Consider the following 115,343-nt stretch of genomic DNA (forward strand, 5'->3'; position numbering starts at 1 on the left):
CTAGAGGAGCTAATGTCAGCTTAACGCATGTCGATTTTATGATCGGTTCAGCAGAGCTGGATATTGACGGAGAGCTGGCGGACGGCACGATTGAACCCGTATTCCGTAAGGGAAACTGGGTGTTGTAAGGAGAAGAAAAAAGCCGGATCTCTTCCAATGAGATTCCGGCTTTTTTTGAGTGCCTATACTGGTCATTTTTAGATTGAAAAATAGTTAAGACACATAGCCTCACGTACTTCGGTCATCGTTTCTTGAGCAATGCTGCGGGCATGCTGTGTTCCAGAGATTAAGATTTCCTGCACAAGCTTCGGCTTAGTAGCATAATAGGAACGACGCTCTCGCATCGGTTCTATAAGCAGATCTAGTGCTGTCGAAATCAACTGTTTGCAAGCAGAACAACCCATGGTACCCCGCTCGCAGCCTTCACGAATTTCGGTTACCCCCGCTGAGCGAAAAGCACCATGATAAGCAAAAATAGGACAGATATCTGGATGTCCAGGATCATTTTTATGCACACGCGCTGGATCGGTTGTGGCTTTTCGTATCTTAAAGATAATCTCTTCCTTAGTGGAGTCCAGCTCGATGGCATTGCCAAGGCTTTTACTCATTTTAGCGTTGCCATCCGTACCCACAAGCCTCGGAGTCTCACTGATCAGCGCTTTGGGTTCCACCAGTATCGGGCTGTACAGCTCGTTGAATCTGCGGACGATTTTACGGGTTAATTCCAGATGAGGGAGTTGGTCTTCCCCTACAGGAATTATCGTTGCTTTACAAAATGTTATGTCAGCAGTCTGACTAACTGGATAACCAAGAAAACCGTAATACAATTCATCTAAGCTCGAATTTTTCGATTCGGCTTTAATCGTGGGATTATGCCGTAAAGAATTCACAGTAACAAACATAGAGAACAAGATGGTCAGCTCTGCGATTTCAGGGATCATCGATTGAATAAATATAGTTGTTTTCTCCGGATTTATACCCGCAGATAAATAGTCCAGTGTGATCTCATGTAGATGTTGACCCAGCAGCTGTGGACGATCAAAATGGGTCGTTAGGGCTTGAATATCCGCTAAAAACACAAAAGTTTCATATTGCTCCTGAAGGGCTACTCGGGTCTGCAAGCTGCCGGCGTAATGGCCAAGGTGAAGCTTTCCAGTCACTCGATCTCCAGTTAAGACACGTTCGTTCATCATATAAATTCCTCCTGTTATTTAGCATTTGGTTACACTCGAGTCGCCACCACCAGCCATCATCCATGGCCATCACCTCCTTTAAATGACAAAAAAACCTCATCCAATAAGGACGAAGTTGTCGTGGTACCACCTTAAATGATCGTGTCACCTTACGATTCTTGGCTTTCGATCTTCTCTTACCTGTACGGAGAGGTTGAATTTATTCTCGATACAGGTCCCTTGATAACGGCGGGAACCCCGGTTTTCCCTACTGCATCCATTAAGATAGTTCGGAAAAACAACTATAAAGGCCATTCGAGCATACGCTGGTCACCGGTTCGCACCTACCACCGGCTCTCTGAAGACCATGTTCGTCTGTCTACTTACCCTTTGTCATCGTTGTTCATGATATGTGAATTATTGTAATTCTGAACAGGGGTGTTGTCAATGAGTAGAAATCGTATGGTGATTGACGAGGTATCTAGGTTTATATGATCTAGCAAAGTATACCTTAAATGTATATAATCATCAGGAATTAAGTCCAATCTATCATTATGGATTCACAATATACTACTCTATAACCTTGAAATGGAGTGATGATAAATGGCGACAATAATAAGTTATGGGTCACAGGCAAAAATCCCGTTAGATCCGTTTACTACTGCTATAACGGTTGCAGGGATTCCTGGAGCTGGAGCGGGTTTAGCTACAGCGCAAGTAAATATTAGTCCGGCTAATCCGGCTTCTTTCTCCAGTAGAGTCGAGTTAAATGGAAGTTTTAGTCTTACTGCACTTGCTAATAGCCAATTTCTTGTTATCATCCGACGAGCTGGAGTCGATATTTATAGATCCTTTTATCGTTTTACTACAATTACTGATATTCAATTAAGTGCTCAGTGGGTCGATGGTGCTTATATTGGAGTCCACAACTATGAATTGGTAATTCAGAATGATAGCAACTTGCCTATCAATCTATTTGGACCCATATCATTCACAGCAACTGCTATTGGAGGAGAGGGCGTAATTTAAGTTATGTCTCTGTGCGCCATTTAAGGGACGGGTGAATCAAAGCTTTGGACAGTTGAATCGATCTGATTCAGCTGTCCTTTTTTCGTGGGCATATAATTGAAGTACAACTCTCACAGCATAAATCTCCAACCATTTCCTTGATATAGCGGTTTATTTATTTAAGATGTTATCCTCTAAAACAGCGTATTTATCACCGTATTGCTTAATGATATGTTGTTCTCCCCAATTACATAATGCAGTCAAAATATCGCTTAAACTATCCCCATATTCACTAAGCTCGTATTCTACTTTTGGTGGAACCTGATTATAAACAATTCGGTTGATGATTCCGTCTGCCTCAAGCTCGCGTAGCTGCTGGGTTAACATTTTTTGAGTAATGCCGGGCATCAACTGTTTTAACTCAGAGGTGCGTTTTTTGCCATGAGTTAAATGACATAGAATTACGCATTTCCATTTCCCTCCGATGACCTCTAGGGTGGCTTCAACAGAAATATTGTATTTTTTCTTGACAGTTGTTGTAGATGTTGTTGTCATGATAACCTCCAAGGTATGGGTACTTTTTAGCACCTATGGCACTTTTGAGTGCGTACTATTAATTATGTCCAATTTAACTCATCATAACATTTTTCGTTCAATTTTTATAGAATGCTATAATTTAGAGAGCTTTGGGTGAAAAAAAGTTAAGTGAAATAAAAACCGTTTCTATACCTCCCCCGTCTTAATCTATGAAAGGTTGAAGAGAGGAGGCTAAGGAAGGACATGACGATGACTAATGCAGAAATGAAAAAAGTAACGATTCTTGATACTCGGAGCGAGACAGATTTTTACGATTCGATATTGGTACATAGAGAACAATTGTACAGTATTGCTTATAGTTACTTGCGTAACCGAAACGATGCGCTAGAAGCGATGCAGGAAATGACTTGCCGGGCTTGGATTAAAAGAAAAACTTTAAAGGACCCCAAAGCATTCAAATCATGGATTATTCGAATTCTAATTTATGTCTGTATAGATGAACAAAGACGGAGAAAACGTTCCATGCCGCTGGTAGATGAAAGAATAGGAGAACAGGTCACACACATTGGCCATCATCGGATGGAAATGCTGTGGGCACTCGAGCAGGTTAAGCCCAAGTATCGCCATGTGCTGCTGCTAAAATACTACAACGATATGACCTTGACTGAGATCGCTAACATTATGAATAAACCCGAGGGGACGGTTAAGACTTGGCAGCATAAGGGGCTGAAGCAGTTGCGAACCATCATAAAGAATCGGGGTGAATGGAACAATGAGTAGTCAAGAGGAGCTTGCCATGTTAAGCGATGCCGAACGTATCCCACAAGAACAAAAAATAGAGAATGCAGCCGCTCAGATCTATGCGATCCAAGCAGGTTTGGAATTAGGCAAGAAACGTGGCAGAAGGTTAATATTCACAAAAAGTGCGATGTCTGTGCTGGCGGCTGCAGTGATGATAGCGGGCTTGCTGTTCTTCAATCCAACCCAGCTGTTGCCACAGCAAGGGACTTCGAGTGTTGAAACGTTTGATTGGGGCGTATTGGAGCCTTTTAAAACATTGGCTGCAGCTGATATTGATGCTCTTACACTAGAGTCTGCAATCCGGAATGATTATGTACAAATCGTTAATAAGAGTGCTGAATCAAATGGATATAAAATTACTCTAAATGCTGTGCTTGCTGATGAAAATAAAATCATGCTGCTGTATACAGGGACAACAAGTGATGGTCAGGAAGTGTACAGTGTAAATAGTGTGAAGCTGACAGAAGCTGAAACTGGACGAGACGTAATGGAGGAGAATGGGAATAGGGGCGGAATGGGAGCACACGCAGAGGGAACCATATATACTTGGCTCGGTAAAACTGTATTCTCACTGGACCGAAATAAACCAAGGCCAACAGACGTAGTGGCGGATTTTCAGATTGCCTCTGTAGACCCGGGAATGTTAAGTAAACCGAAAACAGGAACGGTTTTATCCGACATGCGGTATTCTGATCGTTTAAAAGTGAACTTCTCTATTGATCCTAAGTTTTGGGAGCAGAAGACGGAGACATTAGTTGTAGACCACCCCTTCATAATTGACGGACAGGAAGTAAAACTAGCCGAAGTCGAGCTTTCTCCGTTAAGCATAGCGCTCAAATTTACGATAAATGAGGAATTGAAAACGGATTGGATCGTCCGAAATGAACTGTTTCAAAAGCTCCCCTATGAATTAACAGCGCAGATTGGGAAGCACGACATTAAAATTAATCCGAATTCTGGTAGTGGATCTGATGATGGATTTATAAGTTACTTCAGCAGTAATGTGTTGGATCACCCGAAGTCACTGCGACTGAAACTTAATGCGGGGGCAGATCGAGAGAAAGAAGAGTATATTGATATTCTGAAAAAATGAGCGGTAAGCGATATTAGTGAATATGCGTTGGGAGTTGTAATATAGAAAAAGGCCGCTGGTTGCGGCCTTTTTGTTATTGTTGGGACATTATACTAACTTTGCGAGTTACCTTTTAACACCAAACACGCCACTTGTTAAATGAGAACAAACTCCTGATGCTCCTATCGGGACTGTATGTGCATAATGCTCCTCACGGGGTCTATAGGCGCTTAATGTTCCTCAGGCTTCTCATGTTCCTCACGTTTCTCATGTTCCTCAGGCACCTCATGTTTCTCACGCTTCTCACGTTTCACAGGCTCCTCACGTTTCTCAGGTTTCTCATGTTCCTCACGCGCGTAACACTCCTAACGGACCATATTGCAGCTATTTTCGCTTTTTGGACCAATTTGCTTAGTTTTCGGACTGCATAGCTCTTATTGGTCTAAATCCACACCAAAATTGAGCATATTGGGTTGAATAGCTGCATCTGAGTCCGATAGCACTGCGAAATGCCCGGATTCTTCGAAATAAGGGCTCCTGTGTCCGAACCATCTGCCTCGTAAATACTGCACTGTAAACTCGCCATCTGACCTCGTAAATACTGCACTTTAAACTGTAAATCACCGTCTGAGCGTCTTAGCTATTTCGGCAGAACAAAAGTGGCATTAGTGCGGTACAAAAGAGTTGCTAATGTGGCAACTAAGTTAATAACGCTCCTCAGGTTTCTCATGCTCCTCAGGTTTCTCATGCACCTCATGTTCCTCACGCGCGTAACACTCCTAACGGACTGTATTGCAACTATTTTGGCTTTTTTGACCATTTTGCTGAGTTTTCGGACTGCATAGCTCTTATTGGTCTAAATCCACACCAAAATTGAGCATATTGGATGAATAGCTGCATCTGAGTCCGATAGCACTGCGAAATGCCCGGATTCTTCGAAATAAGGGCTGCTGAGTCCGAACCATCTGACCTCGTAAATACTGCACTATAAACTGTAAAATCGTCGTCTGACCTCGTAAATACTGCACTGTAAACTAAAATCGTCGTCTGACCTCGTAAATAGTACACTCTAAACTGTAAAATTACTGTCTGAGCGTCTGAGCAATTTCGGCGGTACAAAAGTGGTGCTAATGTGGTGCTAATATGGCGTTAATATGGCGCTAGTAGCACTAATATGGCACTAATTTGGTGCAAAGGTGACGCTAGTGTGGCAACTACTAAGTCAGTAACTTTTCTCGTTGTAGTTATGGGAGTATGTGTTCAGTAATTAGTTAGTCGAGTTAGTTGCTGTAATTTGTTTTCAACCATTCCTCGTTTGACCAGGACAATTTGCCTGCCCCTGAGCCGTCAACAGCGGTAAGTCTAGATTTTAGACTAGCTGGGTCATCTGAAGTGTAGCTATAAGGTAGTGTTGTGAATCCGTTCCATGCAAATGCTTTAACGGCAGCGGGTACAGGGGAGAGAGGGCTGTTCTTAGATGTACTGTCTCCTCTGAACGTTGCTCCATCTAGTGAATAGATCGTATCTAAAGCTGCGATTGCACCCGTATATTTGCTATTACTTGCATCCGCTTGATTGTTGCGAAGAGGATACACTACATCAATGATTACAGACCTTTCAAGTAATACAGCTCCTCCTTCTGTAGAGATGGCTCCGTTACTTGTAACCCCGAAATGATACCCCTTGCTTGAGATCGCTTTTTCCATAGCGGAAGTTAGACGTTTTTTAGCCAATCTAGTATCTTCGTTGTCCATTACAATGTTATAGGCATGCGCATTACCACTACGAAGGCGGGGCATGCGGTCTTGTATATCTTTATAGTAGTTGTGATGGAGCGTTACAGAAAGAAGCGCATTATCAGCTGCAAACTCTGTTGCGCCTATTAAGTGGCCCTTTTTTTGACTAGCGGCAATCGCAATGATGTCGTCTTTACTTAGGCCAACTGAGCTGCTTCTTAAATAAGCGTACATGGGATAGGCGGCCTTGTTGGCTTCCATAGCATTAATTTGCTGAGTAACCCAGCTGTTTGCGTTTCTATCATCCCCTAAGAAGGATGACCATGAAATGGTGACGCCGTTGCTGCCTTTTTTAACATCGACAACTCCGTCATAAGATTTATTGAAGGTGCAGTGGTCGATCCATATGTTGTTGCTGTTCTCAATGGTGATGTAGTCCCAGTCGTTTTTATCGTAATTTCCTTTGGTTGCTTCATCCCATTCCCACAGCTCATCAAATTCAAGGTTGCGGATGATGACGTTAGAGCTTCTTTTAAAGGTAAAAGCGGCATGTTTAATGGTTGCACCCTTAGCAGAGAAAATGGTCAAACCGTCGAAGTTGTCTATAGACACTTTGCTGACACCAGTCTCTATTAATACGGGATGTGTTAAAGCATTGTTATGAGCGCTAAATGGGGAGATCTTTGCTGCATCAGAAATTTCATTCCATCCCAGATCCAAGTCGTTCATAATTTCAATAACCTTTATTTTGGATCCTTTTCTCAGTGCAGTGGCAAGATCTTCTGCGGTATATACCTTTTTATAGAGTGGACTGGTTTCTTGGATATTTCCACCACCTGTTGTTCCTGTGGCAAACCCAGCCAAATCATATTCACTAACCTGAACCGGTGTCGACGTTGGTGAAGCAGTCGGTGTCGGTATAGCAGTAGACGTTGGTGAAGCAGTCGGTAATGGCGTAGCAGTAGGCGTTGGTGAAGAAGTCGGTGTCGGCATAGCAGTTGGTGTTGGTGAAGCAGTCGGTATCGGCGTAGCAGTTGGTGTTGGTGAAGCAGTCGGTATCGGCGTAGCAGTTGGTGTTGGTGAAGCAGTCGGTATCGGCGTGGCAGTTGGTGTTGGTGAAGCAGTAGGCGTTGGTGAAGCAGTCGGAGTCGGTATAGCAGTTGGTGTTGGTGTAACAGTCGGTGTCGGTGAAGCAGTAGGTAATGGCGTAGCAGTAGGTGTTGGTGTTGGTGTCGGCGTAGTGCCAATGGTATCAGAAACGGTCACGTTGTCGAACATCGTAATTGTCTTAAAGGTAACGAGCCCTGCTGCACCTTTTTTTAATTTGGAATCGGAAGCTGAGAGCTCCAGCGTATCATTTACATACATGTTGATGGTATTTCCGCTCATTTCGAGTTTTACATTATACCAAACTCCTGTTTGCAGAGCGTAAGGTTTGCTGGTCAAAGTTGTAGTAGATCCAGAAACCTTCTTTCTGATTTCCAGCATGCCATCATTATTATTATACAAAGAAGCTGCATAAAAATTATTTCCATCTATGTATCTGCCCGCAATATAAGTTCTGTTTGAGCCATTAAAATCAACTACTTTTACATCCGCTTCCACAGTGTAATCGCTCCAGGCTGGATCACCTGCAGAAGTACGTCCTTCTTTTGTGGCAGACTGGTAATATACGCTGTTGCCTTCGTCCTCAACAATAGTCCAATTCCCACTAGTGGATGTCCATAGATTATCGCCCTCTTCAAAACGGTCTTGGAAGAAGGTAGAAGCACTTGCCGGATACACAATAAAAAGAGAAAAGAGCAGGGTAATGCACATAATAACACTAGCATTTTTCTTGAATGATTTTAGCAAACTCATTGTAATCCTCCTTATGTATTTATAAATTTATATTAATATAAATACATATATCGGAAATAAATATAAGTAATAATATGATTATAAAGTCCTTTTTTTAATTAGTGCTATAATAGCTTTTTGGGTATTCAACGATGAATTCTGATCTATACGAACTAGGAGTGATAGACTTGAGCGTAATCCGAATGGAGAACGTAACTAAGAAATATGAGAATACATTGATCTTTCGAGATATTTATTTTCGTGTGAGCAAGGGCGAACGTATTGGCTTAATCGGACGAAATGGAGCAGGTAAATCTACTGTTTTTAAGCTAATCATGGGAAAAGAGGAGCCAACGGCAGGAAAAGTAGAATTAGATCCCAATGTGAAGATCAGCTACTTCTCTCAATTTTCGGAGCTTTCCGGGTCTTTGTCTGTACAACAAGAGTTAGAACTTTGCTTCGAAGAGGTAGCACGCATTGAACAGGAGCTTAACCAAATAGGAGAACAGCTTGGGCAGGTGTCGGATGATGTCCAGATGAATGCACTTTTAGAGCGCCAAGCTGAGCTTTTTGAACAAATGGAGCATTTGGATGGCTGGAATGTATCTGTGGAAATCAATACGGTGCTGACTAAATTAGGATTCGATGAGAGATCGCGGCATCAACCTGTAGAGGAGTTATCCGGAGGCTGGAGGAACCGCGCGGCACTGGCTAAAGTCTTAATTGAAGCGCCCGATGTTGTATTGCTCGATGAGCCTACTAATTTTTTGGATATGGAAGGGATCGTATGGTTGGAGCAGTGGCTGCACCGTTTCAATGGGGCGATGCTTCTGGTTTCTCATGATCGGCAATTTATTGACAGAGTGGTCACGCGGACGATAGAAATCGAGAACTATCATTTTCAGGAATATGAAGGCAATTATACCGATTACGTTCGTAAAAAGAAGATGCGTAAAAAAGTGCTCGATCGGCAATTTGAGTGGGAAGAAGAACTTCTCCTTATGGAGTCCGAGGCCATTGAAAACCGTGGTAGTAAGAAGTCTTCTAAGGATCGTCTATCCCGTAAGCTAACGGATATGAAAAAACGAGTGGAACCTCATCCAGTTAACGTATTAATCACTGATATTTATAGTAATTTACGTTTTCCTGACAAGCTGGGGGAAGTGAAGCGGATTGGACAAAGTTATGATGGCCGCTCCATTTTCCAGAACATTAGCTTCGATATTCAAAAGGAAGACCGGATAGCTATCGTAGGTCCGAACGGCAGCGGAAAATCGACACTAATCAAAGTACTGACTGGACAAGAAGCACCGGAATCGGGGGAAGTGACTTGGGAACGCGGGGTCGGTTATGCGTACTTTAATCAGATGTGGGATGAGCTGGATCATAAAGATACCGTCAGCCATGCCGTAAATGTTTATGGACTGGGACTGGACGCACCGCGGAAAAAGGTGAATAAATTTCTAGCGATGCTGCAATTCTCGGAAATGGATCTGAGTAAAACGATTGGCAGCCTTTCAGGTGGACAGCAGGCCAGAGTGGCTTTAGCGAAATGCCTTCTCTCCGGAGCTGCTGTCATTATTTTAGATGAGCCCACTAACCATTTGGATTTAACCAGTATTCAGGTGATGGAGCAGGCGTTGATTCATTTTCCTGGCGCTGTAGTAACAGTTAGTCATGATCGGTTTTTTATTGATAAAATAGCGACGAAAATGCTCACCTTTGATCCTGAATTAGGCATTACTGAGCAAAATGTTTAGGATTACGCGGGAAGTCGGATGATCACTGTCGTTCCTTCACCTACGTAACTGGAAATTTCAATTCCATATTTTTCGCCAAAATGAAATTGAATGCGATCATGAACATTTTTAATGCCAATATGTTCTTCATCTAAGGTATCTGAGGGTTGAGAGAGACGGAAACGCAGCTGCTTAAGTTTCTCTTCCTCGATGCCAATGCCGTTATCTTTAACGATAATCAGCATATCCTCCCCCGATATCACCGAGGATACCTCAAGCAGACCTGGTTCACTACGGCTTTCTAGGCCGTGTACGATAGCATTCTCTACGATGGGCTGCAAGGAGAAGTGCATGACCTTAACGATCTCGCATTGCGGATCTAGCTGCTCCATGTACTGTAATTTATCCCCAAAACGCAACTGCTGAATCTTCACATATAGCCGGACATGCTCAAGTTCTTCGCGCAGGGTAACGGTGATTTTCCCAGTCTGGATATGAATCCGAAACAATCTGCCGACGATCCCTACCATTTCGCCAATCTCTCTCTGCCCATTGATGATGGCTTTCATTTGAATAGATTCAAGGACATTTGCCAGAAAATGCGGATTGATTTGGCTTTTGAGTGCACCATATTGGGCTACTTTTTGTTGGGCCTTGGCCATCGAAGATCGCTCAATATAGTTTTGCAAATCTTTAACCATCTTACGAATTCCATTATATAGAACCCCAAATTCATCTTGACGATTACTGTACAAATCCACATCGAAATTCCCCATCCCCACCAGCTTCACCTTCCGGCTTAACAGAATAATAGGTTTGGTTACGCGTTCCGAGAGGATATACATAAATAAGAGTGCAGTGACAAGCGATAAGAGCGCCAAGGTTAAAATGATTTTGCCAAGAAAAGAAGCCTGCTTAGTCATCTCTTTTTCATCAATATATTGAATGACCTTCCAGTTGGAGTAAGGAGAGGTAACAAAATTAATGTACGAATCCTTGTCATCAAAAGTACCATATAAGCTCCCGGCGTCATTGTTCATAAAAGTGTTAAGCGCCTGTTTGTCGATAGGGACTGGCTCTAAAGGACTCGTCTCCAATGAATCTGAGCTGTAAACGTTGCCCCCCTTATCGTCTAAAATAATAAATTTCCGCTTGCTATTCTCGGACAGCTTTAAGATTTCCCGTAATGAATCCAGCCGGATATCGATTAACATGACACCTAAGGGCTGCTTGCTTCCTTTTTTATTAATGACTCTGGCAATGGAGATGACGGATTGTTTGGAATTGGTGCGATAGAAGGGGAGATGACTTCCAAACAGGATTACGCCCCCCTTTTTTTGCTGCGTCTGTAAATACCAATCCTCTTGGGTGTAGTCCTTCACATCATAATCCGCACGATTGAAATTGGCGGAGTAGAATACACGTGACCCCGCGAAAATCTGCACACTGTCGACATTTTTAATCGTCATTTCAATCCCGCTGATGAACTGTTCAATCGTGTTTCCATACTGAATACTTAGATCATTCCCGATATTATCTTTGTTGATAGTCCAATGCTCGAGAGCGGTTTGTAATTGACTATCTACTTGGGCGTTAAGGGTCCCTTTTTCAATACTTTGCAGATACTGGTCGATGTTGAAAGAAAGATTATTAAGGATGAGATTAGAGCTGCTTTGATATTCATTTTTGACGGCTTGATTTGAAAAAATATAGATAATCGCGGATATAATCAGCAAAGGAATAGTAATGGTCAGGATCATCAGCACAAAAATCTGCCGATTGACATGCCGCATCCGATAACGTTTTTTTGGCTGGTTTATTTGCATCATTTTGCTTACCACCCCGATTGTTTTCTATAGTCTGATGGGGTCATGTTGGTGAAGAGCCGGAACGTTTTAACGAAATGCTTATAGCTCTTGTAACCACACATTGTGCAGACATCGGTCACTAGAATTTCCGGTTTTTTTAAGCATTCCTGCGCGTATTCCATACGGATTTCGGTTACAAATCGCATATAGTTCTTATCGAGTTTTCTTTTGAACAGACGGCTTAAATAAGAAGGGTTATAGAAGAAGCGATCCGCTACCATTTGTAGAGTAATATCTTGATCAATATTAGCTCTAATGAAGGATTTAATATGTTCAAAGATAATCACATCCTGCTGATGGTTATCCGTCAGACCTTCGGTATATATGTTCCCCAGATGAACCATCCAATTCCCCAGCCACTCGAACATGACCTCAAGGGAGTGAAAATCCTCAACAAAAGTAAGGTTTAATAGTTTATCGCTGTACACACCATCCCTATGAATGTGGTTTTTATTAGCGAAGCGGATAATGACACTTATGATTTCTTGTACATATGCAAGCCATAGATCAGGTGAATGGCCATCTGTTTTATGCAAAATATCTTGTGCCAATCGTTGCATTAATTGTAGAATCTCTTGTTTATTGGCGTTTTCGATGCAGGAGATTATTCGTTTCTTATCGTTGTCATCTAGTTGGATAAGCATTGGTTTAGTAGCTGTGGCGCCTGCCTTTATGGAAGAGATATGGAATATATTCTGTTCATTCTGATAGAAGCGTTGATATAACAGCTTTTCAGACTCGTGAAGTAATGAAGTGATTAGAGACAGTTCGTTCGTCACTGTACCTATGGCAAGATAAAGGGCAAGATGATGTTCTAACGTAAGCTTGTTCAAATGCTGATCGAGTTCAGTAAGTACTTGGGTCTCAAAAGGGACAATGCTCGTTGCAGTCTGTGATCCCATGACTATTAGCCCGTATAGTTTGGATTTAGCAGCATATGTAAAAATAGATCGTGGCAGACTTGCCGGGAGATAGGCCTCCGTTGCAAGATGTATGAACTTAGTCGCCTGTTCTCGCATCCACCTTGTGGATGGTGAAGGTGTTTCTCTGATAGGGAAACCTGCCAAAACAAAAGGGAGATACAGATAATGTTTACTTTTGAAACTACATAATTCAGCGATTAAATTAGTGTCAATTGCAGGTTGTTCTTCTTCGAGTAGTAGCTTTATAAGTTGTGAGCCTTCCAGAGTAGAACGTTTCCTTTGTTCTTGTTGTTTAAGTTGCAGCTTGTTCATGCATTCTTGAATCACGGTTAGGCTTTCTTCATATTCCAGAGGTTTGAGTAAAAAAGCATGCACACTCCCAAGTTTGATGGCTCGTTGAGCGTATTCGAAATCATTAAATCCTGTCAAAATAATAAACAAAGTATCAGGAAGGAATTGGCGAAGCTCTTCTATCATCTGAAGACCATCCATTTCGGGCATGCGAATATCAGTGATCACTAAATCTGGCTGCTCACGTAGTGCGGTAGCGACGCCTTCTTTTCCATTCTCCGCTTCAACAATACTCTGAACACCAAGCTCCTGCCACGAAAAGTAATGTTTTAATCCCGTCCGTATTAACGGTTCATCCTCTACAATCATAAGCTTGTACATGAAATCCCTCCGGAAGACTAGATTTATAGTGGATTTTTCAACAACGATATCATCAAATGTAAGTTATAAGCTAAAAATTAAAATAATTATAGGTGAAATATGTAATGTATTATAACATTGAAGAGGGGCTGAAAGAAGGTATAGGTCAGAATACGACCCTAAATGTAAAAGGAGTGGGATTCTCCTGAATTTATAATTGATTTATGATTAGCGCAAGGAATGAGAAAGCATTCTATTCCACAAAAATAATAGGGGGTAGCACATGAGAGCAATGAAAAAAGGGCTAATGAGCATTGTTGGTGTCGCACTTTTAGGTACACAGTTAGTTGCATGCGGAAATACGAATACAGCGAATTCCGCCAATGAACCAAGTAATAATACTGATAAGAGTGAGCCCGCGGCCACTGAGACTGCTGCTAAACCAGTAGAAATAACATGGTGGAATTTTCCGAGCTTTCAAGCTTTAGATGGTGAAGTTGGCAAATATGAGAAGGAAATCATTGCAGCTTTTAATGAGAAGAATCCGGAAATTAAAGTCAACCTTGAGATGATCACCTTTGAAGGCGGCCCTGAAAAACTGAATGTGGCAATTGCTTCGAATACCGCACCTGATGTAATTTATGATGCTCCTGGACGGATTATTGACTGGGGTAAAAAGGACTTATTAGCACCTCTTAATGATATGGTGACCGATGAAGTGAAAAATGATATTTCGGAAGCCTTTTGGAAACAGTCTAGTGTTGGCGAAGAGATCTTTATGTATCCGATCAATACAGCTCCTTTTATGATGGCGGTAAACAAGACCGTTTTTGAGAAGATTGGCGCGCTAGATTTGCTTCCTCTGGATAAGGAAGACCGAACTTGGACGTTTGAAGAATATAAGAAAGCGCTGGAAGCTGTTAAAGAAAAAGCACCTGATGTTATTCCTACCGGATTCTTCGCGAAGAGCCAGGCTGGAGATCAAGGAACTCGTGCATATCTTGCTAACTTAGGTGTATCCAGATTTCTAAATGAAGATAATTCCACAGTCGCGATCAATACTGATAATGCTGCGAAAGCGTTGGATTGGATCGTTCAAGCTACAAAAGATAAACTTAGCGTTTCTGGTGCGGCTTCCCTTGCGGCTGCTGACGTGAACGACTTATTTTTACAAGGAAAATTAGCCTTTACACTCAACTATTCTGCAGTACTTAAAGCTCAGAACGTATCTAAAAAAATGGTTGAATTCGAAGATGTTCTGCTTCCATTCCCAACTTTAGATGGATCGGAACCTAAGCTTGAACCTTACCTCGGCGGTATGGCGGTATTCAATAATGGTGATGAAGCTAAGATTGCAGCTTCTAAGAAGCTGATTGATTTTATTGCTAATGATCCTGTATGGGGGAAGAAAAACTTGATTCAAACAGGTGGTCTGTCTGTTCGTAATTCGATTACAGGCCTCTATGATGATGCAGAGTACAAATACGCTGAGTATGCTCGTAAATTCACAACAGATGCACCTACCATTGCCGATGGATATGCTGATATTCGTACTTTCTGGTTCCCTGAATTACAACGTGCTTTAACTGGAGGAGCAACCGGTAAAGAAGCTTTGGACAGCTTTGCTGCAAAAGCAAACGAAGCGATTACGAAAGCAAAGGCTGCAATGAAATAAAAAAAGTGAATGGTGTCCAAAAGAATAGAGTGCGGGAAGCACTCTTTTCTTTTTAAATCATCGAAGAAATGGGGAAGGACTGTGGGGACAACGGTTCGCAAAATAAAAGGTTATGTGATTCGTGACTGGATGATGAGTTATCTCTTTTTAGTGCCGGCATTTGGGTTTTTCCTGCTTTTTGTGGCTTATCCGATGGTGAAAGGGGTCTATATTAGTTTCTTTGATTACTCCTTGAGAGATTTCAGCTTTATTGGCCTCGATAATTATATCTCCTTAATAAAAGATGATAACTTCAGGAAGTCGATGGGAAATACATTATTGCTTGTACTCATCACTGTACCCATCGTTATTATTTTCTCGTTATTTATCTCTATGAATATTTATAAGAAAAAAGAGTTTGCCAGATCGTTTTTCCGTGGAGTGTTCTATTTGCCGGCTGTATCCTCGGTTGTAAGCATCACAGTCGTTTGGGGCTGGATTTATCATCCGAACTATGGGATTCTAAATTATTTGACCAGCTTTTTGGGAATGGAGCCTATATCCTGGTTAGGAGATACGAGGACTGCACTGCTTGCAATTATCGTGGTTCTGATAACGACCTCTGTTGGGCAGCCGATCATTTTATATGTGGCATCTATTGGGAACATTCCTACTTCTTACATAGAAGCAGCTGAGATTGATCGAGCGACGCCTTGGCAGATTTTCCGGAAAATATTATGGCCAATGCTAATGCCAACGAACTTATATATTATCGTGATTACCACGATCAACACCTTTCAATGTTTTGCGCTAATTCAGTTGCTCACCTCGGGTGGACCTGTGTATAGCACATCGACTGTTATGTATGGCGTTTACGAACAAGCCTTTATGCTCGGTCATTTTGGATATGCCTCGGCGATGGGTGTCATCCTTGCGATTGTGATCGGGATCATTTCTATCATTCAATTCAAATACTTTGGCAGTGATGTTGAGTATTAAGGAGGGGACATCATGAATTCTACGAATCCGTTAGAACTGACAGCACCTATTGGCCAATCTAAGAAAGTAAGCAAATGGAAAAAAGAATTGACGATTCCAAAAATATTAGCGACCTTCCTGTTGATTCTAGCAACGTTGTTTTTTATCTTCCCTTTTTATTGGGTGGTTTCAGGGGCATTTAAGCTTCAGACTGTGGCAACAACGATCCCCCCGGAATGGTTTCCGGCTAAGCCGACTCTGCAAAACTGGACCGAGTTATTTAAGAATCCCGTTGAGCGCTGGATGTTTAACAGTTTCATCATTGCTTTTTGTGAAATGGCAGCGATTTGTATCGTTTCTTCCTGTGCTGGATATGTGCTAGCCAAAAAGTCTTTTCCTGGCCGAGGGATTATCTTTACGATGTTTGTTGCCGCTATGGCATTGCCTAAGCAAGTTATTCTTGTCCCGCTGTTTACGATGCTTGCAGATTTTGGGTGGGTCAACACGTATAAAGGGCTTATTTTACCAGCGATTGGCTGGCCATTTGGAGTCTTCCTAATGAAGCAGTTCGCGCAGACGATTCCAGGAGAATTAATTGAAGCAGCCAAAATAGATGGCAGCTCTGAGATTCGTTTGTTCGGAACCATCATTTTACCTTTGTTAAAGCCTGCAATAGGGGCACTGGCAATCTTTACCTTCATCACTTCTTGGAATGATTATTTCAGTCAGCTGATCATGACCAGATCGACTTCAATGATGACATTACCACTTGGGGTAGCGACTCTTCGGGGTGAATTCACAACAAATTATGGACTGCTTATGGCGGGTGCTGCGTTAGCCTCTATTCCTATGATTGCAATTTTTCTAATGTTCCAAAAAGCCTTTACTCAAGGGATTACTATGGGGGCTGTAAAAGGCTAATTATTCTTATAACAACGAAAATTAATAGTAATGAATTAAACGATGGAGGCTGTAATTTATGAAATCATATGATCTTGAATCCTTTAAAGGCATTATTATTGCTATGTACTCCAGTTATGATGCTGAGGGGGAAATCGATAAAGAAGGAGCCCGAAAATTAGCTCGTCAGTATGCTTCTACGGGAGTAAAAGGTCTTTATGTTGGCGGAAGCTCTGGCGAAGGTATGCTGCAATCTGTAGAAGAACGCAAACAAATGCTCGAGGCAGTTATAGCAGAGGTTGGAAAAGAGCTTACAATCATTGCTCACGTGGGTGCCCCATCTACAAGAGACAGTGTTGAACTAGCTATCCATGCTGAGAAAGTTGGCGCACATGCCGTATCGGCTGTTCCAGCGATCTATTATCGTCTTTCACCGGACAGTGTTGAAAGTCATTGGCAGGCGATTATTGATAGTACGGCGCTTCCATTTATTATCTATCACATCCCGCAAACTACAGGCTTTCAATTATCGAAAAGCTTGCTGATTAAGATGGCAGCTCAGGATAAAGTAATCGGGGTGAAAATTTCGGCGGAGAGCACGTTTGAGCTTCAGCAATTTAAAGCCGCAGGCGGGAAGAATTTTCTAGTCTTAAATGGACCAGATGAGCAGTATTTGGCGGGCCGCAGTATTGGGGCAGATGGCGGGATTGGTGGAACTTATGGGGTGATGCCCGAGTTATTCCTAAAAGTGGAACAATGTTATGTGCAAGGAGAGATGGCTGAGGCGCAGAAATGGCAGTTTATCATCAATGATCTCATTGTTGAATTGCTATCCTTTCCTTCATTATATGGTGCGTGTAAAGCGATCCTTAGTGTGCGCGGATTTGAAACAGGTCAGCCAAGAATGCCGCTTTTACCGATTAAGGATTCCGATCAGGAGCGGGTGGAAGCTCTGAACAATAGAATATTAGATTATATTCTTGAAGCGAAGGGATAGGGTTAATAATGACTCGAATAAGTGATATCTTTCCGGTGAAAGGTCTGATTGTTTCCTGTCAGGCACTTGAGCATGAGCCGCTTCATGGTGGGGATACAATGGCTAAAATGGCAAGAGCAGCGGTTCAATCAGGAGCTATAGGAATCCGGACAAATGGTGTTCCAGATATTGTAGCTATCAAAAAAGAAGTAAATGTACCGGTCATTGGACTTATTAAACGGGATATTCCCGGATCAGCCATATTTATAACACCAACCTTAGATGAAGTGAAGGCGATTGTTTCTGCAAAAGCAGAGATTGTTGCGCTTGATGTAACGAATCGGGAAGAACGCTTAGAGTCAGTAAAGCCATTAATAGAATATGCACATCTGAGAGGTGTGCTGGTTATGGCGGATATTTCGACATTTGAGGAAGGGCTTGCCGCTGAGAAATTAGATGTGGATTTCATTGGTACCACGCTTTCAGGCTACACCCCATACAGTACACAGCAGGAAGGACCGGACCTTGTCTTAATTCAACAATTAAGCAAATCAGTGAACATTCCTGTTGTTGCGGAAGGACGGATATGGACACCGGAAGACGCAGCAAAAGCTAAGAATGCGGGGGCATCCTATGTTGTTGTAGGAAGTGCAATTACTAGGCCACAATTGATCACTTCGAGATATGTTAAGGCCGTGAGCGATTTCAATGACTGACGGAGGTGAGTCCGCGATGGAAGGGTATGATCCTCATATAGAATATGCGATCGGAGTAGATATTGGCGGCACGAAAATTAATGCCGGACTCGTCTCTTCACAAGGGGACGTTTTACATACTGTAAGCCTAAGCACATTGGCTGGACAGACGAAAACAATGGATCGCATTATACTAGCTATTCGGACATTAATGGATGAAATAACAGCACAACAAACGGGAATTCAACTCCAAGGAATTGGCGTAGGATCAGCAGGGCAAATGGATTGGGAGGCGGGACGTGTCCGTTCCGCTTCGGAGCTTATCCCTGGCTATGCTGGCACAGCTTTGAAGGATTTGCTTCAGACACAGTTTCATCTTCCGGTAATCGTTGATAATGACGTGAATGTATTAGCATTAACAGAGAAATATTTAGGCTCAGGCAAAGAGGTAAAAGACTTTATCTGTCTTGCCCTTGGTACGGGCGTGGGTGGAGCGATAGTCGTAGACGGCCATCTTGTCCACGGTTCTTGGGGTGGGGCTGGAGAGTTAGGCCATATGTCTGTAGATTTCAAAGGGCCTGCATGCATTTGTGGTGGAACAGGCTGCTTGGAGCAGTATGCTTCAGGCACAAGTATCGCACGTCGCATGCGCGACAAGCTTTTATTACATAACCAGTCCCCAGAGAACGTAGACTCACGGGAAGTGATAGCGAGATGGCGGGCAGGTGACTCTCTGGCTACAGCGTTAATGGAAGACACGATTGCTGCGCTCGGATCCGCGATTGCTTCATTAATCCATATTTTTAACCCTAAAGTCATCGTCATTGGCGGTGGAGTTGCTGAAGCAGGCGAACTTTTGTTTGAAGGCATTAGAAGGGAAGTAAAGGGCAGAGTAATGCCATCGATGCTGGAAAATGTTCGTATTGAAGCAGCCTATTATGGTAATTTATGTGGAATGATCGGTGCGGGGCTGCAGATGTGGGAGTATAGTCCCGATAAAGTAAAGAGAGCAGAGTTATAAGGGGCTATTCACCATCTATCTGTATAGAAAATCACGGGGAGCAATACGTAGAAGCGAGTTTAATTGTACATCGTACAACTATATTTCTCGAATCCCTCCAGCCGATGGGTATAAGTGTATTTTGTACAGCTATTTTCTTGATTTACAGCCTTAGTGGTGGCTTCTCGTGTTTTTAGTTGTAGAAAATGCAACTAAAGTCAAAATGATTGCATTCGCCTACGAAATAACTGTATAGAATACATTTATTCTATTTCTCAGATTCCCCTGAGATCCGGTGTAATTGAGCCATTGAAGATTGATTAGTGTTTTGGGGTTGGTTAAATTTTTAAATAATCTAGTTAGAACCACATGTGAATAATACTCCATGTGGTTTCTTTTATTAGTTATAGCCCGCCCCAGTACCCACTGCCGAATAAACCTTTCGTTCAACCATCAACACATCTAATCCATGTTATGGGAAGCAGTTTTTCGCTTTTTACGTTGAATTTATGATGATGATTCATTAATGTGAGCATATCACACGATATCGCTACGACGAATTCAATGTGTCCAAAGACTCGGGGAAATTCGACCTTAACTGGTCCGGCTCGGATAACTTGTTTGACCAAACCAGCCTAGCTAAGATTTTAATTAGGCTTAAGGGATACAAATTTTCCAGTTTGTATCCCTTAACTTATATAACAAAGGATGGGAAAATTATGGTCGATTATAATAACAACGAAGGAATAGGCGGTTTTCAACAAGGCAGCTATCGTCCATTAGCCATTCATCCCATTGAGGCGAATTGGACCAGACAATCCCGATTCAGAGCTCCAACATCGCTTTCAGTTTTGAAGCGAGTTGTTGACTCGGGGCGGCCGGATTTTTCATATGGATTAAGCTCGTTTACAGTGAATGAACAAGGGAGAGCCGTTTTGGCTGTGGGGCAGGGTGATTTAGAGCTTAATCATTAATACGGCAAACTGTTTCGGGTTTGCTTTGAATCTGACACTGTGGAGCTGCTATTGGAGACTAAGGCATCCCTTATGTCTCCCCTGCTGATCAGCCCAGCCTCCATTTTAGTTGCGACCAATAGCATTCGAGATAATCAGCTCATTTCGGTTGACGAAAATGGCCGGATAAATTGGAAGACTGCAGTGGATGGTGTACCGTATGGCAGGCCGGTGGTAAACAGCGAAGGGTATATTTACCTGTGTACATATGAAGATGAGTTACAAATTATTGGGAGACTCTATGCTTTTGATGCGGATGGAACCATAAGATGGGTTTACAGGTGCTCGTCCATATTTTGGTGCGATCCGGTTATTTCCCGTGAAGGAATCATATATGTTGGTCAAAATGTGAATTCCAAGCTTTATGCTTTTAGTCCTGATGGAGAGTTGTTGTGGGAGAAACGGATGGGTCAAGGAGAAGGGCACCGTCCCCCTGTCATAGATCAGGATGGGGTTATGTATGGGTGTCTTTCTAGCCAGTTATATGCCATTGCTCCGGATGGCGAAGTGAAATGGATATACCAACCGGAGGAAAGTTACGTTGACACCAGCCCTTCCCTGGGCGCAGACGGTAATTTATACGTAAATTTGACCGGCGGGGAATTCATTTGTTTAACGCGAGACGGTGAACAGCTATGGAAAGCGGAAACTAAAGGTTTTGCAATAACTCAGCCAATTCTCGGCCGATGCGGCAACGTTATTCAAAGTCGCTTAATGGATAACTCGATTGAAAGCTACTCCGTTGTTGATATTTTTTTCCAAAAAGGAGTGCATTTAGCAGAGACCGCAATCAAAGGTTCCATTCATTCGGTGATTTTGGCAAATGATGAAGTGATTTACGTCCTGTCCTCCTATTGGACGGCTAAGATGGAGCCTAAATGGGAACTTCATTTGCAAATCTCCATCGGGCAGTCCCAAGGTTGGACAACAGTACTGGGGGAGAAATTCAACTGGGAAACGATTGGTGAAAGCGCCAGATCTTTGTCTAACTTGATCTCTTCCCTTGTACTTGCTATAGGATACTTTGATGATGATGTGCGGGAGAGTGTAGAGCAACTGGAGACTATTGTACCTGCTCCGCTTATTCTTAAATATGACTGGGTAGAGGACGATGAGTCGCTTGGTCGGGGATTTGCTCCGGCACAGTGAATTATATAGTCCTAATTAGAAAAGTGTTTTTTTATAATGCTATAGATATGGTGGGAGAGCAAAAGCTCTGCCTATCAAATTCCCTTGATTTAATAGAATAATTTACCGATAATGTTAATGGGGGAACCCAAAATCAAATCCGTCATGAAGCAGGAGGCACTATCGGACAATGATGACTTTAATGAACATGGTGCGGGGAACGGAGAACGATCTTCCTGCTAAAGAGATGATTAAGTATTGGAATCATGAGCCTGGAACCTTAAAGATGGTAAGGGCCAGCAGCAATTTTATTTATACCTTTCAGTGGAATGGTAACCGCTTTTATTTAAGGTTTACTCATGAAGAGGATAATTCTCCAGACAATATCCAGGCAGAGCTGGATTTTATGATGTATTTATTAGAACAAGGTTATGAGACTGTCTCTCCAGTGCGTTCTAAGTCTGGCAATTGGATTGAAACGTTGTTAACGGATCACGGGCGATACCACGGGGTAGTTTTTGAACAGGCCCAGGGTGAATATGTTTCACTTGATGAGATGAAGGAACCTCATTTTTATCAATGGGGCCAATCGCTTGCACGTCTGCATAATTTTTCGGAAACCTATGCACCGAGCACACCTTATCGCAAAAGCTGGGTCGATTCATTGAATTTTATTTATTCCGTATTGAGCAGGCATCCTGAGGAGCATAAGGCGCTTAAGGAATATGAGCGGATTGAAGCTTGGCTATCAGAGCTTCCTTTTGGAGTAGGGCATACTGGGCTCGTACATTATGATTTTGAGATGGATAATATCTTTTATATGCAAGAAGAATCCCGCTACAGTGCCATCGATTTTGATGACTCTATGTATCACTGGTTTGCGATGGATATTACATCGGCGTTAAGAGACCTGACGGAATCGGATGATAATGAGAGTAGAAGAAACATTGACCATTTTATTAATGGATATAGATCGGTTAAGCAGCTAGATGATGAGTATATGAAGTTGATACCTGAATTTCAAAGATTTGCAGACTTATACAGTTTTGCTAGATTACTTCGGTGTATGGAGAATACGGATGATTCTATTTTCCCGGATTGGGCGAAACAGCTTAAACTGAAATTAGAAAGAGTTTGTGACCGATTACGAACCGGCTTTCAAGCACATATAGTGCTGAAGGATATCACTGAAAAAAACTGGTACGCTTGTACTCAATTAGAAGTATCGGATGAGCAAAAGGCTATTTTTCCTGTACCAGTGGTCTATTGGTTAGCAGAAGCAGCTTATTGTGGTATGACCCCGCTCGCTTTATACGCAGATGAAGAATTGGTAGGTTTCTCTGTGTATAGCGTAGATCCTGAGGACGGAAGTTATTGGATTATGGCTTTTATGATTGACCAGAAATACCAGAACAGGGGTTTAGGCAGAACGGGTATGGATACCTTAATTCGTTATATTAAAGCAGAACACCATTGCGACAAAATCGTTATTGGCCATCGGATCGAGAACGAACGTGCTACGAATTTATATACATCACTCGGGTTCGTTGAAGTCAGTAGGGACGAGTTTGAAGTTATACGAGGGTTGGTAGTGTAAAAAGGGAAAAGCCGCCAAGGGTTTGGCGGCTCTTTTTTATATAAGGAAATAAATTAATCTACAGAGCCGGTTGTCAGCAGCTGATCAAAAGAGACAGGGAATAGTGGCTCAATTAGCGATAAAATTGCTTTTGCATACTCCTGAATTTCTTTCTGAGCGTCATGCTCCAGTCTTTGATTTAAAAAATGGGCTACAGATTGAACTGAAGCTGTCCAGTACCAACGAACGAATAATCCATAAGCAGGTAGAAACAGTCTTGCTTGTTCAGCACATATACCATCTGCTAAAGCTGCTTCATACTTAGATAATCCTAACTCGGTGTATTCTTGAAGCTCGCGGGTGTATTTTTCACCAAGCTCCCATGCAATGATGTCACCACTGCCTTGTTTGGAATTCTCTGGTTTGGATCTCCATTCTCCCGCAGCAGGTTGATAAAAAACGGGTTCTTCGGTTATGTATCTGCGGCTGGATTCGTTCCAGGCTTCCAAGCTATCTCCAGTACCTTCGTAATGAGCAGAACCGACTACGTATTTCCACCACTGTCTCGCAACCATTAATGGGGCATAAACCTCAAATTGAGTGATGGCATGGCGGAAAGGAGAGGTATGTCCTTCACGGGCAAGGAATTTTATTAGTTTGACATCCCGATCACTAAGCTCAAAAGATTGTTTAGCATAAGAAACACGCGCAGCGTTAGCAACCGTTAAATCTGAGCCCATATGATCTACTAATCTTACATAACCTTCATTTAAAACTTTGATTGTTGTCAATTTAATGTAGCCTCCTTTTCCAAAGCAGAGTAAATGAGTTCGTCACACCATTGTTGATTGCAAAATCTAGTCTCTCTGAGGATTCCATCCCTAATCATTCCTGCTCTAATCATAACTTTTTCAGATTGAAGATTCTCTGCATTGGCATAGGCAACGACTCTATGGGCATTAAGAGAGCTAAAGGCGTAGCCTATCAGTGTTTTGACGGCTTCTGTCGCATAGCCCATTTTCCAGTATTCCGGCAGTAAGACCCAGCCAATCTCCCATTGCTTGTATAATCTCTTAATATCAATCTGTCGGCTATTATTTCCATGAGTTAATACCTCCTAATCCATGATTATAATGGAAGACTCTGTAATTATCACGGAGTAAATTCACTAGAAATACAAAAAAATATTTCTGTAAATTTTTCTCTAGTAAAATTGTGGAATTGTGATACAGTAATTAAGGTTTATATATTTAGAGGGGGATGTAAGGAAAATGAAAGCTATTAAATGGAGCATCACTGCAGCGTTAGCAGTATCTATGTTGGGTCCAATACATACAGTGAAGGCGGCAGATACGCGTAACGTCGATTACGATCAAGGTAGTATTTTACGGAGTGCCAGTTCAGTTTCGTCATCATACAATGAAGGCAATCCGCAGGTTGAAGATTTGATTTTTCAGATGGATGCTACCGAAATCACTGTTGGGGACAATGTTCCGGTACAAATCTATGCTAAAGATGCCGATGGCATTTCCGAACGCGTTCCGTTAGCTCAAGCAAATGTCGTAATTGAAAAGCCTTATTTGCTGCAAAAACAAGCCGATGGCACAATGAAAGCCTTAGCGGTAGGAGAAACGAACGTAACGGTCATTTCAGGATCAGATTCCAAAACAATAAAAGTTTCGATCAGTGCGGACCATGATATTGATCAAGGTGCATTTGTTAATGGAACAATGTATTTGCCGGTTCAATCGGTTTTTCAAACGTTGGGAGCAACAGTCCAAGTTAATACAGCAACTAAAATCTTTAGCATACGTCTAGGTGATTTGCCAATACAGCTTCAACTCGGAAGCGATATTGCAATGGTGAATGGTGCGAAGGTCAAAATGAGTGGTAAAGTGCAAAAGATCGACGGATCTACAGTTTTTCCTGCCACGCTTTTAAAGACTGCACTGTCAGCAGAGTTAATTTGGGATGGAAATTATCAGACGATGGAGATCTACTTCGGCAAAGCAGAGTTGTTCGCCTATACGAAACAAACTGCGCAGATTTTTAAGAAGGAAGAACAAGGAAACCTCGTTAAGTTCATTGGAAAAACATATTGGCTCAATCAATTCGACTCCGATTATAAGTTCCAAAAAGTCACTATTGTAGATATTCTACCTGATTATGAAGGTGAATTCGCCATTTCATTTAAGGTTTTATCAACGGGGCAAATTCTTAACTCTTATACAATGTCGGGGGATGAGTTGATCCGTACATTAGGAAATAAAGAATATTTCTTAACAACGGATCCATTTAAGACCTATAAGTGGTCAGATGCGATTTGGAGTAAGATTAAAAAGAGCATAGTTGCTACTGGGATGACCAAGCAGCAAGTGGAGTTTAGTTGGGGTAAGCCAATAAGTAAATCTACACTATCAGGTAGTGGCATTCAAGTGGAGACCTGGCAGTATGGTAATTATAACTATGTTACCTTTACGAACGGTGTTGTCTCCATGATTTATACGAATTAATACTTCCTAATTTCTGCGTTACTTTAGTCATAGAGCCTGTCTTTGCGACATATCATTTTGGAGAAGCACTTTCAGAATTAAAGTGTTGACTATTGTTGGCCGAAATGAGGGGTTTATTCATGGCAAAGTCAAAACGTGGACATGCACTTTGGAATTTACCATCAAGGGGCAGGGGCACTTGCCCAATCTGTCAGAACACCCGTATTAAGCTGCTTTATCCCAAGAAAAAAACGGATGGAGCAGTCGTTAAGGTCTGTAAACGCTGTGACAAGGCTCCGCAGACGAAAGTGGATGCCGTGTTGATTTAAAAAGAGTACACAAAAAGAGGCTGTCTCAAAAGTGGATTTTTCTACGTATGAGGCAGCCCTTCTCATGAATAAAACAAAGAAGCGCTTCTCTAATAAGAGAGGCGCTTCTTTTAAATTCTACAGAGATTTAGTACGTATATGATTATTTCGTTATCCGATTAATGACCTGTTCGCGTCTAGGACCCACGGAAATCGTAGTAATACGCGTGCCAATAGAGGTTTCAATAAAATCAATGTAAAGCTTAGCTTGTTCTGGCAGATCTTCGAAGTCGGTGATCTGAGAGATATCGCAGTTCCAGCCAGATAAATGTGTGAATATCGGTTTTGCAGAGTTCAGTTTATTCGTAGCCGGGAACTTGCCGGTGATCTCTCCATTTTCAAGCTCATAAGCCACACAAACTGGAATCTCATCCAAATAACCAAGCACGTCAAGATTAGTCAACACGACTTCAGTGGCACCCTGCATTTGGCAACCGTAACGAGTAGCTACAGCATCAAACCAGCCCATACGTCTAGGACGGCCAGTCGTAGCCCCGAATTCCCCGGCATCGCCACCTCTTGTACGAAGTTCATCCGCAACGGGCCCTTCTAATTCCGTAACAAAAGGTCCAGCGCCGACACAACTGGAATAGGCCTTGGTTACAGCGATGACATTCGTGATAGCTGCTGCAGGAAGACCGGCACCGACAGGTGCAAACCCGGCAAGTGTTGAAGAGGAGGTGGAGTAAGGATAAATACCGTGATCAGGATCACGCAGAGCCCCAAGCTGACCTTCAAGTAAGATAGTCTCTCCCTTGGCATAAGCCTCTTGCAGCAAGTCTGTTGTATTGGCTACATAAGGCACTAGCTGTGCAGCTTCTTCTTGCAGCTGAATCATTAATTCCGAGATTTGGATCGGCGCTTTCTTATATAAATGCTCAAGTAAGATATTTTTGGAAGCGAGTAATTGTTCAAGACGTTTCTCAAGTCGGGCGGTATCAAATAAATCCGCTACCTGTATGCCTAGCTTTGCATATTTATCTGCGTAAAATGGTGCGATTCCTCGTTTAGTTGAACCGAATCCTTGAGATCCCAGACGTTCCTCTTCTAGTTCATCAAACAAACGGTGGATTGGAAGCACGATTTGCGCCCGTTCGGATACGAATAATCTAGGCTTTGGCACACCTCTATCCGTTAAAGCTTTCAATTCTTTTATTAATACTTCTGTATCAAGTGCTGTTCCGGGTCCAATAATGTTTGTAACGGAAGGATAAAATACCCCAGATGGCAGCATATGCAATGAAAATTTTCCATATTGGTTTATGATGGTATGCCCAGCATTACTACCACCTTGAAAACGAACGACAAAGGAAGATTGTGCAGCTAGCACATCCGTCATTTTTCCTTTTCCTTCGTCGCCCCAGTTTGCTCCTACAATTGCAATTACGGTCACGCGTTTTCGCCTCCCAAGCTTGTTTTTGGCTACAGGACTAAGTATAATGCTAGTTAAATCATTAGAAAAATTGATATAAGTTATATCTATTATAAGGTGGAGTAATGACGTGGGGATGGACATTAATTTGGAGTGGTATCGCTCTTTTTATTGGGTAGCGAATACTGGGAGTTTAACTGCTGCGGCAGAACGACTCAATATTACACAACCGGCAGTAAGTCACACGATTAAACAATTGGAAGAGAAAATGGGCGGCCCGTTATTTTTTCGCACTTCTCGCGGGGTCGATCTAACAACAGAAGGAAAAGTACTGCTTAGCTTTATTGAGCAAGCCTTTCATCATGTAGACATGGGCGAAAGAGCGATCGCAGATATGAACAATCTGAACAGCGGCGAGATTCATATCGGAGCAAGTGATACCTTATGCAAATATTATCTGTTGCCTTATTTGGAGCAATTTCATGAACAATTTCCCAATATCCGCATTCATATTACGAATCGAACGACACCAGAAACACTTACGCTTTTAAAAGAAGGGAAAATTGATTTTGGTATCGTCAGCTTGCCGACATCTGATAAACAGATTGATTTTCGCAAAAGTACTCAGCTTCAAGATTGCCTGGTAGGGGGCAAAGGTTTTCGTCATTTGGCGGACAAGACCATGCCGCTTGCAGACATTCAGCAGTATCCGTTGTTATGCTTAGAAGCGGGTGGGAGCACCAGAAAGTATATGGATCAGTTTTTAGCTTCTAATCATCTGACGATTACACCTGAATTTGAACTGGGAAGTGTGGATTTGCTTGTTCAGTTTGCGAAACGCGGTTTTGGCCTTGCTTTTGTTATTCGTGATTACGTAACCGAAGAATTGAAGAAAGGTGAGCTTGTCGAGATTCCTCTGGACCCACCTTTGCCAGAACGTAACATAGGAATTGCTACCCTGCGTGGAGTTCCTCTTACAGCTGCTTCAAAGTCTTTTCTAACATTATTAGAGTAGAATCAGGATAAAGAGCTATTTGAGCATACCTAGTGAAGAGGAGGAAAGGTAATGAATTCTTTACTGGCTCGGCTGCGCAAGGGATACGGGAAAAAGCTTCGGGCGCTTCATACCTGGAATGGCTGGCTGGTTGTGTTGCTCACGCTCACAGGACTTGTACTTGTAGGTGGCTTCTGGCGTGGCTTCTTAGGGGAAGGCAGAGTATGGATCAAAGGGCTTCATATCGTGGTCGGTGTTGCTTCGATTATTCCGGTTATTTATTATTTGCTGCTGGCAGGGAAACATTGGAAACAACTGAAGGAGCGGCCTTGGCAACGTTTTAATGTAATCGTTGTACTTTCATTGCTGCTCGGCTGGTTCGTTTCAGGAGTGCTACTCTGGCAATTCCGCGTGGTGGGTCCACATGTATCGAACGTTGCTCTGGTCGTCCATGACTTATTGACCTGGATAGGCCTTCCTTATATTATTTATCATTCTTTGACTCGGGTAAAATGGCTTAAAGAACCGAGCCGGCGGATAGTGAAAAGCGGCATTGAGACAGGCAGCCCTTCGAATCATCGGGAAACCCCGCAGCCGGTTTATACACGTAGAGCTTTCATACGCGGATCGATTGGTGTTGGGCTTGCGGTCACTATAGGTCCATCGTTTATAAAATGGCTCGGCAGTTCAATTGGAAATATCGGGGGCAGCGAAACAATTGATAAGCTGATCGAAAGTGATCGTAATCAGTTGTTGCCTGCACCCCGGCCACTGGCGGCATCCTCACCCCCTCTCGGAGGAGGGGCGCAAGGACAATTCCGTGTTTACACAGTCACTCCGATTCCAGAGTTTACGAACAACAATTGGTCTTTTACGATAGATGGGCTTGTGGAGCAGAATTTCAAGTGGAACTGGGAACAGTTCGTAAAGCTGAAGCGGACCGTTCAGGTGAGTGATTTTCACTGTGTGACAGGCTGGTCAGTCTATAAGAATACCTGGGAAGGAATCAAGCTAAAAGATCTTTTGAGTCAGGCCGGTGTGAAGCCCACAGCTAAGACTGTGAAATTCTATTCGGGTGATGGTGTATACACGGATACGCTCACATTGGAACAAGCCGACATGGATGATGTGCTGGTTGCGGTAATGCATGATGGAAAGCCGATTCCTAGCGATCTCGGCGGTCCTGTACGGTTAATCGTTCCGAAGATGTTCGCATACAAGTCTGTGAAGTGGCTGAACCGGATTGAGCTGATCGAAGGCGATCATACGGGATATTGGGAGCAACGCGGGTATTCAAATGATGCGTGGGTATAAAATAGGGATCGTTAACCTTAATGGGCTTATTGCCTGTTAAGGTTTTTTTGTTGATTAATTCCTTATTTTTTTAGCATATAGCAAATGAAGAGACGTAATAACAGAAATTGCTCCATACAATAGAAGTGACTGGATGCAGGAGGTGGTTGTGATGAACGGGGTTAGAGCCATAAAGCTGTTGGGACTTATTCTCGGTGTGGTACTCCTGAACATTATCGTGTTGTCACCAGGTTTATTAGGGGTGGAAATCGGAGGCACCAGTGTATTTGAAACAGCTTTAGGTGTGACATTGTTGTTTGTTAGTCTACTTGTTGTTCTTTACGGAAGTTATATTTTATTGTTTAAACCTTCATCTATCCCTGCTGTGAAAACACTGAAATCTTATGAGGATTATATAGCCGCGCTTACTCAATACAAAAATGTCAAAGTGCTGAAAAAAGACATTGCGCTTGCTCTAGATCAGATATCCCGGATGGAAAAGAAGAGAAGTACCTTGTTAGATGTTTTAGGTCAGAGATTCGAATCCACTGAACTTAGCTTCAAAAAATTTAATGCAGTCAGTTATGAAGTAGCAAAGCTTTTTTACCTGAACATTCGAGGGATTCTGAATAAACTCAGTGTATTTGATGCCTCAGAGTTCACCCTTTTCTCCAGCCAGCATAGACCCTCGCAGTTCTCAGATAAACTGGTGCAAAAAAAGACAGCTTTGTACAATGAATATTTAGCCTACGTAACAGGGTATCTTGGGGCAAATGAAGAGATTCTGCTGAAGCTGGATAAGCTGCTGCTGGAAATATCGCTACTTGACAGTACAGATTATACAGATGTTGAAGAGATGCCTTGTATGAAGGAAATCGATGAGCTGATCAAGCAGACGAAATTCTATAAGCAATGAAGGGGAGAAGTGTATGGCTAATAAAGGAAAAACAGTAGCAGTTTTAGGGACCATTACGGTGGTAGTTTTTGCTCTCGTGTATTTTGGAATCACCTTGACTTCTAATATAGGAAAAACCAAAACCCAGATTTCTTCCGAAGATGCGGGGAAGCAGCTTGAGAAGCTATATAAGAACATAAACGTGACCACTGCTGAGCAAATTAAAGGCCAGATTGACCTGGATCCTGTTGCGATTGGGGATTCATTACCAGATATCTCAAAGTTTCCTGTATCCGTAGACAATACAACAGATAGCTTTGTAGAGATATTCTCTTCTACAGAGAAATCAGGAACGGGTAATGATGGTTGGCTAAATGAAGTTGCCACAGATTTTAACAACTCTAATATTGAGGTGAACGGGAGTCACGTTTCTGTGAAAATCCGTAATATTGCTTCAGGTACAGCGACAGATTACATAAGATCTGGGAAGTATGTGCCAGATGCCTTTACCCCATCAAATGAGTTGTGGGGCGAAATGGTAAAAGCAAACGGGATGAACACTCAGCTAATCACTAAACGCCTTGTAGGAAATGTAGCTGGTATTGTTACCAGTAAGGCGAAATATGATGAACTAATAGAGAAATACGGTTCTTTAAACGTTAAGACGGTTACAGACGCCATAGCAAATAATGAATTATCAATGGGCTATACCGACCCTTTTGCCAGTTCTACGGGTTTAAACTTTCTGGTAACAGCGCTTGGGACGTTTGGCGGTTCAGACTTACTTGGTGAGCAAGCGGTGCAGGGCTTTGAGAAATTCCAAGCAAATGTTCCCTTTATTGCCTCAACCACTTTACAGATGCGAGAGGCTGCAAAAACCGGTAAGCTTGATGCTTTTGTCTTAGAATACCAGATCTTTGTGAATGCAACAGATTTGAAAGGGGGGTATGTATTCACTCCTTTTGGTGTAAGACATGACAGCCCGCTTTATGCTTTGGGTGATCTTCCTCAGGAAAAACTCGATATTATTAAGAAGTTTGCTGAGTTTGTTGAACAGGAAAAATACCAGGAGCTGGGTGAGAAAAAAGGCTTCAATGGTCTTAATGATTACCAATCAGAGCTTAGTACAGTGGATGGCAGTCTCATATCCTCAGCTCAGAAGCTGTGGAAAGAGAAGAAAAATGGCAATAAACCTATCGCCGCAGTATTTGTGGCAGATGTCTCAGGAAGTATGAACGGGGAACCTTTGAACCGCTTAAAGCAATCTTTATTAACAGGCCAGAAGTACTTGGGCAAGGATAACAGCATTGGTTTTGTCTCTTACTCTGATAACGTTACAATCAATCTTCCGATTGGAAAATATGACACGAACCAGCAGTCCATGTTTGTTGGTGCGATTGATAGTCTTCAAGCAAATGGGGGGACGGCTACTTTTGACGGGATCGCGGTAGCCATCCATATGCTTCAAACGGAATTACAGCTAAATCCGGATTTGAAGCCGTTGATCTTTGTATTAAGTGATGGAGAGACCAATGAAGGGCATTCCTTGAATGATATCAGAGGTCTTATTGAGACCTACAAAATCCCGATTTACACGATTGGCTACAATGCGAATATCAAGGCGCTTGAGAGTATTTCGAGTATAAATGAAGCGGCCAACATCAATGCAGATACAGATGATGTAGTCTATAAAATTGGCAACCTGCTCAATGTTCAAATGTAAGCTATTTTTTATAGGAGGGGTTCTATGTCGTTTACTATGGAAGTCGTAAGTCAGGAAAAGCTGAAATCTGTAATTGAAGAGCAGGTCAAACCTGAGCCTGAGGAAGTATCACAACTGAAAGCACTGGCAGTAAACAATGTCTCCGCCATTCTGGATCTGAATTTAGAGTCACTGGATAAGCGGAAAGCGGTGTTGCAATCCATTGATAGCTTCGGTATGGAAACGATGAGATCCTCTTCGGACAAAAACTCCCTGTTGCAGGTTTCAGTGGGGAATTTATCAAAGACAGGGGATGAAGGCGGCCAAGTAGCAAAAGGTTTGACGGAGCTTAATCTCCAGCTGAAGGATTTGGATCCCAGTGCAGTAGATTTTGCCAAGACGGGTTTTCTTGGGAAGTTCTTTAATCCATTACGTAGTTATTTTGCTAAATATCAAAAGGCGGATGCTGTCATTTCAGATATTATAATTTCTTTAGACAAGGGTAAGACCGTTTTGAAGAACGACAATACTACGCTGGAATTTGAGCAACAGGCACTTCGGGAACTTACAAAAAAGCTACAAAAAGAAATTCAGCTCGGCATGCTGATGGATCAGGAAATAGAGACGCAACTGGAAGCGGCTAAGCTGCGTGATGAGGATGAGGAGAAAGTTCGGTTCATTACAGAAGAAGTGCTTTTTCCGTTGCGGCAGCGTGTCATGGATTTGCAACAGATGCTTGTAGTGAATCAACAAGGAATTATGGCCATAGAAGTGGTTATTCGAAATAATAAAGAGCTGATCAGAGGGGTGGACAGAGCTAGAAATGTTACCGTGTCTGCCTTGAAAATATCGGTTACGGTAGCTAGTGCGCTGTATAATCAACGAATTGTTTTGAAAAAGATCGAACTTTTAAATCAAACCACCGATAGCCTGATCAGCGGTACCTCAAAAATGTTGAAAAACCAAGGGGCGGAAATCCATAAACAGTCGTTAGAATCAAGTATTTCAGTGGATACATTAAAGCAAGCTTTTACAGATGTGCTATCCGCTCTCGATTCCATCAGTACTTATAAGCAGGAAGCTCTCCCCAAAATGCGTGAAACCATTAATCAGTTCAGAGAGCTGGCAGATAATGGCGAACAGCAGATTGTGCGGCTGGAAAAGGGAAATAAGTTGGGGCTGTAGCCTAGCAAAATCATAAATCCGGTTAATTATGCGCCTTGAGCAACAAATCCTAGCCTTTAGTCTGGTATGACTCCAGCCCCAAGACTGTTTTGAGCCTTCTTTTTCCCACGTATAATGAGATTAATTGAAAAACGTGAGAGAAAGGACAATAGAAATGAATGATAAGTTATACACTATGCCGATGGGAGCTCTTGATTCCATGCATATTCCAGCAGAATCACAACCCCAATCTAAAACGCGCAAACGTGGAGCAAGTCCAAAGACATATCGGAGTATTTTATACTTCTTAATCTCTTTGCCGCTTACGATTGTATATTTCGTGTTTATGGTGACAGGGCTGACGTTATCCATTGCGTTAACCCCAATATTTATCGGAATTCCTTTGTTTTTTGCAGTAGCTAAGGGATTGGATTACATCGTACAATTTGAGCAAGAGCTGGTCAGATCATTGTTAGATATTCCTAGACCTAGTGAAGAGGCCAGATCGGATATGCAGCTAGAGGGAGCGGGCTTCCTGCAACGAATGAAGTTAGGTTTTCATGGAGCGAAGTTTGCCCGTAACGTCATGCTGATTATGGGGCGATTCGTATCCAGCATTATTTTCTTTTCAATAACAGTAACTGTAGTAGCGGCTGCACTGGGCCTGATTACACTACCTGTGCTGCACCAGATTTTCTTGCAAACCATGGATTTGAACATTTTAGAGAATAGTGTGTTTGCTTTGTTCCAGATCGACTGGACATTATCCCAACAATATATCTCCTATGTAGTAGCTGGATTTGTTGTTGCCTTGTTAGCAAGTTGGGTGATTCGTATGCTTATGGATGTGCAACGTAGAATGCTGTTCGTATCCTACGAGGAAAGACAACAGTACTAATTGGAAAGAAGAGGTTGTCGCTAAACAACCCTTTCTGAATCAGAATAAAACACCAGACAATGATCCTTCAGTTCGTGAAGAATCATTGTCTGGTGTTTTTGGTCTGCGGGGAGGTTTGCTTTTGCAAATGATAAGCTAGTGGAGGCTGCCTGATTGCTTCATTGATTTTTTTTAGTGTCGGTTACTGGTGAGGGATGTTGATGGAATCTGCGAAATAGCTGTACTTTGTGCAGTTATTTCGAGTGCCCAAAGAATAATCCTGACTTTAACTGCACTTTATACAACTAAAAACTAGAGAATCCACTTATAAGGGAGTAATTTCAGAAAATAGCTGCATGAAATACACTTATATCCAGTGATCGAGCGTTCTATTGGATTATAGTTGTATGAAATACAATTAAACTTGAGCGCTTTTACAAATTGCCCCCGTCAACACTCCTGCATCAATTTTCGCTGGGGTGCAATCGCACAAATTATATAGCCTCTAAGCAAAATACTTGCAGCTGCTCGCGTTTTTCGGCTGTTATAGCAAACTCCTGTTCAAGGAAAGCCTCAATGCTCTCATAGCGTTCGTCAATGGCGGAGAAGATAGCCTCCATGAATTCTCTACGTAATTCTAGGGATGCCATAACCTTGTCTACTTCTTCCGGGGATAGATGCTGTGAGACTTGCGCTTTTATTTGTTCATTCATAGGCGCGAGTGTCAGGTTAGAGATCAGATAGTCTTCAACAATCGTTTCTTTCGGGACTCCAAGTGCGAGAAAGATAAAGGCGGATCCAACACCCGTGCGATCCCTTCCGCCAGCACAATGATGCAATATAGGATATTGGTCCGGGAGCATAATAGTTTCCATTAATCGCTTATAGGAAGGGTTGTTAAAGGCCATATTCAAATACATATTAGCTAAGAAGTCTGCAGTAAAATGCTTCAGAAATTCAGAACCTACCACATCTCTCATGTCCCCAGGCACTTCTTCCACTAGGGCAGGTATACTGATATTATTTACTCCGGGAATTACTGGATCCGGCTTTAAACGGACTTCTTCTACGCCACGATAATCGAATATTGTTTTAATGCCAAGGGATTGAAAGAGTTCCACATCTTGCTCCGTCATTCCCGTTAATTCAGCAGAGCGAAAAAATAAACCACGCTTCACCCGCCGGCCATCTAGTGTTGTATAACCTCCCATATCACGGAAATTAAGGATACCTTTAAAGGGGAGAACATGATTTAGAGAATCATTTGTTGGTTTCTGGTTCATTTTCTTTTGTACCACCTTTGGTTGGTTTTTTATATCTCTCTACTATTTAACAAATTCATCTAACAGTTTATTTAAATCTTCTGCAACCCAGTTAATTTCACGATAGGAATCAAAATTAGTCATGACTACGATTAAGTTCTTGGTTTCTGGATCCCTAAGAATAAAAGAGGAATATCCAAATATATTTCCACCATGACCCACTAGATTAATTGGATCGTGATATACAAACCAACCATAGGCGTAACTTAGTTTATTATCTTCCATGATAACCTTTGGACTAAACATAATGTCAAGAGATTCCTTAGAGACTAATTTATCTGTGTAAAGTGCTTGATCCCATAAAAAGAGATCTTCTACCGTCGAATATAATGCTCCTGCTGCGAAGGGCACTGACATATCAATTTTGTAGGAGGGTTCGTCATACCGCTTCACTGTACCTTCGTATCCTTTAGCATGAGTACCTTCATTGTAATCATTTATGTCATAACCAGAATGTTTCATATGTAGGGGTTTAAAGATATGGTTATTAATATAGTCCTCATAGGATTCCTTCGATACTTTTTCAATAATATATCCCAACAAAATATAGTTTGAATTACTATAGCTGAATTGTGTACCTGGGGTGAAATCTAGTGCTTTCTGTTTAAAAGTATCAATGATATCTGAAGGGGAATTATAATTTTGGAAACTAGAAAAGGTCAAACTATCAAATGTGAGATATTCTGGAATTCCTGAAGTATGTGACAAGAGGTGGTGTATGGTGATTGTATCTCCATTAGGATAATCCGGGATGTAATTATTCAGAGTATCCTTCACATTTAGTAAATTTTGTTCTTGGAGTTTAAGGATGCTAAGCGCTGTAATTTGCTTACTGACTGAACCTATTCTAAACATAGTATTGGGCGAGTTTGGAATCTCTTTTTCAAAATTAGCCATTCCGTACCCTTTACTAATCCAGACTTCCCCACCTTTAGCCATGAGAACAGTACCATTAAATTGTTTCTCTGTAAGATACTTGTCCACTTGTTGCTCCAAATCACTATTTGTTTTTCTTGGAATGATGACTTCAGGATCAGATGAGCAAGCAGATAGTAAGCAAATCGATAGTAACATAATCCCAAACCTTTTCAAATAAATGATCATAAGTAGAGCTCCCGTTCTTTTATTTGATTTTTGAGAATGATGAACCTCATTATTTACTATTACGTTATTAATGAATTGAGGTTTCTACAAAAGTTAAAGGACAGGAAAGAGCATTCTAGATTTAGATAAATCTTAAAATTCTTTAATAAATTACCGACTAAATAGTTTTTCTGAGTTTGAAAATGGGGAATGTTCATTGTGTACTTACTAGTACTTGTGAGAATTGTTTTGTTCAAAGATACGCAGCTCTATAATCTTTTTGCGATGATTGGTCAAGGACAGAGGGCTATTAATATCATTCCATTTGCATCTACATTCGAAATGATGAGTACTATGGGGATGCGATAGTGATGATGTTATATTAAATACAGTAGGGGCAATCGTGGGTTGGTTAGTTTTTCAATACATAAAGGTAAAAATTAAAAAAAAATTTATATTCAAATTGGTGATCGTAGGGATGATGCTCGTATTAGGATTCGTCGGCTGCTTTGCTATTTTGACGACAGATGGGAGCATTTATATCACTGGAAAGTTTATGAGTTTCAATGCTCCCGAACTAACGATAGAGAAGACTATTCAGAATCAGAATCAGATAAGAGAGACAATCAAAATGGTGCTGGACCAGGAGACGAAAATAATAATTGAACAAGTTGAAAGTAAGTTCTTTTTTGACATTATTATTAGTGAAAAATACATATACTCTTCCCTAAGCTATAATGAACTTCTCCCTGCGACCGAACGTTTCAATCGAAATAATGTTACGGTTTGGAGCTTAGATGGTAAGCATGTTGATACGATTATAATTATTAAGCCATGATATACTTATCGCAAAATATATCCCCCATCCGGAAATAAAGTACTTCCTGTTGTATAGCTATTGGTCATCAAATAAATCGTTGTATGTGCTGCTTCGTCGGCATGACCCACCCTGCCAAGGATATTGATATTCGTATATTCGTCGTAAGCCTTGTCTCTAGTTTCCTGTTCTGCGCCTTCCCAATTAAAGTTGGTATGAATGGTTCCAGGGGAGATGACATTTACCCGAATCGGAGCCAATTCTACTGCTAATGCTTTTCCCAGACTTTCAATCGCGCCGTTACAAGCTGCATAGGAGGCACCGTCTGCAAGTGGACGCTGGCTGAATGCGCCGGACATAAGAACAATGGAGCCTGTAGGGTTGATAAAAGGGATGGCATGCTTTACAGCATTATATTGCGGCCAGAACTTTGCATTAAAGCAACTGTGTGCAATCTCCAAGCTAGAAGTAATCGGTCCTCTAACATAGGAGGCTCCCGGAGTGAACAAATGGTCAAAAACGCCGATTTTTTCAAAGAAATCCTTCAAGTCCTGTTCATTTTGATTATCTAGTGAATGAATTTCAACAGAATCGAATCCCAGAAGCTGTTGAGCTTTCTCTAATTTATCTTGTGATCGCCCAGCGATTATGACAGCTGCACCTTGTTCTACCGCTTGTTTGGCAGTTGCAAGCCCTATTCCGGAGCTTCCTCCGATAATGACGATGCGCTGGTTTTTTAATGAAATAGTGGACATATTTATCTTCTCCGTTCATAGTTAATTGGACTTATTAAGTTCTGTTTTTTATTATTAGCTATAAAATATAACCTGCACAGTACGCACTTTTTTCGTACTAGGTACGATTTTTCGTACTAGCTGGTTCGAACATATAGTTATATAACTATCGAAAGAGGGGATCGCATGGATTTGCTGGAGCCGAGATTAACCGGGGTTCTTACAACACTTGAAAAGATCGGTGGAAAGTGGAAGCCGCTCATTTTATTTATTTTATTGATAGATGGCACAAAACGATTTGGTGAACTTAGACGGATTATCCCAGATGTCTCCCAAGGTACGTTAGCTAAACAATTACGGGAGCTTGAAGAGGATCAGCTTATCGACCGGGTGAGTTATCATGAGCTTCCACTCAGGGTGGAATATAGTATTTCAGAACATGGCAAATCCCTAATTACAGTTTTGGATAGCATGTGTGGCTGGGGTAGGATGCATAAAGAATATTTGAATAATACAAATAAGTAGAGGGGGTACATTATTATTCATACTATTTTGCAGGAACCAACGGGTCAGACCTACAAGACGCTGGTACAGGTAGCTATGGAAGTATGTGATGAATTTATTTTAGTAAAACGTGATCAGATGGAGTTAGAACCAGTAGGTTATGAACTGCTTGAACAGCTGCAACCTTTTCTCAAAAAGGTCATAAAAGATGACTATTGGCCGGGGACTCGGCTTATGGGGCATTATGCAGATGTTTATTTTTTTGATTGTTCGCCTGAAGCGGTCAATATTCTTTTATCCTATTCCACCAGCTTGTACTCGTGGGTACAGACCAGGCTGCCTGATGATCTTTGTTTTCTAAAACAGGGACAACCGTGGCTAATCAATACAGCCCATGAGAGAGAAAGCAATTTGCTCACTGATGTGGATGAGGAACTTAATAGACTAGAGGCGTGCGGATTATTGTTCCGTGACTTATCTGAGTTTTATAACGCTGATTAAAAAAAATGGACTCATATTTATAGTGCAGAAGAACCCGCAGTTGGTGCGGGTTCTTCTGCATGTTCACTAATAATTAAACGCAACTGTTAAATTACAAGATTTCATATAATCAAAGAAAAGTATTGATAATTATTCTCATATGATTTAATATGATAACGATTCTCATTATCATTACTTTAGTTTGAAGAATGATAAATAAAATATAGATGGGGAGATTGATTATGAATCAGAAAAAATATTTATTAGCTGGGGTATCAGCAGTATTAGCTTTGAGTTTGGCAGCTTGCGGTAACAATGAAAAGGATAAGACAGCTTCAGAAAAAAGCACAAATAATGCTGCAGTAGCAGCAGAAGGAACTGCAAATAACAAAGGAAATGCGGCTCAGGAGGCTGTTGCCACTGAACAAACCGTTACATATTTGGGCAAGGATTATGTCGTGCCTGCAAAGATTAATAATATTGTAGCAGCAAGTCTCGAATCTATGGAAGATGCTGCCATACTGGGAGTGAAACCTGTAGGTGTACTTGCAATAGCTGATGCTATTCCAGGTTATCTGTCAACTGACCTAGCGGGTGCATCCTTAGTGGGGGATAAATTTGCTCCAAGTAATGAAGCGATTCTGCAACTGGATCCAGATGTTATCTTAGGGTCTTCCAAGTTTGGGGAAGATGTGGCCGGTGCACTTAATAAAATTCAAACGATGATTCCTTATTCACATATTTCAACAAACTGGAAAGATAACTTGCTCTTATTAGGCCAATTATCCGGTAAGACCACAGATGCAGAAAAAATTATTAGTGATTATGAATCTAAAGCTGCGGGTGCAAAGGCTGAAATTGGAGAAAAGCTGAAAGATCAATCCATTCTAGTCATTCGTATTCGTCAGGGCAGTATGTGTGTGTATCCTGCTGGCGTTTATTTGAATCCGGTTATTTATGAAGATCTGGGTGCTGCCATTCCTGAGGTGATTTCCTCTACAGAGGCACAAGCAGAGCTTTCATTAGAAGCTTTGGCGGATATTAATCCGGACTATATTTTCTTGCAGTTTGAGACTAGTGAGAATACTGATAATGCAACAGCACTTGATGATTTGCTCAAGAATCCGATCTTCAAAAGCGTAACTGCTGTCAAAAATAATCATGTGTTTGTAAATGCAATTGATCCGTTGGCACAAGGTGGAACGGCTTGGTCTAAAGTAAGATTCCTGGATGCGGCAATTGAAAACCTGTTGAAGTAAAACCGAAGGTGCGATGAATAAGATGAATACAAAAAATTGGAAAGTTATATTGATCCTTTCAACTTCTCCATTATTCATCGTATTAGCAATTGTTGTATCCGTCTTATATGGTGTTAAAGATATTGGAATATTGACAATATGGCAGGCGATTACACACTTCGATGCTAATAATGTGGACCACAACATTATTATGACATCTAGATTTCCGCGTGTAATCGCCGCTTTATTAGTTGGAGCGGCTCTGGCTGTTTCAGGGGCGTTAATGCAGGGGGTTACACGTAACTATCTTGCATCACCATCGATTATGGGAGTAAATGACGGATCGGCATTTGTTATTACGTTGGCTATGGTGTTTTATCCGGGATTATCGAATGTTCAGATGATTATTTTATCTATGGTGGGTTCAGCCATCGGAGCAGGTTTGGTTTTCGGATTTGGTTCATTGGTTAAAAACGGTTTATCTCCAGTCAGGTTAGCCATTATTGGAACTGTAATTGGTACTTTTTTAAGTAGTATCGCCTCAGCAGTAGCGATGTTTTTTCAAGTCTCACAAAATGTTAGCGTTTGGTATAGCTCGAAAATACATACCGTTAATCCAGATATGCTAATATTATCAGTTCCTTTTATAATCGTTGGACTGCTCTTGGCGGTTAGTATTTCTAAGTCAGTAATGGTTGCTTCCCTGGGGGATGAAACCGCGATTAGCTTGGGTCAACGAACAAAATGGGTGAAAATTGTCAGTATTATATCTGTTATATGTCTGACCGGGACAGCAGTAGCTTTAGTCGGCAAGATAGCCTTTGTGGGTCTAATCATTCCTCATATTACACGTTTTATCGTAGGTATAGACTATCGCTTTATCATTCCTTGCTCAGCGGTGATTGGAGCTGTTTTTTTAGCGTTTTGCGATGTCTTAAGCCGTTATATTAACTTTCCGTTTGAGACGCCAATTGGTGTTGTAACAGCCTTTATTGGCATCCCTTTCTTCCTTTATTTAATTCGGATTAAAGGGGGAGAGCAGCGTGGATAGAAGTAAAGTACAGTTTAGCCGCTATATGCTTACACTATTAGTTTTTATCCTGTTAACCCTTGTGGCCGGGTATTTTCATCTTACGAATGGCGTGTTTGATATGTCTGTAATGGATGTGATAAAAACACTGCTGCGAATAGATCCTAATGCTAAATTTGACCTGGTTATTTTTCAGTTTCGGTTACCACGGATCATTATTGCCTCATTAGTAGGAATAGGTCTGGGGATGGCGGGAACTGTCATTCAAGGGATTACCCGTAACGGGCTGGCTGATCCAGGTATCCTTGGGATTAATGCAGGCGCAGGAGCTGCCATCGTTGCATTTATGTTTTTCTTTCAGATGTCGGGAGTTACTTTTTTTAAAGAAAGCTGGTTCTCGATACTAGCCATGCCGCTGTTTGGTTTTGTAGGTGGGCTTGCCGCAGTTGTCATTATCTTTATTTTTTCATGGCGGAATGGTGCACTCGATATGCAACGCTTGATTTTGACAGGGATCGCGATTAGCAGTGGTTTTGGTGCATTGTCGTTGTATATCTCTCTGAAAATGAATGCAAGTGATTATGAGATGGCTGCGGTTTGGAGTGTCGGAAGTATTTACAGCGCGAACTGGACTTATATCATTATGATCGCACCTTGGGTGCTTATTTTAGGATTTATAATGTATCGAAAAAGCTATTTACTCAATTATTTTCAATTGGAGGATTCCAGTACAAAGAGCTTAGGGATCTCTGTAGAAAAAGAAAAGCTGATCTTTCTGTTATGCAGTGTGGGGATCGTAAGTGTTTGTGTATCTGTATCCGGTTCTATAAGTTTTATAGGCTTGATGGCTCCTCATATCGCCAGAAGATTAGTAGGGATTAATCACCGCTATATTATGTTATCCAGTGCAGTGGTAGGGATGTTTTTGCTGGTGATCTCGGATTATTTTGCCAAAACAATATTTCAGCCGGCAGAGTTACCCGTGGGTATAGTCGTTTCGATTATTGGAATTCCTTATTTCTTATATTTATTAGCAAAGTCAAGAGTGTAGGGGAGAGTGTACAGAAAAAATGACAACACAAGTAGAGCTCGAACACACAGAATCATGGAAACTTGAATCTCAGTATATGGGTCACACGTACGATATAAAGGTTTCTCTTCCCAGAGAAGCAGCACCAGAAAAGGGCTTCCCCGTGTATTACATGCTCGATGGTAATTCATATTTTCAATTGGGTCGGGATGTTGTGAAATTGCAGTCAAGAAATGCCCCGAAAACTTTTATTGCACCAGCAATTGTGATTGGCATTGGACATTATGGTTCAGATGAAGAGGTCTCCAAAAGAAGATTTTATGATTTCACACCTCCAGCGAAGCAGTATGTATATCCGGATCGATTGAAAAATGCTGACATAGGTCCACATGGTGGGGCTGAGAAGTTTTTGGCTTTTTTAGAATTAGAGTTAATGCCAGCAATCAATAAGAAATATAATGTGGATCAGCATAAACAAGCCTTGTTTGGTCACTCTCTCAGCGGTTTATTTGTCCTCTGGACGTTATTCACTCGTGCGAAGCTATTCCAGTATTATTTGGCCTCTAGTCCATCCATTTGGTGGAATGATCATGAAATCCTGACGTATGCGGAGCAGTTCTATCACAAGGGTCAAGAGCTGACGGCCGATAAACAAAAATTATTGATTACCGTAGGAAGTGAAGAGTCGTTTATGGTCGATGACGCAGCAATATTATTTTCAAAATTGAATGAGTATGCTTTGCCTAATTTAGAGGTTAAGCACTATGTCGCACCCAATGAAAATCACGCTTCTGTAGTACCAACGATTATGAGTAGAGCGTTTCGAGTGCTGAACTGTTAAGGAGTGGGGATATGACGCAAATGAGGGCAGGCGAGCTTGTGCTTTTTGAACATATGGATCGTCAGATTACCGTGTATTTACCGAAAGAATATCATCTATTTCCGGAGTGGATGTTTCCAGCGGTTTTCTTACAGGATGGAGATTTTTTGTTCAAAGAGGCGATTACAGCTATAGAGAAAGATGTGGAAGAGGGAGTAACAGAGCCGGTTATTTTTATCGGGATCGATTCTCAGCTGCGGAATGATGAATATACACCTTGGGAAATGTCTGCTCTTTTTAAGGATTGGTCCTTTGGGGGCAAGGGCGATGATTATTTGAATTATGTCTATCAGGATCTTGTACCCTATATCAAAAGCTCCTATCGCATCTCCAACGAGCCGGAGAAATTGGCTTTGGGTGGTGTTTCACTAGGTGGATTAATAAGTCTGTATGCGATGTACAAGACTGAAGCTACTGTTGGAAATTTTATATTGATATCTGCGTCTGTATGGTTTAAAGATTTCATTCATTTCATGGAGACATCAAGACTAGATAGGGAATGCAGAATTTATATGTATGTTGGTGAGCAGGAAGGGATCCACAAGACAAATGCCCAGAAGGACATGGTGCCTAACAGCAAACGTGCTTATGATATTTTAAAAGAGAAGATTGTTGGAACGGATCAGCGAGTGAAGTTTGAGACGGATCCGCTGGGCACGCATAATGACATGTTTTTCCTGCAATATTTTCCGAATAGTATCAGGTTCTTATTTCCTGCAAAATAAACATAATAGGACGAGCAGGAGAGAGTATCCTTGCATCGTCCTACTTATCGTGTGATAGCTGCTCTAGTTATTCTTCTGTAAATTCTCAAGATGGGCGTCCAAATTATCGAAGGTTTGGGAAATCCCCTCTAACATCCCCATATCAATCACTTGTTGCAAGGCTTCCGGAGAAGTGTATTTACCGGTATTCACCAGCTTCGTTTGACCCTCCAGGTCGATAAAATCTAGCTGGACAAGCGTTTCAGGCAAATCTTTTGAAATATTACCCTCTGCATCTGAGAATCCATCTGTATAAATGACTTGTTCTGGGACTGTAATTTCCTTATACAACGCCTTGCCCCAAGACTCCATACCGTAGAAATCCCCTTGATTCTTATCCACGCACTTCATGCAATAATGCCAAGTACCCCCTGGACGGAAATCGACATTACATACGGGAAGCGTCCAACCTTTTGGACCCCACCAGTGCTTCAAATGCTCTGCCTCAGAAAAAGCCTTGAATACTAGCTCACGTGGAGCTTGGAATACGCGCTCTAATACTAATGTGTTGTCATCAACAACTTTGGATACCACTTGGTTGGACGGGTTAGAATTTGTCATGGGATAGATCCTCCTCAAATTTGTTTGCTTCCTGCCAATTTCGACCTGAGGCTATGATTTATTATTGTTTTCATTGCTCTGTAGCTTTTGTAAATAATCATCCAGTCGATCGTATCGTTCTTCCCATATATGGCGGTAGGAGTCTAACCAATCGTCTATTTCCTTAAATGGATCAGGACGGAGCTTGCAAATGCGCTTGTTAGCAACAGCTTGAACTTCAATTAAGCCCGCTTCACTAAGGACGCGCAAATGCTTGGACGCTTGAGGCTGCCGTAGCTGAAGACTTTCTGCAATCTCCCCAACGGTTAGAGGATTCTCGCGTAATAGTTCAACAATCTGCATGCGGTGGGGCTCAGCTAAGGCACTCATAACGTTAGTATTCATAAACAAGGATCACTTCGATTCATTAAATTCATTCGCATCTCTATTATGACATACTGTGGTTGAGCGGCTCTATAGCGCCTCCTTTTTGGTATTTCCTGTTTGTGATGATAATATACCACGGAGGGAATATTCCTGTAAAGGAATATATAAAAACCATTGTATGACAACTGCTAGAGAAGGGCATGATACAAGCATTAAAAAGAAATATGTTCCATGATAACCAACAAACTTTACAAAAAACATAGGAATAGATATAATTAAGTATAACTTATCGGGTTTTAGAATTACGCAAGGGGCCTAACGCCAGTGGGCTCCTTTTGTATTTCTTGGCCATGTTACAGGAGGGTGAAGGTCATACACAATGAAAAGATTATGGTTTGTGTTCATTATGGTCCGCATGGGGAGCGTTTAATCCGGCGTGGTGTCCAACTATCTGAAATTATAGGGGCGCCATTGTTTGTATTAAATGTCGATAGTTCGGATATTGATGAATATAATCAGAGCAAAGAAATGTATATGACGGTCTGGAAACGTCTTGCCGATGAAGCTGGCGCAGAGTTTATCATTCGGAAACGTGAAGGCCGAAAAACAACAGATATTATTGTAGAAGTTGCTGAAGAGAATGAGGTCACACAGATCGTCATTGGACAATCTGCTCAAACTCGGTGGCAGGAGCTTACCAAACGTAATTTCATCAATGAACTCATTGGTAAAATGAAAATGATGGATCTGCATGTCGTGGCTGTGCAGCGGATGCGTGCAGGGCTGGAAGAAACCCATGAGGAAGGCGTTATCGCTTACCTGGTCAAAAACGGGGCTGAGTACCAGCTCAGTGATGAACCTCAGGGAGAGTATTCGCTTAAGGGAAAGTTCTTTCACGAACTACACACAGAATTTGAGAACGGTTTATTCAGAATTGAGCAAGAAGATGGAAAGGCTAGATATCTGCATATTTGTGATGGCACATTGACCGATTCTTTATAATCGGGCTTGCCCTTATCAACATTGGGGCCTTGTATAAAAGGCCCTACCAATCATATGATCTTTGGCTTTTGGTAAAAAAGTAAGTACTAAAGTTCACAACTTGATAAGCTCAAGTGGAAAAGGAGGACTGCCTTTGCTGCATGTAATCATACTTGTTCCGTTTCTAATGGCCTTAGTAATCGCACTTTTGTCCAAGAGAGCACCCAACCTTCATAGAGGATGGCTTGTTTTCCCTGGTTCACTCGTTTTGTTTGTTTATTTCTTAACCCGGATTCCCGTTATTAAAGGTGGGGATTTGGGATATGAAACCATTTCATGGATTCCTTCACTAGGAATTGATTTGGTTTTCCATCTGGATGGATTAAGTTTGTTGTTTGCTTTGTTAATCACTGGGATGGGTAGTCTTGTAATTATCTATTCAATTTATTATCTGGACCGGCGAAAAGAAGCGTTAACCCCTTTTTATATTTATCTAATGTTGTTTATGGGGGCAATGCTTGGCGTTGTGCTCTCGGATAACTTGATGGTGTTATACGGCTTTTGGGAATTAACAAGTGTTTCGTCATTTCTGTTAATTGCCTTTTGGCATCGGCGGCAAAAATCGCGGTATGGTGCTCTCAAATCTATGTTGATTACCGTATTTGGTGGTTTAGCGATGTTTGCCGGCTTTTTAATGCTTTATGTAATGACAGGCACCTTTAGTATCCGGGAAATTTGGAGTGAGGTTGGCGATATTAGCGGGCATGCTTTATTTATTCCGGCGATGCTACTAATTCTCTTAGGCGCCTTCACCAAATCAGCTCAGTTCCCGTTTCATATCTGGCTGCCGGATGCCATGGAGGCACCGACACCCGTCAGCGCCTATCTGCACTCGGCAACGATGGTTAAAGCTGGATTGTATCTTGTCGCCCGTTTCAGCCCTGTTTTTGCGGGGCAATATGAGTGGTTCTGGGTTGTGTCAGGCGTCGGTTTGATCACCTTGATTTATGGCTCCATCCAGGCGATGAAGCAGACGGACCTGAAGGCTCTATTAGCCTATTCAACGATTAGTCAACTTGGACTGATTATGGGATTGCTGGGAATGGGATCGGCAGCGGCATTTTATGTAGGGGAAGATTCAGTCTTTTACACTGCTGCAACAACAGCGGCTATCTTTCACCTTATTAACCATGCCATCTTTAAAGGCTCTTTGTTTATGATGGTCGGTATAGTTGACCATGAGACGGGTACCCGCGACCTGCGAAAGCTGGGCGGATTGATTTCCATTATGCCGGTTACCTTTACGGTAGCGATGATCGGCAGTTTCTCGATGGCTGGTTTGCCGCCATTTTCCGGGTTTTTAAGTAAAGAGATGTTTTTTACGGCTGTTCTGAATATCCGAAACCTGGATATATTGTCTATTCCCTCGTTGTTTACGCTCTTCCCGGTTTTGGCCTGGATTGCCAGCGTGTTTACTTTTGCATACAGTATGATTTTGGTTTTCCACACCTTTTTCGGAAAATATCAGCCTGAGAAGCTGGACAAAAAACCGCATGAAGCCCCATTTGGACTTCTGCTTGCCCCGTGCCTGCTAGCAGTGCTGTCTATATTTATCGGTTTTTTCCCGAATATATTATCCAAAACACTTATTATCCCTGCAATGAATGCTATTCACCCTATCTTGCAGACCGGAGAACCCTTTGTTGTGAATATTCATTTCTGGCACGGCTTTACACCAGAAATATGGATGACACTTGGTGTTGTGATTCTTGGTATTATTGTATACCGAATCTATGGCCGCTGGAGTCTGGTCGATAAAGAATGGGGCAGTGGCTACACTTTAAATCAAGTCTATGACGGAGTAATCCGGCTGGTCGAGAAATCGTCTAGGGCGTTGACTGGCATCTATATGACAGGTTCCATGCGCCATTACTTGATGTATATCTTCGCTTTCCTGATCGTAGCCATTGGTGGAGCCGTGTGGTATACCGATGGAATAACGCTTGGGACAACTGAATATGCTCCGTTTTCTTTGTTTGAAGTTATTGTTGTTATGGTTATGCTTGTGGGCGCTTTGGCTATCCCCTTTGTTCGTTCCAGAATCACAGCCATTTTGTTAACAGGAATGGTTGGTTATATGGTTACTTTACTCTTTGTTCTGTTCCGGGCACCTGATCTGGCGCTTACCCAGATGATTGTCGAAGTAGTATCCGTTACATTGTTCCTGCTATGTTTTCGGCATTTGCCTAAGCTGGAGAAAGAGCCGCTCAAACTTCGGTCCCGCTTGCCTAAGCTAATTATTTCCATCGGGATGGGAATAACCATGACATTGGTTGCACTTGCTGCTTTAGGCAGTAGTCCGTTCGAATCCATCTCGAAATATTATGTGGAGAATAGCTATACCTTGGGTGGCGGTAAAAATATTGTTAATGTTCTGCTCGTTGATTTCCGCGGCTTTGATACCATGTTTGAAATTACAGTGCTTGGCCTTGCCTCACTTGCTATTTATTCCATGATCAAACTGCAATTGGATACGGATGGAACTATTGCCCCACTGAAGCGGGCTGTGAAGGATAATAAACCACGTTCTTCTGTAAGTGATGATGTGTTACTACAAGCGGTAGCTAAAGTAGCCTTCGTTATGATACTAATATTTTCGCTTTATCTGTTTTTCGCCGGACATAATAATCCGGGAGGCGGATTTATTGGAGCATTGATGGCATCAGCCGCATTGGTACTGCTCGCCATTACTTTTGGGATTGATATGGTTGAGAAGGTATTGCCTATCGACTATCGTAAGTTAATCGCGGTTGGGGTATCTGTAGCTTTTCTTACAGGAATAGGTTCGTTTTTATTCGATGTACCTTTTCTGAGCCAAGCGTTTGGCTATTTCCAACTGCCACTTATGGGCAAAACAGAACTGACCACAGCAATGTTCTTTGATCTCGGTGTTTTCTTAGCTGTTATTGGTGTCACTATGAATATCATATTTACGATCGGGAGGGATAGCTAATGGAGCTTATTATTGCCCTGGCGATCGGTGTACTGTTTTCCGTAGGTGTTTATCTAGTTCTTTCCAAAAGCTTGCTGCGCATCCTTCTGGGAACCACTTTAATAACGCACGGCGTTCATTTGTTGTTACTGACAATGTCTGGCCTCAAGACAGGTGCTGCACCATTGCTGGGTGAGGAAGCGGAAGCTTTTGTCGATCCTTTGCCGCAGGCGCTCATTTTGACCTCTATTGTAATTAGCTTTGGAGTAACAGCATTTTTTATTGTTTTGGCATACCGGACTTACCGCTCGACGGGTACCGATGATGTGGAAGGAACCAAGGAGGAGAGACGATGAACAACTTGTTAGTGCTGCCTCTGCTGATTCCGGCCATTACGGCAGTAATACTCATTTTTCTGAAAGAACGAGTACGTCTGCAACGAATCATAAGTGCCGTGAGTGTGTTTTTAAATATCTTTGTTGCAGGATTCATTGTGTATCAGGTAAATACAAACGGTATCCAGACCTTATATATGGGGGGATGGCGTCCACCTTATGGCATTGTGTTTGTTGCCGATATGTTTTCGGCATTGCTCGTGTTGACTGCGGCCATTGTTGGCGCGGCTTGTCTGTTTTTTTCCTTCGCTAGCATTGGGGAAGACAGGGAACGGTTTTATTACTATCCGTTTTTCCATTTTTTATTAACCGGGGTATTTGGCTCTTTCCTCACCGGGGACCTGTTTAACTTGTTTGTCTGCTTTGAGGTGCTGTTAGTTGCCTCTTACGCTTTGATCGTACTTGGTGGGTCCAAGGGTCAACTGCGAGAGACATTAAAGTATGTATTAATTAATGTGATTTCCTCTTCCTTGTTTGTGGTGACGATTGCTTATTTATATGCCGCGACAGGAACACTGAATATGGCGCATCTATCTATGCGTGTAGCAGAGGCGGGACAAGGCGGTGTAATGAACGTCATTGCGGTTCTGCTGCTAATTGTATTTTCGATTAAGGCAGGTTTACTGCTCTTTTTCTGGCTTCCCGATTCTTATAGTGCACCGCCATTGGCTGTTAGAGCCCTGTTTGGGGCTTTGCTAACCAAGGTCGGATTGTATGCAATTACTCGTACCTTTACTTTGATTTTTATTCAAGAACCGGGACTTACCCATACATTGATTGCCTGGATGGCGGGGGCGACGATGATACTTGGGGCAATCGGGGCATTGGCATACAACGATTTGGGCCGAATATTTAATTATAATATCATCATCAGTGTAGGATTTATTGCTTTTGGGATCTCTGTTGCGACTCAGGATTCGTTAAATGGTGTAGTGTTTTATTTAATGCATGACATGGTTGCCAAAGCATTATTATTCTTCCTGGGTGGGATGATTATCTCAGCTTCAGGCACTGACCGCTTAAAAGAAATGGGTGGTTTAATCCGACGTTATCCGTGGACCGGCTGGATGTTTTTTGTACTGACTTTGGCATTGGTTGGTGTTCCGCCCCTTAGTGGTTTCGCTGGAAAAGTGATGATGGTGCGGAGTGGATTTGGCGAGAATCACGTGGCTCTGGCGCTGATTGCACTTGCATCCAGCTTCGTAGTGTTATATTCCTTGATCAAGGTATTCCAGCGAGTGTTCTGGGGTGGCGAGAAAAGGGAAGAACAAGTCAAACCGCTTCATTATAAAGCTATGATGGCACCGGCAGCTGTTCTGTTCGCGATTGTAATTCTGATGGGTGTGGGTGCGGAGACGGTAAACGGACTTGTCAGCCAAGCCGGAGCTGTACTGGCTGATCCAGCACTATACATTAACGCTGTCATGAAGGAGTGATACTATGGCTTTTCAACTATTATTGAATTTCATGATAGCATTCCTGTGGATGTTCCTGCACAATGACTGGACTGGGCCACGTTTCGTCATTGGTTTCTTGATCGGTATCCTCATTCTGCTCGGAATGCGACGTTTTTGGCCCAGATTATATCTAGGAAAAGTGTGGGCAATTATTAAGCTAATCCTGTTGCTGCTGCGGGAGCTGGTCGTTTCAAGTTATGTAGTAGTAAAAGCTGTTCTGAGACCGGAGCTTAATATACGTCCAGCAATCTTAAAATATACTACAGAGCTGAAATCGGATTGGGAAGTGGCTACGTTGATCACATTGCTCTGCCTTACTCCCGGATCTGTCGTACTTGAAGTATCGGATGATAACCGGACTTTGTATATTCATGCCATGGATGTTGAGGATCCCGCACAGTTCAGAGCGAATATCCGTGACACCTTTGAGCGTGCGATATTGGAGGTGACCCGTTAATGATCCATTTTATTCTTATGCTCTCGCTTACGATTATGGCGCTGGCGATTGGTGTATGTGCCTGGCGGTTGTTGAAGGGACCTTCTTTGCCCGACCGGGTAGCGGCACTGGATACGATTGGAATTAATCTGTTAGCCATGGTAGCCGTTCTTTCTGTTTTACTCCGAACGCAGGCTTTTATCGAAATTATTTTGTTAATAGGCATTCTTTCCTTTATCGGCACGACGGCATTTGCCAGATACATCGAAAGGGGAGTGGTGCTAGAACATGGAAACGATCAAGACAGTCGGTGAATTGCTGTTTGCCTTATTAATACTGATGGGGGCATTGCTTAGTGCTGTAAGTGCTTATGGTCTGATTCGGCTGCCTGATGTTTATCTGAGATCACATGCCGCTGCCAAAAGTGCCACCCTTGGTGTTTTATGTGTTCTGAGCGGGGCCTTTCTATATTTTGCATTTTTTCTAGATCATATAAGTGCTAAGCTGCTACTGGGGATTGTCTTTGTATTTATGACCTCACCTTTATCTGCACATTTGACGGGCAGAGCTGCTTATCGCTCAGGGGTTCCCTTATGGAATCGCAGAATTCAAGATGATTTAAGAGAGGTACTGGAGAAAGAAAAAGCTGTAGCAGCATCCCCTGAACGGGATGTGCCTCAAGAATAAAATCCATGGAATGGTGATCTGCGATTTCGGATTACAACAATAAGTTTGGATCGCAATAGCTAAAAAGCAACAACCCTGCATGAAAACGCGGGGTTGTTGCTTTTTTAGATTAAAACTACTCTTTTTTGTTATCTTAACGAACTAATATTTTGCCTTCTCCAGCAAGTATGCGAAGTACTCTTGGGAGTCGATCACCATCATTCTCAGGGATGTCCAATTGAATGCCGTAGTGGAAACTGCCTTGTTGTTCTTTGTTCCATTTCAATATTCCTTCTATGTACAAAGATTCATCCGTAAGATTCATTTCCATGCCAATGCGTACTAAGTTATTTTCTGGGTTGATATTGAGGGGTAACGATAAGTGGCAACCCGATCGACTGATATCGAACAATACAGCCCTTACAGGCTTGGAAGGAACCTGGATTCCGTTAATAGTAAGAATATGAAGATCAAATGTTACAGGTTCTTTAAGGGTATATCGAAAAGGTTCGGTTCTGCGATTAGTGTTCATATGCTCCTCCATACTTTTCCATGTAATATAAATTATCGACATAAAAGTAGGATTAGTGAAGAGCTGATTCTATTTTTGATTATTTCAGTACTTGAGCAGTCTCGTAGGTAAGGCAGCGCAGACTTTGATCAGGATAACGCATTTCTGCCGTGTAGCTGCTGCCGTCTTCCAGCATCATCTGAACAGCGACCATGCCGCGTTTATCATTGGTTTCAGTGTTGATCAGTGTTGCTGTAGCAATTTTCCGGCTTTCTTTTTGTTTATCTGTAAGGATAGTTATGGCCGCATTGATCCAACGGGCATCTTTATAGATAGTGCTGGCAGCAGAAGCGCTAATTGGTGTTCTTTTCAGAGCATTATTAATCGCGGTCGTATTCACTACCATACCGTTTATGGGATCAATTAGTACATCATATTCCCAGAATTCCTTACCTTGCCCTTCTAGCGTCTTGGCGTTATATGGACTGAAATGTACAGCCCATGTCCACGGCAGCGAGGTTCGGGTATCACTCAGAATAACCCGCATCTGCAGCTTGGCAATGTCCACATCGAATAATTTGCGAACGCTTGAAGCAGCCAGAATAACGGCATCAGTTTGACTCAGATCCCCTGCAGCAGGTGGTGTGACAATGGTCCGTTTGGATTCAGAAGTCTCATGACCCGCCATGTCTATGAAATTGTTAATGGGTTGTATTTCTTTAGGACTCATCTGCGGTTGCAGATCGTCATTCACTGTGGAGGACACCGGCGTTGGTGCTTCCAACTTCATCCCTGGGGTTTTGGTGCTGGTTAAAGCTAAATGGGGGGTGTTTTGAATGACTGCACTGACGATTAGCAGACTCCCCGTGAACAGGAGTACAGCTAAAGTAGTGGGGAATTTTTTGTTATTCACTTGAATAACCTCCATTTGCTTCGGATGATGCTGAATCTTCCTAACCTTAAACTATAGATGTTATAGAGTAGGTGAACAGATGTTATGGAGTTGTAAAAAGATGCGGATACTTGTTCCTTGACCTAAAGTAGAATTGAGTGAAATTCTAGTTTGATGCGCATCTGCGATTTGCTTGCATAAAGATAAACCAAGACCCGCACCCCCGTATTCGCGTGTGCGCGATTTTTCACCTCGATAAAAGGGTTCAAATACACGCGCGCTCTGTTCCGGTGTCATCCCAAATCCTGAATCACATACTTCCAATATGGCTTCATTTTGCAATACATAGGCAAGCAAGCGGATGGTGCTCCCTTGCGGAGATGCATGAATGGAATTTTCGACAAGGTTAACCAAGAAGGAAGTTAGCAGATCATGATCACCCCAAACCGCAGGGATGGAATAATCCATTTCTAGTTTGATGCCTGCTTCGTCCAATTTAAGCTGCTCAATCTGTTTAACCGATTTGAACAAATCTGATATGTCTACTTGTTTCAGAGTCAGAGGATGATGCCGTAGGACGGACAAATCCAGCAGTTTGAAGGCTAAATTCTTCAGGCGTAAAGTTTCACTAAGGATATATTGACCAGCCTTCTGCTGTTCTTCCTGGCCTATATTCGCGGAAGTCAGAAATTCAGCAAATCCCTGCATACTGGTTAAAGGTGTGCGCAGTTCGTGGGCGAGGTTATCGACCATTCTCTGCTTTTCATCGGCCATATTAGACAGTTCGATCACGTGCTGTTCCACTGCGTTTGCCATTCGGTTAAAGTTCAGGGCTAACTCACCAAATTCATCTTTACTGCGCAACTGCACGCGCTCGGTATATTTGCCTTCAGCGATCGTTTTTGTAGTCTTTGAAAGCTGTTTAAGTGGTTTGGTCAACTGCCGGATCAGCAAGTAGAGTAATAGGAGCAGAATTGGACCGATAATCCAGTTAATCATTACAAAAAAACGGTTCAGCTCATGCTGCTTAGCATACAGGTCACTGATATCACGTTGATAAACGATCGACAAAGCTTGATAGGGAGCAGGGAGCTCAGTAGAGAGTTGAATAGAATGTGACTCCGGTGTTGAGACTGATGGGACTCCGGCATTCGGATAAACCAGCTGGTCATTCTCCCAGAGCTGTAGTCCGATTCCCTGCTTATGATAAAATTCACCATAGGATTGAGCCACACTTGAGATTAAAGTAGAGGTAAGTGTGGCCCCACGGGTCTGAATCGATTCAAGATTTTCATAAATGTTGTTTGCAATTAATAGCTGTTCGCTTGAAGCACGCTGCATTTCGCTGTCCATGTTCAGCTGCCAGCTTTTTTTCATAATCATGATTACACTTACATCTAGGGCGACGATGAAGAAGGCGAGGACTGACAGCAGAATTTTATGCCAGAATCTCATACTAGACCTGAACTTCCAAGCGGTAACCAAGCTTAAATACGGTTTTAATTCGTTCTTCCCAGCCTAGTTTTTTGCGCAGCTGTCTGATGTGAACATCTACAGTACGGGTATCTCCTTCAAAATCATAGCCCCAGGCTAATTCCAGCAACTTTTCCCTTGATAAAGCAATATTTCTGTTACGGATAAGGACCTCAAGCAGCTCAAATTCCCTAGCGGTTAAATCTACGGGTATCTGATCCACCATCACAAGCCTCTCAAGATAACGTACCTCAACGTTTTCACAGAGAAAATTGGAAATGCCTTTTTCGCTCCTGCGTAACACCACATTGATTCTTGCCAACAATTCAAGGATTTCAAAAGGTTTAATAATATAATCATCGGCGCCCAGCTCAAAGCCTTTGATGCGATCAGCCAGTGAATCTTTTGCGGTGATCAGAATCACCGGAATTTGTAAGTGAGCAATCCGCTGCATGATCTCAAAACCATCCAGTTCGGGCAGCATTATATCGAGCAGAATTAAATCGGCCTTTTCACGTTCCAGCAGTTCAATAACCTCCAGCCCGCGATAAGCCTTGCTATAGGTATGTCCGACTAATTTTAGATTCATAGTAATTAAGTCACTGATTGCACGTTCATCTTCTACGACTATGATATGGCCCATAGTTCATTGTTCCCTCCTAAGCTAGCAAATCACTTCCTAATGCTAATAAACTATAAACAACTTATTACAGAATTGTCCAGTGCAGGTATGAAAAAGCATCTAGTTCTTCCTAATTTGGTTTGTTGATAAAGCTTAAAAAGGACTGAAAAAGAGAGCGGAAGCAGTCTCTTAATCAATCCTGAAAAACATCATTATAAACCTTCGCAACTCTTGATTAATTGGAAATTCCATCTGTTGTTGACTTAGACAAGTGGGCATCAGGGGCAATAAATTCGTGAACGATTTGACGAAAATATTCGTGATTATCATAGCTGTTGTACATACGCCAGGCCACTGTTTGGGAGTTGCCGAAAAATAACCGCTCGAACTGGGTTTGACGACCTCCGAATGCACCCGCTCCTAGTTCCCAAGCCAGCCGGAATAAGGCATTTCGATACCACGCATCCGAGACATTTCCCTTCAAATACTCATAAAGATACGAACCAGCGCTTGATGTAAAGTCGGCTTCAGAGGGGATCATGATGAGCCCGCTTGAACTGAGGTTTTGAACCATTTCAACCATCTCTGGATAAAACTCTGAAAAGTGAATGGTTGAAGCCAACAGTGGACCTTTATCTGGAACGAGATATCCAAATTTGTCGAGCGAAGCCCCTATTTCCGCTGCAAGTCTTAAGGCTTTGAAAGTTTCTAAATAGGTTAATATTCTGGAAATAGGCAAAATCGTGTAGGCCTCAAGGACAGCATTTTGTTCTTCCGCCAAAGACTCTAGCATACCAAGAAAAAACTCGGTCTTTGCAATATAGCGGGTGATAATTTGGTGGGCCATATGCGTATGAAAGTTACTCTCGCCGAATAATCGGGAACAGTACCTCTCATCGCCATAATAAAATATACGATCATGAGGGACCAGTACGCGGTCAAAGATAACAAGGGTATCCATTTCTTCATATCTTGAACTTAACGGATGGTCGTAGGAGGATGAGGCAGCGTAGCTTTCACGGCAAAAAAAAGTCATCCCAGGCAGATCATTAGGCACCGCAAAGGCAAACGCAAAGGGATTATCATCATCCACAAGTGAGGGTGAGGGAGTTGGGAATACAAGCATTTCATCGCATGTAGCTCCCTGTGTTGCCATCATAAAAGCACCGGTAACAAACATCCCTTGATCATTGATTTCTACGACTTTTGCAGCGATAGAATCCTCTGTAGCATCAATCTGGCCGGATATTTTGCTGGCTTGAGGCTGGATGAAAGCATGGGATAAGGAAATGTCATGATCTCGACAGAAGGCATAGTATTTTCTGAGGTTCTCAGCATATTTCGGATTATGATCCTCAAGGATATCAGCAGCTGTGAACAGAGACATGATGGCCGTATTCATATAATCGGGGGAACGTCCTAAAAATCCGTGGTGTCTGTTGGACCAGAGTTCAATCATTTTTCTCCGGCGTTCTAAATCTTCAGCATTTTTGGGTGGAAGAAAAGATAAACCAACCGGATCTCCAGTATCAGGTGAAGGATAGGTCATCTGCGCCAAATAACGTTCATCACACTGCATGTTATACATTTCGGCTTGTGTTTGTATGAGACCTTGAAAGGCAGGGTGTTTGGATAAAGGACCTTCAACACGTGTTCCTTTGTACCAGATATTGATCTTTTGCCGGTCGATTCGTTCGATGTATTGATTACCTGTTTTTATAGGCATAGGTTCCACCTCTTTGAAGTCATCTTTGACTAATAAAGCCGTATTATTGCTATTAATGTACGTAATCATGAATCTCCGTGTACATTGTCCATAAACCGTGGTGAGCTGGGAGTTTAGGGTTGACATAAACGATGCTGACTTGTATATTTTGGATATTGGATTACAAGTGTAGTCATACAGAGGAAAGAAAGGCGGATAGAATGATGTCTACGGAAACTCCAAAGATCTCGGATGCCGAGTGGGAAGTGATGAAGGTGCTGTGGGCAAGTGCCCCACGCACTGCAGGTGAGATTGTTGAAGCACTAGAAGGCAGCAGGGACTGGAACCCAAAGACGGTACGGACGTTGATTAAGCGTCTGACAGAGAAACGGGCTATTGGTTATAACCAGACAGGTAGGGTGTATTCCTATTATCCGCTGGTGCGGGAAGAGGAATGTGTCCAATCGGAGACAAGATCCTTTCTGAAGCGGATCTACGGTGGAACTCTGCGCCCGATGTTGGTCAATTTTTTGCAGGATGAAAAGTTGTCCCGGGAAGATATTGAAGAACTGAAGAGAATTTTGGATGAACGAAAGGACTGAGCCGCTTGCTGGAAGCTGCATACAATCTGTTCGTCAAGGTATTGTCGCTGTCTGCCATGGCGAGCGTGCTGGCTCTGCTGATCTTATTGACCCGCTTCCTGTTCAAGGATCGTCTGAAACCTACCTGGACGTATCTTCTGTGGATACCATTGATCGTGAGGCTGGCTATACCTTGGGCACCTGAAAGCACATTTAGTATTTTTAATCTGTTGCCGCTGGAGAAAGAAACGGCGCAGAGTTCCTTTATTCCGTCAGCGCAATCGGAAGTTGGCTTTACTTATGTCCCAGAGTTGACCGGAGGGGAAAAGGAACCGCCGTCAGTTACTGGAATTGCAAAAACTGGACCTTTGCCGGGAGAATCGACATCGGATGATGTGGCACAAGTCAATCTGCATACCGATTCAGGATGGGAGCCGATACATGTACTGGTTTTGGTGTGGTTTGGCGGAGCGGCGGTGGTGCTGGGCATGTCGGTTCGAGCGCAACTGCGATTTACCGCACGGGTTCGACAGGAAACGGAGATTCATTCCTCAGAAGTCCAACGGTTGTTCAAATCCTGTAAGCAGGAAATGCAGGTGCGTCGCCCAGTCAAGCTGATCGGGACGAAGCAGATTGCCGTACCGACACTACTTGGCGTTATGCGGCCCAAGTTGCTGCTGCCCACCTCTACTTTACACACTCTGGAGACGAACGGACTCCGTCATATATTCCTTCATGAGCTGGCACATGTGAAGCGCCATGACATTTTGCTAAATCTGCTGACAGGTCTGCTGCTGGCCATGCATTGGTTTAATCCTCTGTTGTGGTATGCCGTACGCCAAATGAAAGACGATCAAGAGGTTGCCTGTGATGCTCTGGCCTTGAAGCATCTTGAACCAGCTTGCCACAGAAGTTATGCCTTGACACTTCTCAAATTGTTAGAAACCTTACCCGATCCGATCCGGTTGGCAGGTACAGCTGGCATTTCAAGCAGTAAAAAGGAAATGGAAAGAAGGATTATTATGATCACCAGGCACAAAAAATTTACGGCAAAAAGCTCAATGCTGGGCCTCGCTGTAATTATGATCTTAAGTGGCTGTACCCTTACAGGAGCAAAGCTAAATTCTGCATCAGCTCCGGCAATGAGCGCTCCTGCTACTTTTCAGGCAGAAGTGCAGGATAAAAATACAACGGATTCCAGTGTTAAAGGCACTTTATTGGCGGAAAAAAACGGAATCACGGTATCTGCTAATCCCACTGGTGAGAATACACTTTTGCATAAAGTCACGGTAGATGTGCGTGGTGAAGTAAGCCGTACGTTCTTGTGGAATGCAGGAGAAGATAAAACTCGGCCTCCATTGATTGAAGAAGCAGATGTGAACGGAGATGGAACTAAAGAAATTTTCATACGCATTACGACCGGCACGGGTACTGGACTTTCTATGAGTGAGATTCATGTGCTCCAGCCTGCTAGCTTGGAAGAGCTTGTGGTCGAAGATCCGATCGAAACGTTGAATCAGAAGCTGAAATCATCCATTACACATCGAAATAACCACACTTATGTATCTGCTGAACTGGACGGAAAGCATTTGACCAAAGTGTATGATTACACGGAGGGAGCTTGGGGAGAGAAGGTCGGATTTGGCTCTATAGTTTCATACGAACTGATAGATGACCAAATTGTAGCCCATATGTCCGGTGCGGCGTCTATGTCTGAGTTTCCGCTCGAAGTTATTGCCGTTTACGGGAAGAATCTGACCATTGAGAGCGCACAGATGTACTATGGATCGTTTATATCTCCACCACTCAGTGAACAGGATATCAAGTCCATGATGGAAAAACAGCTTCCGGCAAGTGGTTGGACCTTTAGCAAAGACGGAGATCAGTATAGGGTGGATATAGATCCACTGAATGGCGTAGGGGAAGGCAATAGCTATAAAATAAATCCGCTTACCGGAACGGTTCATGACGTAACTTCTGGCAGTCCACTGAGAAGTCTTGTAAACCGAGAAGCGATAGATCTGCGGAACATCTCTAACGGTACAGAATACCAGAAGGAACTGTATAAGTTACTCCAACCTATCTTTGATACAGAGGGTTTCAAGCCAACAGATACGGACTGGATTTCAGGCTTTATCGGGGATGGTTATTTGTTCAGTGATGTTAGGCAAGGAAGCAGGGAATTCACGATTAAAGTAGATGTCTTTACTGGTCAGTGGGAGGAAATTCCTGACCCGTATCAATAGTTAAGTTTCAAGGTCTGTACCGTATTATTGAAGAGACCATTACTAGCGAATTGAAACTAAAAGCAGCCAGTACGCGCCGATAGATTATCGGCATGCACTGGCTGCTTAATTTTTCTAGAAGGGAGGACAGTCTTACGACTGTGTAAATTACGGATGACTAAAGGACTATTCGACCTGGAACTGGTTTAATTCGTCCTGAAGCTTTTTGGACAACTGATTGAGCTGCAGGGACAGTTCGGCAACCTGTTCAATGCTGTCCAATTGTTCTTGCGTACTTGCGCTAACTTCTTCCGTTGAAGCGGAATTCTCTTCTGTAGTTGAAGAAATGATTTCGAGTGCCTGTAGGATTTCATCTTTGTGTTTATGGACTTTGGAGGTGTTGCTGCTGATTTGAATCATACGTAATCTTAAAGCCTCCAAATCGCTGTTGATGCTAAAGAATACCTGTTTCGTAGCCTGCACGGATTTTGCATTTTCTTCGGCAATTTCAAGTCCTTGGGCTGTGTATTCCACAGATGCTCTAGTTTTCTCTTCGATTTCATGAACCTTTCTGCCAATCTCCTGTGTAGCCTGTGCAGTCTGCTCCGCCAACTTGCGAACCTCTCCGGCAACAACGGCAAATCCGCGTCCCTGTTCTCCCGCACGTGCTGCTTCTATGGAAGCATTTAGTGCCAGCAGATTGGTTTGCGTAGCGATTTGATGTACCGTGTCCACGATGCTCGAAATTTCATGACGGCTTTGATCAATATCATGGATGGCAGACGATATCGAATGAGTGGAGTTATGATTTTCTTCTGCCCATTTTGATAACTGATCTAATACACCCAACCCCAGTTCGCTCTGGTCGGCAGAAGCCTGCACCATCGTCTCTATGGCTATGGCATCATTAGCGATTTCGTCAATTTGACCAGATAATGATCCGGTTTTTTGCAAAATCGTATCCGTTTCGATCGACTGATAGTTGGTTGCATTCGCAATCTCATTAATGGCTGTGGCTGTATCGTTCATCGTTATAGCTGTGCGGGAAGAAATAGATTGCAGATCCTTTGAGGACTGGTTTAATACCTGAGCGGAGGTACCCACTATTTGGAGCATCCCTTGAATTTTCTGGACCATGTTGAATATTCCGTTGGAGATTTGTCCAATTTCGTTGTTGGAATAGGCATCAAATTGAACCGTCAAATCCCCATTTTCCACCCGTTTGATTTTGGTAAGCAGCTTCGGTATGGATCTGAGCAGATAACGGAGTGTGATATACGAAAATAGAACGAGCAGAATCGCCGCTGCAACAAACCCGCCAATCGTAATCCAGGTGAACTTTTTTAATTCGGAAAGCACTTCCCGCTCTGAAATAGTTAAACCTACGGACCAGCTGGTATCTTTACTTGTAGCATAGCCGATGTAACGGCGTTCTCCGTTGTCATTAATCAGATGTACGCCGGATTCACCAGCGATCATTTTCTTGCCGATTCCCCCAAGATCACCTGGCAGCTCATTAATCTTTTCCTTTGTGACCTTAGACTGGTCTGGGTGATACAGAATATCACCTGTTTTGGAGGCGAGAATGGAATAACCTGTGCTGCCTAGCTTATAGCTTTCCATTATCTCAGGGATATTTTTAGACGCTATATCAACCGCGACAAAACCGATTAATGTATTGTTGTCATTTTTTATCGGATAGAAAATACCCATCAGCATATCACCTGTAGTGATGTCAATATAAGGATCGGAGTAGTACAGGCCGTCTGCTTCGACTGCTGGCTTATAATACGGCCGTTCTTTAATGTTAAAAGCAGCATCTGATGTCGTACCATTGTTGAGGATATAAAAACCTTTGCCGGCAGTACTCGCAATCCATGCATCTGCAAAAGTGGGTTCCACCTTTACTATGTCAGCTAGTGTCTTTGCTACTTCAGCGGCATGCGGAGAAGTCTTGGCCATTTCAGGAGCTTCGGTGGTTTCGATGTATTGTTTGAATAAGTTATTCGTTGACATTTGCTTGACCAGTGAACCCTTTTCCTTAAATAGTGCATCAAATTGACTGACAAGTGCCTGTGTTTTGGTCTGAAGCATAGATTCTTGTTGTTTCACAAGTATGCTGCGAGTGCTGGAAAACATAAAGGTTCCCAAGATTGAGAAGACGACAACAATAATAACTAAAAGTACAATGGACAAAGTATTTGCTATGCTTGATGAACCAAACCGCCTTTTTTTTAGTTGTTGTAACATGCTACCATCTCCCCCAAGTTGTCTCTGAGCAAATAGCTCATAAGAACATATCGGAAGATAGTGAGATTTTCGAAATAGTAATTTTGAGAATGAAAAAATTAAATTAAAATGGATGATGCACAGGATAAATCCTTGACTGGTGCGGGATTTCTAGATGGTGGGGGGAGAGGGAGATCTTAACAATTAGCCTGTAGCTTGGCACATTGCAGCTACTGATTAGAGGCGAATTGTTGTTTTTTTAGGTGATGCTTAACTGCCTTTATCAGACTTCTTGTTTGTAGATTGCTTCCAGCTCTTGCGGTTGATAATGATTATCAATTATACTTCCGATAGGAAGGAGGCGAGTAAAGATTTTAAATGCTGATGATAATTTGATGCTCTGGGATTATGCACATATCCGGCTGATTGATATTCGCCATATGTTGTTTAAGGCAGGAGACAAGCTGAACTCCTATAGGTTCCCGGCTGCAGGTTTTTTATATATGGTTCGCGGCAACGTGGTTTTTCGGCTCAATGGAAATAAACATGCTGCGGAACGTTTTCATATCCTACACAGCGGAAAGGGAGGGCAACTGGATATTGATTGGGTCAGGGAGGAAATGGAGTTTTATTTTATTTTCTATAAAGCCTCGCTTTCGCTAACGTCCGGATCAGGTGTACGTAGACTTTTTGAAAGAAACAGTCCTTTTCAAAAACAATATGAATTTGCTCCGAATGCTCCAGTGGCTTTGCTGTCTCAAGTAAAGGAGATGCACCGGAAATGGCTGGACTCAAGTTCACTTGAACGGATTCAGATCAAAGCAATGCTTTATCAATTTGTCTACGAAGTTGAGCGGCAGAGACAGGCATATGGAGTCTATCCCGTCAAGCCGGATCTGGTGGAGCAAGCAGTTCGATACATACGAGAATATTACAGTCAGCCTATTACCTTATCCTCTATTGCAGAGCAGCTTAATTATAGTGTGGCCTATGTGGCGAAGCAGTTTAAAAGCAAGACGGGTACCAGTCTGATTGATTTTCTTATTCGGACGCGAATAGATAAGGCGCAGGAACTGCTGCTAAATACCGATGCATCATTGCAGGAGGTTGCCGCCGGAGTGGGGTACACGGACCTATCCTATTTCATCCGTATTTTCAAGAAAACAACCGGTGTGACTCCGGGTAATTTTAAGTCATTGGCCCTAGGCTCTGCCAAAGGATCAGATCGTCCTAAAATCAGGCTAAGATTGTCTAATGCAGGATGGGCTGAGCCAAGTTATATTGTTAATGATCATGATAATCATTATCAATATAGAAGAAAAGGGGATTTACCGATGGTTAGAAATACAAAAATGTCAATGGGAGCAGCGATGCTGTTATGTCTGGTTTTAATGCTTAGTGCTTGTTCTTCAGGGAACAGTCCTGTTAATTCTGTGAATGCTGGCCCTAGTCCGGTATCCTCTGTGCAAACAGAGACAAGTCCACCGGACTCAGCCACCAATTCAAAATCTACAAGAGTATATAAAGACAGTCAGGGGCATGAGGTTGATATTCCAGAGCGTCCACAGCGGATTGTGCTGCAAGGTAATTCGATCGGAGACCTGCTGGCACTCGGGATTCAGCCGGTCGGTGTCGACCGCCGGTTTATTGAAGAATCAGTCTATTTGGATAAGGAGACAACCCCGGCTCAGGATATTGGATTTCCTACAAATCTGGAACTTGTTTTGGATCTGGAACCGGATTTGACAATGCTGGGTTATGTGATGGACAAACAATATGAAGAAGTGTCCAAAATATCACCTACTGTTGTATTTGACCAGAGTAAACCCTTGTCTGAGCGTCTGCCTGTCATTGGTGAGATAGTGGGTAAAAGGGCTGAAGCAGAGCAACTGTTGTCCGAATATAATCGCAAGGCCGAGAATATGTGGAGCGGATTGCGTCAGGAAGGCAAACTTGCCGAAGGAGAAACAGCGGTAGTGCTGATTTATTATTGGAACAAGACAATGTATTTGATGAAAACTGGTGGTATTCCTGCACTGCTGTATCAGCCGCAGGGCTACAAAATGTCCGAGGCAGTGAAGGAAATCGAGCCGGCAGAAGGTGCACCCTATATTGAGGTCTCCCCTGAGCTAATGCATAAGATGCTTATTGGTGACCATTTGTTTGTCATCTATCCGGCCAATGCTGATGCGGAAAATTCCTTTAATGAGTTAATGAAAACTGCGTTGTGGAGCTCGCTCCCTGCTGTAAAGAGCGGAAAAGTTACTTTTGTGGAGACTAAATGGAATTATGACGATATGTTGACCAGCAGCATGCTGCTGGATGAGTTCCCTAAACTGCTGGCTAAATAAATGAGATCTCAGGTTAATCCGCAACAAAGAAGCAGAGGAGGAACTCGCTGCTTCTTTATTTTGTTTATAAAGTAAAGAGGGTTGAATATAGAATAGTAATCGGTCATTGTTTTTTGTTGATTAGCTAGACTCCAAGAGTAGCATCGATTAATCTGAAGAAGTGGAATGCGGGTTATGATTGAATCGTCGACATAGATAAACGGAGGCTAACTATGACTTACTCACAGATCTGGAACAACTCAGGAAATGAAGCCGATATTCTTTATTTGGAGCAGCAGATTAAGGCCGTTAAAAAAGAAATAAAACGAGCAGAAGCTGCAAAGCTTCAAGAAATATTGGATCAAGCGAATCGTAAGCTGGCTGAATTGGAAGCGAAGCTGGACGAGCTTGAGGATTAGGAGCTCGCCGCCCTTTTGTACCGTTTGAACTTTATGTTTCTGAATTTGCACCGGTGTCTATATAGTTTTATAATTGTAGTTTACTTAATCGTATTACTGGGAGGAATGGGGAAATGGATAAAAATAGAAAATATATGCTTGTCGGTGCGCTTCTGACAGGGGTAGGTGTCTCTTTGATGGCCTATACAGCAAGCCGCTATACTTCGTTTAAACGAATCGTAGCCAATACCATCCGTTTGGAAGAAATCGCCTCTCTAGAAATCTCGCGATTGTCTTCAGTTCCCGGTGAAAAGAAAGACATCATTATAACTGATCCTGCTGTTATTGAGCGGATTTTTGCTGATTTCTCTCATGTTCAATTAATGAAATCGGCCCGAAATGTCAGTTCTGACAAAAACTTCAGCTATTATATTACGATAGTTCAGGCTGACTGCAAGCAACGATTTGATATTATTTTAAAAAGCAGACAGCATATGATCATTTATGATAATGATTTAAGCAATCCTCACTTGAATGCCTATAAAATTATCAGCCCTTATTATCCGCAAGCACTGGAACAGGTTTTCGACTGATTATATAGAGGTGCGCAATGAAGTAATATCATAGCCCATTTCCTGCATAGCATCCAATCCATTTATGATCTCTATTGTCCGGGTGCCGTCCCAGCCTTTAGCCGTTCCATATTCGATCCATTCGCGGATACGCTGTGGATGATTTAGATTATAGACATCTTCAAAACCCTTTTTATGGTTTTGCAGCAGATAGCCTGTATTTAGCGGACAACCGGCAATAGGATCATCCCATGTTAGGAGTTGGATGCGGAGGGGGTGGAGCTTTACATTTTTATAATAAATCTTTAATTCAAGCAGACTCCGTTCGTCATGGATTCTCATGCCCAATATATAGCTGTATTCCAGTTTCCTGAGCGTGATAGAACGCAGCTTTTTTTTCATGAAAATCGCCTCTCATCCTAATAATTTTGTTATCATAGCAAGCATAGGGATATTTTTCAAGCAATCAACAGGAAGGATGTTTATATGAAGTATGAATTTGGGGTCATGGCATCCATTACAGAATTGGTGGAGTACCCGGATGAGCATAGTGATACCTATATTCCGCACCCGAATTTTCAGATCATCATGGATCAATTGGGTATTACAGTACCCGTTGCGGAGATTTATGAACATTTTTTTGCCAACCCTGTTCACACCGGACATGTGCTCGTTTACAGCAATCCAGAGCAACCAAACGCTTGTATTGTCCTCGATACTTACCGTGATCCGCTGGACCAGCTAGACATGATTTATTTCGGATGGCGCTGTTCGTCCGAGAAAGACAATATCCGTGAGCTGTCCCGGCGTTTTTATGATGAATGTGAATTTGCGGTCCGTTATGAAGAAGGTCAATCCGTGCTTTACAAGGTGTTGAAGGAGGATACCTATCCGCGAAAATTTTACTATAATACCGTGTTTGAGCAGCAGTTGAAACGATACCCGGCAAAATAGGCGCTAGAAATACATAACCGAATCACTTAGCACAAAAACGCGAGTTCAGGGCAATGCCGCCCAACTCGCGTTTTCTATATACCTGTTTTTGAAATGCTCTGCATCATTCAGGCAATTACTGTGCCGTCAGCAGCTGCTCCAGAATTTCGGCGCGAATCTTCAGCAGGCTCAGCTCTTTCAGCGAACGGCTGCGCTGTGGAGTATCAATTTCAATAATTTTTACAATCCTGCCCGGATGTCGAGACAAGATCATAATTTCATCCCCCAACAGCAGGGCTTCATCAATATCATGCGTAACAAAAACGATGGCGCATTTCTTGCGCTCCCACAATGCGATTAATTTCTGAACTAAATCAAACCGCAGATGATAGTCCAGGGAGTGAAAAGGCTCGTCCATCAGCAGCATATTTCCGCCGTGATAAAAAGCGCGGGCAAGGGAGCAGCGCTGCCGCATGCCTCCTGACAGCTGATGAGGATAATGATTCTTGTAGGCAGCAAGCCCGACCTCTTCCAAAAATGCTTCGATTTCCGACGCAGAGGTCGGAGAAGCCTCCTTAACAAAGCTGATGTTCTCACCAACTGTAGACCACGGCAGCAAACAATCCTCTTGAAAGACATAGGACAGCTTCAGCTCTGGATGCACAGTGACCCTGCCAGAATCGGCGTTTTCGGACTGTGACAGGATATTCAGCAACGTTGTCTTTCCCGCACCTGAAGGGCCTAGAATGCAAATGATTTTCGGCATCTGGATTTCAAAACTGATTTTTTCCAGGACAGGAACTCCCGAATAGTGCTTGGAAACTTCTTGTAGTGTAATAAGCATAAGCCCCACCCTTATTTATTCAAATGCGTCGGCAGGCTTACCCTGCTGCGGAACAGAAATGTAATGCAAGATTTGATCACATTCCAGAAAATAGCCATAAACAACGCCAGGGCAAACACACGATCGGTCTCCAGATTTGTTCTGGCATCGGACAGCAGGCTGCCGATCCCGTCGACGGAGGTCAACAGCTCCGCCATTACGGCCAGCTTCCAGCCCAGTCCCACTGAGGTGATCATGCCTGATTTCAGATAACTTTTGAGCGAAGGCAATATGATATGCCGGAGAATCTTATTGCCGGGCACATGATAGACCTTGGCCATCCGCATCAATTTGCCATCGATCGCCGCAAATCCCTCGTACAGATTGACCACCAAAACCGGTGTAGTGGACAACACGATAATAAAAATTGCAGGCAGATCCGTAAGCCCAAACCAAATGATCGCGATGCCCAGCCAGGCGATCGGCGGCACGGATTGCATTATATCGATGACTGGTTCCAGATAAGGCTTCCAACGCGGATAAAGTCCAAGCAGCAGCCCAGACAGCCGCCCAGCAGCAGAACGCAGACCATGCCGATCAGCAGCTTGAGCAGCGTGCGATAAACTGCATAATAAAACTCCGGATCACCGAAATAGCTCAGGACCGTGCACATCGTCTCCAGCGGGCCAGGCAGGACAAAAGGGTCCATCTGCATAGCTACAAGCTGCCACAGCAAGGCAATGCCCAACAGGGATATGGCTTTTTTACTTAGGCTGATAATAGAACTGTTCATCGGGAAGCTTGCCTCCAATGCTGTCCTTGCTGTAATTCATTAGCGTCTGGTAATACGTTGACAGAACCTCTTTGCTCTCGGAAGCGGAGGCGAAATCCAGCGCCATATGCGGAATCGCTTTCTCAACCACACCGGCATCCAGCTTGAAATACTTGTTGGCCAACTGAGCCGCCTCTTTGGGGTTGTCCAGCGTCCATTGCAGCGCTTTTTGATATTCTTCCTGGAAGCGGGCGACCAGTTCCGGCTGGCTGGCAATTACTGACTGCTTGGTTGCGAGTCCGGCGTTGGGCAGATCGGTGTTTAATTTGGTAACCTGCTGCCATTCCTTTTTGTAATCCACGATCGAGCGCACCTGATCATTTTTCATTTGTATCGCGGTAATTTGCGGCTGAATGCTCACAATTGTGGAGGCCTTGCCGGATAACAGCAGCTGAGCTCCCTCAGCCAGCTGGGTGTAATGCAATGTGATGTCTTTCCCTGGCTCCAGTCCGTTATGCTTCAAAAAGGTCTGCGTAATATAATCGACAGGCGAGGATTTCATAGGCACATACAGCGTTTTTCCTTTAAGATCCGCCCAGCTCTGGATGGACGGATCTGTTGTAATCATGCTCATCACTGACCAGGTATTCACATTCATCAAGGAAAGATCCATTCCCTTGTTATACATCACGACGGCATTGTTCAGCGGCAGAGCTAAGAAGCTTACTTGATTGTCCTTAGCCAGCGCGGTCAGCGTGTCGATGGACTCCCAGGTTTTGAACTCGATGTTGACCGATTCTCCCAATGCCTTGGATTCAATTAGCCTCAGAATAGGCAGAGAAGGCGGAGAAGGAGGGCCGCCGACCGTGATATTCAGTGTTTCTGCCGGGCCAGCGGAGGGAGCGGCGGATTTGGGCGAATTTTCATTTTTTTGTTGCGAACAGGCACTTAACATAAAAAATAAACTTAACAGTAAACTGAGGCACAAGGCATAAACAGATTTAGCTTTCATCGTGAGTTCCTTTCAAGCGGTTATTTTGACAGCTAGATGGTAATGTTGATGAATTTTATTGATAATTATTCTCAATTACAGTGAAAATAAAAACCTATCATAAGACATGATAGGCCTGCGCCCAACTATTTTTTGCTGCTGCAAACGGCAATATAATTCAGATCTTTACCCGTCGTATTAAATAAGGTATACATCTTTTTGAACTGTTCCCGGTTCTCTTTCTTGAGCCCGTTTTTCACAATACGCAGCGCCCCGATAACCCCTTCATCGCGAATGAGTCCATTGATACTCATTAAGGACATGGGACCGGTAGCATTGTCTACTTGCTTAAAGCCTGCGGAGTGGAACAATCCCGCCCAATGCCCAACAGACAGCGGCTCGACATTGATGTGAATGGTGCGGCGAAGCTCGGCTAGATGTTCTTCCATATTTTCCTTGGCAAAGGTAATATCATGTGTTAGCAGAATGCCGCCAGGCTTTAGTACCCGATAGTATTCGGCGACTGCCTTTTCCTTCGCAGGCTGGTTAAGCATCGTGAGCATGGCTTCATTAATGACAACGTCAAAGCTCTCATTCTCAAAAGGGAGCTTCATCGCATTGCCTTGCCGGACATGGATATAGTTTTCCAGATTGGCATTTTTAATATTTCGGTTTGCTTTTTCTAGCGCCCGCGGGTCCATATCAATGCCGGTAATTTGACAGTGGTATTTCCCGGCCAGTTGAATGGAGGTGGTGCACATATTGCAGGCTACCTCCAAAACCTGGCTGTCCGTACTCAGATTGGCTTGCTGGATCAGCCAGTTGGTTGCTGCAACGCCGCCGGGCCGCAAACGTTTTTTTCCCAGCCGCGCCAAAAAATTATGGCCTACTTCCTTTTTCATCGCATTCACCCCATTACTTATCCGGCTTGACTACAACCAGAAGCATCTGAAACGCCTCTGTTGCGTATAGGGCATGCGGAATATTGGCCGGCATAACTAGGGTCTCCCCCGCATGAACTGTGTAGTTGTCTTCTCCAATTGTAATTTCCGCTTGCCCGGACAATATGTTGACCATGGCATCGCCCGGGGAAGAATGGCCCCCAATCGACGAGCCTTTATCCAGCGAAAGTAAGGTCATTGCCAGATTTGGCCGCTGTACAAGGGTCAGACTGGAAACCTGCTGTTCCTCTATTATGATGATTTCTTTCAAATCTATGACTGCGGATTGCGGCAGTTTTTTAATAAATAAACCTGTTTCCATTTTGAATACCTCCGTTTTATATACTGATTTGCAAAAATTTGCAGCTGCTGTGGGCGGAATAATCATGCCATGTGCCCGCTGGGACGATAACAGATGCGCCGGCTGTCAATTGATAGGGCTCTGCCGCCACCAGCAGATGAAGCTCGCCTTCCAGCACATGGATGATTTTAGATTTGGGGGAGGTCTCCGAACTGATAGTCTCCTCCTGATCCATGGCATACAATACCCATTCCGGTTGTGCTGCTGTTTCGGCTGCAGCTACGGGTAATGACAGCGTTCGGCTCGCAATCCGGTGCGGCTTGACGCTGATCATATCTGTTAAGAAAAATACCTTGCCTGCTGTAATTCCACTCATACGATCCCCCTATTCAAAGTACAGTGTTTTGATTATTTCCAAATTGCTTGATTGAATGATTCCTGCAATTTGATATAATGAGAATGACTAATGAGAATTATTCTCATTTATTTTATTGTAGCAGAGTATTCATCATGACTCTGTTGCCATGGCAACAGGAGGCTGAGAAAATTGCAGAAATATCTGAGCAGGATACAGAGCACCACTTTGTTTAAGGGATTCGCGGACCGGGAGGTGCAGCAAGCACTGAGCTGCCTGCAGGGCATAATCAAGGATTTTGCGCGGAAGGAGGTTGTTTTTAGAAAAGACGATATTCTGGATTCGGTGGGCATTATTATCCATGGCAATGTTTTGCTGTGCAAAGATAATATCTCAGGCATGAGATTTATTTTCTCGGAACTCGGGGATGGAGAAATCTTTGGCGAAACGGCGCTTCGCCTTGTCCAAGAGCACAGCGGCTATGAAGCGGTGGCGGGATCGGAATGCCGGATTCTGTTTATCAAAATAAATAAAATCGTCCGGCCCGGCCAGGACACTTGCCATTTAAGGGGACGGATCATTGAGAATATGTTGGCCCTGCTGCTTGAGAACAACCGGTCTATCTATCAAAAGCTGGATCTGGTCTCCCACAAATCGCTGCGGGACCGTATCCTGCATTATTTGGCCCTCCAGACCAAAAAAAACAATTCCGCCTGTTTTGAAATTCCGTTTACCCGCAGCGACCTGGCTGATTATTTGACTGTTGACCGCAGCGCCTTGTCCAGAGAGCTGCAGCGAATGGCACAGGACGGGCTGATCCGGTTTAATCGAAATCAATTCGAGCTGTTGGACGCGGAGAATCAGCTGCGGATCAGCGATTTTTAGAATAATTTCTCCAAACATTGAAAAGGAGTAAACAGAGGGAATAATCAGCTAGAAAGCGCATTGGGAGAGGATTTCACCGATCTAAACAGCATAAAAGACGTAGTTAAAGTTAGCTAACTGTTGACTTGAGTTTTGATTTGTTGATTTTAGCTATCTATCGGAGTTACTCATAAATACAAGAGCCCGCGTCGAACGCGGGCTCTTGTATTTTACTCTCCTCCAGTAGCCACCGGATTCTCCTCATATGAAATCCAATCACTCCAACTACCCGCGTACAACTTCACATTCCTATACCCAGCTTTTCCGAGCGCGAGCATATTCGGGCAGGCACTTACGCCTGAACCACAGTACACGATAATTTCTTGCTCAGGATCAATTCCTTCATAATGCTCTTTCAGCACCTCAGTTGATTTCCAGCGCCCTTGCTCATCCAGTACATCCTTCCAGAACTTATTGATCGCTCCGGGAATATGACCTGCCTTCGGATCAATGGGTTCTTCAAGTCCTTCATAGCGGCGGGACTCGCGGGAATCCATCAATAGTGCACCACCGTCGTTAACTACATTTTGCACATCTTCCATGCTAACAAGCATCTTCTTCTGAACATCTGCTTCATACTGGCTAGGAATTCGCACGGCTTGATGATCACTGACGGGAAACTTACCATTTTTCCAAACAGAGTAGCCTTCATCCATTACAAACACACGTTCATGCCCCAAATATTTAAGCATCCACCACAGACGGGAAGCGTAGGCACCGCCTTGATCATCATAAGCAACGACAATGCTATCTCTGTTAATGCCAACCTTGCTAAGAACGGTGGTTAGCTTCGAGATCTCAGGCAGTGGGTGGCGTCCACCGTGTGCGCTTACTGGAGCGGAGAGCTGTTCTTCCAGATGTAGATAAACTGCTCCGGGAATATGATCTTCTGTATAGGCTTTACGTCCAGCTTCCGGGTCAGTAAGTAAAAAACGGCAATCAACTATAACAAGTTCAGGCTCGTATAACCGAGCAAGCAGCCATCGAGTAGAAACGATCGGTTCCATAAAGTAGCCTTCTTTCCTGTTTAATATGTATGGAGTCATTATAGCGGAAAATAAAAGAGGGCGCACCTTAAGCTTATGGCTTAAACTGCGTCCTCATTGAATTAGATCAAACGATATCCTGATGGCAAGCTGCCGGTACGTTGAATGGTGCGAACCTGCGCCGGGGTCAGCCGTTGATTGCTTGAAATGAGCGATTCGACATCTCCTCTTCGCAGAAAGTCGTCCAGTTCGCGGATGCTGCGGTTACCACGCAAAATGACGAAATTATCGCGGAAGGCAGAACGATCGAATAACACAAGCGTAGCGTTCGGATTTGTGGAGAAGAAGCGCAAACTTTCTATTCCTGTAAGGACTGAATCTATATCTGCAATGCCCAGGTTGCCGCGAAGAGTTCTGCGAAGCCCCCGAAAGTTCTCCTCACTAAACACTCTTAGCCTAGGATATATTACAGATGTTACTTTTTTTGTAATCATGGTTAATCCCTCCAAGTTCGATTGACGAACTGTCGTTTTCGACAACTCGCCGCCAGATTTACCATAAATGAATGCGGTAGTTTCGACTGGAAAAAGGAGTGACCTGGGCGCTAGGCTCCGGATTACTCCTTTTTGTTGTTGTAAGCAATTCCTAGATCAAACGATATCCCGAAGGCAAGTTACCGCTGCTGCGGATATTACGGATTTGTTCGAGGGTTAAGCGTTGGTTAGTAGAAATAATGGATTCCACGTCATTACCTGAAATGAAATCATCCAGATCCCTAATGTTGCGGTTCCCGCGAAGAACACGGAAATTTCCTCTAAACCGGGTTCTTGTGAAGAGTACCAGTGTAGCATTGCTGCTAGTAGAGAAGAACCGAAGGCTCTCAATACCATCGAGGATGTTGTCCGTATTACGAATACCCAGGTTGCCAGTATATACTCTACGGCGTCCATTGAAGTTTTCTTCATCGTACACGGTCAAGCGAGGGAAAGTCTGAGAAATGTGAACTTCTTTTTTCATTTGTAATTCCTCCTTTGTTATCTAATCTATGTTCATATAACTTTTTGGCTTGGCTGATAGTCTAATAGAAAGCCCTTATTTGCATGAATTTATTATTTTGGGCTTTACTCCAATAATATATTAGTGTACTATTTAACTATGACACTGACACAATATAATAAATGAACAATACATTAGTTGGCAGGGAGGATTCGCATGAAACAGGGGAGTGGTGTAGAAATGCAAGATTCAATCGTTCTGCAAATGAATGAGGTAAGTAAGATCATCAAAGGAAGACCAATTGTGGATAAGCTGACATTTGATATCCGTAAGGGTGAAATTGTTGGATTGCTAGGTCCAAACGGTGCAGGAAAGACCACAACGATTCGAATGATGACGGGTTTAATTAGGATGAGCGAAGGCGATGTGATTATCCAAGGCCACAGTGTGAAAAAGGATTTTAAGCAGGCGATTGGCCATATCGGTGCGATAATTGAAAATCCAGAGTTTTATCCCTATATGACTGGACTTGATAATTTGAAGCAGTATCAAAGAATGACGGATAACATTGAGGCTGGCAGAATAGATGAGGTTGTAGAACTGGTAGGACTTCAAGAAGCGATGAATAAAAAAGTAAAGGCTTATTCGCTGGGGATGCGCCAACGTCTTGGGATTGCTCAGGCGCTTCTCAATCGGCCGAAGTTATTGATTTTAGATGAGCCTACGAACGGACTTGATCCGGCCGGAATACGGGAAATGCGTGATTATATGCGTACCATCGCCGAAGTGGAAGGCATTTCTATTCTGATTTCCAGCCATTTACTTACTGAAATTGAACAAATATGCCATCGGGCTATTGTGATCCAGAATGGTAAGCTGGTGACCGTAACTACGATTGGTGAGGAGCAGGAAGCAACCGCACAAGTGAAGCTCACCATCCGTGTAGGATCAATCGAATCTGCTATAAATATCTTGGAGCGCTTGGATTATGCAGAATTGATCTCTATGGATAGCGCGCGATCTGAAGTGACAGTAAGTCTGCTTGATAGCAGAGTACCGGAGCTTGTATCTACTTTTAGTGATGAAGGCGTGGGGATTTTTCGGATTACGGAGAATAAACAAAGTCTTGAGGAAGATTTCTTGAAATGGACAGGAGGAAACCGCATTGCGTAACTTTAATAATCTGATTGTGAATGAATGGCTCAAGCTCTCAAAAAAACGCACATTTTTTATGCCATATCTGATATTAATTCTATTATCCCTGCTGTTAGGTTATATAGTTCATTCTGTCTCACCTGGCCTGTTTGAATCAGCTTATGATTTTTCAGCAATGATGCTGCTTTCCCAAGGGATTGGGCAAGTGATTACAATTCTTGCGATTATCGGAACAGCAGGTATTGTCTCAAAAGAGTATAGTCAAGGAACCATCAAGTTCCTGCTTATCCGCGCCAGAAGCCGTACAGCAATCCTCGCATCCAAATATGTGGTTGTACTGTTGTATGCTTTGACTTTGACTGTCATCGGAGGTATAGCCGTTTTTGGAACAGGAGCTTTGTGGTTTGGACTAAGTGGTGGAGAAGCGGGTATGAGTGAGATGCTTACAAACCTATTGTATAATCTCGTTAGTACGGTTGTGTATGGAACACTTGCTTTTATGCTGGGGATATTGACCACTTCAACGGGAGTAACGATAGGGGCTACTATGTTTGCGTTAATGATAGACAAATTGATTATTTCTCGTGATTTTTACAAATATGTTCTGTTTCCAAACTTAAATTTATCTGCTTATGAAGGTGGAGGAGCACCTATGCCTGGAATGACACTGACCTTTTCTATCGTGATGCTTGTCTTATACACAGCTGTCTTTCTTCTCGTAGGTTTCTCCGTCTTTAGACGAAGGGATGTTGCTTAATCATGACAATCGAATTCGATAACAACCTGCCGATTTATATACAGATCATGAATTACATCAAAGGTGAAATCGTCACAGGCAAGCTGAAACCGGGAGATAAAATACTCTCAGTACGAGAACTTGCCAGTGAACTGCAGATTAATCCGAATACGGTGCAAAGAACTTTTCAGGAACTGGAGCGTGAAGAAATCGTGGAAACCCGGCGTGGAATGGGAAGATACGTCACAAGTAATGAAGGTACTATCCTGACCATCAAAAAAGAAATGGCCAAAGATGTGCTAGATCGTTTCATTCGTGGTATGCAGGATCTTGGCTTTCAAGGCGAAGATATTTTAGCGGCGGTTGCGGAGAATATCCGTAACAAGGATAAAGAATAGGGGGATAAACAAGTTGGGGAATATACTTGAGGTTCATGAAGTTACAAAAAAATATAGATCCAAGCATGCCCTCCACAAGGTATCTTTTAATCTGAGTGCGGGTAAGATCACAGGACTGCTGGGCAGTAACGGCAGCGGCAAAAGTACACTTATGAAAATCATCGCTGGACTGACACAACCTACCTCTGGTCGTGTATCCGTCATTGGGGGTTCTGTAGGAACAGAAAGTAAAGCGGTGGTGTCGTTTATGCCTGATAAGCCGCTTACAGAATCCTGGATGAGTGTTTCCGATGCTCTGAAATTCCAAACTGACTTCTATCCGGATTTTGATCAGACTAAAGCCTCGCGAATGTTGGAGTTTATGAAACTAAGAGCGCAAGATAAGGTAAAGGACCTGTCCAAAGGGATGAACGAACGTTTACAGCTTACACTTGCCCTATCACGCCGAGCTAGCCTTTATTTGCTGGATGAACCCATTGGTGGTGTAGATCCGGTAGCTAGAACAAAAATTCTTAACGCGTTAGTAGAGTTTTATGAAGAGGACAGTACCATTCTCTTATCAACCCATTTAGTATCGGATATTGAGCGGATCTTTGATGATGTGATTTTTATAAAAGAAGGAGAAATTCTGATGCATACTGCGGTGGAGGATATTCGGCTACGCCATGGCAAAAGTATTGACGAACTGTTCAGAGAGGTGTACGCAGAATGCTAAAGCTAGTGAAGTATGATTTTAGACGGGATAGGGATAAGTTTCTTGCAGTTTTTGTAATCATAATTCTGGCACAGATTGGGTTAGGATTTACCAAACTGCATGACTATGAACGGTTTACTTTGAACGGAATAGCTTATGTTATTGCAGGACTGATCTTTCTTGTCATGGCAGCAAAAACCTTTTTTAACAATATAAATTCCTATAATCGTCGCCTAGTGCCCGTAAGAACTTTGAACACAGTCCTTTCTCCGTTAGTGCTCTATTTAGCTCTAATGCTGGGTATTATTTTAATAGCTTTGATCCATTTTGGTGTGTATCTTTCAATGTATCCCTCCTCATTTCTTCCGGAGAATTTCTGGAAAGTGGGATTGTTAGTTCTCTTGCAGGCGTATTGGTTTGCCGGTTATATCATGCTTACCTTGATGGTCTCCATTACGGTTGCACGAAGTGTGAGCTTTAAGGGGCGAGTATGGATTGGGCTGGCCACTGCGTATTTGTTACAGAATGGAATATTCTATTTGGAGTATTTTATTTTCAAAAGTAACTTCACTGCTTGGGAAAGTGTATTCCAGTTCGAGGTCATAGATGAGATGGATACCGCAAATGGGATACAGCTTATACAGGGTCATTTGAATCTAGCTCCTCTTCTGTTTGAAGCGGTGATAGCAGTTCTTCTTATAGTGGTCATCATCAAGCTCGTTAATAAAAGAGTGGACATCTAGCCACAACTTGGCGGAATAGTTTTTTGAACGGAGTCAGAGCGATTTAGCTTTGTCTTCGTTTTTGTGCAAAAAAAAGACGTCCTTCTAAGTGAAGGGCATCTGTTAGGGTAAGTTCTACAGACCTTCAACCCGAAGGGTGGCGGTCCATGTTTCAAGCTCTCTTATTAGGCGTTCTTCCTCATTTTCGTCCAAGCGGAATTTAACTCCATATTGATATTGGCCAAGCCCAAACATCCAACCCCACCGGACGCTGCATAAGAGCTGAAGCTTCTCTTCATTTAATTGAAGATGAATAATAAGCCTAGTATCTCTTGCAGTGAATCGAAGATTCAAAGGAGTACGTACCTTACAACCCGAACGGCTAAGATCGAGTAATACAGCCTCTGTTAACTTTCCAGCACCTGGACCGGAATTGTTAAGCGGAACTTCAATCCAGCATTCAAGCGGATGGTTCATAACATAACGGAATGGTTCTTTCCTGCTGGACACATCCATAATTTTCCTCCCCATTGTTTATTTGCTATTATATCGAAAGGGAATGTTGAGAACAATCTACTAAAGTGCTATTTTTAATTAAGAATTAATTTTTTTAATACTAACGAAGGTGATGAGATTTATATGTACCAATACCTTAATGAAACGTTCCGTAATCACAATTTTGATCAAGGAAGCTTGCAGGATGGTGAGTTAAATAACTGCACATTCGAGCAATGCTCCTTCAAAGGCACTTCTATGGAAGAGATGAACTCTATTGGCTGCCGATTTATTGATTGTGATTTTACTGGAGCCATGCTTAATGCGTCTCACCATAAAGGTTCAGCTTTTACCAATTGTAAATTTACGGGAGCGAACCTGTTTGTATCTAAATTCGAAGATTGCAAGATGGTTGGATCGGATTTCTCAAATGCATATTTGGACGGAATCTCCCTACTCGGAGGGGACTGGTCGTACACGAACCTAAGACATACTAATCTAAGCAGACAGGATCTGCGAGGGATTCGATTTACAGAAGCGGACTTAATGGGCTGTAATTTGCAAAAAAGTGACTTACGAGGAGCGGATTTGAGCCGTGTACAATTGTCTCAATGCAAACTTAAGGGAGCGGATATGCGGGAAGCGATTGTTGAAGGAATTGATTTAAAGAGTCTGGATCTGCAGGGAGTGCGGATGGATATTGAACAGGCGGTACTCTTGGCACGTTCATTTGGGGCAAAAGTAGGGAATTAGTAAACGGACGCATCAGTTGCTAGCGTGGATCATAAAGACCTCCGCTAGCAAATCAATGCTTGAAGCGGAGGGGGTGGCAGCGCAGATTATTATGAGTATTCTAACTGCTGAACCTATGTATTATGGCATATGTATAGTATGCGTTAACGTAACCGTTTTCTGGGTTTTGCCCACCATTTAATCCATAAGAATCCATCATCATCACGAAAAAACTTTATACCTACCCAGCGTAAGGGTGTCCATACTTCTTTAAAATAATATGAAGGCATAGTCTGTTAGACCCTCCTATATAGTAAATTATTACTATATATTACGCTAATTCTACGGGATTCACAAGCTAGATTTACTAATAATTACATATTGTCCGGGTGAAAGGAGTTGAGGATGCATTATGCAGGACCTAAGGCACCGCTTGAGCTACCGAGAAGTGCACCCCTCCATTTTACATAGACGCTCCACGTCATAGTGGATAGCAGTGGTCGATGTCATGAAAGACAAAGGAGTAGTAGTTCTCTAATAATAGGAGAACTACTACTCCTTTTTTTTGGATCGTTGTTTGGTTGCTTTTACACCGCCGAGTCATATTCAGTCTATTGAAGCTTTAGGACCCGGATGACGTTATTAGCATGTTTTTATCCTTTTTAGCATGGTTTCGGACCTCAGAGACATTATTCTATATGAAGAGCCTGTTATTGATTGTTTTTGGTGCCAATTACGGCTGTGGTGTCCGTTAATATCCAAAAAGTGAGCTAACGCTGCGTATAAGGTCAGCTGAGTCCGATAGATGATTCGTAAGCGAATGAGATGTAATTAGGAAGTTAGATGTTCAGATCATTGAGGCTACTCCAGCAGTCATTTCATGGGTAATGGGATGGCTTTTTTTTGTTGCCGAGTTGGATTCGAATCTAGTAAAAACACAATGTTAGAAGGGGATAAGCACAGTCATTTTATGATGCCTCGCATTTAATAAACGGAGAGGATGTGATGAGATGACAGAAGGCGAGTTTATAGCGAAGATTGCGAATTTTGCTGTAAAGGACATGCAGCTCACTAAGGTTCCTGCTTCGTTAACCATTGCTCAAGCGGCTCTGGAGTCAGGCTGGGGCAGCAGTGGATTGACTGTGAAAGCGAATAATTTGTTTGGGATCAAAGGAAGTGGACCTGCTGGCAGCATTACTGTACAAACTACCGAATATATTAACGGTAAAGCTGTTAAAGTGAATGCCCCTTTTCGAGCCTATAACAACTGGGGAGAATCTATCGCGGATCATTCCGACTTGATTGTGAATGGAGTCTCATGGAATCGCAACCTTTACAGCAAGGTTCTCGGTGCGAGTGGCAAGGTGGCCGCACAAGAGATTGCCGCAGCTGGTTACGCTACTGATCCGAACTATGCAGCTAAGCTGATTCAAATTATGAATACCTATAATCTGTATCAATATGACGACAAATCCATGGGAGGAGATGATGAGATGTCAGCAGAGGATAAGCAAAAGCTTGTTAGTCTAGAATCGGAAGTAAAGGAACTGCGTGCTCTTATAGCAGCTCTTACAGATAGCAGGGATACGCTGAAAACAGGTGTGCAAGAACAGGGGCAGTCGATTAATAAGCTTACGGATCGGGTGACATTCATTGAAAATCGGGCAGTCATGAATGTCCCTGCATGGGCTGAGGCGGCTGTGAAAGCAGCGACTGCGGCAGGACTTCTCGATACTCCATCGGGTGGCAGTTACGATTTCTATCGCATATTAACGGTGCTGAACCGTGCAGGTTTACTTGTAACAGGAAGTAAAAAATGAAATAAGGAGGATTAAAAAACATGTATAACGATGCTCTCAACAGTGTGCTTGCCTTTGCTTCAGTCCTAGCTGTTTTTGTAATGGCACTTGTACAACTTGTGAAGAATAGCATTGAACTTCCGCGGAACATTGTGCCAGTAGTGGGGTTGGCTATTGGCTTGCTGGTTGGAGCAGTTGCCTATCCGTTCACTGATATGAATCTGATTCTGCGACTCTGGGCGGGGGGGCTTGCGGGACTATCAGCGACCGGTTTGTTTGAACTAGCTTTTAATAAAAGGGAGGGGACGAAAAAAGATGATAAATAGATCTTGCCTATGAGTTTTATAAAACAATCGTTTTACACTGGTAATGTGGCTATGCATTCTATCGAGAACACTAATATATTATGGTATGCCAATTTATAAAGGGGGTGCAACGATGGGAACTTACCTTGATGCTAGAACATCTCAAAATGCCAGCCTCGCCAACTCTATATCTATTCCTATTACGGTACTTAACACGCCGCAGCTTTTTGGACAGATTGGGTTGTTAACTGCTGGAGTGACTACCAATCCACGTGTTCTCCTTAAAGGAACGATATCAGTGACGCTTCCGCTAGCGTTAGTGGGTATCACAATCACGATTGTAAGAGGAACCTTGGCTACTGATCCAAAAGTGTATTCTGCTACTTCAACTTTTGCTCTTAGTATATTGGCTCCGCAAGTAATAACCTTTTCAGCAGCGGATTTCTTACCAGCCATCACACCTCAGCTCACTTATACAGCATTTGTTTCTTCTAATCTTCTCGGTACAGTACGTGTGGGCCCAGAAAGCTTTGATGGTATTTTAGTTTCTGATTAATTGTAGAGCCTTTAACCTCGCTGGTAGCCCAGTAGAGGTCTTTTTTTTTAACTGAACGCCCAATCTTCTAAGGGGATCATTACATATCTTATGATGTATTCTAAATACGGAGGAGGTCTTCTCATGGGTGCTGAATATGGTCATGTTGGTGGTGCTTTTACTTCTACAGGCGCAATCTTAGTTTTGTTCATCTTATTAGTAATTATTACAAGCGCATGCATATTCTAAATCACTAAAATAGCAGAGCTCCATGTTGGTATTTTGCCGACTTGGGGCTTTTTTTTGTAGATATTTTGTCCATTAAGGTAATATAAAATAATAAGTTAAAAGAATACTAATCACGTAGTGAATAACATGAGTTTACAATACTATGATTTTGAATATTCAAATATACATGTTATCTTAATCTGATAACATAGATTAATACTGTTAAATTTTATTTAGGAGAGAGCTAGTTTGAAGAAAAAAATGATGATCGGAATTTCTTCTGTTATTGTACTTTTAATCATTGTTGTAACTGTGGGAAGCTTTTATTTCTATCATGTTGCTATTGCACGTGCTTCAAAGGACTTCTTGAATGAAAGCCCTGACCTGCAGTCCAGTCCAGAGGTAGAACAATCTAAAGATACCTCGAAGGCAGACCAAGAGTGGTGGGATACCCAGAGCTTTGATAGATGGGAGATGAATTCTGATGACGGAATAGAGCTTAAAGCATACTATTTAGCTGCTCCTGAACATTCCAATAAGACAGTGATTATTGCTCATGGGTATGCTGGAAATGCAACTCAAATGAGCGGGTATGCCAGAATGTATTATGAGAGACTTGGATATAATATTTTGCTGCCGGATGCCAGAGGACATGGAGAAAGTAAGGGTGACTATATCGGATTTGGATGGCCAGAACGTAAGGATTACTTGAAGTGGATACAGAACGTTCTGAAAGCAAACGGTGAGGATACACAGATTATACTGCACGGTGTTTCCATGGGGGGAGCTACCGTAATGATGACAAGCGGTGAAGATTTACCAGCTAATGTTAAAGCAATTGTGGAAGATTGCGGTTATACCTCAGTGAAGGACGAGCTTACCTTTCAATTAAAAAGAATGTACCATCTCCCCGCCTTTCCAATTGTAGATACGACCAGTATGCTAACAAAGATTCGGGCAGGTTACTCCTTTGGTGAAGCCTCAGCCTTAGAACAGGTGAAGAAATCTAAAACGCCAACCCTGTTTATTCATGGCGATAATGATACTTTTGTTCCTACGGAAATGGTTCATACGGTATATGAGAATAGTCCGGTCGAGAAGGAGCTTTACATCGTTCCTAATGCGGGTCACGGAGAAGCTTTCCGCATGGATCCGGTTAAGTATGAGAGCGTAGTTTCTGAGTTTATCGGAAGATTTGTGAAATAGTTGTTGCTGAAAAGGCTGCCGAAAGGTAGTCTTTTCGTGCTTATAATACCGTTAAACATAAATTCGGGGCCCTATCTCTAGGGCCCCTTTCATGGGAGAGGAGAAACCGGACGAAGAGCTTATGGGGAAACGTAAGCCTGCTCCGCGGTTGTCTACGACATTTGTGGTGTCGATAATTACATGATGTCCCTGGAAGTCCAATCTTATACATTAAGATGACTTATTTCTCTGAATAAGCTGTTTCGCCTTCTTATTTCATATCTAGACAAATTTTTTATTTCATCGCGCAAATGTGTTACGATAGGCGTGGACTTATGCCTTTTTGGGCATAACAAACAGAGATATAGAGCGGGTGAATAACAGTGAGAGTGGTATCGGGAAGTGCAAAAGGAAGGCCACTGAAGAGTGTTCCGGGAAGTGGGACAAGGCCTACGACCGATAAGGTGAAGGAAGCTGTATTTAGCATGGTAGGCCCATATTTCGAAGGTGGAGCGGTGCTGGATTTATTCGCCGGTACTGGCGGTTTGGGGATCGAAGCCTTAAGCAGAGGCATGGAAAGCGGCGTATTTGTTGATATGGATCCTAAAAGTATCGACACGATCCGCGCCAATCTGAAGGCTACTAAGCTGGAAGAACAAGCGCAGGTGTACCGTAATGAAGCTGGGAGAGCGCTAAGTGCGTTGGAGAAGCGGGGGAAAATTTTTGATTTGGTCTTTTTGGATCCTCCCTATCGCTTGAAGCACGGGGATGAGCTTATGCTTATGATGGTCGAAAAAGGAATGCTGCAAGAGGACGCAATTATTGTTCTGGAGCATGAATCAAGTTATGCCTATCCTGAAGATATTCCAGGATTTTATAGGCTGCGTCAGGCCGTATACGGAGAAACGACAATTTCTATTTACCAGTATGAAGCTAATCCTGCAGAGGAAAGTGAAGCTGGTGAGGAGGTAGAGAATGAGTCAGCAAATTAGAAAAGAACGTGTTGCCATTTATCCAGGTACCTTTGATCCCGTGACTATGGGACATATGGATATTATTCGGCGCGCATCCAAGCAATTCGACCGTTTGATTGTAACGGTGCTTAATAATTTGAGTAAAAACCCGCTGTTTACTGTTGATGAACGGACAGAGCTATTAAGACAGGCGACCGCTGATATTCCCAATGTGGAAATTGACAGCTTCCGTGATCTGTTAGTGAATTATGTTCGTCAAAAAGATGCTCAAGTCATTGTTCGGGGTATCCGTACCGTTACTGACTTTGAATATGAGCTGCAAAACGCATCGATCAACCATAGCCTGGATCCCGATGCAGAAACGATTTTTATGATGACTAATCCGAAATATTCCTACTTAAGTTCCAGTGTTGTTAAAGAAATCGCCCACTTCGGCGGGAATGTGACTGATTTTGTGACGCCTGAGGTTGAACAAGCGATGAAGCGTAAATTTAACCGAGCCGATGGCGAATAGTACTTATCAGATAAGTTCCAGCAGATAATCCCAACAGGATGATGAGCAGAAGGGCTTGCAGACTTAGCAGCTGTGGAAAAGAGCTCCATATGTCCGTTACATTAATGGTGCCGGTTGGAGTCGGGCGTGAGTCTGCAAGTGCTGGTAAAGCAGCTTTACGGATAGCCAACAATGGTTTCCAGAGCAATAAAGTTAACAGAAAAGCATAAAATCCATGCATCAGACGAACCGTAGCGTAGGGTAGAAATCTGACTCTGGCTTGTTTGAGCATGGTCAGCACCTGTAGTTGCGCACAGAGTCCGCTCCAGCCCAGTGCAGCAGACAGTAAAGCTATCCCAAGCATACTAGAAGGACCTGTTCCTATGCTTGCTAGCCCTTTGCTGATCGCGTCGGCGCCTAAATGAATTTCCAGCAAGCTTGCTGGCAGAGCAGCTGGCAATGCGGGAAGTACAGTAGTGATGATATTGATGACTACAGCGAACATAATCATGTAACCGCCCACGACCATCAGACTTTGCACGGCATTAGCGACGGACTCGCCGAGAAGCTTGCCGAAGCTGCGTCCGTCTTTTGCTCTGGCATCTGTTGCTGCAAGCTGAACGCGACTATATAAAGAAGACCGTTTGGTGTCCGCGGAGATCTTATCAACTGGTTTCGTGTTCGCTGACCGCCCCTTTAATAGAGCATCGGTGTAGCTGGCTAGAAGTCCAGAGATCCAGTGGATGGCCAGCAGGAAATAACCTGCTGAAGTACTGTGTAGAAAAGCTATGCCAATTACTATAAGCATGGTTACCGGGCTGGCGAAGTGTGTAAGTGCGGCAAGTCGGGCGGCTTCTTTGTCAGAGATGCTGTTCTGCTTGTGTAGCTGCATGACCCCTCCAGCTCCACCGGGGAATCCGGCTGTGATTCCGAGTGCCAAGGTCCAGCCGCTGGCACCAGGCAGACGAAAGACCTTTTTCATTAATGGCTCCAGAAGTACTCCAAAACCATGCACGAAGCCCGAAGCAGTAAGCATTTCTGACAGCATCAGGAAGGGAAGCAGGGCAGGGAACACGAGTGTCCACCAAAGCTTCAATCCTTGGAGTGAAGCCTCAAAGGAGCTTTCCGGTGAGATAATAATCGCAATGGCTGTCAGGATTGCCATAATCCCGGGTATAAATGGTGTGGAGCGTGTAGCTAGTCGGCGTATTTGAATATTTTTCATTTCTCAGATCACCTCTTCATAACTTAAGGCATGGACGATGTGTTATCAATTTATGCAGAGTAGACAACCATCATGCCAAACCACTAGTCGAAGCGGTAATGAAGTTCGATCATTCATATCCTAAATGTGCCGCGGGAAAGAAGGGAAGAGCAGTGAAGCAACTGAAGCATCGGCCGGGTTTCCGCGCCACAGCTTATCTGTTTACGTTTGTAGTTATCGCGTATGTATTTGTCTTTATGAACACCCCGTACATCGTATATCAGCCAGGCAGTGCATCTGAAGTTGCCCCTATGATTAAGGTGGAGAATGCCGATCCGGCTGAAGAAGGAACGTTTATGATGACTACGGTGTCTGCTAGTTATGCTAATGTGGCCTTATTGGTCGCCTCTGCTTTTAATTCCAATTCAGAGGTTGTGCGAAAAGAAACCCGGCTAGGGGATAAATCAGAAGACGAATATGCTGCGGAGCAGGTTTTTTATATGAATAGCTCACAGTCTTATTCTGTTCAGGCCGCTTATCATGCGGCGGGAATTCCATATGAGGATGTAGTGGATTATCTCTACGTCTTTTCGGTTCCTGTAGAAAGTAATAAAGGACAATTTCTGCCGGGTGATAAAATCATTAGCGTAGAGGGACAAAAAGTGCCCGATCCTGAAGCACTGTCTAAACTGCTCTCCTCTAAAAAAATCGGAGATCAAGTCGCTGTTGTTTTGCAGAGAAATGGCAAGGAAGTAAAAGAACAAGTGACGCTGGTTGAAATAAAGGATAAAGAGGGCGCAGCCGTTCGACCTGGATTTGGAGTCACTATTGCCGCCGTTCAAAAAGTAAAACCAAAAGAAGCAGGGAAAGCTGTCAGCTTTGTAGATACAAATGTTGGCGGACCTTCGGCAGGGCTAATGTTCACTATGGAAATTTACAATCGCCTTACTTCTGGTGATTTAACTAAAGGCCATAGAGTTGCAGGGACGGGTACGATTAACGCTGAGGGTGTAGTTGGTGCTATCGGTGGAGTGAAACACAAGATCGTGGCTGCGGACCGAGAAGGGGCGGAGATTTTTTTCGTGCCTGTTAAGAATTATGACGAAGCCAAAGCAAAAGCTGATAAAATCGGCACATCTATGAAGCTGGTGCCTGTATCTACGCTGGATGAGGCGCTGAAGTATATGGAGGAACTGCCGGTCAAACCATGACCGGAGGTTCCAAATAATCGCGGTACATATCGAGTCTGCGGGGTTCCTTAAAAGCTCCCGCGAAAGCGGAAGCGGCTTGAAGATCTCGCTCAAGCTGCGGATGGGAACAAAGGGACGGGCGCATGACGATGGGTAACGTAGCTTTTTGTTTCATCTCTTTAAGCAGTGCTCGTCCACTTTCTCTAAAACCAAGAATGCGAATATATCCGGGCCCCTCTGCTAGTATGGAAGGGGTCATTTCTTTTTTAGAATGATTTAACAGAACATGTAGCAGCAGACGCTGTAACCGTGTATGCGTGTAGCGCTTGCTCTTAAGGGCGTGAAGCAGGCCTGAAACAGAGAATTGCTCCAACTCAGGCAAAAGCCGCAGTATTCGGTTCTCCAAGCCTTCATTCATATCATGGATCGCTTGTAACTCGGCAGCAGTATGGGTGGTCAGCAGATGGCGAAGCGGGATACTGAAGCTCTCCAAGCTCAGAGGGCCCCTTCCGGCTGCATGCTCTCTTTCCAAAATGGACACGCTATAATCCGGCATATAAGCAGCAGGAGATCCGCCTTCTTGCAGCAGCTTGCGGATGGCCGTCGCACTTGCAATAGAAGAGTCGGCTTGTAATGGGTCATGGAAGCCTGCTGCCGTGCGCGGAACGGTTAATGGCATTATCTTGCTGTGCAGCCGCTGCAAAGCGATAAGATAATGCAGGCCAAGGCTGTTATTCGGCTGGCGCAGCAGCTCGCCTGCATCTCCGGGACTCTCCGTTTCCGGGAGAGTCCCTTCAAAGGCCACCGCCGCCGCTGCGCTGTACGCGGCGGGGAAGCTCGCTCCGAGCGCCATGCGGCGGCGGATCTCGCTCTGAAGCTCGCTGCTTTCCTCAGCCAGATATCTGGCCAGCGGGAGCAGCGAGCCCAAAGTGCCGGCTTCGGAGCCGAAGCACAAGCTGTCCACGACCCCGGTCGCTTCCAGCAATGCAACTGCTCCGAACGCGAACCACTCGGCTGGCTGGACGGCATAAGCCACCGGCAGCTCAATGACGAGGTCGGCGCCCATATGCAGCGCCATCTCTGTCCGGGCTTGCTTGCTTACCGCCGCCGGCTCGCCGCGCTGGGTAAAGGGACCACTCATGACGACGATGGTGCGCTCTGCGCCGGAAAGTCTTTTGGCTTCCGTGAAGTGATGCACATGTCCGTTATGTAAAGGATTGTATTCTGCGATGATTCCAACCGTTGTCACTGTGGCTTCCCTCCGATAAGTAAGGTATATTTATTGAGTTTAGTAGGGTAGATTTCTAGAGATACTGTTAGCACAAGCTGATCTTTTGATTTACACTAATAGTTATATCATAATTCACCGCATTTTCTGAAACAATATAAAGGGAAAATGGTTGACAAAGGTATAGAATACTAGGTATAATAAATTTTGTTTGTTTGGGAGTGATAAGTATGCAGATTCACTTTCGCAAATTAGCGAATGCCGACGAACCGTTACATATTCACGATGTTGTGGATGTCAGCGAGGTAGTCAAAGGGCGCAAGGATATTCTAACTGTTGCTCCGCTCTCAGTAGACCTTAAAGCGCTGCCCGCGGGAACCGATTGTGTGAACGTGGTGGGGAAACTGAGTGGAGATGTGGACATGTTATGTTCACGTTGTCTCACGGAGGTCAAAAGTGATTTGAACATTCCTTTTGCTGAGACTTTCAAGTGGCTTAAGCAGCCAGTTCTTCCAGATGATGACGAAGATGAGGATCTCATTTACGTCAAGGATGAGGTTGTGGATCTTATCCCGTATGTGGAAGAAAATTTCGTACTGCACTTACCGGATTCGGTATTGTGCAAGGCAGACTGTCTTGGTCTTTGTCAGAAATGCGGACAGAACTTGAACGAAGGCACCTGCAGTTGCGACAACACAGTGATCGATCCTCGACTCGCTGGGTTGAAAGACTTTTTCAAATGAAACATTACAACAAAACACATCCTGCTCTGAGGAGCAGGCTGACAGAAATATCACGAGGAGGTGGAACACATGGCAGTACCACAACGTAGAACGTCTAAAACACGCCGTGACAAACGTCGCACCCACTTTAAGTTGGTTGTGCCGGGCATGGTGAAATGTGAACAATGCGGAGAGTTGAAACTAGCTCACCACGTATGCAAAGTTTGCGGAACTTACAAAGCAAGAGAAATCATCAAACAATAGTTTCAAAAATAAGTAGTACTTCACTTCGGTGAGGTACTATTTTTTTGTCCAAATCTAATAAAGATAGGGTTTGCACCTATACTTTATGTTCCGCTCAGAAGTCAATGCTTTATTTTTGGTGCGGCATGCTTTATACTACATATTAGTACCTGGTTCTAAATAATATTTATGATTGTTTGACCTAATATAACAGCGGCCATTCAAGCGGCCGGATGCTTTCTTTAAAATATAAGGAAGTATAAGTTATGCACCTATACTTTATGTCTTATATTTCTCGCTTAAACGCTTACCGTCCTTATTAGGGCGCCGAAGGCGTTTACGCTTGGCATGTGCCAGGAGGTGAGCCGCTATCGAGCGGATGTCCAAGAAAGAACGTCAGCAACAGCTGCTACATATAATTGCAGGCAATCCTTTTGTAACTGATCGGGAGTTGACTCGTCAGCTGAAGGTGAGCATTCAGACGATTCGGTTAGACCGGATGGAGCTGGGAATACCAGAACTGCGTGAAAGAATGAAACAAATGGCAGAGCATTCCTATGATCAGGTGCGCTCTTTGCCTGCGGATGAAGTGATCGGAGATATTGTCGATTTACAGCTCGATAAGAGCGGGATTTCGATCTTTGAAATTCGTGAGGATCATGTCTTTTCCAGAAATGGGATCGCCCGTGGCCACTACGTGTTTGCTCAAGCCAATTCGCTTGCGGTTGCTGTGATTAACGATGAAATTGCCTTGACTGCTTCAGCCGACATACGATTTGTTCGTATGGTTCTGCTTGGTGAGAAGTGCATTGCTAAAGCTCAAGTGCGGTCACTTGCAGGCAGAGGCGGCAAAGCAGAGGTGGACGTATTCACCTATGTCGGAGAAGAATTGGTATTTCAAGGCCACTTTATAGTGTATCGTTCCGCTAATGAAGAGTATAGTGAAGGGGGTAACCGTAGTGCTGATCGCCATTGATGCCATGGGCGGGGACAACGCTCCTGAATGTAATGTCGAGGGGGCGTTGTCCGCGGCCGCGGAATGGAAAGATACGCAGATTGTGCTCGTAGGTGACGAAGCCAGACTAGAGCCACTGCTGAAGGACAAGCCGTCCAACCTGAGTGTGCGGCATGCAGGAGATGTTATTGGTTCTGATGAAGAGCCGGTTAAGGCGGTTCGCCGCAAAAAAGATTCATCCATGGTTGTAGCTGGACGTATGGTGCGTGAGGGCGAAGCAGATGCTATGATTTCGTCAGGTAACACGGGGGCGCTTATGACTACAGGGTTACTTGTAGTAGGCCGTATGCAGGGGATTGAACGTCCTGCGCTGGCACCTATGATTCCGACGCTGGATGATGTTGGCGTGCTTGCGCTTGATCTTGGCGCTAACATGGATGCGAAGCCTGAACATCTGGTGCAATATGCGCTGATGGGCAGCATTTATCGGAATAAAGTGCATGGCATTGCTAAGCCGCGGGTTGGACTTCTAAATGTAGGGACGGAGCCTGGGAAAGGCAACGAACTGACCAAAGAAGCCTATCCACTGCTGGAGAACTTGCCGGGCATTCATTTTATCGGTAATGTTGAGGCACGCGACGTACTGACAGGAAACTGCGATGTGCTTGTCTGCGATGGATTTGCTGGTAATATCCTGTTGAAGTCGCTTGAGGGTACAGCGGGTGCATTGTTCTCTTTACTGAAGGAGCAATTCAGCCGTTCTCTGAAGACTAAACTTGGAGCGGCTATGCTGATGCCGGAGCTTAGAGCCCTGAAGGGCAAGATGGATTATAAAGAGCATGGCGGTGCACCGCTGCTTGGTCTTAGCGGATTGGTAGTTAAGGGGCACGGATCTTCAGACGGAAATGCGGTTAAAAATGCAGTAAGACAAGCGCGGATTGCTCTGCAAGCCGATCTTGTGCCAAGTATATCCAAGGAAATTAGCGGGAAGTGAGTGACGAAATGAAACAGTTGCGGCCGGTTGGGATTATCGGTACGGGTAAATATGTACCTGAGAAAATTTTAACAAACAGTGATCTAGAAAAAATAGTGGAGACTAACGATGAATGGATCGTCAGTCGGACAGGGATCCGTGAAAGACATATCGCTGCACCACATGAGGCAACTTCTGATTTAGCCTATGAAGCTGCACTTAAAGCTTTGGATTCTGCAGGCATGAAAGCCGAAGATCTGGATCTTATTATTATTGCAACGGTAACCCCTGATAGCTCCTTTCCTTCCACAGCCTGCATTTTGCAGGATAAACTTGGAGCAAAAGGTGCTGCGGCATTTGACTTGTCAGCAGCCTGCTCTGGTTTTGTATACAGCCTAGCTACTGCGGTTGGCTTTATTCAGAACGGAATGTACAATAATGCACTCATAATTGGTGCGGACACTTTATCCCGCATCACTGATTATACGGATCGTAACACCTGTGTACTGTTTGGCGATGGTGCAGGAGCAGTAATCATCGGTGAAGTTCCAGAGGGACGCGGTTTCCAATCCTTCGATCTGGGTGCTGAAGGTTCTGGAGGAAACTTGCTTAAGCTGGAAGCTGGGGGTTCGCGCTTGCCTGCATCTCAGCAGACGGTTGAAGACAAGAAACATTTCATCTATATGAATGGCCGTGAAGTGTTTAAGTTTGCCGTTCGTGTTATGGGCTCAGCTACAGAACGTGTGCTTACTAAAGCCGGATTAGGTAAAGAAGATATTGATTTGTTCGTACCGCATCAAGCGAATATTCGTATCATTCAATCCGCTATGCAGCGGCTTGACCTGCCACCGGAGAAATGTGTAATCAATGTTGATAAATATGCTAATACATCAGCAGCTTCTATTCCTCTAGCTCTAGTTGAAGCGGCGGAAGAAGGACGCATGAAGGAAGGCGACACGGTTCTGATGGTTGGATTCGGCGGTGGCTTGACTTGGGGCGCGTCCGTATTGATCTGGTAATAGAGGAAGGAGTTCTTACTTATGAGTAAAATCGCATTTGTCTTTCCCGGTCAGGGTGCACAGGCAGTTGGAATGGGTAGAGATGTATATGAAGCTCTTCCGCACAGCCGCGCGGTATTCGAAAAAGGTGATGAGGTGCTCGGATTTCCACTGAGCCAGCTGATTTTTGAAGGACCTGACAGTGATTTGAAACAGACCGTAAATACGCAACCGGCTCTGCTAACAGCAAGCGTGGCTTATCTGGAAGCATTACGTGATCAAGGGATGAAGCCGGATTATGTAGCTGGTCATAGCCTAGGAGAATACAGCGCACTGGTTGCGGCAGGCGTATTGTCCTATGAAGATGCTGTAAGACTCGTGCGTTTACGCGGTCGTTTTATGGAGGAAGCTGTTCCAGGTGGACAGGGAGCTATGGCTGCAGTGCTTGGTGCGGAGCGGGATGCTCTGGCAGAATTATGCCGGAGCGTATCCGAGGAGAGCGGCGTGGTAGAACTGGCGAATGTGAACTGCCCGGGACAGATTGTTGTTTCTGGTTCACAAGCCGGGGTTAACGGTGTTGTGCAGCGTGTTAAGGAAGCAGGCGGAAAGCGGGCTATTCCGCTGGAAGTAAGTGGACCTTTTCACTCTTCGATGATGAAGGCTGCGGCAGACCGCTTGGCAGACGAGCTGAAGAGTGTTACTTTTAATGCTCCGGCTGTACCTGTTATTGTCAATGTTACCGCAGCACCTGTAACGGATCCTGAAGAAATCCGTGAACTGCTTGTTCGCCAGGTGTACTCCCCTGTGCTCTGGCAAGACAGTATTGAATGGCTGATTGCTGATGGTGTGGATACTTTTGTGGAAATTGGTTCTGGCAGTGTTCTGGCAGGTCTGATCCGCAAAATAGACAAAACGGTCAAAGTAATCAACATTAACACACTTGAAAGTGTGCAAGCTGTCTTGTAAGATACGTTCAAACATTGTTTATCAATAGCAATATGATCGAAAGGGGAATAAATGATGTTCTCAGCATTGCGGGGTCAAACGGCCCTTGTAACTGGTGGCTCTCGCGGCATCGGCCGCAGTATTGCACTTGCTCTCGCGGAACATGGCGTGAAGGTGGCCGTGAACTATGCGGGCAGTGAAGCAGCCGCACAAGAGACCGTAGCTCGGATTGTCGAGCTTGGCTCGGAGGGTATTGCCCTTCGTGGCGATGTCGGCAATAGTGAACAGGCCGAGAACCTTGTCAAAGAGGTTCTGAATACCTGGGGACGTATTGACATTGTTGTCAATAATGCCGGCATTACCAGAGACAACCTGATTATGCGCATGAAAGAAGAAGAGTTCGATCAAGTGATCGAAACGAATCTAAAAGGGGTGTTTAACTGCCTAAAGGCAGCTACACGCCCTATGATGAAGCAACGCTACGGGCGAATTATCAATATTTCTTCCGTAGTAGGTGTAACAGGAAATCCTGGACAAGCTAATTACTCCGCAGCTAAGGCAGGTGTCATCGGTTTAACGAAGGCATCGGCTCGTGAGCTTTCCTCACGGGGGATCACGGTGAACTGTATCGCTCCTGGCTTCATTGATACAGATATGACGCGTGAGCTCTCTGAGGAAGTGCGCAGTGAGCTTGAGAAGGGCATTCCACTTGCTCGTCTGGGGCGTCCTGAAGAGATTGCTATGGCTGTAGTCTTCCTGGCCTCTGAAGGCGCTGCGTATATGACCGGCCAGACACTACACGTGGATGGCGGGATGTATATGTAACTCTCCGTCAAGGAGAAATTACACTGTTTTAATGCTGAAATGTGAGGGATAAAGAAAGCGTTTTTGACGCTCTATGGTATTTTGAACTCATATCTCGTATAATACCAAAAGAGGAGGTGAACCGGATGTCCGATGTATTAGAGCGTGTAAAACGCATTGTCATCGACCGCTTAGGTGCCGATGAAGCTGAGGTAACATTAGAAGCGTCTTTCAAAGATGATTTAGGTGCTGATTCTCTTGATGTAGTAGAATTGGTTATGGAATTGGAAGATGAATTCGATATGGAAATCTCTGATGAAGATGCAGAGACGATTACGACCGTGGGTGAAGTTGTGAAGTACATACAATCTCATACCTAGAGTCATATGATTGAGAGTCCCGTTCCTGCTAGGGCGGGACTTCTCCTCATTTATAGAGCATTAAAGATGAATCAAAGGTTGCCTTGAGCAACTAAATAAGGGATATAACAGAACCGCAGGTTGGTTATTGATGCGGTTATCGCTGTTCATATAGTAGCAACAGAAAGTATATAAGTTCTGAATATAATGTATACAACCTATAGATGGGGTGATTGTGTTTGAGTCATAGAGTGGTTGTTACCGGGATGGGCGTAGTTACATCATTGGGCAAAGATTTGGAGACGTTCTGGGATAATCTTATGAGCGGCAAATCCGGTGTATCACAGGTTGAGACCTTTGATGTCAGTGAGTATACTACGCAAATAGCATCCTCTGTTAAAGATTTCGATCCAGAGGCACTTTTTGGTCGTAAGGAAGCCCGCAAAATGGACCGTTTTGTACAATTTGCAGTGGCTGCCGGTGAGGACGCATTGCGAGATAGCGGACTTAAGATCGGTGAAGATATTGATGCCGAAAGAATAGGTGTATCTGTAGGATCAGGTATTGGTGGTCTTGGAACTTGGGAAGACAATCATAACTTGTTGCTTGAAAAAGGACCGAAGCGGGTTAGTCCGTTCTTCATTCCGATGATGATCGCTAACATGGGTTCTGGGCAGTTGTCCATTAACCTTGGTGCAAAGGGTCCTAATACGACGACAGTAACTGCTTGTGCTACAGGAAGTCACTCCATTGGGGAATCCTTCCGCTTGATTCAACGTGGAGACGCAGATGCAATGATCTGTGGGGGTTCCGAAGCGACCATTCGTCCAACAGGTATGGCTGGTTTTTGTGCTATGAGAGCAATGTCCACTCGCAATGATGAGCCTGAGAAGGCAAGTCGTCCGTTTGATGTGGATCGCGATGGTTTTGTTATGGGTGAAGGTGCCGGGATTCTTATTCTGGAATCACTCGAACATGCTGAGAAACGTGGAGCGAAGATCTATGCTGAGGTTATCGGTTATGGTCTAAGCGCAGATGCTCATCATATGACTGAGCCTGATCCAGATGGTGCAGCTCGCTGCATGAAGATGGCAATCCGGGATGCTGGTATCTCTCCTGAAGATATTGATTACATCAATGCTCATGGTACTTCAACGCCTGTAGGAGATAGATCAGAAACTGCTGCTGTTAAAAAAGCATTGGGTGACCATGCCTATAAAGTGGCAATTAGTTCGACGAAATCCATGACAGGTCACCTTCTGGGTGCTGCTGGTGGAGTAGAAGCTATTATCTGTGGCCTTTCTTTGCAAAAAGGGATGATTGCGCCAACGATTAATTTGGACAACCAAGACCCGGAATGTGATCTGGATTATGTACCAAATGTGCCACGTAAAGCTGATCTTGATATTGTAATGTCGAATTCGTTCGGCTTCGGGGGACATAACGCAACAGTTATTCTAAAAAAATATAATTAGTAAGGGGACAGTGCGGTGAAAGGAGAACTGAAGCAGTTACAACAGCAACTTCAAATCCAATTTCACGATTCTGTGCTTCTGAAGCAGGCCTTTACCCATGCATCCTATGTGAATGAACACCGTTTCAATCAGCATCAGGACAATGAGCGTCTCGAATTTCTTGGGGATGCAGTTCTGGAGTTAACGGTTTCTGAATATTTGTACAATCTATTGCCAGACCGACCTGAGGGAGAGTTGACCAAGCTGCGGGCCGCTATTGTATGCGAGCCTTCACTGGTCAAGTTTGCGGAGAGTTTAGGTTTTGGCCGTTATGTACTATTGGGCAAAGGGGAAGAACTTACGGGCGGACGTACTCGCCCGGCCCTGCTGGCTGATGTATTCGAATCCTTCGTGGGAGCGCTTTATCTCGACCAAGGACTGGAAACAGTGCGGAGTTTTCTTGATAATCACGTATTTCCTCTCGTGGAGACGGATGGGAAATTGCAAATGCAGATGACCGATTATAAGACGGAACTGCAAGAGCTAATTCAGCAGCACAATATGGGTACATTGGAATATCGAATTATAGAAGAACGGGGACCCGCACATGAGCGTGAATTCGTCTCAGAGGTGTATATGGCTAACCGTTCACTTGGTAAAGGAAGCGGCCGGTCCAAGAAGGAAGCAGAGCAGCAGGCTGCAGCAGCAGCACTTTTGCATCTGAAAGAGGACGGTGCCTGAGTTTTGCATCAAGGGGACAAGCGGAGGAGAGCAGCAAAGGTCTGAATACCGGCGTTTAGGCGGAGCTCAGACCGTTGCTGCTCTTTTTCGACAATATAAGAACTTATATGTTCCGCGTTACAAAGGATAAGGTACATCTTAATGGTTTTTTAGGGTACAAACGCTATGGTATAATGGGTCAGAGGTGATTGGCAAGTATGTTTTTGAAACGGATAGAATTAGCTGGTTTTAAATCATTTGCCGACAAAACAGAAATGGAGTTTGTGCGCGGTATAACGGCTGTAGTTGGCCCGAACGGAAGCGGCAAAAGCAATATTTCTGACGGCATACGCTGGGTACTCGGCGAACAGAGTGCTAAATCACTGCGTGGCGGCAAGATGGAGGATATCATTTTTGCTGGAAGTGATGCGCGTAAAGCTGTGAATTATGGCGAAGTATCACTTACGCTTGATAATGAAGATCACACACTTCCGCTGGATTTCAGCGAAGTTACAGTGACTCGGAGAGTCCACCGCAGTGGAGATAGTGAATATTTAATTAATAAGCAGTCCTGCCGTCTGAAGGATATCACAGAGCTGTTTATGGATACCGGTATCGGACGTGAAGCGTATTCGATTATCGGGCAGGGTAGGATTGAAGAAATTCTAAGTACTCGTTCCGAAGATCGGCGAGGCATCTTTGAAGAAGCATCAGGTATTGTAAAATATAAATCGCGCAAGAAAGACGCAAGTCGAAAGCTGGATGATACCGAGCAGAACCTGCTTCGTATTCATGATTTGATCAGTGAGCTTGAGGATCAGATTGGGCCACTTAAGGATCAGTCCGAGAAAGCTATCCGCTTTAAGGAACTTCGCGAACAATTAAAACATCAGGAAATTTCAGTATACGTACACCAGATTGAAGGCATTCATACCGCTTGGCAGGAAGGTAACGCTAAGCTTGAAACGTTGAAGGACGAGCAGCTGGAGCTGTCTACTGTGGTTTCGGCTCATGATGCCAAGCTGGAGAGCGGGCGCTCTGAACTGCGCACGATCGAAGCACAGATCGAGAAGCAGCAAGAGCAATTGCTGCGTTATAGCGAAGCATTTGAGAAGAGCGAAGGTTACGGTGAAGTGCTGAGGGAACGCAAGCGCAATCTGGAAAGTAATCGTGAGCAGTTAATGCTTACGTTAGGTTCGGTTGGCGAGCGTTCTGCAGATCGTCAGCGTGAAGTCGTGGATCTGGAGCTTAAGCTTGAACAATCGCGGCTTAAGCTTGTGGATCTTCGGAAACAGATCGAAGATGAAGAGACAAGGCTTGAAGGTGTGGCAGACGGGATTAGCCAGAGCCAGGAAGAAAAGCTCAAAAGTGCTCTTTTGGAGCTAATGAACCTTATGGCGAATGCACGTAACGAAATTCGTTACGCGGATCAGCAAAAGGAGAATCTGGAACGTCGTATGAGCCGCAGTGAAGAAGAAAGCGGCAAATGGACAGCCCGGCATGAAGAGTTGTCTGCCAACCAGAAAGGGCTGAAGGACAAGATTGCCCAGCTGGGGAAGGAGCTTAGCAATCTTCGCGGGGCTTATATCACTGAAAGTGAGCAGCTCAGTAAACGTCAGAAGCTGATCGAAGAAACACAGTCCGGTCTTCGGAAATGGGAACAGAAGCGGGAAGCGCAAGTCTCTCGTCATGAGACCATGAAAGAGATGCAGGATGATTTCGACGGCTTCATGCTTGGGGTTAAAGAAGTGCTCAAGGGTGCGCGCAAAGGACAGCTCAACGGTGTGCATGGTGCGGTTGCGGAGCTGATCTCTGTTCCGGAGAAGCTGGAAATGGCGATTGAGACTGCTCTAGGCGCATCACTTCAGCATGTGGTCATGGATAATGAGACTGTGTCCCGCCAAGCGATATCATTTCTAAAGCAACGTCAGCTGGGACGAGCTACCTTTCTTCCGCTAGATGTTATCCGGCCGCGCCAGATTTCTGGCAGTGACCGTGGTATGGTGGGTGATGCTGACGGATTTGTTGGAATTGGTTCCGAACTTGTTGGTTACGATGATAAATATACTAGCATTATTGGCAGTTTGCTCGGCAATGTGGTTATTGCGGAGAGCTTGGAGCAAGCAAACCGTATCGCCGCTAGATGCCAATATCGTTATCGGGTAGTTACCCTGGAAGGCGATGTAGTTAATGCCGGCGGTTCGATGACCGGGGGTAGCCAGCATAAGAAGAATAATAGCTTGCTTAGCCGTAAACGTCAGCTGGATCAATTAAGCAGTGAGATTGAAGAAAGCGAACGTCAAATAGTGAAGCTGAAGCAAGGCATTGCCAGACTTCGTGAGGAGCAGGAGAACGCTAGCGTGAAGCTGGAGGACCTGCGCCGTGATGGCGATGAGAAAAGACTGGAAGAGCAAAGAGTCTCCGGTGATTTGAAGCAGCTCGAGCATGAGCTTCGGCATGTGCAGGAGCAAGTGGAGAGCACAGGTGCGGAACGCAGCGGCTTTGAGAATGAAGTACGTGCGCTTGAAGAGACGCGGAAGCAAGCCACTGCTGAGCTTGAACGCCTTGAAAAGGAAGAAAAGGAAGCCCATGAGGGTATCCGTAACGCTGAATCAGCGCGTAAAGCGAATGAATCAGCTAAGGAAGAGCTGCAAGGCAAGTTGACCAGTATGAAAGTCTCGGAAGGCAAGCTCGATCAGGAGATATTCTCCCTGGAGGAGCAGTTACGTCGCCTAAGACAAGATGTGGGTTCACAGGACAAGGAGCTGCGCCAGAATCGAAATCTGTTACATACGATTGAACAGGATCTGGCTAACAATGCTTTGGAAGCTGTGAAGCAGAAGGAAGATTTGAACAGTTACCGCTTGAAGAAGGAAGAGACGACTGGAACTTTGGATTTTGCGCGTGCTGAGCGTACAGCGTTAACCCGTAAGCTGGAACTTGAGGAAGGCAAGACTAAAGATCAACGTCAGGCCCTTAAAGTAGTCGAGGACAAGCTGCGTGCCACTGAAGTTTCTGTCGGTCGACTCGATGTGGAGCTGGATAATATTCTCCGCAAGCTGAGTGATGACTACGAGCTAAGTTATGAATTAGCAAAACAGAGATATCCAGTGCCTGAAGATGTACCTGCCGCACAAGCCGATGTACAGCGTTTGAAGCGCAGTATTTCTGCGCTAGGAGAGGTTAACTTAGGGGCGATCGAAGAATATCAGCGGGTCCATGAACGGTATACGTTCCTCAGTGGACAAAAAGATGATCTAGTCGAAGCTAAGACTACCTTGTATCAAGTAATCCGCGAGATGGAAGATGAAATGTCCAAACGTTTCAAACAGACCTTTGATGCGATCCGCAAACAGTTCGGGACCGTGTTCTCAAAGCTGTTCGGCGGCGGGCGAGCGGATCTCATGCTTCTGGATCCGGAACATATGCTGGAAACAGGTATAGATATCGTAGCCCAACCACCGGGTAAAAAATTGCAAAATCTGCAGCTTTTATCTGGCGGTGAACGCGCTCTAACAGCGATGGCGTTATTGTTTGCTATTTTGCAAGTGAAGCCAGTTCCGTTCTGCGTATTGGATGAGGTCGAGGCTGCGCTCGATGAAGCGAACGTTGTTCGTTTTGCACAGTATTTACGCGAGTTCTCTGAACAAACTCAGTTCATCGTCGTTACACACCGCAAAGGAACGATGGAAGAGGCGGACGTGTTATACGGAGTAACGATGGAAGAGGGCGGCGTCTCCAAGCTCGTCTCAGTACGTTTAGAGGATGAAGAAGCTGAGATTGCTTAAATTCATCAAAGAAGAGAAACTTTTAGGAGGAACCAAATGAGCTTTTTTAGAAAATTAAAAGAAAGCATTTCCGGCAAAACGGAAAGTGTAACGAAACAATTCCGCGACGGATTAGAGAAAACCCGTAAAGGTTTTGTAGAGAAGGTCTCCGACCTTATCATCCGCCGCAAAAAGATAGATGAAGAGTTCTACGAAGAGCTGGAAGAGATTTTGATTGGTGCAGACGTGGGTGTAAACACTGTTATGACCCTTGTCGAGGATTTGCGTGCCGAAGTGAAGCAAAATCGGATTGAAGATGCTGCCGAGCTGAAGCCGATTTTGTCCCGTAAGCTTATGGAGCTGCTGCGCGGAGATGATGATAACAGCCTGAAGGAAAATCCGAATGGAATTACGGTTATTTTGTTCGTTGGGGTCAATGGCGTGGGCAAGACGACTACCATCGGCAAGCTGGCTCATCGTTACAAACAAGAAGGTAAAAAAGTTCTTTTGGCTGCAGGGGATACGTTCCGTGCTGGAGCGATTGAGCAGCTTGAGGTTTGGGGCCAACGCGCAGGCGTAGATGTCATTAAACAACAAGCAGGCTCTGACCCGGCGGCTGTAATGTACGATGCGGTGCAAGCGGCTAAACAGCGCAACGTGGATATCTTAATCTGCGATACTGCTGGCAGACTGCAGAATAAAAGCAATCTGATGGAAGAGCTCAACAAAATCTTCCGCGTCATTCAAAGAGAAATCCCAAGTGCTCCACATGAGGTACTGATGGTGCTAGATGCTACGACGGGTCAAAATGCACTTACGCAAGCCAAGTTATTTGGTGAAAAGAGTGGCGTCACTGGCTTGGTCTTGACGAAGCTGGACGGTACGGCTAAAGGCGGAATCGTTGTAGCGATTCGTCAGGAAATGAATTTGCCGGTGAAGTTTGTAGGTCTTGGAGAAAAAATGGAAGACTTGCAGCCATTTGATTCGCAGCAGTTCGTACATGCTCTTTTTGCCGGATTAATTGCCGAGGAAGAAGAGTTAGAAGAATCGGAAGAGCAAGTGTAATCAACAGCACAATATAAACATAAAGAAGTCATATTTACAAGGAATGCCCTCGAAGCTATATTTAGTTAGGAGGGCATTCCTTTTCTTTTTTATAAAGGGTTTGTCCGTCATTTTGTAGCAACTGCTAAGCGACTTTTAGAAAGTATAAATGCATCGCGTAAGGGATCCCTTTAAAGAACAGCTTTCCCTCACTAATTAGCCTCCAGAAGCGATATTCTATGAATGAGGTACTGAGATACAAATTCCATTGCCCTATAATTGTGCCTACAACTAGACCTGCATTTACGTAGCCATCTCGATCCTCATACTGTTGAAATTGCAGAATTAAAGAAAGAATTTCTTCGTCATAGTAACTCTCGGGAACATTCATAAGCTGGCCATCAGCCCAAACTCTAAGCATATCCTCGGTGTTGCTGATTTTTTGCCATTCTAGTTCATACTGTTTTCTTTGAGCGGAGGTGATAGGGGATGTGTTTTCGGTAATTTTTATAATTTTTTGCAGAGCTTCATTTGGGAGCTGACTAAGTGCTCTGGGATATAAGCCGATTTCAAATGAAGCGGCAATCTCCCTATAAGCCTTGACTGAATCAATAACATGAATAGGTTGCGTCCTCTCACTAAGAATAGAAAGTGCAAATCGTAAACCTGTCTGATCATGGGAGTTATCTCCGCACCAAATAGTGATTTTTTTGTCCTCGGGAATTTCTTTTAAGGTCTGAATCATGGCTGCCAGTTTATGCTGGGGATTTAAATGATAACCCTGATCCGGAAATCGTTCCTGAAACCATAACTCACGGGTATGATAGCCTTCATTATTATGTAATCCACGCAACGGTCCAGCAGAGAACGTCTCATTAAATGAAAGTACTCGTATTAAATGACGACAACCCAGATGACTAAGGGCTACCTTCATTGATCCCGCTTCAGACAGGCCAAATAACAGATAAATGTGATTCCGCCTAGTCTCTTCCTGCTCAATTGACATAGTACATTTGTGCTCCATAGGTCACTCTCCCATCGCAACAAATTATACCATACTCAATGAATCCACATCCTCAGGCAACTATATAAAAAATACATTATATGAAAAATTCATAACAGTAATGCTTGTCACACTTCCTGCATACAATTCAATGATGAATCTACATTTCATCTCCGGCAACCTATATAAGAGAGAAAGGAAGCGATTCCAAAAAATACAAATATCTCCGGAATCACATTTCTCTGTTATATATGTTGACATGAACGAGTGGATTTACGTATTATGAGAATATAAACCAATATTTTCATGGGTGTTTTCTGAAATGGAAGTATAAGTTGTTAATAAAGATTACATCTATCGAAAGGAGTCGGGCTCATGTCCAAATTAGATCCTCTGCCAGGTCTGTCTCCGTATCCATTACAGCATTTTTTCGATGAAATGTATGCTGATAAGAGGAATGTCCGGCCGCACTACAGACATGTGAATCGCATGTTTTCCGGAATGAGCTCCGAAGAGCTGCAAGGGAAGCAAAATTTAATGCAGCGTAGGATGATGGAAGAAGGAATTACCTTTACGCTTTATAACCCGGCTCAGGATCATCCTATGGAGCGAACGATCCCCTTCGATATGATTCCACGTATTATCCCTAAGAATGAGTGGGAGAGGCTAGAAGCTGGAATTATTCAGCGTATCACAGCTTTGAATTTATTCATTCATGACATTTACCATGAGCAATACATTGTTAAAGATGGCATCGTCCCTAGGCGTATGATTATTTCCAACTGTTACTTCCGGCCAGAAATGTCAGGTCTGCGAGTGCCCGGTGGAGCTTATATCACCACCTCAGGAATCGATCTGATCCGCCACCACGATGGGCATTATTATGTACTTGAAGACAACCTGCGAACACCCTCCGGCTTTTCCTATCTTTTTAAAGGCAGAACTCTTATGAATCAATTGTTTCCTGAATTGTCCTTTGCCAGCTCCATCCGAGATGTAGATCATAGCTTAAATCGCTTCTTATCCGTGCTTCGTAGTCTATCTCCTTCAAGAAGGTCAGATCCGGTTATAGCACTCCTAACGCCTGGAGAATACAATTCTGCATATTATGAACATGCTTTTTTGGCACAGCAGATGGGTATACATTTGGTCGAAGGACGAGATTTGGTAACAAAGGATCACAAAATATATTTGAAAGAAATGAACGGACTGCGTCGCGTGGATGTGCTGTATCGTCGGTTGGATGATGATTACATTGATCCGCTAGCCTTTCAACCTGATTCTTTATTGGGTGTGGCAGGACTTATGAATGCGTATAGGGCAGGCAACATAGCGATTGCTAATGCGCCGGGAACCGGTGTTGCAGATGATAAAGCGATGTATGTCTATGTACCGGATATGATTCGTTATTATCTGAATGAAGAGCCGATCCTTGGTAATGTGCCGACGTATTTGTTGTCCCGACCCGATGAACGCCTGTATGTTCTTGAGAACCTATCCGAAATGGTTGTTAAAGAAACCTCATTATCCGGAGGATATGGGATGTTGATCGGAAGTGAGGCGACCAAAGAAGAATTAGCGGAGTTCCGAATGAAAATCATTGCCGATCCGGACCGGTATGTGGCACAGCCAATTATGTCCTTGTCCAGAGCGCCAGTATTGTCGGGAGGCACTATGGCACCCCGGCATATCGATCTTCGGGCTTTTGTATTAATGGGCGCAGACCGGAAGCCGCATGTCATACCTGGTGGATTAACACGAGTGGCTATGAAAGAAGGTTCACTGGTTGTGAATTCCTCGCAAGGCGGTGGCGTAAAGGATACTTGGGTTATGGCTTGATCTATTATCTTGTAAGCCTTGATTGTGAATCAAAAATATGCAGCATCAATTTGGAGGATAAAGGAGTGGCTAAAGATGCTGAATCGAAATGCGGAGGCTTTATTCTGGATCGGCCGATATATTGAAAGGGCAGAGAATCATGCGCGGCTAATCAATGTACATTATCATATCCAGCAGGAAGAGGATTTTCAGGAAGAAGGACATAAATGGTCGAGGCTTATCGATGCATTAGGAGTTCGAAGTGAATATTTGCAGCAGTTCGAAACCTTTTCTGAACAGGACGTGTTATCCTTTATTACACTCGATTTGGGCAATTCGAATTCATTATTCTCTTGCGTACATCATGCTAGAAATAATCTTCGCACACTGCGTCAGCATCTTCCAAGTGAGCTATGGGATATCGTCAACAGCTTTAATCTATGGCTTGGGGAGCGGTCAGTCGCTGATATTATGAGTGGTCCACATCATTTCTACCAGCAGGTGAAGGAACGTGCGGCTATGTTTCTAGGAGCAGAACAATCCGTAATGCTTAGGGGAAATGAATGGCATTTTATAGAGAGCGGCCGTTTTCTGGAACGTGCAGAGAATACGACGCGTATTTTGCAGGCAGTTATTGCCTCTTGCCGTTTTAAAGAGCTTAATGCAATTTATATTCAGTTACAGGCTGTGCTGAAATCGGTAAGTGGTTATCAGGCGTTTCGCCGTTATTATGCAGATGCTATGTCACCGGAGAGCATTTTAGATTTTTTGATCGCAAATCCCAAATTTCCACGTTCGATCCGCTTTTCTTTTCACCAGCTGGAAGAGCATTTAGCTAGACTTGAATTAGATTCCTCAGAAAAAGGCTCAGGTCATGAAAAGGTCATCCGTCAAGCAGGAAAGCTGAAGGCAGAGCTGGATTATATGGAGAAAGAGGAAATGTCCGGTGAACTGGTGGAAGATGTGCTGCAATCACTCGTAATATCTTGCCAGAGACTGGGCAAAACGATGGAGGGCGCCTTTTTTCGGCGAGAAGGAGTATCTGTATGAAGATTCAAATCAATCACACCACCACATACAGTTATCCAGAGCCGGTTACGGACAGTGTCAATGAAATCAGGCTTACCCCACGCACCAACTATCGGCAATCCTGTTATCACCATGAGGTTGAAGTATCTCCGGCAGCTAATCTATTAACGTATGAGGATTTCTTCGGTAATCGGGTGCATGCCTATTCGGTTAATAAGCCACATACGGAAATGGTAATCCATACGAAAGCTACTGTAGTAACGCTGGATAAAGCCCAGGGTACCGATCTTCCGCGAACCAGCCTTGAAGAGCAAGTTAAACTATTAAATGATGAAAAGTTTCAGAACCGTTATATTGAGTTTATTTTGCCGACCCGTTATACCGAGGTGACTCCTGAATTAGTGGAGTTCGCCTCCCAGTACCCTTTTAGTGAAGCTGAGGATATGTATGAATGGATTCTGAAGTTATCTTCGACGATTTATGAACAGTTCACCTATGATCCTGAGGCAACAAGCGTAAATACAACGGTAAAAAAAGCCCTGAAGCTTAAGCGGGGGGTCTGTCAGGATTATGCTCATCTTATGATCGCTGTCTGCCGCAGTGTAGGTCTGCCTTCCCGATATGTTAGTGGATATCATTTTGTCGGTGATCTACAGAGCAGCAATGCTAATTTCGAGCAGGCTTCACATGCTTGGGTGGAGACCCATATTCCGGGTACGGGCTGGCTTGGTTTTGATCCGACGAATAATGTTGAAGTGAACTGGCGTTATATCAAGCTGGGTCATGGACGGGATTATAAAGATATAGTACCTGTAAAAGGGGTATATCGCGGTGGAGCAGGCACACTAACTGTAAAAGTGGACGTACGCAAGCTGGATAACTGAATTGAAATAATCGAAACATCGAACATCGAACATCGAAACAATCAAAAAAATCAAAATATTCGAAACAAACTCTCCGCTCATCTTATTGAATGGGGAGATTTTTTTGTGCGGCGTGCCTAAATTCTGAAGATTTATGAACGAGATGATTCCATTACAGGTTTATTTGGGTAATCTTGATCCATAGTACTTATCTTACAGACATTAGAGGAGAGATTACATATGAGCCCAAACATATCTAAGAAACAAAGATTTATTGGAAAAACAGCGATTATAACCGGAGCGGGCTCGGGAATTGGCCGTGCTACCGCTATTAAGCTGGCGCGGGAAGGTGCAAATGTAGCATTGTTCGATTTAAATCTTGAAAGAACCTCTTCCTTGGCAGAAAAGCTTAATAAGCTTCGAAAAGATTGTGCGCTAGCCTTAGAGGTAGATACTTCGGATGAGAAAAAGATGGAGGAAGCCGTACGTTGTACGGTGGAACAATTCGGAGGCGTGGATGTAGTATTCGCTAACGCGGGAATTAATGGCGCTGTGGGTCCGATAGAAGAACTAAGCTTGAGCGACTGGGAGCGTACGATGTCGGTGAACTTGACGGGGACTTTTTTGACTCTAAAATATACTATTCCTCATCTGAAAGATAGAGGGAAAGGCAGTATTATTATTACTAGTTCCATTAATGGGAACACTAGATTTGCCAGCTTTGGGTGGTCTACTTATAGCACTACCAAAGCTGGACAGGTGGCTTTTGCCAAAATGGCAGCTCTCGAGCTTGCTAAGTTTAAGATTCGTGTGAATGTGATCTGCCCTGGGGCTATTGCTACGAATATAGATGAAACCACTGAAATGAGCGAGGATGTTGAAGCAATCGTCATTCCGATTGAATTCCCTGATGGAGCGCAACCCTTGGCAGATGGACCGGGCAAGCCGGATAATGTCGCTGATCTCGTTGCTTTTCTGGCTTCGGATGAATCTATCCATATTACAGGTGCGCAAATCGTGATTGACGGCGCGGAGTCCTTGTTATCCTAATTTCGAGATCGCTTCCCGGTATTGCTCGTACCATTTATTCCATTCGTCTTTCCGTGACTCCAGCGTCGTGCCTTCCAAAAGATGCTGGAACACTTCTAGACAAACATGCCAGCCAGCGAGATCACGTGGGGTATGCGGGGTAAGCGTTTGTAGTGTTTCGTTTAAGACGAGTAAACAGCCTTCTGAATTAGGGTATAACTCAAAACGAACAAGATCCTCAGCCCAAGTAAACTCAAAAATAGATTGATGCAGCAGCGCGGTAATTTCCATATCCACAAACGTTCCGTTTTGCATATCAAACTTTATAAGTCCGCCTTCACGCAGGTCCTCGATTTGTAATTCAGAGAACCATAAGGCAAGCTTCTCATTTTCGGTCAAATAGGACCAAATCTCAGTTGCGGAATGCTTTAATTGCCGTTCGAAACGAGCGACATAATGTTGATCTTCTTTTTGGATGTTAGCTAACATTTATATTTCTCCTTTGGACTACTGCGGTAGTCCTTTTTTTATTGAGTTGAGGCTCATTAGAAAGAGTATAGCAATCGCCTGTGTTAATTGCACGATCAGGCTTGAAGCGTAACTTATAGGGAATAGAGGGCAATAAAATAGCGGGAGAAATAAGGTCACAAGCAAGTCCACAAGCTCGATTTGCGTACGGCGCGGAGTTAGTGTTGGCGGGGAAAAGGGATTGAAGATAGGGATAAGTGCGTGATGAGGGTGAAAATGGAGTGATGAAGGTGATAAGTACGCATGACGGGGAAAGGGAGTGAAGAGAGGGATAAGTGAATGATGAATGGCGGAAGTAAACAGTAGCATCTACGGTGGCGAGGATGCATCGGCGTTGCGGACTGTATTGCAGCTATTTGGCGTTTTTGATGTGTTTATTAGAAGTATCGGACCGCATAGCGCTTATTGCTGCGATTTTAAAGAAAAGTAGGGTGTGTTTGAGCGAATAGCTGCAACTGAGTCCGATAGCAGAGGGAATAAGCCTGAATTTGTGAAATAAGGTCATCTGAGTCCGAACGTTACATGGTAGCGAGGATGCATCGGCGTTGCGGACTGTAGTGCAGCTATTTGGAGTTTTTCGTGTGTTTATTAGAAGTATCGGACCGCATAGCGCTTATTGTTGAGATTTTGAAGAAAAGTAAGGTGTGTTTGAGCGAATAGCTGCAACTGTGTCCAATAGCAGAGGGAATAAGCCTGAATTTGTGAAATAAGGTCATCTGAGTCCGAACGTTACATGGTAGCGAGGATGCATCGGCGTTGCGGACTGTATTGCAGCTATTTGGAGTTTTTGATTTGATTATTAGAAGTATCGGACCGCATAGCTCTTATCGCTGCGATTTTGAACAAAAGTAGGGTGTGTTTGAGCGAATAGCTGCAACTGTGTCCGATAGCAGAGGGAATAAGCCTGAATTTGTGAAATAAGGTCATCTGAGTCCGAACGTTACATGGTAGCGAGAATGCATCGGCGTTGCGGACTGTATTGCAGCTATTTGGCGTTTTTGGTGTGTTTATTAGAAGTATCGGACCGCATAGCGCTTATTGCTGCGATTTTGAACAAAAGTAGGGTGTGTTTGAGCGAATAGGTGCAACTGGGCCCGATAGCAGAGGGAATAAGCCTGAATTTGTGAAATAAGATCATCTGAGTCCGAACGTTACATGGTAGCGAGAATGCATCGGCGTTGCGGACTGTATTGCAGCTATTTGGAGTTTTTGGTGTGTTTATTAGAAGTATCGGACCGCATGGCGCTTATTGCTGCGATTTTGAATAAAAGTACGGCGTATATGAGCGAATAGGTGCAACAGAGTCCGATAGTACAGCGAAATGGACTAAATTAGTGAAATAAGGGCTGCTGGGTCCGAACGATCAATGGTGACGTAGATGTAATGAAGGTACAAAGGATGTAGTATATGAGCAAGAGCTACTGGGTTCGATCGGTTTGCGGAGACCTGGATTCGCTAATGGATCGGACTGTATTGCAGCTATTTGGTGTTTTTGGTTTGTATTTTGAACATATCGGACCGCATAGCGCTTATTGCCGCGTTTTTGAACAAAAGTAGGGTGTGTTTGAGCGAATAGGTGCAACTGAGTCCGATAGTACAGCGAAAAGGACTAAATTTGTGAAATAAGGGCTGCTGAGTCCGAACGATCTATGCGACGAAGATGTAATGAATGTGTAATGAATGTGTAATAAAGGATGTAGTATACAAGCAAGGGCTCCTGGGTCCAAACGTTTCACGGTGGCCAGTGTATGCTGACATTGCGGTTATGGGCTTAGAATATGCATTGTGTACGATAGTTACAGAGTCTGAGCTATTCAACTGTGCGAGGAGGGCAAGGGGCATTTGAGTAAATAGCTCGCCATCCCTATAGTTAACAGCATAGGAAAGATCTGAGAAAGCATTCCGGCACCTTGATGCAAATCCTAAGTCTCTTATGCTAAAATTAACGCAATTCCGTAAAATCTACTTTTGCTTAGGCAGGGTAGTTAATAGTGTGGTATTGGTGAAGGAGGCTGCGTATATGGGGATGATGTCTTGGTTAGCTGAGCAGCGGATTCAGGAGTCTATGCGTAACGGGGAATTTCGAGATTTACCTGGGCATGGCAAGCCGCTGGAGCTCGAGGATTTATCGGGTGTGCCGGAAGAATTGCGGATGTCTTTTAAAATCATGAAGAACTCCGGACTGGTGCCTGAGGAAATCTCTCTGCGAGCTGAATGTGTTACGTTGGAAGGATTGCTAGCGGCTTGTCATAATAGCGGAAGTGCAGAAACCAGTGAGGGCAAGGCTTTGCGGTCAAAACTGTCTATGAAAAGACTGCGTCTACAGGAGTTATTGCGTGAACGCGGCTTGGATAGTAACCCTGCTTTTATGCAATACAGTGCTCAAATACACGAACAGATGATAAAGGAAGAGGAATAACGCTGGTTACGTTACTGCCTAAATGCCTACAGTCATTTGGACATCAGAAAAAATAGTGTAAAATAAAAAGGCATCTCTTGGTCGTTTTAGACAGAAGAGCTGCCTTTTTGCTTGTTATGTGTAACTAAACATGTATACTCATCTAATTTGTTTAAAATATACCCATTCCGGATCGCCATCATCTAAATTCTCAATGACTCCGCTTTTAACAAACCCTTGAGAAAGACATAGTTGCTGCATGATCGTATTGGATTCATTGGTGGAGGTGAAAAGCTTGGGGGTGGGGCATTGTTCCTCGATGTAGCTAAGGAGTGTTTTGGCTATGCCTAGGCGTCTGAACTCAGGATCCACAATGACCAGCTGAATAAAACAACATTCGAAAAAGGTGGTATCGCAGCAAGCAAATCCTACAAACGTTCCATTATGTGATGCTACGTAACACTGCTCATGCTTGATATATTTTTCAATCTTCGATTTGCGGCTTTCATTGCCAATGATCTTGCTGTCTATTTTGGTGAGCATGGGTAGATCTGAAATTGTAGCTTTTGTTACGAATATCATAGTAAGTCTCCTTATTAATATTATAGAGGGTATGATTGGTAAGTCTTGATCTTTAAGGTTTTTTCACACATGATGAAGATGATCTAAGATAACTTCAAGGAAAATTATAACATATGATTATAGACGATGGAGAGATAGAATGAAACAGCTTCCGATTATACAGGTGCTTCCTGACCTGAAAAACATACTTAACACTGCGCAGGCAGCAGTACTTATCGCTGAACCGGGTGCAGGCAAAACAACAGGAACGCCTCCGGCGTTTTTGGACGAGCCTTGGATGGAGGGTAAAAGCATTTTAATGTTAGAGCCTAGAAGGCTTGCTGCTAGATCTGCCGCCACTTACATGGCATCCTGCCTTGGAGAAAGTGTTGGACAGACGGTAGGTTATCGGATGCGGAATGACACTAAAGTAGGCAAAAATACGCGGATTGTTGTAGTCACTGAAGGAGTATTAACGAGAATGCTGCAAAGCGATCCTTCTTTGGGTGATGTGGGTTTAGTTATTTTTGATGAGTTCCATGAGCGCAGTCTTCATGCGGATTTGGGACTTGCCCTTACACTGGAAGCACAGGCTGTGCTGCGGGAGGATCTAAGGATTCTTATCATGTCAGCTACCTTGGACAGTGAGCGGGTGTCTGCTTTACTAGGGGATGCGCCCGTAGTAAATTGTCCGGGCAGAACCTATCCTGTAGAAACAATCTATGTGCCAACTACTGGGAATCTTCCACTGGAAAAAACTGCTGCAGCTGCTGTGAGACGTGCGCTTGCTGAACAACCCGGAGATATTCTCGTCTTTTTACCGGGGGAAAGAGAAATACGCAGAACTCAAAGTGAGTTGGAAAATGGAAGCTTGGCAGAGCAGATGGTAATTCGCCCTTTATATGGCCAGCTGCCACAAAATATCCAAGATGCAGCTGTGGCTGCATCTGTTCAAGGTGAACGAAAAGTAGTGCTCGCGACTTCTATCGCTGAGACAAGTCTAACGATTGAAGGCGTGCGAACGGTGATTGATACAGGGCAGCGCCGTACACAGATATTCTCACCACGCACAGGAATGCCAAGTCTGACGACAGTCCCGGTATCGAAAGCCTCAGCGGATCAACGGCGGGGACGTGCCGGACGGACAGCCCCAGGCGTGTGCTACAGGCTGTGGAGTCAGGAGGAGCATAATCGACTTCCGGATGACAATGTGCCGGAGATTATGCAGACGGACCTTGCGCAGCTCGCTTTGGAGCTGGCGCTGTGGGGCGTGCGCGATCCTGCCGCGCTATCTTGGCTTGACGCGCCGCCCGCTGCGCCTTTTGCGCAGGGCACCGCGCTGCTGCGCCAGCTCGGCGCGCTGGACGCCGGCGGCGCTATTACGCCGCACGGCCACAGCATGGCCGCGCTTGGCGCGCACCCGCGAGCCGCGCATATGCTGCTGCGCGCGGCAGAGCTTGGCACAGCACCGCTCGCCTGCCGGCTGGCGGCGCTGCTGCAAGAGCGGGACCTTTTCAAGGGTCCCGCGGCCCTAGATTGCGACCTCACGCTCCGCGTTGAGGCGCTGCTCCGGTTCGAGCGCTCCGCTGATAGCGGCGGAGCGGACCCGGCGGCTCTGCGCGCTGTGCTGCGCGAGAGCCGCCACTTCCCGCAGCTGCAAGCCGCGCCGGGCGAGAACGTGAACGACATCAGCCGCTGCGGGCTGCTTCTGTCGTTCGCCTATCCCGACCGGATCGGGCAGAAACGCGGCGATGGTGCGTTTCTGCTCTCCTCCGGTCGGGGGGCGGCCATGCGGGAAGGGCAACCGCTGGCCCGGTCATCTTATATCGTAGCTGCTTCGATCGATGATCGCGCTACACAGGGCGCAATTATGCTGGCAGCTGAGATAGAAGAAGGACAACTGCTTTCCTATCATGCAGACCGCATCACCGAGGAAGCGGATGTGTATTGGGATAAAGAAAGTGGAAGTGTGAAGAAACGTCGTCGCACAATGCTCGGCGCGTTGGTCTTAAAAGAAACTTCACATGAAAGACCCTCCGCGGAAGAAATGGCAAATGTACTATTAAGTGTCATCGCTACAGATGGCATTGAAATCCTACCGTGGGAGAAGGGAACCATACAGCTTCGCGAACGTTTGATGTTTATGCATACCTTACGTTCAGATTGGCCGGATGTATCAGATGTTGCTTTAATTGCTACGTTGGATGAATGGCTTTTGCCATATCTGCAAGGTATGAGGAACCTCCGCGACCTTCAGCGTGTACCGTTAGCGCGAGCGCTTGAGGGGATGTTAGACTGGAATCAGCGGCAGATGCTGGAAAAGGAGGCACCTACATATATATCTGTTCCTAGTGGCTCGCGTGTGCCTGTAGATTATACTAATCCTGCTGCCCCGGTATTGGCAGTAAGATTGCAAGAGATGTTTGGACAGCTGGACACACCTCGAATTGGAGGGGGAAAAGTGCCAGTATTGCTGCATCTTTTGTCACCAGCTAGACGACCTGTGCAGGTAACCTCTGATCTAGCAAGTTTTTGGCGGGGGACCTATTTTGAGGTCAAAAAAGATCTGAAGGGACGGTACCCGAAGCACTATTGGCCAGATGACCCATTACAGGCTATTCCGACTAATCGTACACGTCCTGTAAAATAATTTATGGTTACATATGCTCTTGAAATTTTTCCTTAGATGTTTGGTCTCCCGTTTAAAGGGTAATTACTAGCGAAGACAATTACTAAGGAGGGCTTCAAGTGACTAAAAAAATCGTAGGTATTTTCGACACAGAACAAGAAGCAACCAGAGCAATTGAAGGACTTCACAATCAAGGATTTAATAATGATGAAATATCAGTAATCACACGTGATCGTGATGAGCTTAGAAACATCTCAGAGGATACAGGCACAAAAGCTCCAGAAGGAGTAGCAACAGGCGCTGCTACAGGTGGTGTAGTTGGCGGCGTTGCCGGACTATTAGCAGGGATCGGAGCATTGGCGATTCCGGGGATTGGACCGATTCTGGCGGCAGGGCCTATAGTTGCAACCCTTACAGGTGCAGCAGTTGGTGCAGGCGCAGGTGGATTAGTCGGCGGCTTGATCGGACTCGGTATTCCTGAGGATGAGGCTAAAGAGTACGAAGGTTATGTGGAAAGCGGCAAAATCCTTGTACTAGTCGATGATAATGGACGCGGCTATCAAGCACATGATGTGTTCCGCGGTAACCGTTCGCTGAATACTCAGCGTTACGAAGGCGTCTATAACGAAGACACTAGACTAGGAAATTCGATGGCTAACAGAGCGGATCGGACGGCTGAAGTCTACAACCGCGATAAAATATAACATTATAATAACCTGCTTTAAAAGCGGTAAAAGGTTACAAGGAGCGATTCTCCGATTTAATGGAGAATCGCTCCTTTTGTATTTTTAGTCCATCGCGCCTCCCGGAATCCCCCTTTGCTCATCCTCTTCTGAGGTGTACGGACCCAGATGACGCTATTGGCTAATTTTTGGTCTTTGCAGCAGGATTTCGGACTCCATGGACGCTATTCTATAGAATGAGGCTCATATTTGCTGTTATTTATGCCAATAGCTGCAATGGGGTCCGATAGGGCTCCAAATATTGAATAATATTGCGGTTAAGGTCCGCTGTGTCCTTTGCTACTACGTTCCTGCATCGTTTCGGAGTGTCCTTATGCTGCTACGCACGTGCTGTCCTTGTATTGCTACGTAAGCGCACCCGGTCACGTGTCCTTATGCTACAGAGTATTCGTATCGGATTGCAACTCTGAACGTGCCCCGTTACGCAGTGTCCTTAATACTACTACGCACGTGCTGTCTTTGTACTGCTATCTATGCGTACCCGATCACGGTGACCTTTGTTGGAGGTGCATCGTTCCGCTGTGTCCTAATGCTGTTACGTACCTGCACCGTTCCCTAGAGTCCTTTTACTATTACGTACGTGCATCGTTCCACTATGTCCTTATATTGCTACGTAAGCGCACCCGGACTCTGTGTCCTTATCCTACTGAGTATACGCTCCTGGTTTGCAGCTACGAAATCCCCCCGTATCGCAGCGCCCTTATGGTTGCTAAGCACATGCCCCGTTCCGGAGTGTCCTTATGTGCTGCTACCTTGCACGATCTTAATCAAGGATGCGAAGCATGCGGACGAAAGAATCAGCTGCCACGGATAACCTCATATCGCGATGGATTGCGAAGCCTATATTCCGGGGTGGAGGGGGATCATCTAATTGCAACTCGAAAAGTTCTCCTTTTTGAATCTCCTCAATTACAAAAGAACGGCTAATAAAGGCTACCCCGTAACCAAGTCTTGCAAATTCAGAGAGTAAATCGATGCTGCCCAGCTCTATATCTGGTTTAACGGACAACCGCTTACCAGCAAACCAATGATCAACAAACAGTCTGGTGCTGCTTTCTGGGGATAATAAAATAAAAGGTAACTCTGCAAGTTCTTTTGCCGTAAGCGAACGGTTTGCCAGTTCCTGAAAGGCTCGTCCCACTACAAAACAATCCTCAAGGGTGGCAAGCGTCTGAATACTTAATTGTGGATCGTCAATAGGCATATGGACGAGCGCACAGTCTATTTCGCCTTCTTTCAAACGTTTGGTGATCTCATGCGTTTTTCCGTGTGATAGCCGAATTCGTATGCCGGGATATTGTTTGTGGAATGCGTTCAATTGCGGCAGCAAAAGATTTTTTATAAGGGAATCACTTGCTCCAATCCGAACTTCTCCCTCGTTTAATTGCTTTAGATTATGAAGATGCTTTTGTGCAGAATCCAGCATGACTAAAGAGGGCTCAACATATTCCAATAACGCCCGTCCTTCCTCGGTTAGCTCTACACCTTTAGATAAACGATGAAATAATTTGAGGCCTAAAGAATCCTCCATTTGTTTAATGGCATAACTTACGGATGGCTGTGTAATATGCAATTCATTTGCAGCCTTTGTTAGATTTTTGTAACGAGCCGTATATAAAAAAATACGATACCATTCAAGGTTAAAGAATTTGATATAGATCACCTCTATGACAGTCTGTTGAAAATGTGATTTCATTAATTGCAACAATCTTATTATAATTTGGATATATAAATAATAAAAGAGTCGGCAATGGAGGTTTGAATATTATGGCAGGTAACACATTTGGAGAAGTATTTAAGATTACTACCTTTGGAGAGTCACATGGTGCAGCGGTTGGGGTCATAGTGGATGGAGTTACACCTAATGTTGAAATTGATGAAGCATATATTCAAAAACAGATGGATAGAAGGAAACCAGGCCAGTCCTCTGTAACTTCACCGCGTAAGGAATATGATGTGGTGCAAA

At 43.8% G+C, this 115,343-nt stretch carries 116 protein-coding genes and 1 other annotated feature (2 of these 117 only partly in view); of the genes, 80 read left to right on the plus strand and 36 right to left on the minus strand.

Annotated elements, in window-relative coordinates; genetic code table 11:
- Positions 1 to 128: the end of an aminopeptidase gene (locus tag MHI32_RS12885; protein WP_076189916.1), read on the plus strand. Its footprint begins 1,105 nt before the window's first position; 128 of the gene's 1,233 nt are visible here — the last part of the coding sequence; its start codon lies off the left edge, out of view; the stop codon is at positions 126 to 128.
- 69 nt (positions 129 to 197) lie between these two features.
- Here the strand turns inward: MHI32_RS12885 and trpS are convergent, their stop codons facing one another.
- On the minus strand, positions 198 to 1,193 hold the full coding sequence (gene trpS, locus MHI32_RS12890) for a tryptophan--tRNA ligase (protein WP_076189917.1): 996 nt from the start codon (positions 1,191 to 1,193) through the stop codon (positions 198 to 200).
- A 102-nt stretch (positions 1,194 to 1,295) separates the two neighbouring features.
- Positions 1,296 to 1,578: a binding site (T-box leader), on the minus strand.
- A gap of 197 nt (positions 1,579 to 1,775) precedes the next feature.
- Here trpS and MHI32_RS12895 point away from each other — a divergent pair.
- Positions 1,776 to 2,201, plus strand: coding sequence for a hypothetical protein (locus tag MHI32_RS12895; RefSeq protein ID WP_036686349.1), 426 nt, complete (start codon positions 1,776 to 1,778; stop codon positions 2,199 to 2,201).
- Positions 2,202 to 2,351: 150 nt separating this feature from the next.
- Here MHI32_RS12895 and MHI32_RS12900 read toward each other — a convergent pair whose 3' ends face one another.
- The gene (locus tag MHI32_RS12900) at positions 2,352 to 2,735 is read right to left on the minus strand and encodes a winged helix-turn-helix transcriptional regulator (RefSeq protein WP_076125996.1); all 384 of its coding nucleotides are present in this window, start codon (positions 2,733 to 2,735) and stop codon (positions 2,352 to 2,354) included.
- Between the two features lie 225 nt (positions 2,736 to 2,960).
- Between MHI32_RS12900 and MHI32_RS12905 the strand changes: the two genes are divergently transcribed.
- Positions 2,961 to 3,497 carry a sigma-70 family RNA polymerase sigma factor gene (locus MHI32_RS12905; RefSeq protein ID WP_036686352.1) on the plus strand — a complete coding sequence of 179 codons (537 nt, stop codon included), beginning with the start codon at positions 2,961 to 2,963 and terminating at the stop codon, positions 3,495 to 3,497.
- Positions 3,490 to 4,611, plus strand: a complete 1,122-nt coding sequence (locus MHI32_RS12910; protein ID WP_340012474.1) for a DUF4179 domain-containing protein — start codon at positions 3,490 to 3,492, stop codon at positions 4,609 to 4,611. Before MHI32_RS12905 ends, MHI32_RS12910 begins: the two co-directional genes overlap by 8 nt.
- Positions 4,612 to 5,870: 1,259 nt before the next feature.
- Here the strand turns inward: MHI32_RS12910 and MHI32_RS12915 are convergent.
- Positions 5,871 to 8,186 carry a hypothetical protein gene (locus MHI32_RS12915; RefSeq protein WP_340012476.1) on the minus strand — a complete coding sequence of 772 codons (2,316 nt, stop codon included), beginning with the start codon at positions 8,184 to 8,186 and terminating at the stop codon, positions 5,871 to 5,873.
- Between the two features lie 167 nt (positions 8,187 to 8,353).
- On the opposite strand from MHI32_RS12915, the gene MHI32_RS12920 reads away from it, so the two are divergent.
- Entirely contained in the window at positions 8,354 to 9,925 is a 1,572-nt protein-coding gene (locus MHI32_RS12920) for an ABC-F family ATP-binding cassette domain-containing protein (protein WP_076126001.1), read from the plus strand.
- A 2-nt stretch (positions 9,926 to 9,927) separates the two neighbouring features.
- Here the strand turns inward: MHI32_RS12920 and MHI32_RS12925 are convergent, their stop codons facing one another.
- Positions 9,928 to 11,733: a sensor histidine kinase gene (locus MHI32_RS12925; protein WP_076279099.1), complete on the minus strand. Its 1,806-nt coding sequence runs from the start codon at positions 11,731 to 11,733 to the stop codon at positions 9,928 to 9,930.
- A 5-nt stretch (positions 11,734 to 11,738) separates the two neighbouring features.
- Positions 11,739 to 13,367 (minus strand): response regulator, encoded by a 1,629-nt coding sequence (locus MHI32_RS12930; RefSeq protein ID WP_076183512.1) that lies wholly within the window; start codon positions 13,365 to 13,367, stop codon positions 11,739 to 11,741.
- Positions 13,368 to 13,629: 262 nt separating this feature from the next.
- Between MHI32_RS12930 and MHI32_RS12935 the strand changes: the two genes are divergently transcribed.
- The 9 genes from MHI32_RS12935 to MHI32_RS12975 all read left to right on the plus strand — a co-directional run bounded on the left by MHI32_RS12935 (position 13,630) and on the right by MHI32_RS12975 (position 23,287).
- A complete protein-coding gene (locus tag MHI32_RS12935) occupies positions 13,630 to 15,021 on the plus strand; it encodes an extracellular solute-binding protein (RefSeq protein WP_340012478.1) in 1,392 nt (463 codons plus the stop codon).
- A gap of 129 nt (positions 15,022 to 15,150) precedes the next feature.
- The gene (locus MHI32_RS12940) at positions 15,151 to 15,999 is read left to right on the plus strand and encodes a sugar ABC transporter permease (protein WP_052097471.1); all 849 of its coding nucleotides are present in this window, start codon (positions 15,151 to 15,153) and stop codon (positions 15,997 to 15,999) included.
- A 12-nt stretch (positions 16,000 to 16,011) separates the two neighbouring features.
- Positions 16,012 to 16,899: a carbohydrate ABC transporter permease gene (locus MHI32_RS12945; RefSeq protein WP_052096997.1), complete on the plus strand. Its 888-nt coding sequence runs from the start codon at positions 16,012 to 16,014 to the stop codon at positions 16,897 to 16,899.
- 58 nt (positions 16,900 to 16,957) lie between these two features.
- The gene (locus MHI32_RS12950) at positions 16,958 to 17,875 is read left to right on the plus strand and encodes a dihydrodipicolinate synthase family protein (protein ID WP_340012479.1); all 918 of its coding nucleotides are present in this window, start codon (positions 16,958 to 16,960) and stop codon (positions 17,873 to 17,875) included.
- Between the two features lie 8 nt (positions 17,876 to 17,883).
- Positions 17,884 to 18,570 carry an N-acetylmannosamine-6-phosphate 2-epimerase gene (locus MHI32_RS12955; protein ID WP_340012480.1) on the plus strand — a complete coding sequence of 229 codons (687 nt, stop codon included), beginning with the start codon at positions 17,884 to 17,886 and terminating at the stop codon, positions 18,568 to 18,570.
- A 16-nt stretch (positions 18,571 to 18,586) separates the two neighbouring features.
- Positions 18,587 to 19,570, plus strand: coding sequence for an ROK family protein (locus tag MHI32_RS12960; RefSeq protein WP_340012482.1), 984 nt, complete (start codon positions 18,587 to 18,589; stop codon positions 19,568 to 19,570).
- 698 nt (positions 19,571 to 20,268) lie between these two features.
- Positions 20,269 to 20,523: a hypothetical protein gene (locus MHI32_RS12965; RefSeq protein ID WP_076126010.1), complete on the plus strand. Its 255-nt coding sequence runs from the start codon at positions 20,269 to 20,271 to the stop codon at positions 20,521 to 20,523.
- A gap of 51 nt (positions 20,524 to 20,574) precedes the next feature.
- Positions 20,575 to 21,711: a PQQ-binding-like beta-propeller repeat protein gene (locus MHI32_RS12970; protein ID WP_143762374.1), complete on the plus strand. Its 1,137-nt coding sequence runs from the start codon at positions 20,575 to 20,577 to the stop codon at positions 21,709 to 21,711.
- A gap of 169 nt (positions 21,712 to 21,880) precedes the next feature.
- Positions 21,881 to 23,287 carry a GNAT family N-acetyltransferase gene (locus MHI32_RS12975; RefSeq protein ID WP_081391841.1) on the plus strand — a complete coding sequence of 469 codons (1,407 nt, stop codon included), beginning with the start codon at positions 21,881 to 21,883 and terminating at the stop codon, positions 23,285 to 23,287.
- A 53-nt stretch (positions 23,288 to 23,340) separates the two neighbouring features.
- Here the strand turns inward: MHI32_RS12975 and thyX are convergent, their stop codons facing one another.
- Positions 23,341 to 24,057 (minus strand): FAD-dependent thymidylate synthase, encoded by a 717-nt coding sequence (gene thyX / locus MHI32_RS12980; protein ID WP_076126014.1) that lies wholly within the window; start codon positions 24,055 to 24,057, stop codon positions 23,341 to 23,343.
- A 480-nt stretch (positions 24,058 to 24,537) separates the two neighbouring features.
- Here thyX and MHI32_RS12985 point away from each other — a divergent pair, with 480 nt between their 5' ends.
- Positions 24,538 to 25,779, plus strand: coding sequence for a stalk domain-containing protein (locus MHI32_RS12985; RefSeq protein WP_076126017.1), 1,242 nt, complete (start codon positions 24,538 to 24,540; stop codon positions 25,777 to 25,779).
- Positions 25,780 to 25,898: 119 nt separating this feature from the next.
- On the plus strand, positions 25,899 to 26,087 hold the full coding sequence (locus MHI32_RS12990) for a hypothetical protein (RefSeq protein ID WP_036686376.1): 189 nt from the start codon (positions 25,899 to 25,901) through the stop codon (positions 26,085 to 26,087).
- 142 nt (positions 26,088 to 26,229) lie between these two features.
- On the opposite strand, the gene MHI32_RS12995 is transcribed toward MHI32_RS12990, so the two are convergent.
- The gene (locus MHI32_RS12995; protein ID WP_076126019.1) at positions 26,230 to 27,519 is read right to left on the minus strand and encodes an adenylosuccinate synthase; all 1,290 of its coding nucleotides are present in this window, start codon (positions 27,517 to 27,519) and stop codon (positions 26,230 to 26,232) included.
- A 115-nt stretch (positions 27,520 to 27,634) separates the two neighbouring features.
- Here MHI32_RS12995 and MHI32_RS13000 point away from each other — a divergent pair, with 115 nt between their 5' ends.
- From MHI32_RS13000 to MHI32_RS13025, 6 genes are all read left to right on the plus strand, one after another.
- A complete protein-coding gene (locus tag MHI32_RS13000) occupies positions 27,635 to 28,513 on the plus strand; it encodes a LysR family transcriptional regulator (RefSeq protein ID WP_076126224.1) in 879 nt (292 codons plus the stop codon).
- A gap of 51 nt (positions 28,514 to 28,564) precedes the next feature.
- On the plus strand, positions 28,565 to 29,806 hold the full coding sequence (locus tag MHI32_RS13005; protein ID WP_076126021.1) for a molybdopterin-dependent oxidoreductase: 1,242 nt from the start codon (positions 28,565 to 28,567) through the stop codon (positions 29,804 to 29,806).
- A gap of 151 nt (positions 29,807 to 29,957) precedes the next feature.
- Entirely contained in the window at positions 29,958 to 30,701 is a 744-nt protein-coding gene (locus MHI32_RS13010; protein WP_076126022.1) for a hypothetical protein, read from the plus strand.
- Between the two features lie 13 nt (positions 30,702 to 30,714).
- On the plus strand, positions 30,715 to 32,403 hold the full coding sequence (locus MHI32_RS13015; protein WP_076126024.1) for a VWA domain-containing protein: 1,689 nt from the start codon (positions 30,715 to 30,717) through the stop codon (positions 32,401 to 32,403).
- Between the two features lie 24 nt (positions 32,404 to 32,427).
- Positions 32,428 to 33,567 (plus strand): toxic anion resistance protein, encoded by a 1,140-nt coding sequence (locus tag MHI32_RS13020; protein ID WP_076126025.1) that lies wholly within the window; start codon positions 32,428 to 32,430, stop codon positions 33,565 to 33,567.
- A gap of 154 nt (positions 33,568 to 33,721) precedes the next feature.
- Positions 33,722 to 34,444 (plus strand): sensor domain-containing protein, encoded by a 723-nt coding sequence (locus MHI32_RS13025; protein ID WP_076217792.1) that lies wholly within the window; start codon positions 33,722 to 33,724, stop codon positions 34,442 to 34,444.
- A 473-nt stretch (positions 34,445 to 34,917) separates the two neighbouring features.
- Here MHI32_RS13025 and MHI32_RS13030 read toward each other — a convergent pair whose 3' ends face one another.
- Positions 34,918 to 35,706, minus strand: coding sequence for a tyrosine-protein phosphatase (locus MHI32_RS13030; protein ID WP_076183549.1), 789 nt, complete (start codon positions 35,704 to 35,706; stop codon positions 34,918 to 34,920).
- A gap of 42 nt (positions 35,707 to 35,748) precedes the next feature.
- A complete protein-coding gene (locus MHI32_RS13035; RefSeq protein WP_340012484.1) occupies positions 35,749 to 36,849 on the minus strand; it encodes a serine hydrolase domain-containing protein in 1,101 nt (366 codons plus the stop codon).
- Positions 36,850 to 37,306: 457 nt separating this feature from the next.
- On the opposite strand from MHI32_RS13035, the gene MHI32_RS13040 reads away from it, so the two are divergent.
- Entirely contained in the window at positions 37,307 to 37,666 is a 360-nt protein-coding gene (locus MHI32_RS13040; protein ID WP_340012485.1) for a hypothetical protein, read from the plus strand.
- A 5-nt stretch (positions 37,667 to 37,671) separates the two neighbouring features.
- On the opposite strand, the gene MHI32_RS13045 is transcribed toward MHI32_RS13040, so the two are convergent.
- Positions 37,672 to 38,400: an SDR family oxidoreductase gene (locus tag MHI32_RS13045; protein WP_076279085.1), complete on the minus strand. Its 729-nt coding sequence runs from the start codon at positions 38,398 to 38,400 to the stop codon at positions 37,672 to 37,674.
- A gap of 165 nt (positions 38,401 to 38,565) precedes the next feature.
- Here MHI32_RS13045 and MHI32_RS13050 point away from each other — a divergent pair, with 165 nt between their 5' ends.
- From MHI32_RS13050 to MHI32_RS13080, 7 genes are all read left to right on the plus strand, one after another.
- Entirely contained in the window at positions 38,566 to 38,904 is a 339-nt protein-coding gene (locus MHI32_RS13050; protein WP_036686390.1) for a winged helix-turn-helix transcriptional regulator, read from the plus strand.
- A 27-nt stretch (positions 38,905 to 38,931) separates the two neighbouring features.
- The gene (locus MHI32_RS13055; protein WP_248548136.1) at positions 38,932 to 39,384 is read left to right on the plus strand and encodes a hypothetical protein; all 453 of its coding nucleotides are present in this window, start codon (positions 38,932 to 38,934) and stop codon (positions 39,382 to 39,384) included.
- Between the two features lie 221 nt (positions 39,385 to 39,605).
- Positions 39,606 to 40,622: an ABC transporter substrate-binding protein gene (locus MHI32_RS13060; RefSeq protein WP_076126035.1), complete on the plus strand. Its 1,017-nt coding sequence runs from the start codon at positions 39,606 to 39,608 to the stop codon at positions 40,620 to 40,622.
- Positions 40,623 to 40,635: 13 nt separating this feature from the next.
- On the plus strand, positions 40,636 to 41,652 hold the full coding sequence (locus MHI32_RS13065; protein ID WP_340012487.1) for an iron ABC transporter permease: 1,017 nt from the start codon (positions 40,636 to 40,638) through the stop codon (positions 41,650 to 41,652).
- Positions 41,653 to 41,677: 25 nt separating this feature from the next.
- Complete coding sequence (locus tag MHI32_RS13070) at positions 41,678 to 42,682, plus strand: iron ABC transporter permease (protein WP_076144064.1); 1,005 nt, start codon at positions 41,678 to 41,680, stop codon at positions 42,680 to 42,682.
- 19 nt (positions 42,683 to 42,701) lie between these two features.
- On the plus strand, positions 42,702 to 43,502 hold the full coding sequence (locus MHI32_RS13075; protein ID WP_340012488.1) for an alpha/beta hydrolase-fold protein: 801 nt from the start codon (positions 42,702 to 42,704) through the stop codon (positions 43,500 to 43,502).
- Positions 43,503 to 43,513: 11 nt separating this feature from the next.
- Positions 43,514 to 44,266 carry an alpha/beta hydrolase-fold protein gene (locus MHI32_RS13080; protein WP_340012489.1) on the plus strand — a complete coding sequence of 251 codons (753 nt, stop codon included), beginning with the start codon at positions 43,514 to 43,516 and terminating at the stop codon, positions 44,264 to 44,266.
- Between the two features lie 63 nt (positions 44,267 to 44,329).
- Here the strand turns inward: MHI32_RS13080 and MHI32_RS13085 are convergent, their stop codons facing one another.
- Entirely contained in the window at positions 44,330 to 44,866 is a 537-nt protein-coding gene (locus tag MHI32_RS13085; protein WP_340012490.1) for an SRPBCC domain-containing protein, read from the minus strand.
- Between the two features lie 51 nt (positions 44,867 to 44,917).
- Positions 44,918 to 45,250, minus strand: coding sequence for a metalloregulator ArsR/SmtB family transcription factor (locus tag MHI32_RS13090; RefSeq protein WP_076126043.1), 333 nt, complete (start codon positions 45,248 to 45,250; stop codon positions 44,918 to 44,920).
- 345 nt (positions 45,251 to 45,595) lie between these two features.
- On the opposite strand from MHI32_RS13090, the gene MHI32_RS13095 reads away from it, so the two are divergent.
- The 7 genes from MHI32_RS13095 to mnhG all read left to right on the plus strand — a co-directional run bounded on the left by MHI32_RS13095 (position 45,596) and on the right by mnhG (position 52,180).
- Positions 45,596 to 46,234 (plus strand): universal stress protein, encoded by a 639-nt coding sequence (locus MHI32_RS13095; RefSeq protein ID WP_232061321.1) that lies wholly within the window; start codon positions 45,596 to 45,598, stop codon positions 46,232 to 46,234.
- A gap of 127 nt (positions 46,235 to 46,361) precedes the next feature.
- Positions 46,362 to 49,226 (plus strand): Na+/H+ antiporter subunit A, encoded by a 2,865-nt coding sequence (locus MHI32_RS13100; protein WP_312147910.1) that lies wholly within the window; start codon positions 46,362 to 46,364, stop codon positions 49,224 to 49,226.
- Positions 49,226 to 49,561, plus strand: a complete 336-nt coding sequence (locus tag MHI32_RS13105) for a Na(+)/H(+) antiporter subunit C (protein WP_340012491.1) — start codon at positions 49,226 to 49,228, stop codon at positions 49,559 to 49,561. The genes MHI32_RS13100 and MHI32_RS13105 overlap by 1 nt, the downstream gene beginning before the upstream one ends.
- Entirely contained in the window at positions 49,558 to 51,036 is a 1,479-nt protein-coding gene (locus MHI32_RS13110) for a Na+/H+ antiporter subunit D (protein ID WP_340012492.1), read from the plus strand. Before MHI32_RS13105 ends, MHI32_RS13110 begins: the two co-directional genes overlap by 4 nt.
- Positions 51,037 to 51,040: 4 nt before the next feature.
- Positions 51,041 to 51,514: a Na+/H+ antiporter subunit E gene (locus tag MHI32_RS13115; RefSeq protein WP_076126047.1), complete on the plus strand. Its 474-nt coding sequence runs from the start codon at positions 51,041 to 51,043 to the stop codon at positions 51,512 to 51,514.
- Positions 51,514 to 51,807, plus strand: a complete 294-nt coding sequence (locus tag MHI32_RS13120) for a Na(+)/H(+) antiporter subunit F1 (RefSeq protein ID WP_036686407.1) — start codon at positions 51,514 to 51,516, stop codon at positions 51,805 to 51,807. The genes MHI32_RS13115 and MHI32_RS13120 overlap by 1 nt, the downstream gene beginning before the upstream one ends.
- The gene (mnhG, locus tag MHI32_RS13125; RefSeq protein WP_036686408.1) at positions 51,782 to 52,180 is read left to right on the plus strand and encodes a monovalent cation/H(+) antiporter subunit G; all 399 of its coding nucleotides are present in this window, start codon (positions 51,782 to 51,784) and stop codon (positions 52,178 to 52,180) included. The genes MHI32_RS13120 and mnhG overlap by 26 nt, the downstream gene beginning before the upstream one ends.
- Positions 52,181 to 52,313: 133 nt before the next feature.
- On the opposite strand, the gene MHI32_RS13130 is transcribed toward mnhG, so the two are convergent.
- The 5 genes from MHI32_RS13130 to MHI32_RS13150 form a co-directional block, all read right to left on the minus strand.
- Entirely contained in the window at positions 52,314 to 52,691 is a 378-nt protein-coding gene (locus MHI32_RS13130; protein ID WP_076183583.1) for a PilZ domain-containing protein, read from the minus strand.
- A gap of 79 nt (positions 52,692 to 52,770) precedes the next feature.
- Positions 52,771 to 53,583, minus strand: a complete 813-nt coding sequence (locus MHI32_RS13135; protein ID WP_340012494.1) for a hypothetical protein — start codon at positions 53,581 to 53,583, stop codon at positions 52,771 to 52,773.
- Between the two features lie 60 nt (positions 53,584 to 53,643).
- Positions 53,644 to 55,017 (minus strand): HAMP domain-containing sensor histidine kinase, encoded by a 1,374-nt coding sequence (locus MHI32_RS13140; RefSeq protein ID WP_339190774.1) that lies wholly within the window; start codon positions 55,015 to 55,017, stop codon positions 53,644 to 53,646.
- Position 55,018: 1 nt separating this feature from the next.
- Complete coding sequence (locus MHI32_RS13145; RefSeq protein WP_076135640.1) at positions 55,019 to 55,678, minus strand: response regulator transcription factor; 660 nt, start codon at positions 55,676 to 55,678, stop codon at positions 55,019 to 55,021.
- A gap of 214 nt (positions 55,679 to 55,892) precedes the next feature.
- A complete protein-coding gene (locus MHI32_RS13150) occupies positions 55,893 to 57,383 on the minus strand; it encodes a 4-hydroxyphenylacetate 3-hydroxylase N-terminal domain-containing protein (RefSeq protein ID WP_076183910.1) in 1,491 nt (496 codons plus the stop codon).
- 200 nt (positions 57,384 to 57,583) lie between these two features.
- Between MHI32_RS13150 and MHI32_RS13155 the strand changes: the two genes are divergently transcribed.
- Positions 57,584 to 57,964 (plus strand): BlaI/MecI/CopY family transcriptional regulator, encoded by a 381-nt coding sequence (locus tag MHI32_RS13155; protein WP_254847611.1) that lies wholly within the window; start codon positions 57,584 to 57,586, stop codon positions 57,962 to 57,964.
- 5 nt (positions 57,965 to 57,969) lie between these two features.
- Positions 57,970 to 60,189 carry a M56 family metallopeptidase gene (locus tag MHI32_RS13160; protein WP_340012496.1) on the plus strand — a complete coding sequence of 740 codons (2,220 nt, stop codon included), beginning with the start codon at positions 57,970 to 57,972 and terminating at the stop codon, positions 60,187 to 60,189.
- Between the two features lie 165 nt (positions 60,190 to 60,354).
- On the opposite strand, the gene MHI32_RS13165 is transcribed toward MHI32_RS13160, so the two are convergent.
- Positions 60,355 to 62,418, minus strand: coding sequence for a methyl-accepting chemotaxis protein (locus MHI32_RS13165; RefSeq protein WP_340012497.1), 2,064 nt, complete (start codon positions 62,416 to 62,418; stop codon positions 60,355 to 60,357).
- A gap of 374 nt (positions 62,419 to 62,792) precedes the next feature.
- Here MHI32_RS13165 and MHI32_RS13170 point away from each other — a divergent pair, with 374 nt between their 5' ends.
- The 3 genes from MHI32_RS13170 (at position 62,793) to MHI32_RS13180 (ending at position 65,718) form a co-directional block, all read left to right on the plus strand.
- Positions 62,793 to 64,748 (plus strand): AraC family transcriptional regulator, encoded by a 1,956-nt coding sequence (locus tag MHI32_RS13170; protein ID WP_340012498.1) that lies wholly within the window; start codon positions 62,793 to 62,795, stop codon positions 64,746 to 64,748.
- Positions 64,749 to 64,960: 212 nt separating this feature from the next.
- Positions 64,961 to 65,146: a hypothetical protein gene (locus tag MHI32_RS13175; protein WP_312147790.1), complete on the plus strand. Its 186-nt coding sequence runs from the start codon at positions 64,961 to 64,963 to the stop codon at positions 65,144 to 65,146.
- A 113-nt stretch (positions 65,147 to 65,259) separates the two neighbouring features.
- Positions 65,260 to 65,718 carry a hypothetical protein gene (locus MHI32_RS13180; protein ID WP_076126068.1) on the plus strand — a complete coding sequence of 153 codons (459 nt, stop codon included), beginning with the start codon at positions 65,260 to 65,262 and terminating at the stop codon, positions 65,716 to 65,718.
- On the opposite strand, the gene MHI32_RS13185 is transcribed toward MHI32_RS13180, so the two are convergent.
- Positions 65,719 to 66,099, minus strand: a complete 381-nt coding sequence (locus MHI32_RS13185; RefSeq protein WP_340012499.1) for a hypothetical protein — start codon at positions 66,097 to 66,099, stop codon at positions 65,719 to 65,721. It lies immediately after the preceding gene.
- Between the two features lie 84 nt (positions 66,100 to 66,183).
- Here MHI32_RS13185 and MHI32_RS13190 point away from each other — a divergent pair, with 84 nt between their 5' ends.
- Positions 66,184 to 66,651, plus strand: coding sequence for a hypothetical protein (locus MHI32_RS13190; RefSeq protein WP_340012500.1), 468 nt, complete (start codon positions 66,184 to 66,186; stop codon positions 66,649 to 66,651).
- Positions 66,652 to 66,766: 115 nt separating this feature from the next.
- Here the strand turns inward: MHI32_RS13190 and MHI32_RS13195 are convergent, their stop codons facing one another.
- From MHI32_RS13195 to MHI32_RS13225, 7 genes are all read right to left on the minus strand, one after another.
- Positions 66,767 to 67,474 (minus strand): ABC transporter ATP-binding protein, encoded by a 708-nt coding sequence (locus tag MHI32_RS13195; protein WP_340012501.1) that lies wholly within the window; start codon positions 67,472 to 67,474, stop codon positions 66,767 to 66,769.
- Positions 67,475 to 67,485: 11 nt separating this feature from the next.
- A complete protein-coding gene (locus MHI32_RS13200) occupies positions 67,486 to 67,953 on the minus strand; it encodes an ABC transporter permease subunit (protein ID WP_340012502.1) in 468 nt (155 codons plus the stop codon).
- Positions 67,953 to 68,246 (minus strand): hypothetical protein, encoded by a 294-nt coding sequence (locus MHI32_RS13205; protein ID WP_340012503.1) that lies wholly within the window; start codon positions 68,244 to 68,246, stop codon positions 67,953 to 67,955. The genes MHI32_RS13200 and MHI32_RS13205 overlap by 1 nt, the downstream gene beginning before the upstream one ends.
- Positions 68,218 to 69,237, minus strand: a complete 1,020-nt coding sequence (locus MHI32_RS13210) for an MqnA/MqnD/SBP family protein (protein WP_076189937.1) — start codon at positions 69,235 to 69,237, stop codon at positions 68,218 to 68,220. The genes MHI32_RS13205 and MHI32_RS13210 overlap by 29 nt, the downstream gene beginning before the upstream one ends.
- Before the next feature lie 125 nt (positions 69,238 to 69,362).
- The gene (locus MHI32_RS13215; protein ID WP_340012504.1) at positions 69,363 to 70,118 is read right to left on the minus strand and encodes a class I SAM-dependent methyltransferase; all 756 of its coding nucleotides are present in this window, start codon (positions 70,116 to 70,118) and stop codon (positions 69,363 to 69,365) included.
- 13 nt (positions 70,119 to 70,131) lie between these two features.
- Positions 70,132 to 70,479, minus strand: coding sequence for a cupin domain-containing protein (locus MHI32_RS13220; RefSeq protein WP_340012506.1), 348 nt, complete (start codon positions 70,477 to 70,479; stop codon positions 70,132 to 70,134).
- A 16-nt stretch (positions 70,480 to 70,495) separates the two neighbouring features.
- A complete protein-coding gene (locus tag MHI32_RS13225) occupies positions 70,496 to 70,834 on the minus strand; it encodes a cupin domain-containing protein (protein WP_076126083.1) in 339 nt (112 codons plus the stop codon).
- A 171-nt stretch (positions 70,835 to 71,005) separates the two neighbouring features.
- Here MHI32_RS13225 and MHI32_RS13230 point away from each other — a divergent pair, with 171 nt between their 5' ends.
- Entirely contained in the window at positions 71,006 to 71,698 is a 693-nt protein-coding gene (locus MHI32_RS13230; protein ID WP_340012508.1) for a Crp/Fnr family transcriptional regulator, read from the plus strand.
- Positions 71,699 to 71,907: 209 nt separating this feature from the next.
- Here MHI32_RS13230 and MHI32_RS13235 read toward each other — a convergent pair whose 3' ends face one another.
- The 3 genes from MHI32_RS13235 to MHI32_RS13245 all read right to left on the minus strand — a co-directional run bounded on the left by MHI32_RS13235 (position 71,908) and on the right by MHI32_RS13245 (position 73,740).
- On the minus strand, positions 71,908 to 72,744 hold the full coding sequence (locus MHI32_RS13235) for a sulfurtransferase (protein ID WP_340012509.1): 837 nt from the start codon (positions 72,742 to 72,744) through the stop codon (positions 71,908 to 71,910).
- Between the two features lie 101 nt (positions 72,745 to 72,845).
- Positions 72,846 to 73,217 carry a hypothetical protein gene (locus tag MHI32_RS13240; protein ID WP_076126088.1) on the minus strand — a complete coding sequence of 124 codons (372 nt, stop codon included), beginning with the start codon at positions 73,215 to 73,217 and terminating at the stop codon, positions 72,846 to 72,848.
- Positions 73,218 to 73,368: 151 nt separating this feature from the next.
- Entirely contained in the window at positions 73,369 to 73,740 is a 372-nt protein-coding gene (locus MHI32_RS13245) for a hypothetical protein (protein ID WP_076126089.1), read from the minus strand.
- Positions 73,741 to 73,935: 195 nt separating this feature from the next.
- Here MHI32_RS13245 and MHI32_RS13250 point away from each other — a divergent pair, with 195 nt between their 5' ends.
- From MHI32_RS13250 to MHI32_RS13270, 5 genes are read left to right on the plus strand one after another with little or no spacing between them, the layout of a single operon-like run.
- Positions 73,936 to 74,892 carry an ABC transporter ATP-binding protein gene (locus MHI32_RS13250; protein ID WP_081383247.1) on the plus strand — a complete coding sequence of 319 codons (957 nt, stop codon included), beginning with the start codon at positions 73,936 to 73,938 and terminating at the stop codon, positions 74,890 to 74,892.
- Positions 74,885 to 75,631, plus strand: coding sequence for an ABC transporter permease (locus MHI32_RS13255; protein WP_076126091.1), 747 nt, complete (start codon positions 74,885 to 74,887; stop codon positions 75,629 to 75,631). Before MHI32_RS13250 ends, MHI32_RS13255 begins: the two co-directional genes overlap by 8 nt.
- 2 nt (positions 75,632 to 75,633) lie before the next feature.
- The gene (locus MHI32_RS13260; RefSeq protein WP_076101764.1) at positions 75,634 to 76,008 is read left to right on the plus strand and encodes a GntR family transcriptional regulator; all 375 of its coding nucleotides are present in this window, start codon (positions 75,634 to 75,636) and stop codon (positions 76,006 to 76,008) included.
- A 13-nt stretch (positions 76,009 to 76,021) separates the two neighbouring features.
- Entirely contained in the window at positions 76,022 to 76,723 is a 702-nt protein-coding gene (locus tag MHI32_RS13265; protein ID WP_076126093.1) for an ABC transporter ATP-binding protein, read from the plus strand.
- Positions 76,717 to 77,445: a hypothetical protein gene (locus tag MHI32_RS13270; RefSeq protein WP_340012510.1), complete on the plus strand. Its 729-nt coding sequence runs from the start codon at positions 76,717 to 76,719 to the stop codon at positions 77,443 to 77,445. The genes MHI32_RS13265 and MHI32_RS13270 overlap by 7 nt, the downstream gene beginning before the upstream one ends.
- A 114-nt stretch (positions 77,446 to 77,559) precedes the next feature.
- On the opposite strand, the gene MHI32_RS13275 is transcribed toward MHI32_RS13270, so the two are convergent.
- Positions 77,560 to 77,940 (minus strand): PilZ domain-containing protein, encoded by a 381-nt coding sequence (locus tag MHI32_RS13275; RefSeq protein ID WP_076126099.1) that lies wholly within the window; start codon positions 77,938 to 77,940, stop codon positions 77,560 to 77,562.
- 123 nt (positions 77,941 to 78,063) lie between these two features.
- Here MHI32_RS13275 and MHI32_RS13280 point away from each other — a divergent pair, with 123 nt between their 5' ends.
- The 8 genes from MHI32_RS13280 (at position 78,064) to coaD (ending at position 84,191) form a co-directional block, all read left to right on the plus strand.
- On the plus strand, positions 78,064 to 78,672 hold the full coding sequence (locus MHI32_RS13280; RefSeq protein ID WP_076126101.1) for a pentapeptide repeat-containing protein: 609 nt from the start codon (positions 78,064 to 78,066) through the stop codon (positions 78,670 to 78,672).
- A 989-nt stretch (positions 78,673 to 79,661) separates the two neighbouring features.
- Positions 79,662 to 80,471 (plus strand): glycoside hydrolase family 73 protein, encoded by an 810-nt coding sequence (locus MHI32_RS13285; protein ID WP_076280758.1) that lies wholly within the window; start codon positions 79,662 to 79,664, stop codon positions 80,469 to 80,471.
- A 20-nt stretch (positions 80,472 to 80,491) separates the two neighbouring features.
- Entirely contained in the window at positions 80,492 to 80,776 is a 285-nt protein-coding gene (locus tag MHI32_RS13290) for a holin (RefSeq protein WP_076126104.1), read from the plus strand.
- A 112-nt stretch (positions 80,777 to 80,888) separates the two neighbouring features.
- The gene (locus MHI32_RS13295; protein WP_076126105.1) at positions 80,889 to 81,311 is read left to right on the plus strand and encodes a hypothetical protein; all 423 of its coding nucleotides are present in this window, start codon (positions 80,889 to 80,891) and stop codon (positions 81,309 to 81,311) included.
- A gap of 123 nt (positions 81,312 to 81,434) precedes the next feature.
- Positions 81,435 to 81,539 (plus strand): sporulation protein YjcZ, encoded by a 105-nt coding sequence (locus tag MHI32_RS13300; protein ID WP_111503812.1) that lies wholly within the window; start codon positions 81,435 to 81,437, stop codon positions 81,537 to 81,539.
- 228 nt (positions 81,540 to 81,767) lie between these two features.
- Positions 81,768 to 82,724 carry an alpha/beta hydrolase gene (locus MHI32_RS13305; protein ID WP_248548158.1) on the plus strand — a complete coding sequence of 319 codons (957 nt, stop codon included), beginning with the start codon at positions 81,768 to 81,770 and terminating at the stop codon, positions 82,722 to 82,724.
- A 362-nt stretch (positions 82,725 to 83,086) separates the two neighbouring features.
- Entirely contained in the window at positions 83,087 to 83,695 is a 609-nt protein-coding gene (gene rsmD / locus MHI32_RS13310) for a 16S rRNA (guanine(966)-N(2))-methyltransferase RsmD (protein ID WP_340012511.1), read from the plus strand.
- Positions 83,679 to 84,191 carry a pantetheine-phosphate adenylyltransferase gene (coaD, locus tag MHI32_RS13315; protein WP_076126111.1) on the plus strand — a complete coding sequence of 171 codons (513 nt, stop codon included), beginning with the start codon at positions 83,679 to 83,681 and terminating at the stop codon, positions 84,189 to 84,191. The genes rsmD and coaD overlap by 17 nt, the downstream gene beginning before the upstream one ends.
- On the opposite strand, the gene MHI32_RS13320 is transcribed toward coaD, so the two are convergent.
- The gene (locus MHI32_RS13320; protein ID WP_076183717.1) at positions 84,169 to 85,395 is read right to left on the minus strand and encodes a nucleoside recognition domain-containing protein; all 1,227 of its coding nucleotides are present in this window, start codon (positions 85,393 to 85,395) and stop codon (positions 84,169 to 84,171) included. The genes coaD and MHI32_RS13320 overlap by 23 nt on opposite strands.
- Before the next feature lie 152 nt (positions 85,396 to 85,547).
- Between MHI32_RS13320 and MHI32_RS13325 the strand changes: the two genes are divergently transcribed.
- Complete coding sequence (locus tag MHI32_RS13325) at positions 85,548 to 86,585, plus strand: SepM family pheromone-processing serine protease (protein WP_076138636.1); 1,038 nt, start codon at positions 85,548 to 85,550, stop codon at positions 86,583 to 86,585.
- On the opposite strand, the gene MHI32_RS13330 is transcribed toward MHI32_RS13325, so the two are convergent.
- Positions 86,575 to 87,813 (minus strand): nucleotidyltransferase, encoded by a 1,239-nt coding sequence (locus MHI32_RS13330; protein ID WP_340012513.1) that lies wholly within the window; start codon positions 87,811 to 87,813, stop codon positions 86,575 to 86,577. The genes MHI32_RS13325 and MHI32_RS13330 overlap by 11 nt on opposite strands.
- A gap of 209 nt (positions 87,814 to 88,022) precedes the next feature.
- Here MHI32_RS13330 and MHI32_RS13335 point away from each other — a divergent pair, with 209 nt between their 5' ends.
- From MHI32_RS13335 to ftsY, 12 genes are all read left to right on the plus strand, one after another.
- The gene (locus MHI32_RS13335) at positions 88,023 to 88,535 is read left to right on the plus strand and encodes a DUF177 domain-containing protein (RefSeq protein ID WP_036686482.1); all 513 of its coding nucleotides are present in this window, start codon (positions 88,023 to 88,025) and stop codon (positions 88,533 to 88,535) included.
- A 69-nt stretch (positions 88,536 to 88,604) separates the two neighbouring features.
- Positions 88,605 to 88,778 carry a 50S ribosomal protein L32 gene (gene rpmF, locus MHI32_RS13340; RefSeq protein ID WP_019911234.1) on the plus strand — a complete coding sequence of 58 codons (174 nt, stop codon included), beginning with the start codon at positions 88,605 to 88,607 and terminating at the stop codon, positions 88,776 to 88,778.
- Between the two features lie 358 nt (positions 88,779 to 89,136).
- The gene (gene fapR, locus MHI32_RS13345) at positions 89,137 to 89,733 is read left to right on the plus strand and encodes a transcription factor FapR (RefSeq protein ID WP_036686484.1); all 597 of its coding nucleotides are present in this window, start codon (positions 89,137 to 89,139) and stop codon (positions 89,731 to 89,733) included.
- Positions 89,717 to 90,706, plus strand: a complete 990-nt coding sequence (gene plsX, locus MHI32_RS13350; RefSeq protein WP_038570599.1) for a phosphate acyltransferase PlsX — start codon at positions 89,717 to 89,719, stop codon at positions 90,704 to 90,706. The genes fapR and plsX overlap by 17 nt, the downstream gene beginning before the upstream one ends.
- 8 nt (positions 90,707 to 90,714) lie before the next feature.
- Positions 90,715 to 91,704, plus strand: a complete 990-nt coding sequence (locus MHI32_RS13355; RefSeq protein WP_139329841.1) for a beta-ketoacyl-ACP synthase III — start codon at positions 90,715 to 90,717, stop codon at positions 91,702 to 91,704.
- A 21-nt stretch (positions 91,705 to 91,725) separates the two neighbouring features.
- On the plus strand, positions 91,726 to 92,649 hold the full coding sequence (fabD, locus tag MHI32_RS13360; RefSeq protein WP_076138632.1) for an ACP S-malonyltransferase: 924 nt from the start codon (positions 91,726 to 91,728) through the stop codon (positions 92,647 to 92,649).
- Between the two features lie 54 nt (positions 92,650 to 92,703).
- The gene (gene fabG / locus MHI32_RS13365) at positions 92,704 to 93,453 is read left to right on the plus strand and encodes a 3-oxoacyl-[acyl-carrier-protein] reductase (protein ID WP_036686492.1); all 750 of its coding nucleotides are present in this window, start codon (positions 92,704 to 92,706) and stop codon (positions 93,451 to 93,453) included.
- Between the two features lie 125 nt (positions 93,454 to 93,578).
- Positions 93,579 to 93,812 carry an acyl carrier protein gene (locus MHI32_RS13370; RefSeq protein ID WP_036686493.1) on the plus strand — a complete coding sequence of 78 codons (234 nt, stop codon included), beginning with the start codon at positions 93,579 to 93,581 and terminating at the stop codon, positions 93,810 to 93,812.
- A 218-nt stretch (positions 93,813 to 94,030) separates the two neighbouring features.
- Positions 94,031 to 95,266, plus strand: a complete 1,236-nt coding sequence (gene fabF, locus MHI32_RS13375; protein ID WP_076101782.1) for a beta-ketoacyl-ACP synthase II — start codon at positions 94,031 to 94,033, stop codon at positions 95,264 to 95,266.
- A gap of 15 nt (positions 95,267 to 95,281) precedes the next feature.
- Complete coding sequence (gene rnc, locus MHI32_RS13380; RefSeq protein WP_038570606.1) at positions 95,282 to 95,986, plus strand: ribonuclease III; 705 nt, start codon at positions 95,282 to 95,284, stop codon at positions 95,984 to 95,986.
- Positions 95,987 to 96,183: 197 nt separating this feature from the next.
- Positions 96,184 to 99,753: a chromosome segregation protein SMC gene (gene smc / locus MHI32_RS13385; RefSeq protein ID WP_076126122.1), complete on the plus strand. Its 3,570-nt coding sequence runs from the start codon at positions 96,184 to 96,186 to the stop codon at positions 99,751 to 99,753.
- Between the two features lie 36 nt (positions 99,754 to 99,789).
- Complete coding sequence (ftsY, locus tag MHI32_RS13390) at positions 99,790 to 100,797, plus strand: signal recognition particle-docking protein FtsY (protein ID WP_076183732.1); 1,008 nt, start codon at positions 99,790 to 99,792, stop codon at positions 100,795 to 100,797.
- Between the two features lie 124 nt (positions 100,798 to 100,921).
- Here the strand turns inward: ftsY and MHI32_RS13395 are convergent, their stop codons facing one another.
- Positions 100,922 to 101,800, minus strand: coding sequence for a DUF1835 domain-containing protein (locus MHI32_RS13395; protein WP_340012514.1), 879 nt, complete (start codon positions 101,798 to 101,800; stop codon positions 100,922 to 100,924).
- Between the two features lie 354 nt (positions 101,801 to 102,154).
- Here MHI32_RS13395 and MHI32_RS13400 point away from each other — a divergent pair, with 354 nt between their 5' ends.
- From MHI32_RS13400 to MHI32_RS13415, 4 genes are all read left to right on the plus strand, one after another.
- Positions 102,155 to 103,618 (plus strand): circularly permuted type 2 ATP-grasp protein, encoded by a 1,464-nt coding sequence (locus MHI32_RS13400; protein ID WP_036686502.1) that lies wholly within the window; start codon positions 102,155 to 102,157, stop codon positions 103,616 to 103,618.
- A 75-nt stretch (positions 103,619 to 103,693) separates the two neighbouring features.
- A complete protein-coding gene (locus MHI32_RS13405; RefSeq protein WP_076104260.1) occupies positions 103,694 to 104,647 on the plus strand; it encodes an alpha-E domain-containing protein in 954 nt (317 codons plus the stop codon).
- Positions 104,644 to 105,510 carry a transglutaminase family protein gene (locus MHI32_RS13410; RefSeq protein ID WP_076126126.1) on the plus strand — a complete coding sequence of 289 codons (867 nt, stop codon included), beginning with the start codon at positions 104,644 to 104,646 and terminating at the stop codon, positions 105,508 to 105,510. Before MHI32_RS13405 ends, MHI32_RS13410 begins: the two co-directional genes overlap by 4 nt.
- Positions 105,511 to 105,729: 219 nt before the next feature.
- Complete coding sequence (locus MHI32_RS13415; protein ID WP_340012516.1) at positions 105,730 to 106,539, plus strand: SDR family NAD(P)-dependent oxidoreductase; 810 nt, start codon at positions 105,730 to 105,732, stop codon at positions 106,537 to 106,539.
- Here MHI32_RS13415 and MHI32_RS13420 read toward each other — a convergent pair.
- Positions 106,531 to 107,007 carry an SRPBCC family protein gene (locus MHI32_RS13420; protein ID WP_340012517.1) on the minus strand — a complete coding sequence of 159 codons (477 nt, stop codon included), beginning with the start codon at positions 107,005 to 107,007 and terminating at the stop codon, positions 106,531 to 106,533. The two genes, MHI32_RS13415 and MHI32_RS13420, sit on opposite strands and share 9 nt — an antisense overlap.
- A 325-nt stretch (positions 107,008 to 107,332) precedes the next feature.
- Between MHI32_RS13420 and MHI32_RS13425 the strand changes: the two genes are divergently transcribed.
- From MHI32_RS13425 to MHI32_RS13435, 3 genes are all read left to right on the plus strand, one after another.
- Positions 107,333 to 107,476, plus strand: a complete 144-nt coding sequence (locus MHI32_RS13425; RefSeq protein WP_339173866.1) for a hypothetical protein — start codon at positions 107,333 to 107,335, stop codon at positions 107,474 to 107,476.
- A gap of 977 nt (positions 107,477 to 108,453) precedes the next feature.
- Positions 108,454 to 108,603 (plus strand): hypothetical protein, encoded by a 150-nt coding sequence (locus tag MHI32_RS13430; protein ID WP_175619945.1) that lies wholly within the window; start codon positions 108,454 to 108,456, stop codon positions 108,601 to 108,603.
- A 463-nt stretch (positions 108,604 to 109,066) separates the two neighbouring features.
- Positions 109,067 to 109,465: a DnaJ family domain-containing protein gene (locus MHI32_RS13435; protein ID WP_076218040.1), complete on the plus strand. Its 399-nt coding sequence runs from the start codon at positions 109,067 to 109,069 to the stop codon at positions 109,463 to 109,465.
- 138 nt (positions 109,466 to 109,603) lie between these two features.
- On the opposite strand, the gene MHI32_RS13440 is transcribed toward MHI32_RS13435, so the two are convergent.
- Complete coding sequence (locus MHI32_RS13440; RefSeq protein ID WP_076280750.1) at positions 109,604 to 110,026, minus strand: GNAT family N-acetyltransferase; 423 nt, start codon at positions 110,024 to 110,026, stop codon at positions 109,604 to 109,606.
- A gap of 139 nt (positions 110,027 to 110,165) precedes the next feature.
- Here MHI32_RS13440 and hrpB point away from each other — a divergent pair, with 139 nt between their 5' ends.
- Complete coding sequence (gene hrpB / locus MHI32_RS13445) at positions 110,166 to 112,655, plus strand: ATP-dependent helicase HrpB (protein ID WP_340012519.1); 2,490 nt, start codon at positions 110,166 to 110,168, stop codon at positions 112,653 to 112,655.
- 98 nt (positions 112,656 to 112,753) lie between these two features.
- Positions 112,754 to 113,338, plus strand: coding sequence for a general stress protein (locus tag MHI32_RS13450; protein ID WP_076126136.1), 585 nt, complete (start codon positions 112,754 to 112,756; stop codon positions 113,336 to 113,338).
- 802 nt (positions 113,339 to 114,140) lie between these two features.
- Here the strand turns inward: MHI32_RS13450 and MHI32_RS13455 are convergent.
- A complete protein-coding gene (locus MHI32_RS13455) occupies positions 114,141 to 115,073 on the minus strand; it encodes a LysR family transcriptional regulator (RefSeq protein WP_076218037.1) in 933 nt (310 codons plus the stop codon).
- Between the two features lie 71 nt (positions 115,074 to 115,144).
- Between MHI32_RS13455 and aroC the strand changes: the two genes are divergently transcribed.
- Positions 115,145 to 115,343 carry the 5' portion of a chorismate synthase gene (gene aroC / locus MHI32_RS13460; RefSeq protein WP_076126139.1) on the plus strand. 857 nt of this gene lie beyond the right edge of the window, so the window shows 199 of its 1,056 coding nt (coding positions 1–199); the start codon lies at positions 115,145 to 115,147; the stop codon falls past the right edge of the window.

Origin of the sequence: Paenibacillus sp. FSL H7-0690 (genome assembly GCF_037980415.1) — a bacterium.
Lineage (GTDB): Bacteria > Bacillota > Bacilli > Paenibacillales > Paenibacillaceae > Paenibacillus_AQ > Paenibacillus_AQ odorifer.

Coding starts and splice junctions, on each gene's coding strand:
- trpS (WP_076189917.1), bottom strand. CDS start 1,193: ATGATGAACGAACGTGTCTTAACTGGAGATCGAGTGACTGGAAAGCTT.
- MHI32_RS12895 (WP_036686349.1), top strand. CDS start 1,776: ATGGCGACAATAATAAGTTATGGGTCACAGGCAAAAATCCCGTTAGAT.
- MHI32_RS12900 (WP_076125996.1), bottom strand. CDS start 2,735: ATGACAACAACATCTACAACAACTGTCAAGAAAAAATACAATATTTCT.
- MHI32_RS12905 (WP_036686352.1), top strand. CDS start 2,961: ATGACGATGACTAATGCAGAAATGAAAAAAGTAACGATTCTTGATACT.
- MHI32_RS12910 (WP_340012474.1), top strand. CDS start 3,490: ATGAGTAGTCAAGAGGAGCTTGCCATGTTAAGCGATGCCGAACGTATC.
- MHI32_RS12915 (WP_340012476.1), bottom strand. CDS start 8,186: ATGAGTTTGCTAAAATCATTCAAGAAAAATGCTAGTGTTATTATGTGC.
- MHI32_RS12925 (WP_076279099.1), bottom strand. CDS start 11,733: ATGATGCAAATAAACCAGCCAAAAAAACGTTATCGGATGCGGCATGTC.
- MHI32_RS12930 (WP_076183512.1), bottom strand. CDS start 13,367: ATGTACAAGCTTATGATTGTAGAGGATGAACCGTTAATACGGACGGGA.
- MHI32_RS12935 (WP_340012478.1), top strand. CDS start 13,630: ATGAGAGCAATGAAAAAAGGGCTAATGAGCATTGTTGGTGTCGCACTT.
- MHI32_RS12940 (WP_052097471.1), top strand. CDS start 15,151: ATGATGAGTTATCTCTTTTTAGTGCCGGCATTTGGGTTTTTCCTGCTT.
- MHI32_RS12945 (WP_052096997.1), top strand. CDS start 16,012: ATGAATTCTACGAATCCGTTAGAACTGACAGCACCTATTGGCCAATCT.
- MHI32_RS12950 (WP_340012479.1), top strand. CDS start 16,958: ATGAAATCATATGATCTTGAATCCTTTAAAGGCATTATTATTGCTATG.
- MHI32_RS12955 (WP_340012480.1), top strand. CDS start 17,884: ATGACTCGAATAAGTGATATCTTTCCGGTGAAAGGTCTGATTGTTTCC.
- MHI32_RS12960 (WP_340012482.1), top strand. CDS start 18,587: ATGGAAGGGTATGATCCTCATATAGAATATGCGATCGGAGTAGATATT.
- MHI32_RS12965 (WP_076126010.1), top strand. CDS start 20,269: ATGGTCGATTATAATAACAACGAAGGAATAGGCGGTTTTCAACAAGGC.
- MHI32_RS12975 (WP_081391841.1), top strand. CDS start 21,881: ATGATGACTTTAATGAACATGGTGCGGGGAACGGAGAACGATCTTCCT.
- MHI32_RS12985 (WP_076126017.1), top strand. CDS start 24,538: ATGAAAGCTATTAAATGGAGCATCACTGCAGCGTTAGCAGTATCTATG.
- MHI32_RS12990 (WP_036686376.1), top strand. CDS start 25,899: ATGGCAAAGTCAAAACGTGGACATGCACTTTGGAATTTACCATCAAGG.
- MHI32_RS13000 (WP_076126224.1), top strand. CDS start 27,635: ATGGACATTAATTTGGAGTGGTATCGCTCTTTTTATTGGGTAGCGAAT.
- MHI32_RS13005 (WP_076126021.1), top strand. CDS start 28,565: ATGAATTCTTTACTGGCTCGGCTGCGCAAGGGATACGGGAAAAAGCTT.
- MHI32_RS13010 (WP_076126022.1), top strand. CDS start 29,958: ATGAACGGGGTTAGAGCCATAAAGCTGTTGGGACTTATTCTCGGTGTG.
- MHI32_RS13015 (WP_076126024.1), top strand. CDS start 30,715: ATGGCTAATAAAGGAAAAACAGTAGCAGTTTTAGGGACCATTACGGTG.
- MHI32_RS13020 (WP_076126025.1), top strand. CDS start 32,428: ATGTCGTTTACTATGGAAGTCGTAAGTCAGGAAAAGCTGAAATCTGTA.
- MHI32_RS13025 (WP_076217792.1), top strand. CDS start 33,722: ATGAATGATAAGTTATACACTATGCCGATGGGAGCTCTTGATTCCATG.
- MHI32_RS13030 (WP_076183549.1), bottom strand. CDS start 35,706: ATGAACCAGAAACCAACAAATGATTCTCTAAATCATGTTCTCCCCTTT.
- MHI32_RS13035 (WP_340012484.1), bottom strand. CDS start 36,849: ATGATCATTTATTTGAAAAGGTTTGGGATTATGTTACTATCGATTTGC.
- MHI32_RS13040 (WP_340012485.1), top strand. CDS start 37,307: ATGATGCTCGTATTAGGATTCGTCGGCTGCTTTGCTATTTTGACGACA.
- MHI32_RS13045 (WP_076279085.1), bottom strand. CDS start 38,400: ATGTCCACTATTTCATTAAAAAACCAGCGCATCGTCATTATCGGAGGA.
- MHI32_RS13050 (WP_036686390.1), top strand. CDS start 38,566: ATGGATTTGCTGGAGCCGAGATTAACCGGGGTTCTTACAACACTTGAA.
- MHI32_RS13060 (WP_076126035.1), top strand. CDS start 39,606: ATGAATCAGAAAAAATATTTATTAGCTGGGGTATCAGCAGTATTAGCT.
- MHI32_RS13065 (WP_340012487.1), top strand. CDS start 40,636: ATGAATAAGATGAATACAAAAAATTGGAAAGTTATATTGATCCTTTCA.
- MHI32_RS13070 (WP_076144064.1), top strand. CDS start 41,678: ATGCTTACACTATTAGTTTTTATCCTGTTAACCCTTGTGGCCGGGTAT.
- MHI32_RS13075 (WP_340012488.1), top strand. CDS start 42,702: ATGACAACACAAGTAGAGCTCGAACACACAGAATCATGGAAACTTGAA.
- MHI32_RS13080 (WP_340012489.1), top strand. CDS start 43,514: ATGACGCAAATGAGGGCAGGCGAGCTTGTGCTTTTTGAACATATGGAT.
- MHI32_RS13085 (WP_340012490.1), bottom strand. CDS start 44,866: ATGACAAATTCTAACCCGTCCAACCAAGTGGTATCCAAAGTTGTTGAT.
- MHI32_RS13090 (WP_076126043.1), bottom strand. CDS start 45,250: ATGAATACTAACGTTATGAGTGCCTTAGCTGAGCCCCACCGCATGCAG.
- MHI32_RS13105 (WP_340012491.1), top strand. CDS start 49,226: ATGGAGCTTATTATTGCCCTGGCGATCGGTGTACTGTTTTCCGTAGGT.
- MHI32_RS13110 (WP_340012492.1), top strand. CDS start 49,558: ATGAACAACTTGTTAGTGCTGCCTCTGCTGATTCCGGCCATTACGGCA.
- MHI32_RS13115 (WP_076126047.1), top strand. CDS start 51,041: ATGGCTTTTCAACTATTATTGAATTTCATGATAGCATTCCTGTGGATG.
- MHI32_RS13120 (WP_036686407.1), top strand. CDS start 51,514: ATGATCCATTTTATTCTTATGCTCTCGCTTACGATTATGGCGCTGGCG.
- mnhG (WP_036686408.1), top strand. CDS start 51,782: ATGGAAACGATCAAGACAGTCGGTGAATTGCTGTTTGCCTTATTAATA.
- MHI32_RS13130 (WP_076183583.1), bottom strand. CDS start 52,691: ATGAACACTAATCGCAGAACCGAACCTTTTCGATATACCCTTAAAGAA.
- MHI32_RS13140 (WP_339190774.1), bottom strand. CDS start 55,017: ATGAGATTCTGGCATAAAATTCTGCTGTCAGTCCTCGCCTTCTTCATC.
- MHI32_RS13145 (WP_076135640.1), bottom strand. CDS start 55,678: ATGGGCCATATCATAGTCGTAGAAGATGAACGTGCAATCAGTGACTTA.
- MHI32_RS13150 (WP_076183910.1), bottom strand. CDS start 57,383: ATGCCTATAAAAACAGGTAATCAATACATCGAACGAATCGACCGGCAA.
- MHI32_RS13155 (WP_254847611.1), top strand. CDS start 57,584: ATGATGTCTACGGAAACTCCAAAGATCTCGGATGCCGAGTGGGAAGTG.
- MHI32_RS13165 (WP_340012497.1), bottom strand. CDS start 62,418: ATGTTACAACAACTAAAAAAAAGGCGGTTTGGTTCATCAAGCATAGCA.
- MHI32_RS13170 (WP_340012498.1), top strand. CDS start 62,793: ATGCTCTGGGATTATGCACATATCCGGCTGATTGATATTCGCCATATG.
- MHI32_RS13175 (WP_312147790.1), top strand. CDS start 64,961: ATGACTTACTCACAGATCTGGAACAACTCAGGAAATGAAGCCGATATT.
- MHI32_RS13180 (WP_076126068.1), top strand. CDS start 65,260: ATGGATAAAAATAGAAAATATATGCTTGTCGGTGCGCTTCTGACAGGG.
- MHI32_RS13185 (WP_340012499.1), bottom strand. CDS start 66,099: ATGAAAAAAAAGCTGCGTTCTATCACGCTCAGGAAACTGGAATACAGC.
- MHI32_RS13190 (WP_340012500.1), top strand. CDS start 66,184: ATGAAGTATGAATTTGGGGTCATGGCATCCATTACAGAATTGGTGGAG.
- MHI32_RS13195 (WP_340012501.1), bottom strand. CDS start 67,474: ATGCTTATTACACTACAAGAAGTTTCCAAGCACTATTCGGGAGTTCCT.
- MHI32_RS13200 (WP_340012502.1), bottom strand. CDS start 67,953: ATGCAATCCGTGCCGCCGATCGCCTGGCTGGGCATCGCGATCATTTGG.
- MHI32_RS13205 (WP_340012503.1), bottom strand. CDS start 68,246: ATGAACAGTTCTATTATCAGCCTAAGTAAAAAAGCCATATCCCTGTTG.
- MHI32_RS13210 (WP_076189937.1), bottom strand. CDS start 69,237: ATGAAAGCTAAATCTGTTTATGCCTTGTGCCTCAGTTTACTGTTAAGT.
- MHI32_RS13215 (WP_340012504.1), bottom strand. CDS start 70,118: ATGAAAAAGGAAGTAGGCCATAATTTTTTGGCGCGGCTGGGAAAAAAA.
- MHI32_RS13220 (WP_340012506.1), bottom strand. CDS start 70,479: ATGGAAACAGGTTTATTTATTAAAAAACTGCCGCAATCCGCAGTCATA.
- MHI32_RS13225 (WP_076126083.1), bottom strand. CDS start 70,834: ATGAGTGGAATTACAGCAGGCAAGGTATTTTTCTTAACAGATATGATC.
- MHI32_RS13235 (WP_340012509.1), bottom strand. CDS start 72,744: ATGGAACCGATCGTTTCTACTCGATGGCTGCTTGCTCGGTTATACGAG.
- MHI32_RS13240 (WP_076126088.1), bottom strand. CDS start 73,217: ATGATTACAAAAAAAGTAACATCTGTAATATATCCTAGGCTAAGAGTG.
- MHI32_RS13245 (WP_076126089.1), bottom strand. CDS start 73,740: ATGAAAAAAGAAGTTCACATTTCTCAGACTTTCCCTCGCTTGACCGTG.
- MHI32_RS13250 (WP_081383247.1), top strand. CDS start 73,936: ATGAAACAGGGGAGTGGTGTAGAAATGCAAGATTCAATCGTTCTGCAA.
- MHI32_RS13260 (WP_076101764.1), top strand. CDS start 75,634: ATGACAATCGAATTCGATAACAACCTGCCGATTTATATACAGATCATG.
- MHI32_RS13270 (WP_340012510.1), top strand. CDS start 76,717: ATGCTAAAGCTAGTGAAGTATGATTTTAGACGGGATAGGGATAAGTTT.
- MHI32_RS13275 (WP_076126099.1), bottom strand. CDS start 77,940: ATGGATGTGTCCAGCAGGAAAGAACCATTCCGTTATGTTATGAACCAT.
- MHI32_RS13280 (WP_076126101.1), top strand. CDS start 78,064: ATGTACCAATACCTTAATGAAACGTTCCGTAATCACAATTTTGATCAA.
- MHI32_RS13285 (WP_076280758.1), top strand. CDS start 79,662: ATGACAGAAGGCGAGTTTATAGCGAAGATTGCGAATTTTGCTGTAAAG.
- MHI32_RS13290 (WP_076126104.1), top strand. CDS start 80,492: ATGTATAACGATGCTCTCAACAGTGTGCTTGCCTTTGCTTCAGTCCTA.
- MHI32_RS13295 (WP_076126105.1), top strand. CDS start 80,889: ATGGGAACTTACCTTGATGCTAGAACATCTCAAAATGCCAGCCTCGCC.
- MHI32_RS13300 (WP_111503812.1), top strand. CDS start 81,435: ATGGGTGCTGAATATGGTCATGTTGGTGGTGCTTTTACTTCTACAGGC.
- coaD (WP_076126111.1), top strand. CDS start 83,679: ATGAGTCAGCAAATTAGAAAAGAACGTGTTGCCATTTATCCAGGTACC.
- MHI32_RS13320 (WP_076183717.1), bottom strand. CDS start 85,395: ATGAAAAATATTCAAATACGCCGACTAGCTACACGCTCCACACCATTT.
- MHI32_RS13335 (WP_036686482.1), top strand. CDS start 88,023: ATGCAGATTCACTTTCGCAAATTAGCGAATGCCGACGAACCGTTACAT.
- rpmF (WP_019911234.1), top strand. CDS start 88,605: ATGGCAGTACCACAACGTAGAACGTCTAAAACACGCCGTGACAAACGT.
- fapR (WP_036686484.1), top strand. CDS start 89,137: ATGTCCAAGAAAGAACGTCAGCAACAGCTGCTACATATAATTGCAGGC.
- MHI32_RS13355 (WP_139329841.1), top strand. CDS start 90,715: ATGAAACAGTTGCGGCCGGTTGGGATTATCGGTACGGGTAAATATGTA.
- fabD (WP_076138632.1), top strand. CDS start 91,726: ATGAGTAAAATCGCATTTGTCTTTCCCGGTCAGGGTGCACAGGCAGTT.
- fabG (WP_036686492.1), top strand. CDS start 92,704: ATGTTCTCAGCATTGCGGGGTCAAACGGCCCTTGTAACTGGTGGCTCT.
- MHI32_RS13370 (WP_036686493.1), top strand. CDS start 93,579: ATGTCCGATGTATTAGAGCGTGTAAAACGCATTGTCATCGACCGCTTA.
- smc (WP_076126122.1), top strand. CDS start 96,184: ATGTTTTTGAAACGGATAGAATTAGCTGGTTTTAAATCATTTGCCGAC.
- ftsY (WP_076183732.1), top strand. CDS start 99,790: ATGAGCTTTTTTAGAAAATTAAAAGAAAGCATTTCCGGCAAAACGGAA.
- MHI32_RS13395 (WP_340012514.1), bottom strand. CDS start 101,800: ATGGAGCACAAATGTACTATGTCAATTGAGCAGGAAGAGACTAGGCGG.
- MHI32_RS13400 (WP_036686502.1), top strand. CDS start 102,155: ATGTCCAAATTAGATCCTCTGCCAGGTCTGTCTCCGTATCCATTACAG.
- MHI32_RS13405 (WP_076104260.1), top strand. CDS start 103,694: ATGCTGAATCGAAATGCGGAGGCTTTATTCTGGATCGGCCGATATATT.
- MHI32_RS13410 (WP_076126126.1), top strand. CDS start 104,644: ATGAAGATTCAAATCAATCACACCACCACATACAGTTATCCAGAGCCG.
- MHI32_RS13415 (WP_340012516.1), top strand. CDS start 105,730: ATGAGCCCAAACATATCTAAGAAACAAAGATTTATTGGAAAAACAGCG.
- MHI32_RS13420 (WP_340012517.1), bottom strand. CDS start 107,007: ATGTTAGCTAACATCCAAAAAGAAGATCAACATTATGTCGCTCGTTTC.
- MHI32_RS13425 (WP_339173866.1), top strand. CDS start 107,333: ATGGCGGAAGTAAACAGTAGCATCTACGGTGGCGAGGATGCATCGGCG.
- MHI32_RS13430 (WP_175619945.1), top strand. CDS start 108,454: ATGAGCAAGAGCTACTGGGTTCGATCGGTTTGCGGAGACCTGGATTCG.
- MHI32_RS13435 (WP_076218040.1), top strand. CDS start 109,067: ATGGGGATGATGTCTTGGTTAGCTGAGCAGCGGATTCAGGAGTCTATG.
- MHI32_RS13440 (WP_076280750.1), bottom strand. CDS start 110,026: ATGATATTCGTAACAAAAGCTACAATTTCAGATCTACCCATGCTCACC.
- hrpB (WP_340012519.1), top strand. CDS start 110,166: ATGAAACAGCTTCCGATTATACAGGTGCTTCCTGACCTGAAAAACATA.
- MHI32_RS13455 (WP_076218037.1), bottom strand. CDS start 115,073: ATGAAATCACATTTTCAACAGACTGTCATAGAGGTGATCTATATCAAA.